Below are 112379 nucleotides of genomic sequence, written 5' to 3'. Positions count from 1 at the left end.
CCCGATGGGGGGTCAAAAGCAAAGTTCTTTCTCGCTTAAGGCTTCCGGCCCGACGATCCCAAGACCCTGGCCGATGCGCTGTTCGAGCATATCGTGGAGAATCCGGTCGCGAGCGTTCGGCACGGACGATATGGCGCTCAACTGGCGTTCAGAGACTTGATGTTGATGCCCAATGGCACGCGCCGGACGATCCTCGCGGTCTGGCTGCTTCAGGAGACGGGCGACGGTCTTTTCATCACCGCATACCCGCGCGAGCAGGTTTGAGCTCCCGTTCCTCTGCAATGGTCCCAAATCCGGATCCGCGACGAACTGCGTCAGGGCATGGGGGCTGGGAATCATCCCAGCCCGGTCAAGAACCACTCCATCAATGGGCGCAAAATCGTAATCATTGCGGGAGGCAAGCGATGACACGGACCTGGATCGGTGCAGCACTGGCGGTCGCGGTGCTCGGTGGCTCCGAGCCGGCGATCGCCGTCGGTCACGATCATGCCGACCTCGTGGTTCTCCCGGATGCCGCCGCGGTCGCTTACGAGCCCGGGCCCGCGAACCTGCCCAAGGGCACGCAGATCAGCCGCGTCGCCGGGGATCCGGCCAAGCCAGGCGCCTTCGTCCTGCGGCTGAAGATCCCGGCCAACACGGTGATCGCGCCCCATACCCATTCGAAGCCGGAGACGCTGACGATCCTGTCGGGCTCGATCTATCACGAGCACGGGCGCATCTTGGACAAGACCAAGGGGTCAGCGCTCAAGACTGGCGGCTTCGTCTACCTGCCGGAGGACATGCCGCACGCGCTCTGGACCACCGACGAGCCGGTGGAACTGCAGGTCAACGGCTCCGGCCCGTTCGGCCTGACCTACATCAACCCCGCCGACGATCCGAGCCGGAATGCAGGCGGGCCGGGCTGAGGCGCGGGCTCAGGTCTCCCCGGCCACGAAGGCCCGCATCAGGTAATGGGCGATCGCCATGGGTGGCGGCGCCAGGATGCCCTCGGGATGCGTCCCCGCCAGCATGGCGGCGACGTCCGCGCGGCTGAACCAGCGGGCATCCTCCAACTCGCTGGGATCGGTCACGATGGCCTCGTCCAGGGCCTCGGCGGCACAGCCCATCATCAGTGACGAGGGAAACGGCCAGGGCTGCGAGGCCCGATAGGTGACCGCGCCGACGCGAATATGCGTCTCCTCGAACACCTCGCGGCGCACCGCATCCTCGATCGTCTCGCCGGGCTCCAGGAAGCCCGCCAGGCAGGAATACATGTGCGGCCGGAAATGCGGTCCCCGGCCCAGCAGGCAGGCATCCCCCCGGCGCACCAGCATGATCACCACCGGATCAACCCGGGGGAAGTGATGCGCGGCGCAGGAGGGACACTCCCGGCGGAAGCCGCCGGCCTTCGACACGGTCGCGGTGCCGCAATTGGCGCAGAAGCCGTGGCGGGCGTGCCAGTCGAGCATCGACTTGGCGACCGCCAGCAGGCCGAGTTCCTCGGGTTCAACGGCTGAGTCCGTGGCGATGCTGCGCAGGTCGAGGGTGCGGGTCCCCTCCCCGGCATGGCGTTCCGCGGCCTCGGCGGGCGCCGCGAGGGCGAAGACCGGCCGTCCGTCCCGGTGTCCGAGGAAGATCCGCGTGCCGGTGGCGAGGTCGGCGGCCTCCCCGGGCGCGATCAGCGCGGTGGACCCGTGCAGCACGATCCGGTCGCCGCACAGGAGGACGAGACGGGCCCCGGGCGCATCGAAGGCGGGCACCGCCTCCTCCGGCTGTTCAGCCGAATGACGGTCGAGTCGGTTCCGGACGAAGCCGAGGGTGTCGCGGGGGTCGGTCATGGAAGTTCAGGCCGCGGAGAACAGGGCGCCGGCGCGCTCGATGAGCTGGGCGCGGGCATGGAGCGGATAGGGCGTGCGGGTGCCGACCCCCCAGACCGGACCGGGCCAGGCCGGGTCCGAGCGGAAGCGGCCGACGACATGGACGTGGAGCTGCGCCACGACGTTGCCGAGGGTGGCGACGTTCACCTTGTCGGGCTTTGCCAGCGCCTGCATCACACCGGTGGCGATCCGGATCTCCTGCCACAGGGCGGACGAATCCGGCTCGGGCAGGTCGGTCACTTCGGTGATCGCGGGCAGGCGCGGCACGAGGATCAGCCACGGGAACCGGGCATCGTCCATCAGCAGCACGCGGCACAGAGCGAGGTCGCCCACCTCGACGGTGTCGGCGGCCAGGTGCGGATCGAGCGTGAAGGACGATTCGGTCATCGCGATCGATGTAGCGCAGCTTCGCGCCCCGTGCGCGGTCCGGGGGCAGGAACGGTGACGCCGCGCGCGCCCGGATGCGTCAAAGGCCCGGGACGGCGCCCTGCCGGCCCACCGCGATCGTCCCGGCCGTCAGGGCGCCGTCCGCGTCCGATCGGGCGAAGACCGTCACGGCGGCCCCCGGCTGGAGTTGCGCCTTCTCGCCGGGTGAGAGCTGGGTCACCGGCGTATCGTGGGGAACCTTGAAGGTGGATTGCCCGCCGCCGTACGAGAGGGCTATCCGCAGGGGCGAGCCGCGCTGCAGGTCGGCAACCCAGCCGGCCGTCAGCGTCGCGCCTGGCGCCGTGTCCCAAGGCTGGCTTCCCGCCTCGAAGCCGCGTTCGGAGGGCGAGTACAGCATCACGGCAGTGGCGCGGCGCGGCTCCGCCCCCGCGACGCCGAGCACGCTCACATAGCTCTCAGGCTTGATCGCCCGCAGGTCCGTCTCGTTCACCGCGTACACTCTCGTCTTCGGATCCATCCGCAGGGCCAATGTGCTGCCGCTGGGCCGGCGGATCTCGATGCGGTCGGCCTCGGCCCGCTCGACCGTTCCCCGGAACCGGGCCGTGACCGGCTCGGCCCGTACGGTGGTGACGCAAGCTGCCGTCAGCAGGGCGGCAATGAGGTTGCGGTTCACAAGGCTCGTCACGGGGATCCTTTTTCGGGGCGCGCGGGAGCCGAACGCCACGCCTGCGCCGCGGTTCCCGAAGCCGTCGATGATCGGCACGGGGCGGTTTCGCTTGTGCTTCACGAGCAGGGCGAGAGACTGGCCTGAGTGCGGAGGTGATTCATGGCCGAGCCGTTTGACGATCCTATCAGACCCGTCGAGATCGAGCACAGCATCGACGCGATCTTTGTCGAGGGCCGGATGGAGCAATACTACAACTTTTTCGACTATCACTTCGAGCAGGGTGATGGCTATTGCCGTGCCCGATCCTACGCCGACGAGATGGACAAGGTCGTCGTCCACGGTCCGTTCGCGGCGCGGGATGATCTGCGGACGATCGAGAATGCCGCCTTCGAACATGCCGTTCACGCGTACCTGAAACGTCGATATCGGGCGGTCCAGAGCCGCTGACCGGGCCGTCGTGAAGGCCGGGCCCGGCCCTCGGTCGGCAACTCAATGCGCCATCAGCACCGGCATGTCGGCATAGGCCAGCACGTGGCTGGTGACGCCGCCGAAGATCATCTGGCGCAGGCGGCTCTGTGTGTAGGCACCCTTGATCAACAGGTCGCAGCCGAACGCCTTGGCCTCCGCCAGGAAGGTCTCGCCGGGCACGCGACGCCCCGCCGGCAGGGCACGGTGGGCGGCCTCCACCCCCTCGCAGGCCAGCGCCTGAGCGAGGTCCTGGGCGCTCGGGCCCGGCACCATCCCGCCCTCGACGCTCAGCACCAGCACCCGCCGGGCCTTGCGCAGGAACGGCATCGCGAAGGCGACCGCCCGGGCCGTCTCTGTCGAGCCGTTCCAGGCGATCAGGATCGCGTCGCCGAGGGTCGCGGGCGCGGTCGGCGGCGCCAGCAGGATCGGGCGGCCGCTCTCGAACAGGGCGGTCTCGAACGTCGTCATTCGCGGGGCATTGTCGGTGGTGCCCGGGCGGCCGACCACCGTGGCGGAGAACAGGCGGGCGTACTGGCCGAGGAACGCGTCGCCGGTCGGCACGTCCTGCCGCCAGCGATAGCGCGGTCCGGCGTCCGGCACCCGCTCCGGTATGCAGAGCCCGTCGCGGGCATGGCGGGGGATGCCGGCCGCGTCCATGAAGGCGACGAAGCGGCCGCCCGCCTCCTCGGCCTCGGCCCGGTCGGCCTCCTCGTCCCGTAGCCAGGTCATGCCGCCGACCATGTCGACGGGGACGTATTCGGCCAGCGCCGGGCGCAGCGACACACCCTCGATCAGGCTGCCGAAGCGGGCCGCGGCAAGCCGCACCGTCTCGAACACGGAAGGCAGGGCATCGTGCATCGCGACGGGTACGAGCAGGGTCTTCATGGCGGTGTCCTCCTCGGAGCGAGGCTAATCCGGCGCGCGTCTCTGGGGAACCGCGTCCGCTCCGGCGCGCACACGGTTCTGAGGATCGCCGGAATCGAGGATTCCGCGCAACCAGCGGGTCAGCGGCATCTCGACGAACCGGTGGACCAGGAGGGCGGCCACGACGCTCGCCGTCAGCATCAGGACCATGGCGCCATAGGGGTGCAGGACCGGCGCCGCGCCGAGCCGCAGCAGGATCTCGCGCACGAGGCGCAGCGCGAACGGATGCACGAGGTAGAGGGCGTAGGAGGCATCCCCGAGACGCACGAGGGCGCGCGTCCAGCCCGGCAGACATGCGACCTGCGCGGCATTGCGCCCTGGCCCAAGGGCGGACGCCACGAGCAAGGCCGCCGGTATACCTACGAGGAGCGGTCGCAGGATGCCGTCGGCCTCGCCGAGATCGGCGAGCCAGCGCGCCGCCAGGATCAGCCCGAGGAGCCCCAGCGCCGCGAGACCGGCGCGGACCGGCGCGGCGAGCCGAAGGCCGTCCCGATAGATGAGGGCCAGCCCTGCGCCGGCGGCGAATTCGAGCACGATCGGGTTCACCCAGAACCGCAGCGGCAGGGGCAGATCCGGCCAAGCGGCCCCGGCGGCGGCGAGGAGTCCCAGACTGGCGACGAGCCACGTGACCGCGCCCCGCAGACCGAAACCCAACCCGGCGGCGAACAGGGCATAGAAGAAGGCTTCGTAGTTCAGGGTCCAGCCCAGCCCGTAGAGGGGCTGGATCGTGCCGTCCGGCCGGGCGGCCGGCCAGAACAGGAAGCTGGACAGGAGGGCGACGGGTTCGTGGACGAGGGCGGCGGCATCCCCGACGAGATCGGGACGCGCCAGGGCGAGGCCGAGATAGAGGAGGCTCACCAGCCAGTAGAGCGGGACCACCCGGGCGATCCGGTGGGCGAGGAAGCGCGCCCGGCCGCCCGGTCTCCCGACCAGGCGTCCGCTCGCGAGGACGATGACGAGGCCGGAGATCACGAAAAACAGATCGACGCCGCCCCACCAGGGCAGGACGGTGCCGGGCTCCGGGGCCGGACCGGCACTGCGCAGGGCCAGGAGCTCCGCCTCGTGCCGGGCATGGTGCCAGACCACCATGAGGGCGGCGACGGCGCGCAGGATCTGGATCGGGACCAGGATCATCCGGTCCTCAGCGGTCGGTCCGGCCGGGTCCAGCGGCGGCCGCGATCGGCTGCGCCGAGGTGGCGGCGCTGTGGGCAAACCTCCGCCTTGCCGTCGGTCCGAACCGAAAACGGCAGGAACCATAAGTCGATGGCTCCGTTGACGCCACAATTCGCGAACGCGCGGCGTGAGGTCGTTCGATCTCCGCTCGGCGCCCCATGCCAGTTCGCGCTCTCATCTCGAAACGAGGTTCCTGATGCTCAAGAATTACGCCGCCGCCTCCGCCCTGGTCGTCGCGCTGTCGACCCCGGCGCTGGCGCAGAGTGCCAACGATTTCCGCATGCAGTCGATGCAGGCGAACGCCTTCGAGATCCAGTCCTCGCAGATCGCCCTGTCCAAGTCGCGCAATCCGCGGATCCGTTCCTACGCCCAGGAGGTGATCCGCGATCACCGTGCCGCCAACGTGGCCCTGGCCGGCGGCCAGCCCGGCGCGATGGCAGGCGGCGATCCGGGCCTCGGCGGCCTGGTGACGGCTCCGATCGCGGTGGCCGGCAGCGCCGTGGGTGCGGGCGTCGGCGCGGCGACCGGCGTGGTCGGTGGCACCCTCTCGGGCGGGCCGGTCGGCGGCCTTCAGGGCGCCGGTGCCGGCGCGGCGAACGGCGCAGCGGTCGGAGGCCGCCTCGGCGGCGGCGACATGATGGCAACGGGCGGCTCCACCATCGTGCAGCCGAATCCGCAGCAGCAGGCGATGCTGGCCGAGCTGTCGGCGACGCCGCCCGGCGCGCGTTTCGATCGCGTGTTCGCGACGCAGCAGCTTCAGGCCCATCAGATGACCATCGCGATGACCCAGGCCTACGCCCAGGGTGGCCCGAACCCGGCCCTGCGCAACTACGCCCAGCAGGCCCTGCCGGCCCTGCAGATGCACTACGACCAGGCGCAGCGTCTGCCGGGCGCGATGTAAGGCACCGGATCGCCCGGCCCGGCTTCGGCCGGGCCGTCAGGACAGGCGGCCCGAGCAAGCGGGCCGCCTTTTTTGCGTGCGGAAGATCACCGCGCGGCCTCGGCCTTACACGAGCCGACGCTGACGATGAGCTGGACCCGTCGCCAGTTGCCCGCGCGACGGCGGGCGTCCGCTGGAGGCGCCGATCCCGACCATGGGTCGGCATCGGCGCAACTTGGGTATCAGTCACACGCGATGGCGGCCACCGAACGCACCGGCAGGCCGCCCGTGTCGATCGGCGGCTTGAACGCCCCCGTCTCCGGGTCGCGCACCACCAGGGACCCGCTGGCAACGCCGAAATGCGCGCCATGGAGTTCGAGCCGGCCATTCTCGACCCGTTCCTTCACGAACGGGAAGGTCATCAGGTTCTCCAGACCCTGCGCCACCACGGCGTATTCGAGACGCGTCAGGTAGTCCGGCGCTTTGGGGTCGCCTGCCTTCGCCACGGCGGGCTCCACCAGCGAAACCCATTTGCCGATGAAATTCCCTTCGGAGAGCGGCGCGGCCTTCTGCGCGTAGGCCTTCACCCCGCCGCAAGTGGCGTGCCCGAGCACGACGATATGCTTCACCTCCAGGGCCTGGACGGCGAATTCGAGCGCCGCGGAGGTGCCGTGATAGTTTTCGTCCGGCTGGTAGGGCGGCACGAGGTTGGCGACGTTGCGGATCGTGAACAGCTCGCCCGGTCCGGCATCGAAAATCGCGCTGGGCGAGACCCGGCTGTCGCAGCAACTGATGATCAGGATCTCCGGCGTCTGGGAGGTGGCCAACTGCGCGAAGCGCCGGCGCTCGGCCGGAAAGCGCTGCTCGAGGAACGTCCGATAACCTTCGGTCAAATAAACGGGAAACATAGAAGAACCTCCAGTTGAAACATCCGCCGCGGCGCGGCTGCAATCAGCGTGTCTGCCAAGCCAGAACGCGGGGCTTCGCAGGCATAATCCCGCGGGCGAGGTCGGCCGCGAGATCGGCCAGTCCGGACGGTTCGACGCGCTCGCCGCTGGTGCGCAGCTCTTCAAGCGGCCACCAGCGGGTGCCGAGCACCGGATTGTCCTCGGTCTCCGCAAGCCGGCTGGTGTCGACCCGATCGTCGGGCAGGCGGACGAGGAAATAGCGCTCGCGGGCGTCGCGAGGCTGGCGGAACAGGTGGAACGGGCCGTCGCAGGTGGCGACCTGCGGGCCGATCGCGACGTCGGCGCGCCCGATCTCCTCATCGAGTTCCCGGCGACAGGCGGTGACGTGGTCCTCGCCGGGCTCCAGGCCGCCGCCGGGCATGAACCAGAACCGCAAGGGCGCACCGTCCGGTCCCTTCGCGTGGACGGAGGCGTAGGCGATCAGCAGGATCCGATCCTGCGGATCGAGGACGATCGCCCGGGCGATATGGCGGACGGGAAGCGCGGACGCGGTGCTCATGCAGTCTGAGCTAGGGCACGGTGGCCTAGACGGACACAAGCACCGAGCCTGCGAAACGACGTGGAGAGCCCGACAGGACTCCATCCACGCGCAGAACGTTGTGGATCACGCTCCGCAACCGGCGCACGCATCCAACGAACGCTGCGTGCGGTTTCCGGGGGAACGACCGCCGTCGCCGTAGGGGCGGCAAGGCCGGGGGGGTCGGTCAGATCAGGACTGACAGGACGGCCAACAGACCGATGGTCGGCATCGCGCCGACCATCAGCGCCCAATACCAGCCGCGGCTGACGCCGGCACGCCGGTTGTCGTTACAGGCCCGGGGAGGCCTGCCGCCACGGTAGATGTGACGACGAAGCTCGTCGCGCATCCGCGGATGCGATGAATACGAGCCAGTATCGAGTTTGCGGCATCCGGGCATGGCACAGACACAACGGGCCATTGCGCGCAACGTTCCGCTTCCACCGGCCGCCGCGGCATCGCCCGGTGACGAAAGCGTCGCGTTGTCTCCCGGCTATGAACCGACTCCCGCCGCGCCGTAGAGATCTGCCCTGTAGATGGTCGGGATCGCGTCGTCGAATGTGCTCCGATCCGGGATCTGACAGGCGGCCCGCATCTGCGCGAGGAGCCACCGGGCGTCGACCGGACGCGGTTCTTGGATGGCACCGCCGAAATCGAGGGCGGCACCGGCGATCGGCTGCTCCCCCAGTCCCCCCGGCAGGGCGCGGCCGACGATCTCCGCATCGAGATCGAGATAGGTCCGGCGGGCGAGCCGCTGGATCAGCTCCGACCGGTTCTCCGGATCGGCACACCACCGTCCGGCCCGCGCCACCGCCCGGATCAGCGGCAGGATCGCACCGTCGAGCCGTTCGGAAACGGCCAGAACCTTCTCGGGCGCATCCGGCGTCAGGGCGCTTCCGAGCACCGCGATGCGGCCGTGGCCGGCGGCGGCTGCCACATCGTTCCACGGGGCGCCCGCGCAGAAGCCGTCGACGAGGCCCCGCGCAAGAGTCTCGACGCAGTATTGCGGCGGCACCACGACGGTGCGGAACGCGGCCGGGTCGAGATCGCCGGCCTCGGCGAAGAGCCGCACTTGGTAGCTGTGGCACGAGAACGGATGGACGGTGCCGAGCGTCAGGGGCCGCCCCGTCGCGCGCCGCTCCTCGGCGATCCGGGCGAAGGCGCGCGCGACCGCGATGGGCGCCCCGCTCTCCGGAGCCATCGCGTCCCAGAGGCTCCGTGACAGCGTGATGGCGTTGCCGTTGACGCTGAGCTGCATCGGCACGATCAGGTCCGAGGGCGGGCCGGACAGGCCGAGGCGGCTCGCCAGCGCCAGCGGCGCCAGCATGTGGGCCCCGTCGAGATGGCCCAGCGCCAAGCGGTCGCGCAACGTCGCCCACGAGGGCTCGGCGGTGAGGTCGAGGTCGAGACCCTCTGCCCGGGCGAAGCCCAGCTCGTGGGCCGCGATCAGGGGTGCGGCGTCGCAGAGCGGAATGTAACCGAGCTGGAGCCTCATCCGAGCAGGTCCGCGGTGGTGACGATCGCCCGGGCGATGTCGGCGATCTTGCGCTTCTCGTTCATGGCCTTGCGGCGCAGCTGCTTGTACGCCTCGTCCTCCGACAGGCCCTTCATGCTCATCAGGATGCCTTTGGCGCGCTCGATCAGCTTGCGGTCGGCGAGTTCGCCCCGCGCCTCGGAGAGTTCGCGCTGAAGCCGTGCGAAGGCGTTGAAGCGCAGGATCGCGATGTCCAGGATCGACTTGATCCGCTCGGCCCGCAGACCATCCACCACGTAGGCCGAGATCCCCGCGTCGACGGCGGCCTGCATCATGGTGGTGTCCGAGCGGTCGACGAACATCGCCACCGGCCGCTCGACCTGCCGCGAGACCCCCGACATCTGCTCAAGGATGTCCCGGCTCGGGCTCTCCAGGTGGATCACCACCACGTCGGGCTTGAGGGCGGTCACCCGCTCCATCAGGTCGGCGGTATCGGGAATCACGACGACGCGGCCGACGCCCGACGCGCGCAGACCCTCCTCCAGAATCGCCGCGCGAGCGCGGCTCGGATCGATTACGGCGACGGTCAAGCTGGTTTCGGTCATCGGAGCCCGGTTCGGGGCGGGTCGTCTTGGTCGGGGCAGCCCGGAGGGGGCGGCGGAAGCGAAGCAAGGTATATGCCCGCCACCGGGCGATCCGGAAAAGCGGGGGGCCACGGTCGCGCGCCCACCGTTTGCGACGGGCTGCAACGGCCGCGAAAAGAAACGGTCCCGTTTCCGCCGCATTGCGGGCTGCATCCTGATCGTCTGGGAACGGTCAGGGGGATCGGTGATTCGGATGCGCAGGCCAGATCAGCCCGCTCTCACGGACGCCGGCGCCGCCCGCGTCACGATGCCGTTCCTGCCCACCCTGGCGGTGATCGCCATCCTGGGCGTGGCCTCGTTCTACTGCCCCTCGACCAACCCGATCCGGCCGTCGCATATGGATCGCGCGCAGGCGGATCCGCTCACGACGGAATCCCTGGCGGCGATGCCTCCGGTGGCGGCCACGACGGCGTTCGCGCGTCACCCCGCCAACACGGCGTCACCGGGACGTCTCCCGGCCGCCCTGATCTTCGCCGAGGCTTTTCCGCTCGACGATCTGGCGCCGAAGGCCGTCGCTCCCAGTCCGCGCATCGGGTCGGTTCGGCCGGCGCCGCGCCTCGCGATCGCGAATCGGCGGGCCTGCCCGGGCCGGCGATGCCCGGATGCTTCGCCGCGCGGCACCGATCCGTTCGCCGCCGCCTATGCGGAAGCCGCAGAGCCCGCCGCACGCACCGGAATTCCGGGCCCTGCCCTGCCCTTCGCGGATACGTTCGCCGAGACGGTGACCGATACGGTGTCGGAAACCCTCGCGCCGGCCGCCCAGGTGGTCGGCGATGCGGCCGCATTCGTCCGCGACGGCGCGGTGGCGGTTCGCGGTTCCGTTTCCCTGGCCGTGGCCGAGTGCCTGCGCTGACCGCGGGGTGCGCGCTCGGCCTGTCCGCGCCGGATCCACAGCCTCTGGATCTCCCCGCCTCATGTCCTAGGTGCATTGCAGCGGACGGTCCGGGCATCCCTCCGCGGACCGGAGCCGCTGTCGGATGGCTGCACGCATCGAGGACTACGCGCTTGTCGGGGATTGCCGCAGCGCCGCGCTGATCAGCCGACAGGGCAGCGTCGATTGGCTGTGCTGGCCGCGCTTCGACGCGGCCGCCCTGTTCACCAGCCTGCTCGGGACCGAGGCACACGGGTTCTGGAAGATCTTTCCGGAAGCGGCACATGTCGAGACGCGCTGGTCCTACCGGCCGGGCAGCCTCGTGCTCGAGACGCGCCACATCACCCGGCAGGGCGAGGTTCTGGTCACCGACTTCATGCCGGTCGGCGACGGCTCGCACCTCGTGCGGCTCGTGGACGGCATCCATGGCCGCGTCGCGATGCGGATGGAGATGGCGGTCCGGTTCGATTACGGGTCGGCGGTGCCCTGGGTCTCGCGCTCCGAACTCGGCAACCTGCGCGCCGTCTCGGGTCCCCACAAGGTCGTGCTGCGCACCGACGTGCACCTCAAGGGCTCGGACGCCCAGACCACGGTCGCCGAGTTCACCGTCCAGGCCGGGGACAAGCACCGCTTCGTCCTGAGCTACGGCCCGTCGCACGAGGACGATCCGGTGGCGATCGAGCCGCGCAGGGCGCTGGAGATCGCCGACCAGGGCTGGCGCGACTGGTCGAGCCGCTGCGCTGGCGGCACGGCCTGGGACCGGATGCTCCAGCGCTCCCTTCTGACCCTGAAGGCGCTGATCTACGAGCCCACCGGCGGCATCGTGGCCGCGCCCACCGCCTCCCTGCCGGAGGGGCTCGGCGGCGAGCGCAACTGGGATTACCGCTTCTGCTGGCTGCGCGATTCGACCCTCACGCTCATCGCCCTGATGGATGCAGGCTATATCGACGAGGCGCGCAACTGGCTCGACTGGCTGCAGCGGGCCGTAGCCGGCAACCCCGAGCAGGCGCACATCCTGTACGGGATCGGCGGCGAGCGACTGTTACCGGAGATCGAGCTCGACTGGCTGCCCGGCTACGAGAACTCGAAGCCGGTGCGGATCGGCAACGCGGCCGCAAGCCAGTTCCAGCTCGACGTCTACGGCGAGTTGTTCGACGCGCTCTACCAGGCCCATGCCCGCGGCCTGCCGGTCAGCAAGGACGGCCTCCGGGTCGGCCTCGCGATCCTCGACCACCTGGAGAAGGCGTGGCATCAGCCCGACGAGGGAATCTGGGAGGTGCGCGGGGGCCCGCGCCACTTCACCCACTCGAAGGTGATGGCCTGGGTGGCGTTCGACCGGGCGCTGCGCATGCACGAGATGCACGAATCCGGCGCCACGGAGGTGCATGCCAAGCGCTGGCGGGCGGTCCGCGACCGGATCCACGCCGAGGTTTGCGAGAAGGGTTTCGATCCCGAGCTGAACAGCTTCGTCCAGTCCTACGGCGGGAAGGCCCTGGATGCGAGCCTGCTGCTGATGGCCCATACCGGCTTCCTGCCGCAGGACGATCCCCGGGTGGTCGGCACCGTCGAGGCCATCGGCAAGGGGCTGATGCGGGACGGCTTCGTCCTCCGCTACGAGACCGAGGGCCAGTCGACCGACGGCCTCTCGGGCAACGAGGGCGCCTTCCTGCCCTGCACGTTCTGGTACGCCGACAACCTGATCGGCCTGGGCCGACGCGATGAGGCGCGGACGATCATCGAGCGCCTGATCGGCATCTGCACCGATCTCGGCCTCGTCAGCGAGGAATACGACGTGCAGGCCAAGCGCCTTGTGGGTAACTTCCCGCAGGCGTTCACCCACGTGGCGCTGGTCAACACGCTCCTCAGCTATACGCGCGGCGAAGGGCCTGCGGATCGGCAGGGTGGTAAGGGCAACGGCGCCCCTCCCGCCGTCCTGCGGCAGCGCGAGGCCGACAAGCGGCTCGCGCGAGGGCAACTGGAAGACGTAAAACCATGAGCGGCGCTGACACTCCCGCCAAGGCGGCCCTGGCTGAGATCGATACGCTCAGCATCAACACGATCCGCACGCTGGCGATCGACGCGGTGCAGAAGGCCAATTCGGGCCATGCCGGGGCGCCCATGGGCCTCGCGCCCGTGGCCTACACCCTGTGGAACCGCTACCTGCGCTACGACCCGGCGCACCCGCACTGGCCGAACCGCGACCGGTTCGTGCTGTCCTGCGGCCACGCCTCGATGCTGCTCTACGGGCTGCTGCATCTCGCCAACGTGGCCCAGAGCGACGGCGGCAACGCACCGGCCGTGGCGCTGGACGATATCAAAAAATTCCGCCAGCTCGACAGCCGGACCCCCGGCCATCCGGAATACCACTTCACCACCGGCGTCGAGACCACCACGGGGCCGCTCGGCCAGGGGGTCGCCAACTCGGTCGGCATGGCGATGGGCAGCCGCTACCTCGGCCAGCACTTGAACAGGCCGAACCTGCCGCTGTTCGACTACAATGTCTACGCGGTCTGCTCGGACGGCGACCTCATGGAGGGCGTGGCCTCCGAGGCGGCCTCCCTCGCCGGCCACCTGCGGCTCGGCAACCTCTGCTGGATCTACGACGACAACACCGTCACCATCGAGGGTCACACGGAACTCGCCTTCGGGGAGGAGGTGGCGACCCGGTTCCTGGCCTACGGCTGGCAGGTGCTGCGCGTCGCCGACGCCAACGACGTGCACGCCCTAGCGGGCTCGATCGAGACGTTCCTCGCCACGAACGACCGGCCGACGCTGATCATCGTCAAGTCGGTGATCGGATACGGCGCGCCGACCAAGCAGGGCACCTCGAAGGCCCACTCGGACGCCCTCGGTCCGGACGAGGTGAAGGGTGCCAAGCGCGCGTATGGCTGGCCGGAGGATGCCCAGTTCCTGGTGCCGGACGGCGTCCTGGAGAATTTTCGCGACGGGATCGGCAAGCGCGGCGCCGCCCTCTACGACGCGTGGCAGGGCCTCCTGACCCAGGCGAAGGAGGCCGATGCCGACCACGCCGAGGATCTGAACGCGCTGCTGGAGGGGCGTCTTCCGGAGGGCTGGGACAGGGACATCCCGGTCTTCGAGCCCGACGCCAAGGGCCTCGCCACCCGCGAATCCTCCGGCAAGGTGCTGAACGCGATCGCCCAGCACGTGCCGTTCCTGCTCGGCGGCTCGGCCGATCTGGCGCCGTCCAACAAGTCGAACCTGACCTTCGAGGGCGCCGGCTCGTTCGGCCCGTTCTCGCCGGGCGGCCGCAACCTGCATTTCGGCGTCCGCGAGCACGCCATGGGCTCGATCGTGAACGGGCTGGGGCTCTCCGGGCTCCGGGCCTACGGCGCGACCTTCCTGGTCTTCGCCGACTACATGCGCCCGCCGATCCGGCTCGCGTCCCTCATGGAGCTGCCGGTCTTCCACATTTTCACCCACGACTCGATCGGCGTGGGCGAGGACGGGCCGACCCACCAGCCGGTGGAGCAACTCCTGTCGCTGCGTTGCATCCCCGGTCTCGTGACCCTGCGCCCGGGCGACGCCAACGAGGTCGCCGAGGCCTACCGGGTGATATTCTCGTCGAAGAACCAGCCGGCGGTGCTCGCGCTCTCCCGTCAGCCGCTGCCAACACTCGATCGGACGAAATTTGGCGCGGCCTCGGGAACCGCCAAGGGCGGTTACGTGCTGGCCGATTGCGACGGGACGCCCGAAGTCATCCTGCTGGGCGCCGGATCGGAGGTCCAGCTCTGCGTCGGCGCCTACGAGGCGCTGAAGGCGGAGGGCGTGAAGGCCCGGGTGGTGTCGATGCCGTCCTGGGAGCTGTTCGAGCGGCAGGATCAGGCCTACCGCGACTCGGTGCTGCCGCCCGCCGTGAAGGCGCGGGTGGCGGTCGAGCAGGGCAGCGTGATCGGATGGGACCGCTATGCCGGCTCGGAGGGCGCGATCATCGGCATGCACACCTTCGGGGCCTCGGCGCCGATCAAGGATCTCCAGACCAAGTTCGGCTTTACCCCCGAGAAGGTGCTGGAGGCCGCCAAGGCCCAGGTGGCCAAGCACAAGCGGTAACGACTGATACGCGACGGCCCCCTCCCCCCTCAGCGGGGGAGGGAGGGCGCCCGGCAAAAAGCGGCACGCGAGACGAGGAACCGACATGAACGCGCTCAAGGCCCTGCACGACGAACAGGATCAAGCGGTCTGGCTCGATTTCGTGGCCCGCGGCTTCATTCAGAAGGGCGAGCTGAAGCAGCTTGTGGAGCGCGACGGCCTGCGGGGCGTCACCTCCAACCCGTCGATCTTCGAGAAGGCGATCGGCCACTCGGACGAGTACGACGACAGCCTCAAGGCCGTGCAGGCGAACGGCGACAGCCGCGTCATCGACCTTTACGAGGGGATGGCCATCGCCGACATCCAGGCGGCGGCCGATGTGCTCCGCCCGGTCTACGAGGCGAGCGACGGGGCGGACGGCTACGTCAGCCTGGAGGTCTCGCCCTACCTCGCCCTCGACACCGAGGAGACGCTCGCCGAGGCGCGGCGCCTGCACAAGGCGGTCTCCCGCGACAACCTGATGGTGAAGGTGCCGGCGACGCCGGAGGGCATCCCGGCGATCCGGCAGCTGACCAGTGAGGGCATCTCGATCAACGTCACCCTGCTGTTCTCGCAGGAGGCCTACGAAGCGGTAGCCCGCGCCTTCATCGACGGGCTCGATGCCCGGGCCAAGGCCGGCCACGACGTCGCACGGATCGCCAGCGTGGCGAGCTTCTTCATCAGCCGCATCGACGTGCTGGTCGACAAGCTGCTCGACGAGAAGATCGGTGAGGCCAACGACCCCGACGAGAAGATCGCCCTGGAGCAGCTCAAGGGGAAGGTGGCGATCGCCAACGCCAAGCTCGCCTATCAGCGCTACACGCGCATCTTTTCGGAGCCGAAGTGGAAGGCCCTGGCCGAGAAGGGCGCCAAGGCGCAGCGGCTGCTCTGGGCCTCCACGGGCGTGAAGAACAAAGCCTATTCCGACGTGCTCTATGTCGAGGAGCTGATCGGCCCGAACACCGTCAACACCATGCCGCCGGCCACCATGGACGCGTTCCGCGACCACGGCACCGTGCGGGCGACGATCGAGGAGGACGTGCCGGGTGCCGAGGCCGTGATGGCCCGGTTGGCCCGGACCGGTATCGACATCGAGAAGGTTGCCGAGCAACTGGTGCGGGAGGGCGTCCAGCTGTTCATCGACGCGGCCGACAATCTGCTCGGCGCGGTCGCGGGCAAGCGCGCCGCGCTTCTGGGCCATCGGCTCGACGGCCAGAGCCTCGCGCTCGACGAGACGCTGGCGAACGAGGCGAAGAAGACCGTCGAATCCTGGCGTGCGAGCGGCGCGATCCGCCGGCTCTGGGCGGGCGACGCCTCCGTCTGGTCAGGCCACGACGAGGCGAACTGGCTCGGCTGGCTGCACATCGTCGAGGAGGAGCTGGAGAAGGCCGCCGACTACGCCGCCTTCGCGGATTGGGTGAAGGCTGAAGGCTTCACCGACGCGGTGGTGCTCGGCATGGGCGGGTCGAGCCTTGGCCCGGAGGTGCTGAGCCTGACCTACGGCCAGCGCCAGGGTTTCCCGAAGCTGCAGATCCTCGACTCGACCCATCCGGATCAGGTGCGCGCCCTGGAGCAGAGCATCGATCTGGCCAGAACACTGTTCATCGTGGCGTCGAAGTCGGGCTCGACGCTGGAGCCCAACGTGTTCCGCGACTATTTTCTGGCCCGCGCCAAAGAGGTTCTCGGCGAGAAGGCCGGCGAACACTTCGTGGCGGTCACCGACCCCGGCTCCGACATGGAGCGCGTCGCCAAGGCGGATCAATTCAAAAAGATCTTCTACGGGGTGAAGCAGATCGGCGGGCGCTACTCGGTGCTCTCGGCCTTCGGGCTGGTGCCGGCGGCCGCCATGGGCCTCGACGTGAAGGCGCTCCTGGAGGCGGCGCGCATCATGGTCCGCTCCTGCGGGCCGGTCGTGCCGCCGGCGGTGAACCCGGGCGTGCTGCTCGGCACCGCTTTGGGCGCCGCGGCGCTCGCCGGTCGCGACAAGGTGACGGTGACCGCCTCGCCGGGGATCGAGAGCTTCGGCGCATGGGCCGAGCAGCTCATCGCGGAATCGACCGGCAAGCAGGGCAAGGGCCTCGTGCCGGTGGACGGGGAGCCGGTCGGCGTCCCGGCGGTCTACGGCCACGACCGGTTCTTCCTCTACCTGCGCCTGGACGGCCATGCCGAGGTGGCGCAGGACGAGGCCCTGCGCGCCCTGGAGCGCGACGGCCACCCGATCGCCCGCATCACCCTCGATTCGATCGAGCAACTGCCGCAGGAATTCTACCGTTTGGAGATGGCGACCGCGGTGGCCGGCGCGGTGATCGGCATCAACCCGTTCGACCAGCCCGATGTCGAGGCCAGCAAGGTCGAGACCAAGAAGCTGTTCGCGGAGGCCGAGGCCAGCGGCGCCCTGCCCTCCGAGACGCCGCTGTTTGCCGACGACACGATCGCGCTCTACGCCGATCCGAAGAACGCCGCGGGCTTGAGGCAGGCCTCGGACGGGCTCGACGCGGCGCTGAAGGCGCAGGTCGCCCGGTTGAAGGACGGGGATTACCTCGCCCTCCTCGCCTACGTGCCGCGTAACGCGAAGACGGCCGGCATCCTTCAGGACGCCCGGATCGCGGTGCGCGACGCCCGGAAGGTCGCGACCTGCCTGGAATTCGGGCCGCGCTTCCTGCACTCGACCGGTCAGGCCTACAAGGGTGGGCCGGATACCGGCGTATTCCTGCAGATCACCGCGGACCCGTCGGAGGATCTGCCGATCCCCGGCCGGACGCTCGGCTTCGCCACGGTGGTGGCCGCGCAGGCCCGGGGCGATTTCGCCGTGCTGGCCGAGCGCGGGCGGCGGGCGCTGCGGGTCCACATCAAGGGCGATCTCGAAGCCGGGCTGAAGCGTGTCGCCGCAGCGCTGAGGGCGGCGGTGGCGTAGGACGATGCCCAGGGTCGGCGCCCTTTCCCGGGCGCATGGAGCGCCAGCGGAATACGACCGGGGATCCAGCACAGGAAGACGCGAAATGTCCGCAGACTTCGACCTGAGCCGCTTTCGCGGCGCCTGGTGTGCTGGATCCCGGATCACCTCCCACTGACGTTCCGGGCGTCCGGGAAAGCGGTGCGTTTCGACGTCGGACGTTGGTGAAGCCGTAGACACCTGAACCTCGCTCCGCGAGGTCGATCAAAGGAAGAGCAGCGATGCAACTCGGCATGATCGGCCTCGGCCGGATGGGCGGCAACATCGTCCGCAGGCTCCTGCGGGACGGGCACAAGGCCGTGGTGTTCGACCAGAACCCGGACGCCGTGGCGGCTTTGGTCGAGGCCGGCGCGGTCGGCGCGGCGAGCCTGGAGGATCTGGTCGCCAAGCTCGAAGCGCCGCGCGCGGCCTGGGTGATGCTGCCGGCGGGTACCATCACCGAGCAGGCGGTCCAGACCCTCGGGGGCCTGATGCAGGCCGGCGACTGCATCATCGATGGCGGCAATTCGTTCTACGGCGACGATGTCCGCCGCGGCCTCGCGCTGAAGGCGAAGGGCCTGCACTACGTCGATGTCGGCACCTCGGGCGGCGTCTGGGGCCTGGAGCGCGGCTACTGCATGATGATCGGCGGCGATCACGAGACCGTCGACCGGCTCGACCCGATCTTCAAGACGCTCGCGCCCGGCATCGGTGACATCCCGCGGACCCCGAACCGCGAGGGCCGCGATCCCCGCGCCGAGCAGGGCTACATCCATGCCGGGCCGACCGGCGCGGGCCATTTCGTCAAGATGGTCCATAACGGCATCGAGTACGGCCTGATGCAGGCCTACGCCGAGGGGTTCGACATCCTCCGCCACGCGAATGCGCAGGCCCTGCCGGAGGAGCGCCGCTTCGACCTCGACATGGGCGACATCGCCGAAGTCTGGCGGCGCGGCAGCGTCGTCTCCTCCTGGCTCCTCGACCTGACCGCGCAGGCGCTCGCCGGCGACGCGCAACTCACCGAATTCTCCGGCCATGTCGATGATTCCGGCGAGGGCCGCTGGACCATCAACGCCGCCATCGAGGAGGGTGTGCCGGCGACCGTGCTGTCCGCCGCCCTCTATCGCCGCTTCCGCTCCCGCGAGCACGAGAGCTACGCCGACAAGCTGCTCTCGGCGATGCGCAAGGGCTTCGGCGGCCACCAGGAGCCGAAGAAGTAGGGCCGCACCATGAGCCTCCCCGCCGGCACCCATGTCCTGGAGGATGCGCAGGCCGTCGCCCGCGAAGCGGCCGAGCGGCTGATCGTGGCCTGCGGCGAGAACCAGTCCGAGCGGATCGCGATCTGCCTGTCGGGCGGTTCGACCCCGAAGGTGCTCTACGGCCTCCTCGCCGGCCCTGACTACGCCGCCCGGGTCCCGTGGGAGCGCGTCCACTGGTTCTTCGGTGACGACCGGGTGGTCCCCTGGGACGACGAGCGCAGCAACGTCCGCATGGTCCGGGAGGCCTTCGGGCACGGCGCGCCGATCCCGCCGACGCACCTGCATTTCATCCCCTCGGACGCGGGTGCGGAGGCGGGCGCCCGCGCCTACGAGCGCACGCTGCTGGACTTCTACGGGGCCGACGGGCTCGATCCCGCCCGGCCGCTGTTCGACCTCGTGCTGCTCGGGCTCGGCGAGGACGGGCATACGGCGTCGCTCTTCCCCGGCAAGCCGGCCGTGGACGAGGCGGAACGGCTGGTCGCCCCGGTGCCGGAGGCGGGGCTGACGCCCTTCGTGCCGCGTATCACCCTGACCTTCCCGGCGCTCGCCTCCTCCCGCCACGTGCTGTTCCTGGTAACTGGTGCGGGCAAGCGCGCGCCGCTGGCCCGCCTCGCCGCCGGCGAGGATCTGCCGGCGGGCCGCGTTACAGGCGCGGGCGCGGTCGCGTGGCTGCTCGACGCGGCGGCGGCGGGCTGAGGCCGCACCGGATCGCACGCGCGGACGCCACTCGCCACCAGCGCCGGACACACCCGATCCCCCGCGATGCCGACGGGGCTCCTGTCGGCACGGCTCCCCGCTCGAATCAGGACAGCCGTATCCAGCGAACGCGCGCACGGCGCAATCTCGTTTCGCGCGCGCGCCACATCGCGCGATAGGATTTCGCGTCGGACCGCTTCAGACGACAACAACGCAAACGCAGAGCCTCGAGAACGCGATACGATACCCAGGTCTTCGAGAAGCGCAGCGAAGGAGATCTGCGATGGCCCAGTCGATCCCGTCCGCCGACGTCGCGGCGATGATGGCGGATCTTGCCGTCTCGGCCCGCCATGCCCCGGACGCTTATCTCGCCGCCGCGCGCACGACGCTGCTGCGTCTCCTGTCCCGGCCGGAACTGCTCGACCCGGCGCGTCTCGTCGGCCGGGGTGAGGGCCTGAGCCGCAACCTGCTGTTCGGCACCGAGGCGATCAGCGTCTGGGCCATGGTGTGGGCGCCGGGCACGGTTACGCCGGTCCACGATCACCACTGCTCGTGCTGCTTCGGGCTGCTGCGCGGCACCCTGCGCGAGACATGGTATCGACCGATCAGCGACACGCACGCGGTGGCGACCCTGGATGCCGTCCGGCAGTCCGGCTTCGTCGCCTGCATGATGCCCACGGGGCCGAACCTGCACCGGATCGCCAATGAGGGGCCGGAGGCGGCGGTCTCGATTCATGTCTACGGCTACGATCACCGGACCCAGGATTCCTCGATCGACCGGACTTACGAGATCGCGGCGGGCTGAGGCGCTGCGGCGACGATCTCACGCCACGTAGAGCGTCGGGACGGCGGTCGTGTACTTCATCTCCTCCATGGCGATGGAGGAGGACAGGTTCGAGAAGTCGAGCTTTGCGATGAGCCGCTGATACACCGCATCGTAGGCCTCGATGTCGGGCACGACGATGCGCAGCAGGTAATCGATCTCGCCGGTGAGGCGCCAAGCCTCGACGATCTCCGGGAAGTCGGCGACGATCCTACGGAACGCGTCCGACCAGTCGGCGGCATGGCGCGGGGCCTTCACGGCCACGAACACCGTCGTCGGCACGTTGACCTTGCGGCGGTCGACCAGGGCGACCCGGCCGCGGATCACCCCGGAGGCTTCCAGCTTTTTCACCCGGCGCCAGCACGGCGCCGCGCTCACGCCGACCCGCTCGGCGAGTTCGGCCACGGGCAGCGTCGCGTCCTGCTGCAGGATGTCCAGGATCTTCCGGTCCACCGCGTCCATGCGATCCAGGCTCCCCGCGGGCGCTACAGGACGAAGTGCTTGGAGAGCTTGAGCCCCTGCGCCTGATAGTTCGAGCCGGCGCCGGCCCCATAGAGGGTCTCGGGTACGTCGAGCATGCGCTCGTAGACGAGGCGGCCGACGATCTGGCCATCTTCGAGCAGGAACGGCACGTCGCGCGAGCGCACCTCCAGCACGGCGCGGGCCCCCGCGCCCCCCGCCCCGGCATAGCCGAAGCCCGGATCGAAGAAGCCCGCGTAGTGGACGCGGAACTCGCCGACCAGCGGATCGAACGGCACCATCTCGGCGGCGTGGTCCGGCGGGACCTGAACCGCCTCCTTCGAGGCCAGGATGTAGAACTGGCCGGGATCGAGGATCAGGCTGCCCGATCCGTCGGCCGGGAGCGGCTCCCAGAACTCGGAGGCCTTGTGGCGCCCGGGGGCATCCACGTCCACTAGGCCGGTATGGCGCTTCGCCCGGAAGCCGATCAGCCCGTCGAAGCCCGCGAGGTCGACCGAGACCGCCACGCCCCCCTGGAAGGACGGGTTGCCCGCATCGACCAGGGCCGAGCGGGCGTGGAGCAGGCCGAGTTCGGTCTCTGTCAGCCGCGGTGTCCCCTGGCGAAAGCGGATCTGCGACAGGCGCGAGCCGGTGCGGACCAGGACCGGGAAGGTGCGCGGCGAGATCTCGGCGTAGAGCGGGCCGTCGTAGCCGGGCTCGACCTGATCGAACGCCTCGCCCCGATCGGTGATCACCCGGGTGAACACGTCGATGCGCCCGGTGGAGCTCTTCGGGTTCGCCGCCGCCGCGAGGCCGGCGGGCAGCGCCAGACTCTCCTGCAACTCGGCGATGTAGACGCAGCCGGTCTCCAGCACCGCGCCCGGTCGGAGATCGATCCGGTGCAGCGACAGGCGGTCGACGCAGGCCTGGACCGTGCGCCCGGCTCCCGGCAGGAAGCTCGTGCGCACCCTGTAGGCGGTGGCGCCGAGGCGCAGGTCGATGCTCGCCGGCTGGATCTGGTCGGGCGCGAAGGGGCGTTCGGTGCGGATCCCGCCGGCTTGCGCCAGCGCCGCAATGGCCTGGGCCGGCAGGATGCCGCTGCGGCTCCCGGCACCTGAACCGGGCCCTCCCGTGGCTGCGCCCGCTGTCATCGCGCCCGTATCTCCCTCGCGCGCCGCCGCCCGGTCCGCGTCCGCCTCCGTTTTCCTCCGGGACTGGCTAACGCGGCCTTAACCCGTTCGTCCCGCCGTCACAGCGCGGGGTGGGCCCGGATCGCTGAGCGAATCATGCCGGCGCGCCATTTGCGACCGCGCGAGGTAGTCCGCCGCAATTGACGGGGATTCCGCCGCCAACTACCACCGCGCAGGAAGCGCGTTCCATTCTGCTTCGCGAATCGTACCGTCCGCAAGAAGGGCCAAATAGGGCGATGTACAAGGCCGAGACGCGGGGGATAAGTGTAACTGTACAGTCTCGTTTCGTTGAAGAGGAATCTTCGCCGAATGAGAGCCGCTATTTCTTTGCTTATACGGTCGAGATCGTGAATAACGGCAGCGAGCAAGTCCAGCTTCGCTCGCGCCACTGGCGGATCATCGACGGGCACGGCGCCTGTCAGGAGGTGCGCGGGACCGGCGTGGTCGGCAAGCAGCCGGTGCTGGAGCCCGGCGAGTCCTTCTGCTACACCAGTGGTTGCCCGCTCAACACGCCCGACGGGTTGATGGCCGGCAGCTACACCATGGCGACGGTAGCCGGTGAGAGCTTCGAGGCCGAGATCCCCGCCTTCTCCCTCGACAGCCCGCACGTCCGCCGCAGCCTGCACTGAGGTCCTGTCACCCGGGACTTTGTCCCCGGAGGATTGCATGCCCGCGACCGGCGAGCGACTGAGCACGCTCGACATGCTGGCCCGCCTCGTGTCGTTCGACACGGAGAGCGACAAGTCCAACCTCGCGCTGATCGAGTCCGTCCGCGCCTATCTCGATGGCTGGGGCGTCCCGCACCTGTGCCTGCCGAACGCGGCGGGCGACAAGGCCGCCGTGCTCGCCACGATCGGCCCGATGGTCGCGGGCGGCGTGGTGCTGTCCGGCCATACCGACGTGGTGCCGGTGGCGGGCCAGGCCTGGAGCAGCGACCCGTTCACGCTGCGCGTCGCCGACGGACGGGCCTACGGGCGCGGCGCCGTCGACATGAAGGGGTTCGATGCTCTCGCCCTTGCCCTTGTGCCCGAGATGCTGGCGGCCGACCTGAAGCGGCCGATCCACATCCTGCTCTCCTACGACGAGGAGACCACCTGCCTCGGCTCGATGGACGGGATCGCCCGCTTCGGCGCCGACCTGCCGCGGCCCGGCGCGGTGATCGTCGGCGAGCCGACCGGCATGGAGGTGGCGGACGCGCACAAGAGCATCGTGACCTGCCTCACCACCGTGCATGGCCGCGAGGCCCATTCCGCCCGGCCGGCCCTCGGGGCGAACGCCGTAACTGCCGCCTGCGAACTGGTTGCAGGCCTCAACCGGATCGCCGACCTGATGATCGAGCGCGGCGACCCCTCCGGCCGGTTCGATCCGGCCTCCACGACGGTCCATGTCGGGACGATCCAGGGCGGCACCGCCCGGAACATCATCGCCAAGGAGTGCCGCTTCCATTGGGAGTACCGCGGCCTGCCGGACCTCGACCCGGCCGAGATCCCGCGTCTGTTCGCCGGGGAGGTGGAGCGGGTGACCCGGGTCCGGCTCAACCGCTACGGCGATTTCGGGCGGATCGAGACGCTCGAGGAGATCGATATCCCGGGCCTCGCACCCGATCTGGGTTCGGCCGCGGAGGCCCTATGCCTGCGCCTGGCCGGGCGCAACCGCACCGTGGCGGTGCCCTACGCGACCGAGGCCGGGCGGTTCCAAGTGGCGGGCCTGCCCACCGTGGTCTGCGGGCCGGGCGACATCGCGCAGGCGCACCAGCCCGACGAGTTCATCACGCTGGACGCCCTCGGCCAGGGCGAACGGTTCCTGCGTGATCTGATCGAGGCCTGCGCGGCATGAAACCGCTCACCGACGTCACCATCAAGCTGCGGCCGCTGGAGCGGGAGGATCTGCGCTTCGTCCACCAGCTCAACAACAACGACAGCATCATGCGCTACTGGTTCGAGGAGGCCTACGAGTCCTTCGCCGAACTGCAGCAGCTCTACGAGCGCAACATCCACAACCAGACGGAGCGGCGCTTCATCGTGGCCGATCCGAGTGGCGAGCCGGCCGGGCTGATCGAGCTGGTGGAGATCAATCACCTGCACCGGCGCTGCGAGTTCCAGATCGCGATCCATCCGAGCTTCCAGGGCCGGGGCTATGCGTGGCAGGCGACCCGGATCGCGATGGATTACGCGTTCAGCGTGCTGAATATCCACAAGCTCTACCTGCACGTCGACCGGGACAACGCCCGGGCGGTGCGCATCTACGAGCGCTGCGGCTTTCGGCCGGAGGGGGTGCTCAAGGACGAGTTCTTCGTGAACGGGCGCTATCGCGACGCCGTGCGGATGTGCCTGTTCCAGCCGGATTATCTCAAGGCCCGCGGCGGGGGTGGCGACATCGCCGAGCCCGTCCTGAAGGTGTGAGGGGACGGGCTGCGCTCTCAGGCGTCCTGACCGCTTTCAACCGATGATTTCGGTCTTCCGCTTGCTTTCCCTTTCCCCTGCAGGGGCGGGAGACAAGCGGTTTGCGGCGCTCGGTTTCCGCAGGAGACCCCGTCTACCGACGGGGAGGGGCCGCACGGCCCCTCCCTGGGATCACGTCGCTCAGTTGCGCCCGGCACCCGGTTCTCCGCCGCCGGTCCGGCCGCCGCCCATGGCGCCACCGCCCTTGGCGCTGCCCGGCGCGCCACTGCGCTCGCCGCCACCCATCCGGCCGCCCTCGGCGCCGGACTTCATGCCGCCCTGCCCGTTGCCGCGGTCGGACGCGTTGCGGATACCGGCCTGCTGGTTGCCGCGCATGTCGCCGTTGCGCATGCCGTCATTCCGACCGTCGCGCCCGGCATTGCGCTCCATCCCGCGGTCCATCTTGCCGGCATTGCGGCCGTTGTCGCGGTCCTCGTTGCGCGAGACGTTGCGGATTCCGTCCCGGTCGCCATGCTTGTCGAACCGGGCGCCGGCGCGCTGCTCCGCGTGGAAGCTGGCGTCGACCGTGCCGCCGCCGCTGAGGCGACGATACTCGGCGGACCCGTAACGGACCCGCTGGCCGCGGATCGTCACGAAGCGATCCTCCTGCACCGACACGAGGCGACGGTACTCGGGCGAGCCGTACAGAACGCGCTGTCCGCGGATCACCACGTAGCGCTCGCGCGGGCCGGTCTCGCGGACGCTGACGAGGCGGCGATAGTCCGGCGAGCCGTAGAGGACGCGCTGGCCACGGATCACGACGTAGCGCTCGCGCGGACCGCGGGTCTCGGTGACGATCAGCCGGCGGTACTCGGGGGAGCCGTACACAACCCGCTGCCCGCCGATGAAGACGTAGCGGCCTTCGCGCCGGAAACCGCCCTCGACCCGGTCGTGACGCGTGTCGGTCCGGCTGCTGACGTCGGTGCGGTCGCGAACGTCGACATGCTCGCCCCGGCGGTCGCCACGCTCGGCCCGGGCGCCGTCGCGGGCGTTGCGGTCGGTCGCGCGGGCATTGTCGCGGTCTTGGCGCGCGGCGCCGGCACGGTTGCCCTGGTCACGATCCTGCGCCATCCGGTCCGCGCCCCCGGCGTTCCGGTCCTGATCCGCCCGCCCAGGGCCAGCATTCCGGTCGGCGGTCGCCGGGCTGCCCTTCTGGCGACCCTGCATGCCGCCGCGCTCGCCGCCGGCCTTCATGCCCGACTCGGTGCCGTTCTGGCCACCGCGACCGGCCATCCCGGCTCCGCGCTCGGCGCCGCCTTGCTGCGCGTAGACCGAGGTGCTCATCAGCAGCGCGGCCAAACCGATCGACAATCTCCGCATGGCGTTCCTCCAATGTTGAATCGGGCACGCAACGTCGAAGATCCGGAAACAGTTCTGCTCAGACCCCTGAAAAATTCACGCAACGAATACCGATATTCCTGCGTTTCGCGAGCAAAGCTTGGCCGTGAAGCCGCGATGAGAAGCTGTCCAGCGGGTTGCTGTGTCGACTTCTACTGCTTCGGCTGCTCCGCGATCTCGGCCTCGACCGCTTCGGGATCGAGGTCATAGCGCCGCGAACAGAACTCGCAGGTGATGACGATCCGTCCGTCATCCGCCACCATGTCGCGCCGTTCCTGCGGCGTGAAGGAGCGGATCATGCCCAACACCCGCTCGCGGGAGCAGCGGCAGGTCTCATGCACGGGCTGGCGGTCGAACACCCGCACGCCGCGCTCGTGGAACAGCCGGTACAGCAGGCGCTCGCTCGACACGTTGGGATCAACCAGCTCGTGATCCTCGATCGTGGCGACGAGGGAGCGCGCCTCCACCCAGGCATCGTCCTCGGGCGCCGCGTCCGAGAGATGGGCGTGCCCCTCCGGGATGTCGCCCGGCGGAAGGTCGGCGAGGCGGGCGCGGTCGATCGACTGGGGCAGGAACTGCACGACCAAGCCACCGGCCCGCCAGTGCCCGGCCCCCTCCTCCACGGCCTCGGCGACCGCGAGGCGGACCTGCGTGGGGATCTGCTCGGACTGGCGGAAATACTGGTGCGCGGCCTCCTCCAGGCTCTGGCCTTCCAGCGCCACCACGCCCTGGTAGCGGCTGGCCGCGGGGCCCTGGTCGATGGTCATGGCGAGGTGCCCGGTGCCGATCAGGTCGGCATCCTTGAGCGGGCCGGAGCCGAGGGCGGTGACGCGCTCAGGTTCGAAGCGCGCGGTGGCGCGCAGGCGATCCGGCGCCTCGAAATCGACCACGATCATCGCCACCGGCCCGTCGGTCTTGGTCTGGAGCTGGAACCGGCCCTCGAACTTGAGGGAGGAGCCGAGCAGAACCGTGAGCGCCGCCGCCTCGCCGAGCAGCCGCGCTACCGGATCCGGATAGCCGTGCCGGCGCAGGATCGTGTCCACGGCGGGGCCGAGCCGGACGACGCGGCCGCGCACGTCCAGCGCCTCCACGGCGAAGGGCAGCACGGCGTCGTCGCCGCCCGCGTGACCGTTGCCGGCCTGCCCGGCGTCCAAGTGCGATGGGGTTCCTGAACTCATGCCCTCTCCGATCGATGCGCCAGGGACGCCGAACGGCGTGAGGGGCAAGCCTGAGCGGAGCGATCCCTCACCCCGCCCGCGCCCCGCGGGAGAACGGACGCATTGCGCCACATCCGTCGCCGGGTTGCCGCCTGTCGGCAGCCGTGATGGGGATACGGGCCGCGCATGCCGCCCGCTGTTCCCTATATGGTATGCCGAGCCCGCGGACGCGAGCCCGGATCCGCCTCGACCCGGATCCCGGGCTTCGAAGGGCCCGCCCTTCGGCGGGTCCTCAGCGCAAGGCCCTGAGGCGATCTCCAGGGCTCTGCCCTGGACCCGCGAAAGGGCCCGCCCTTTCGAAACCGCGGCCCGCGTCCTCCGCTTCCGTCGAGCCCGCTCTCAGAGTCCGCCGGCGCGCAGGCACCAGGCCAGGATGCCCTTCTGCGCGTGCAGGCGGTTCTCGGCCTCGTCGAACACCACCGAGCGCGGGCCATCCATCACGTCGGCCGTCACCTCCTCGCCGCGATGGGCCGGCAGGCAGTGCATGAAGATCGCGTCCCGGTTCGCCGCCGCCATCAGCTTGGCGTTGACCTGATACGGGCTCAGCAGGTTGTGCCGGTGGCCCTCGTCGTCGTCGCCCATCGAGACCCAGCAATCGGTCACCACCGCGTCGGCGCCCTCCACGGCCGCGAAGGCGTCGGTGGTGACGTTGACGGCCGCACCCTGCTGCTTGGCCCAGGCGAGCAGAGCCGGCGGCGGCGCGAGTTCCGGCGGGCTCGCGACGTTGAGCGTGAAGTCGAACCGCGCGGCGGCGTGGACCCAGCTCGCCAGCACGTTGTTGGCATCCCCCGACCACGCCACGGTGCGGCCCTTGATCGGCCCGCGATGCTCCTCGAAGGTCAGCACGTCCGCCATGATCTGGCACGGGTGCGAGACCTTGGTGAGCGCGTTGATCACCGGCACGGTCGCATATTCCGCAAGCTCCAGCATCTGCCCGTGATCGAGGATGCGGATCATGATCGCGTCGACGAACCGCGACAGCACCTGCGCGGTGTCGCCGATGGTCTCGCCGCGGCCGAGCTGCATCTCCGAGCCGGTGAGCATCAGCGTCTCGCCGCCGAGTTCGCGCATCGCCACGTCGAAGGAGACGCGGGTGCGGGTCGAGGGCCGGTCGAACACCATCGCCAGGGTCTTGCCCGTCAGCGGCCGGTCGGCAGCGCGCTCGCCCTTGCGTCGAGCCGCCTTGATGGCGGCGCTGGCGTCCAGGACCCGGCGCAGCTCTTCCCCGGAGAAATCCTTGAGATCGAGGAAATGACGGGGGCCGCCACCGTTCAGGTGCGGGGCCGGGGCCTTCGCCCGGCCATTCATCTGGGCTTTCATCGCGTCACAATACCTAGAGTCTGCTCAACGATCACCTGATCATGAACGACACTCTACCTCCTGGCAGGGGCATTTCCGTCCGACACGGCGTGATCGACCGTATCCGGAAACGCTTCGGGCCGCCCGCCGGGGGCGGCGGGCGGTGTTCGACGGGTCTCGGAAGCAAACCTATTCGGCCGCGCCGCGCACGGCTTCGAATCCGGATGCGGCCGCGTCGAGGCGCCGGACCGCCTCGTCGATCTCCGCTTGGCCGATGGTCAGGGGCGGCAGCAGGCGCACGATGTTGTCGCCCGCCGGAATCACGAGGAGATGTGCGTCGCGCGCGGCGGCGGCGAAGTCGGTGTTCGGCACGCCGAGCTTGAGGCCAAGCATCAGCCCCTCGCCGCGGACCTCATCGAAGACGTGCGGATGACGATCGCGCAGGGCCGCGAGCTTCTGCTTCAGGAGCAGGCCGGAGCGGGCGACCCGATCGAGGAAGCCCTCGCCCAGCACGACATCCAGCACCGCGTTGCCCACCGCCATGGCGAGCGGGTTGCCCCCGAAGGTGGTGCCGTGCGTGCCGGCCGTCATGCCCCGGGCGGCCTCGCCCGTGGCGAGGCAGGCGCCCATCGGGAAGCCGCCGCCGATGCCCTTGGCGGCGCTCATGATGTCCGGCGCGATGCCAGACCATTCGTGCGCGAACAGCTTGCCGGTGCGGCCGATGCCGGTCTGGACCTCGTCCATGATCAGGAGCAGGCCGTTGGCGTCGCAGATCTCGCGCAGGCGGCGAAGATCCGCATTGGGAATCACCCGCACGCCGCCCTCGCCCTGGATCGGCTCGATCATCAGCGCGGCCGTCTCCGGTCCGATCACGGCCTCCAGCGCCGCCCAGTCGCCGACAGCGACCTGATCGAAGCCTTCCGCCTTGGGTCCGAAGCCCTCGAGGTACTTCTGCTGGCCACCCGCGGCGAGCGTCGCCAGCGTCCGGCCGTGGAAGGCGCCCGCGAAGGTGACGATCTGGAAACGCTCCGGATGGCCATCGGCCGCGTGGTACTTGCGGGCGATCTTGATCGCCGCCTCGTTGGCTTCCGCGCCCGAGTTGCAGAAGAACACGACGTCAGCGAAGGTCGCCTCCGCCAAGCGCTGGCCGAGCCGCTCGCCGCCGGGGATCTCGAACAGGTTCGAGGTGTGCCAGATCCGATTCGCCTGCTCGGTCAGCGCCCCGACGAGGTGGGGATGGGCGTGGCCCAGCGCGTTGACCGCGATGCCGGCGCCGAAATCGAGGTATCGCTCCCCGCCCTCCGTCACGAGCCAGGCGCCTTCGCCGCGCTCGAAGGCGAGCGGCGCGCGGACATAGGTCGGCAGAAGGGCTGACGTCACGGGTCCCATCTCCGTTCTTCAGTCGATCCCGGAGCAAGCGTTAGCCGGCTCCAAATGAAAGTGCCGCCTCGGTCGGGGGCGGCACGCGCGCGATTACTATGAAAGTGCGCGGTCCTGTCAACGTTTCAATGCGCGTTGCAGCCGCGCGGCAGAGCTGCGCCCTGCTTCCGGCCCAGCGATTTCTGGCCTGCCCGCGGGCGACGCCCCTTGCGCGACGGGGGGCGGCCATGCTCCAGCTCCGGCCGTTTCGATCAGCGAGGACGCGCCCGATGAGCACGATCAAGGAACGCCTGGCATCGCTCGGCCTCAGCCTGCCCAAGGCGGCGGCGCCGGTCGCCAACTACGTGCCGTTCGTGCGAACCGGCAATCTCGTGGTGATCTCCGGCCAGGTCTGCTTCGGCCCTGACGGCGCCATCGCGGCCGAGCACACGGGCAAGGTCGGCGGCACCGTCCCGGCGGAGGCCGGCAGGGCGGCGGCCCGGCTCTGCGCCCTGAACGTCCTCGCCCAGCTCGAGGCGGCGGTGGGGGATCTCGACCGTGCGGTCGTCCAGTGCGTGCGCCTCGGCGGCTTCATCAACGCGGCGCCGGGCTTCTCGGCGGTGGCCGGCGTGATGAACGGTGCCTCCGACCTGATGGTCGAGCTCCTGGGCGACCGGGGGCGCCACGCCCGTTCCACGGTCGGCGTGGCGGAACTGCCCCTCGACGCCGCCGTCGAGGTCGAGGCGATGTTCGAGGTCCGCTGACGATGGCGGCGCCGGACTGGCTGACCGCGCGGCCGATCGCCCATCGCGGTCTTCATGACCGTGCGGCGGGCCGGCCGGAGAACACGCTGGCTGCGGCTCGCGCCGCGGTGGCGGGGGGATTTGCCATCGAGTGCGACGTCCAGATCAGCGCGGACGGCGAGGCGATGGTGTTCCACGACGCCGCCCTCGGCCGTCTGACCGGGGCGAGCGAGGCGGTGGCGAAGCGCTCGGCCGCCGATCTCGGGACGCTGGCGATCGGCGGGACTGCCGAGACGATCCCGACCCTGCCGGCCTTCCTGGCCGCGGTGGCCGGGGCGGTGCCGGTGGTGATCGAGGTGAAGTCCCGCTACGACGGCGACCTGCGGCTGGCCACCCGCGCCGCCGCGGTGGCTGGCGCTTATGACGGGCCGGTGGCGCTGAAATCCTTCGACCCGCAGGTGGTCGCGGCCCTGCGCGCGCTCTGCCCGACGATCCCGCGCGGGATCGTGTCCGAGACGACCCAGGACGATCCAGCCTACGCGGCGCTGCCGCCGAGCATGCGGCTCGCCCTGTCCAACCTGCTGCATTTCGCCGAAACCCGGCCCGACTTCCTATCCTGGCGGGTGGACGACCTGCCCTGCGCGCCGACCTATCTCTGCCGGCTGCTCGGGCGGATCCCCGTGATGGCCTGGACGGTGCGGACCGACGACCAGCGTGCCCGCGCAGGCGCACATGCCGACCAGATGGTGTTCGAAGGGTTCGTTCCATGAGACGGTCGGCGATCTGTCTCGCCGCGTTCCTTCTTGCGGCCGCGCCGGCCAGCGCGGCCGCGCCGTGCGCCGGCTCGACCCAGATGGATCTGAACGCCTGCGCCGCGGCCGCCTACGACCGGGCGGATGCGGCGATGAACGCCGCCTACGGCAAACTCATGAAGCAGATCGGTCCGAAGGCGAAGGACGGTCTGCGGGCGGCCCAGAAGGCTTGGCTTCCGTTCCGAGACGCGAGCTGCACCCTCGAAGCCACGGGTGCGGAAGGCGGCTCGATGCAGCCGCAAGTCCGGGCCAATTGCCTGGCCCGGGTGACGGCCGCGCGGACCAAGATGCTGACGGGTTACCTCACATGCGCGGAGGCGGATGTCATCTGCGTCGGCGGGTTCGGGGAGTAAGCTCACGCCTTGTCGGTGGGGCGCTAGGGAAGCTTGCGGAGCCCATCGAGGACGGCAGAGACCTCCCGGCGGTTCCACGACGCGCCGTTGGCCCAGAGATCGAGCAGCGCCGCGTGGTTCAGGCGCGCCCGGGCGATCACCGGCGGCGCGGCTGCCCGGGAGATGGGCGTCTGGATGACGGCGTCCCGCACTTTGGGATCGGCTTCGACGGAGGCGCTCAGACAGGGCAAGGCCCGTCCGGCCCGGCCCGGACATCGTTTCACACGCGGCGCAGGCGCGCCGAGCGCGGTCGAGATGAAAACCGTAGCCGGCACGTTCGTATCCTGCGTGTCGAGATTACTCGTCTCGCACATGACGTCGTCGACGAAATCGTCCGGCGGATGCCGGTGGGCGGTCCCGTTGATATCGCGGTCTGGAGCATACCAGGTCGTGGGGATGCGCTTCGCTCGTTCCCGGATTCGGCAGCCGCATGGTGTGACGACGACGGCCCTCTGACAAGGCCGTCCACCCCACCGCGCGGATCCGCCCGCTTGCCCCTGCCCGGGCAGGGATTAGACTCATGCCCATGAAGCAAGCACCCGGGCCGACGCCGGAAACCCCCACGCTCATTGTGCGGGCGCTGCCCGGACTCAAGGAGATCGGGGCAGCGGATTGGGATGCCTGCGCGTTCTCGCCCGAGACCCTGGCGGCGGGCGACGAGACGCACAACCCCTTCGTCTCCCACGCCTTCCTGTCGGCGCTCGAAGATTCGGGCTGCGTCTCGCGCCGGACCGGCTGGCTGCCGCTCCACGTCTCGGTGGAGCGCGACGGACAGCGCCTCGGCGTGGTGCCCTGCTACCTCAAATCGCACAGTCAGGGCGAATACGTGTTCGACCACGGTTGGGCGGATGCCTACGAGCGGGCCGGCGGCTCCTACTACCCGAAGCTGCAGGTCAGCGTGCCGTTCACGCCGGTGACCGGCCCGCGCTTCCTCATCGCGCCGGGGGCCGACCCGGACGAGGCGACCGCCGGGCTCGTCGCCGGCCTGCGGGCGCTGCGGAGCGAGACCAAGGCGTCCTCGATCCACGTCACCTTCATGCGCGAGGCCGAGTGGGACCGGGCCGGTGCCGCGGGCTTCCTGCAGCGCACCGATCAGCAGTTCCACTGGGAGAACGACGGCTACGCCACGTTCGACGATTTCCTCGCCGCCCTCGCCTCGCGCAAACGGAAGAACATCCGCAAGGAGCGCCGGGACGCGCTGAGTTCCGGCATCACCATCGAGCACCTGACCGGCGCGGCCATCACCGAGGCCCACTGGGACGCGTTCTACGCCTTCTACACGGATACCGGCTCGCGGAAGTGGGGCCGTCCGTACCTCAATCGAAAATTCTTCTCGCTGCTGTCCGAGCGCATGGCGGATCGGGTGCTGCTGGTGATGGCCAAGCGCGCGGGTATCTATATCGCGGGCGCCATCAATCTGATCGGCGATACGGCCCTCTACGGCCGCAACTGGGGCTGCATCGAGGACCACCCGTTCCTGCACTTCGAGGTCTGCTACTATCAGGCGATCGATTTCGCGATCGCCCGCGGCCTCAAGCGGGTCGAGGCCGGCGCTCAGGGGGAGCACAAGCTCGCCCGCGGCTACCGGCCGGTGCTGATGCACTCGGCCCACGACATCGCCGACCCGGCGCTGCGGCGCGGCGTGGCCGACTACTTGCAGCGGGAACGCGCCCACGTCGCCGAGGCGGTGGACGTCCTCGACACGCTGACGCCGTTCCGGCGCGCGGACGGGGGCGGCGCCTGCGACGGCGCGGAGCCCTCCCCCACACGTCCCCCGAGAGTGCCCGAGACATGAGTCCGATCGACCACATCAAGTCCTTTGCCGACGAGTTGACGGCGCTCCGCCGCGACCTCCACGCCCATCCGGAACTTGGCTTCGAGGAGGTGCGCACGTCCGGCATCGTCGCCGACATGCTGGAGAAGCTCGGCTGCGAGGTGCATCGCGGAATCGGCGGCACCGGGGTCGTGGGTCTGCTCAAGGGCCGCACCGATCATGGCAAACGGATCGGCCTGCGGGCCGACATGGACGCCTTGCCGATCGAGGAGGAGACCAACCTCCCCTACCGCTCGACCTACGCGGGCAAGATGCACGCCTGCGGCCATGACGGGCACACCACGATGCTGCTCGGCGCCGCCCGCTACCTCGCGGAGACGCGCAATTTCGACGGCACCGCGGTGTTCGTGTTCCAGCCCGCCGAGGAGGGCCGCGGCGGCGCCCGCGCCATGCTGAAGGACGGCCTGTTCGAGCGATTCCCCTGCGACGAGATCTACGGCCTGCACAACCAGCCGGGCGGCGGCGCCGGCACGATCAAGCTGCGGCCCGGCCCGATCATGGCGGCGGCCGACTTCTTCGACATCCACATCCGCGGCAAGGGCATCCACGCGGCCCAGCCGCACCGGGGCACCGATCCGATCATCATCGCCACCGGGCTCGCCCAGGCGCTGCAATCGATCGTGTCGCGCAACGCCGACCCGCTGAAGTCGATCGTGCTGTCGATCACCCGGATCGAGGCGGGCTCGGCCTACAACGTGATCCCGGAGACGGCGCACCTCGCCGGCACGATCCGGACCTTCGACACGGAGATCCGGGCGCTCGCCGGCACGCGCATGCGCGAGCTGGCGGCGGGCTTTGCCACGGCCTACGGCGCCGAGATCAAGGTCGACCTTCAGGACGTGTTCTCCGTGCTGGAGAACGCCCCCGAGCAGGCCGCCGCCGCCACGGAGGTCGCGACCGAACTCCTCGGGACCGACAAGGTCGAGACGAACGTCACGCCCAAGATGGGCAGCGAGGATTTCGCCGACATGACCATGGCGGTGCCCGGCGCCTATGTCTGGCTCGGCGCCAATGCCGGCCCCGGCCTGCACAATGCCGGCTACAATTTCGATGACTCGATCATCCCTGTGGGCAGCGCGTTCCTGGCCCGGATGGTCGAGCGCCGCACCGCCGCATGAGGCGTGGGCCGCCGCGGAGTTCAGTCCGCGGCGGCCCTGGCCCGCAGCGCCGTCATCGCCCGCGAGAAGACCGCCGGCTGGTCCAGCGCCCGGGACAGGACGATGGCCCCCTGGATCTGGACGACGATCTCCTCCGCCAGGGCGGTGCTTCCCGCCGCGTCCCGGCCCGACCGTTGCAGGGCGTCCGCCAGCGCTGCCACCCAGCGCGCGAAGTAGCTGCGCACCGCCTCGCCGAATCGATCCCGCTCCGAGCCGAGCGCCACGACGCCCACGAGGCAGACCCGCCGCCCGGAGCGGAAATACGCGTCGACCGCGTCGAACATGGCCGCGACCGCCTCGCCCGGGCGTTCCGCCGCGCGGAGCGGCGCGTAGAGGTTGGTCTCGAACCACCCGTCTATCTCCGCCAGCACGCAGGTCGCCATCTCGGCCTTCCCGCCGGGGAACAGGTTGTACAGGCTGCCCTTGCCCAGGCCTGTCGCCCGGCCGATCCGCGCGAGGCTGGCGCCCTCGTAGCCGTGCGCGCGAAACACCTCCGCGAGCTTCGACAGCGTTTCGGCCCGGCTGGTCAACGCCGTCAGAGGCCGAGATCGGTGAGGCCTGGATGATCGTCGGGCCGGCGGCCGAGCGGCCAGTGGAACTTGCGCTCGGACTCGGCGATGGCGAGATCGTTGATGCTGGCGATTCGGCGGCGCATCAGGCCGTGGGCATCGAACGCCCAGTTCTCGTTGCCGTAGGAGCGGAACCACCGCCCCTCTGCATCGTGCCACTCGTAGGCGAAGCGCACCGCGATCCGGTCGCCGCCGAAGGTCCAGACCTCCTTGATCAGCCGATACTCGCGTTCCTGCGCCCACTTGCGCTGGAGGAACGCCACGATCGCCGCGCGTCCCGTCAGGAACTCGCTGCGGTTCCGCCAGACGCTGTCGGACGTGTAGGCGAGCGCCACGCGCTCGGGGTCGCGCCCGTTCCAGGCGTCCTCGGCCATGCGGGCCTTCTGCGCGGCGGTCTCGGCGGTGAAGGGGGGAAGGGGGGGACGGTCCGACACGATGCAGGGCTCCAGTTTGTACCGATCGGTACAAACTGATCGTCGCGCCGTGTGACTGTCAAACGATTTCTTCGGGCGCGCGGAACGGCGTGCGTCCCGCTCGGGAGGCCGAGGGGGGATACACCGACCTGCCGCCGGACCATGCCGAGCCGGGCGATGGCCGGGTCCGAATGCCCGTTCGGGTGACGGTCAGGTGCGAACCGCATCGCCGAGATGGGCCGTGAACCAGTCGCGCGCCGCCGCGCTGGTCCGGTCGAAGTGCCGGACATAGGGGTCGAAATGGCCGCCCGGCACCATCACGAGGTGCTTGGGCGGCAGCGCCCGCTGATACGCCTCCAGGCATAGATCAGTGGCGGTCAGCAGATCGTGCTCGGCGACGATCATCAGCAGGGGCGTCGGGCTGATCCGGGCGATGTGGAAGCCCGGCTCGTTCTCCCGGGACAGTTCGGCGCTGCGCAGGGTCACGGCGTTGCGCCAAGTGGGCGCGAAGGCTTCCGTCCCGGTGAAGAAGGCGTAGCTGTCGGCCCCCGGCATGGCGCAGGGTTGCTGCGGATCGGCAGAGACCGCCGGCAGCAGGGCGGGCTCCTCCCCGCGGAAGCGGGCGGCGCGGTCCGCCTCGAAGCGGCGCAGCTGGGCCGGCACGAGATCCGCCCGCGTGCGGCGCTGCGCCGAGGCCGAGCCGCTGATCTGCGGAACCTGCGCGACGACGCAGCGGACGCGGCGGTCGAGGGCGGCCACCTCGATCACGTGGCCGCCGCTGTAGCTGGTACCCCAGATGCCGATCCGGTCCGGATCGATCCACGGCACGGTCTGCGCGAAGCTGATCGCATCCCGATAGCCCCGCTTCTGCAGAACCGGGTCGATTTCCTGCCGGGGCAGGCCGTCACTGGCTCCGAGATTGGCGTGGTCGTAGACCAGCACGCCGAATCCGGCAGCCTGGAAGACCGCGGCGTAGCGGTCGAGATACTGCTCCTTCACGGCCGAGAAGCCGTGCGCCATCACGATGGCAGGTGCCGCATCGGGGGTCGTGTCGGGGCAGTAGAGCCAGCCGCGCAGGGTGCGGCCCTCCGAGACAAAGGCGATATCGGTCCGCATCTCTCGCTCCGTGATGATCCGGAGGCATCCTGCACCGGATCGACCGGCCCGCGCGCCGGATTCGGCACGACGCGGCGTCAGATCCGCCAAGCTGTCGGCTGCGCGGCCCCGATGCACGTCGACAGGCGGCGGCATCGGTGCGACGTTCGGCGGCTCGCGGGTTCGCGAGCCGCGAGGTCATGAGATCGGGCAGGCCCATGTCGCCGGAAATACGGGAATCGCGCGCCGCGCTCATCCTGCTCGCCGTGTCGGTCGTCGCCGTGCTGCTGTTCGGTGCGTTCACGCTTCTGACGCAGATCGGCTAGAGCGCTCTCCGCCGGAGCGGATACCGGTTCGGCGCAGAAGAGCAGGTCAATCCGAGGGCTCTCGGGGCTGCCTGTCACTGCACCAGCACGGCTTGGCTGCAAAGGACGCCGTCCACGTCGACATCCGCGTAGCCGAGGTGCAGGCCGAGGCTGCGCAGGGCGGTGTCGAGCACGAGATCCAGGCTCGGTGCGATGGCGGTGAAGGTCGCGCCGAGCGACGTCTGGAGCAGCGGGCTCACGCCGATGCCGTTGATGTTCAGCGACAGGTTGCGCAGCAGGCTGCCGGTCAGGGATTGGGTCAGGTCGCCCGACGACACCGTCTGCACCGTGTGGTTGGTGATGGCGGCGTCGTTGAAGACGAGGGTCTGCGTGGCCGACCCGATCGTCGCTAGGGCACGCCCCGTCACGTTCACCAGCGGAAGTGCGATCAGGGGCGCGGGCTGCGACAGGCTCGGACTGGTGGTGCCGCCCGTGATGGCGCTGCGCGAGACCGCCGCCACCGCAAGGGTCGCGAGGCCGGTCTGGGCGCTGATCGCGGCTTGACGCGCGCCGCCGACGCAGCTCAGCGCCTGCAGCGTCGCCTGGGCCGGTGCGACCTCGGCGTAGATCGGGAGCGAGAGCGTTCCCAGCCCCAGGGGCGCCGAAGCCGTGGCCTCGATCAGCAGCCGGGTCTGCGCCGTCTGAACGGTGGCGTTCGGCCCCCCCGGCCGGACCCAGCCCGAGCTGCGGCGGCGCTCGCCGATCGCCACGGTCAGGCGGGTCGACAGCAGCCCCGGAATGGTGGCGCCCAGATCGACCGCCACTTGGTTCTGGCCGTTGGCCAGCGCCGCGGTGGCCCCGAGGATATTCATCAGGTCGACGGAGGGGCCGCCGAATCCCCGCGGGGGCGCCAGCGCCGCGGCATCCCCGAGCGGGTCCACCTGCCCGATCGGGACCGTGCCGCCGGCATTCGGCAGCGCGTTCAGGATGCCCGAAAGCGCGTTGACCGCGGCGGCGTTGCCCTGGGCGGCGACCCGGAGCGCCATCAGCATCTGGCCGACGCTGGCGTTGGCCTGGACGATGTCCGTGTAGCTCGCCGCCTGCAGGTTCAGGTTCGTCGCCAGCGCGTCGAGGACCCGCAGGCCATCGACCCGGGCGCCCAGAAGGGCATTGTAGTCGCTCGCGCTCAGCGACAGCTGTGCGCCGAGCAGGCCTCCGAGCAGGGCGTTGGCGATGCCGTTGCTGAATTGCAGGATGCCAGATCCGATGCTGAAGGCCGCGAACTGCGCGCTGGCGGCTGTCCCGGTCACCCGGAGCGGAACCGAGCCGGCGAGCCCGATCGCCCGCCCGAAGGTGATCGGCACCACGGTCGACAGGCCGACCCGAACGGCGTTCACCGGACTCGCGCCGGGCTGGAACCGGCTGGCTGGGGCGACCCCCGATACGCTCGCGTCGTAGCTGCCGGTATCGACCGTGGCGACTGCTCCGCCGTAACCGTTGTCGCCGAGCGAACGGCGCGCCATCGCGTCGGCCTGGGTCGGGTCGATGGCCCCCATCATGGCGGCGATGTCGGCCGCGCCCTGCGCCTTGCGCCGTGCCTGGAACACGAGGCCGAGATCGATCCCGACGGCGCTCGCCGCCAGCAGGAGCGCGCTACCGAACGCGACGAGGATCGCGACGTTGCCGCCGCGCGCCACGCCGAAGCGATGCAGCCGGCGCGCGATCCGGCAAATCACAGGCCCCCCTTCCGGACGCTGACCGTGCTGCGCAGCATGGTGGGCAGCATCGGCAGCAGGCGCGAGAAGACGTTGACGCCGAGCGGCGCGGTGTCGGCGGTGAGCGTGACCGTGTAGACCGTCGCGTCGTTGGGGTCGGGCCCGACCTGCACCACGACGCTGCCCGGACGGAACATCGCGCCCGTACTCAGGCTGCGGTTCACGGTGTTCTGCGCCAGCGTCGCCCGTTCGCCGTCGGTGACGCCCGCCACGGAGGCGCGCGCGGCCTCTGCCGCGATTTGGCGCAGGTTGTGGGCCGCCCCGAGGCAGATCCCGAACATCGCGATGCCCGCGAAGAACAGCAGGAGCATCGGCGCCACGAGGGCGAACTCCACCGCGGAACTGCCGCTGCGGCCGGTCGATCCAGCGATGGAAGGATGATGGAGCAGGCGTCGGATGCCCATCGAATTGCCTCTGAAAGTTGTGTCTGCTTCGTCCCTTCAATCTACCGTGGCGTCCGAATCCTAACCAAGGGTTGTGTATTTAAAATATTGGTTGCGTTAAAACCGGCTTACCGGCCGTCTTGAGCCGTGCCCGATCGCGTTGCCGTTGCGCGCGGCGCTAAGGCCTTGATGCAGCGCGCTCTCTTGCCCCGAACCGGTCGCCCTTTGGGGGAGAGCGCTCTAGATTGCGACAGAGCCGCGCACGAGGCCGATCCCCGCCGGGTCGAAGGCGACGCTCTTCACGATGGCAAAGACGGCCTGTCCGTTCGCGAGGCCCAGGTCGGCGGCGGCGGCCCGGGTCACGCGTGCGACGAGATGCGCACCGTTGCACGCGATCTCGACGGCCACTTCATCGCCCACCGGCACGATCCCGCAGATCCGACCGGGAAGGATGTTGCGCGCGCTGAGGCCCTGCGGCCGCGTCGTCGCCACCAGCACGTCGCGGGCGGGGATCCGCACACGCAGGCGCGTCCCGATCCGGCGCGCCAGCCCGGGCACCAGCAGGCGCCCCGCGTCGCCGGTCAGATGCGTCAGGCCGGTCTCCGGATCGGCGGCCTGCACGACCATGTCGAGCAGCGCGCCGGCTTCGGCGTCGTGGATCGGCGCGAGATCGGCCCGGCGCAGGATCGCCTCGGCGGGGCCCGCGGCGGCCACGCGCCCCGCCTCCAGCACGATCACCGTGGTGGCGAGGCGCGCGACCTCCGAGACGGCGTGGCTGACATAAACGATCGGCACGCCGGCCTCGTCGCGCAGGCGCTCGATGTAGGGGAGGATCTCGGCCTTGCGGGCCTCGTCCAGCGCCGCCAGGGGCTCGTCCATCAGCAGCAGGCGCGGTCGCGCCAAAAGCGCCCGGCCGATGGCGACCCGCTGGCGCTCGCCGCCGGAAAGGCCGGACGGCCGGCGATCGAGCAGGTGGCCGATGCCGAGCATGGCGATCACCGCGTCGACCTGCGCGGGATCGGCCCGGTGCCGGGCGAAAACGCGGCCGTAGCCGAGGTTGGTCCGCACGCTGAGATGCGGGAACAGCCGCGCATCCTGAAACACCACGCCGATGCGCCGCCGGTGGGACGGGAGGAACAGGCCGGCTTCCGTATCGACCAGCGCCGTGCCGTCGGCGACGATCCGGCCCCGATCCGGCCGGGCGAGCCCGGCGATCAGATCGATCAGCGTCGTCTTGCCCGAGCCCGAGCGGCCGAACAGCGCCGTTAGCCCCGGCCCGGCCGCGAACGCCGCCTGGAGGGTGAAGGCGCCCCGGTGGAGGGTGACGTCGACCTGGATGCTCACGCGAGGCGACTCGGGTAACGAACGGTGCGGCGTGCTCCTGCGCCGGCGGGGACGCAGCCGCGATGATCACGGTCCACCATCTCGAGAACAGCCGCTCGCAGCGCGTGCTCTGGCTGCTGGAGGAACTCGGGCTGACCTACACGGTGAAGCGCTACGCACGCGATCCCCGGACGATGCGGGCTCCGCCGGATCTGGTCGCCGTCCATCCCCTCGGCAAGGCGCCGGTGATCACCGACGACGGCGCCGTGATCGCGGAAACCGGGGCCATCGTCACCTATCTCACCGGCAAGGCCGGCGGCACCCTGGTGCCGCACCCGGGCACTGAGGCCCACGCACGCTACACCTATTGGTTGCACTACGCGGAGGGCTCGGCGATGCCGCCGCTCCTGCTCAAGCTGGTCCTCTCCCGCTTGGCGCCGGGCAGCCCGCGTCTCCTGCGCCCCCTCGTCCGCCGGATCGCCGACACCGTGCTGCGGAGCTTCGTCGATCCGGACCTGCGACGGCACGCGGCCTTCTGGGAGGCGGAACTGGCCGAACGTCCGTATGTCTGCGGCAACGATTTCACCGCCGCCGACGTGATGATGCGCTTCCCGCTGGAGGCCTTTGCCGCGCGCGGCACCGGGACGGGGCCGCGGGTTCTCGCGTGGCTCGCGCGGATCCACGCCCGTCCGGCCTATCGGCGGGCGCTGGAGGCAGGCGGACCCTACGCGTATGCGGGCACCGGCGGATCGTCGTCCGCCTGAGACCCGGCGCATCGCTGACGGAACGCGGGGCGGGATCGGACTGGTCATTCAGCCCGCGCCCAGCCGGCGCCCGACCCGGTCGGCCAAAAACTCGGAGGCGAGCAGCGCCGTCACCGAGATGCCGATCGAGACCAGGGTGAGGCGCAGGGCCGGCCCCTCCCCGCCCGGAACCTGAGTCAGCGTATAGATCGCCGAGGGCAGCGTCTGGGTCTCGCCCGGGATGTTCGACACGAAGGTGATGGTCGCGCCGAATTCGCCCATCGCCTTGGCGAAGGCCAGCAAGGCCCCCGCGATGCAGCCCGGCAGGCTCAGAGGCAGCGTCACGGTGAGGAACACCGCCAGCGGGCGCGCGCCCAGCGTCCCGGCCGCCTGCTCCAGCCGGCGATCCACCGCCTCGATCGACAGGCGCATCGCCCGCACCATCAGGGGGAAGCCCATCACCGCGCAGGCGAGCGCCGCCCCGGTCCAGCGGAACGCCAGGACGATTCCCGCCTCCGCCAGCAGGCTTCCGAGCGGGCCACGCCGGCCGAAGGCCAGGAGCAGAAGGTAGCCGGTCACCACGGGCGGCAGGATCAACGGCAGGTGGACCAGCCCGTCGAGCAGCGCGCGCCCGGGAAACCGGCGGCGGGCCAGGATCCACGCGATCGCGAGACCCGGGCCGAAGCTCGCCAGTGTCGCCACCAGCGCCACTTTGAGGCTCAGGGCGACGGCGGCCCACTCCGCCGGGGTGAGGTCCAGCACGGCGGCGTTGCTATCGGCCGGCCGCGGGCGCGTCGATCACCGTGAAGCCCTGGCGCTCGAACGCAGCTCGCGCCGCCGGGCTGCGCAGATAGCTCAGCAGGACGGCGGCATCGGGATTGCGCGAATCCCCGATGATGGCCGCCGGGTAGACGATCGGCGGGTGGCTGTCTGCCGGGAAGGTCGCCAGCACGTGGACGCCGGGATCCGCCGCCGCGTCGGTGGCGTAGACGATGCCGAGCGGCGCCTCCCCGCGGGCGACGAGCAGCAGGGCCCCGCGCACGTTGTCGGCCTGGGCCACCTGCCCCTTCACGGATTCCCAGGCGCCGAGTTTCTCCAGGGCGGCCTTGCCGTACTTGCCGGCCGGGACGGCGTCGATCGTCGCCATGGCCAGCTTGCCGCCGTCGAGCATCTTCGCCAGCGTCGTGCCGAGATCGGGCGCGAGGGCGATCTGGGGATCGGAACCGGGATTCTTCGGCCCCGGCGCGATCAGAACCAGCGAGTTGCGCAACAGGTCGATCCGCGAGCTTGGCTTCAGAAGGCCGGCCCGCGCCACGTAATCCATCCAGGCCTGATCCGCCGAGAGAAACAGGTCGGCCGGCGCCCCCGCCTCGATCTGCTTGGCGAGGGCGTTCGAGCCCGCGTAGGAGATCCGCACCGTCTTGCCGGTCTCCTTCGTCCAGGCCGCCGTGGTATCGTCGAGCGCGTTCTTGAGGCTGGCCGCGGCGAAAACCACGACGGGATCCCCCGCCCGCGCCCGCCGGGACGTGGGACAGACAATCAGGAGACCGAGGGCGAGCACGACCAAGCTGCGTCGAGTCGGGCGCATGGCTGAGGGTCCCCTCTCTCGCGGACCGTTATATCCGGCCGGGTATGACGGGGAGCATAGAGGCCGCCGCGCGCGCGGCCAAGGTCCAGCGCGCCGCGCTGCAAGGCGCGGATACTGGTTGGCCGCAGGACAGCGCGTCGAACCGACGGCTCGCCCCTGCGCGACGGCAACCCGCCCGACGCACGCCAGCACCCCGTGACGGGATCGAACGGGTGATCCCACCCATCTCGTCATGCTGAAGCGCCTGCGGCAGCGGGCTCCGAAGCCTTCGCGTTTCCGTCTCGGGTACGGCGCGCCGCGCGATCGGGCGCGCCTCAAAGCGCGGAGTCGCGGGGCTCCTTCGGCGCGTTCTCCGCGCGATGCAGGCGGCTGAGAAGGACGAGGAGGTGTCCCGGAAGCGGCCCGTCAGGGGTCGGGCCGCCGAAGAGCCGCTCGCGCGGGCGCCCGGACCCCGTCGTCTCGTTGACGATTACGGGCCCGCGGGGGCCGGAACGTCTGGACTTGGTCACGCGGTACGCACCCTGCTCAATCGCGGTTCACGGGAAAGGCGGGCCGAAAACGTCGTGCCCGCAGACGGGTTCCCGTTGTTTCGCCGATCCCTGTGGTTAACGCGCGCGCACCATGCCGCATTCCTGAGCGCTCAGCGCCGCGAATCGCAATCCGGTAGGGTCACCACGTGCGGATGTCGCGCCGCTCCGGCGATCCAACTTCCGGTAGTTGGCTCATGCCGGCCGCCACGAGAAGCCCCCAGAGCCACGCCACGCCGGTCGTGGCACAGGCGAGCGCGGCGCTGATGAAGAGGGGTGCGGTCATGGGCGACGTGTGCCTGTCAAAACTGGCGCGCCGGTCCACGGAGGGACGGCGCGCCCAAGTTCAGGGTTCCAGCTTGGGGAAGCCGAGACTTTCTAAACACACATATCGGTCCAGGAAACCTGTTTAAGATCGTTATGAAATGAGTATTGCCGTTTGTGTCCTCCGGGCAACAAACGGCATGGCGGCGTCGCGGCGCGCTGGCCGGACCGGCGTCACGACGCCGGTTTTTTCGCGTCGGCATCCGGTTGCCCCCTGTGCGGCGGTGCGCGACGGCGCTACAGCCCGGGCCCATGCTGGAAGGTCTGCCGCCCCACCGCCCGTCCCACGTCCTGCGCCTGCTGACCGACGAGCGCTCGGCGCGGGCCATGACCGACCTGCTGGGCGAGATGTTCGATCCGACCGAGACCGCCGTGGCGGCCTTCGAGGATGCCGACGGCCGAACGTGGCGGCTCGAAGCCTATTTCGCGGATGCGCCCGACGAGGATTACGTCCGCGCGCTGATCCGGCCGGTGATCGGCGATGCGGCGGACGCGGCCGAGTTCCACACGATCGCGCAGCAGGATTGGGTGCGCGCTTCGCTGGAGGGGCTGAAGCCCGTTCGGGCCGGGCGCTTCCTCGTGCACGGCTCGCACGACCGCGCGGCGGTCCGCGCCAACGACCTGCCGATCGAGATCGAGGCGGCTCTCGCCTTCGGCACCGGCCACCATGGCACGACGTTGGGCTGTCTGCGCGCCCTGGTCCAAGTGCTCAAGCAGCGCCGTCCGGCCCACGTCCTCGATGTCGGCACGGGCACCGGCATCCTGGCCTTCGCAGCCGCCAAGGCGCTGCGGCAGCCCATCGTGGCGGGCGACCTCGACGCGGAGGCGGTGCGCACGGCCCGGGAGAACGCCCGGGCCAACGGGCTCGGCCCTCACCTCAAGCTCTATCACGGCGCCGGGGTACGCCACCGGCTCGCGGCGCGGTCCCGCCATTTCGATCTGGTCTTCGCCAACATCCTGGCGCGGCCGCTGCGGCTCCTCGCGCCGTCCCTGAGCCGGGTGGTCGCGCCCGGGGGCGTGCTGGTCCTGTCCGGCCTGATCGAGCGCGATGTGGCCGGCGTGCTCGCGGCCTACCGCCACCAGGGCTTCGCCCTCGTGCGCCGGGGTCTGATCGAGGGTTGGGTCGCCCTCGTGCTGATGCGCGGCGGCGCGGCCGCACGACCGTTGCCTCGGCGCTGAACCGCGCGCAAGCGGGCGCTCGCCCCCGGCACGACCCGGACGTCACTCCGCGATTCGCCGTCGGACCCGATCGATGTCGGGATGCGCCCGGGCGCCGGGTCGTCCCGAGGACGCCTGCCCGTATCCAGCGGACTCGGCGGCCCGGATCGCGTGGTTGGAGGCCCATGACAGCCTGCCGGCCGGCTCCGCGCCCGATCGCCTCCTGACGAGCGGCCGAGGCTCGAACCCCCGGCGTCGCTATCGCGCCGCGCGCAAACCCCGCGGCAGGCACAACCCGTCCAGCGCAGTTTCGCTATCGGCTGGCCGTTCGGTCGCATCCGCGTGCGCGACCGGTGCGCCGAGCGCGGCCATCAGGACCCGCAGGCCCTCGATCCAGTCTTCCACATCCGCGAGCGAGGCGAAGCCCTCGCGTCGGATCACGGTATCGGGTTCGATCGTGACGACGGCGTCGAAGCAGCCATCCGGTCTGTCGCTGATCCGGTAATAGACGCGGCGTGCCATCGTACTCTGATAAGCCAAAAGCGATGGCTTGATAAGATTGTTCGCGATTTTTTCATGTTGAATAAGGTATGCGCCGCGCCCATTGCTGAGCCGCGCACTGCATAACGATCGTGGTCCGGCAACTTTTACGCGCACACAGAGTAGCGGCCCCCGACCCGGCCAAACCGCGTTTCGGTTGCCATGCTGGCGGGGGGCGCTCTACCCTTCCCCCATGATCGAACCGCCTCCGTCCCGACCGCGCCAGCGCTTCCAGAGCTTCGACGATCCGAGCCATCGCAAGGGGCCTGAGCGGATCGAGGCCCTGCGGGCGGCGCTGCGCGAGACGGGCGTCGACGGATTCGTCGTTCCGCGGGCCGACGAGCACCAGTCGGAATACGTCCCCGCCGACGCGGAACGGCTCGCTTGGCTCACCGGCTTCACCGGCTCGGCCGGAACCGCGGTGATCTTGGCCGAATCCGCTGCTCTGGTGGTCGACGGCCGCTACACCCTCCAGGCCCCCGAGCAGGTCGATACCGGCATCCTCACGGTCGTGCCGCTGGCCGAATCGACGCCGGAGGCTTGGGTCGGCGCCAACCTAAGGCGCGATCAGGTGCTCGGCTACGACCCTTGGCTGCACACGCCGGACGGGCTCGCGCGGCTGGAACGGGCCGCGACGAAAGCGGGGGGCGCCCTGCGGGCTGTGCCGAACCTCGTGGATGCCGTCTGGGCCGGCCAGCCGAAGCCGCCCGTCGGACGAATCAACCGCCATCCGGACGCCCTGGCGGGCGAGACGGTCGCAGACAAACTCGCCCGGGTGCGCGAGAGCCTGAAGGAAGCCGGGTGCGACGCCCTCGTTGTCTCGGACCCCCACAACCTCGCCTGGGCGTTCAACCTGCGGGGCGCCGATGTCGGGCACACGCCGCTGGCCCTCGGCTACGCGATCCTGCCGCGCGAGGGGCTGGCACGCCTCTTCCTGGTCTCGCCGTCCGTCGATCCGGACCTGCGCGCGGCCCTCGCCCCCGTCGCCGAGATCCTGACCCGGGCGGAACTGGAGGATGGGCTGGCCTCCCTCGGCGGCGCGCGGGTGCGGCTCGACGCGGCGACCGGGGCTGTCGCGCTCAGGGAGCGGATCGAGGCGGCCGGCGGCACGGTCGATGTCGGCAAGGATCCGATCACCGGGATGAAGGCGGTCAAGAACGCCGCCGAGATCGCCGGCGCGCGCGCCGCCCATCGCCGGGACGGAGCGAGCGTCGTGCGCTTCCTCGCCTGGCTCGACGCGGCGGCCGCGGAGGGCGGCCTCACCGAGATCGCCGCCGTCGAGGCGCTGGAGGATATTCGCGATGCGGGCGGCGACCTGCGCGACGTCTCGTTCCCGACGATCTCGGGGTCCGGCCCGAACGGGGCGATCGTGCATTACCGGGTCACCCGCGCGAGCGACCGGGCGGTCCGCCCGGGGGAGCTGTTCCTGATCGATTCCGGCGCGCAATACCCGGACGGCACCACCGACATCACCCGCACCGTCGCGGTGGGCGAGCCGAGCCCGGCGATGCGTGATCGCTTCACCCGGGTGCTGAAGGGCCACATCGCCATCGCCCGGGCGGTGTTTCCGAAGGGGACGACCGGCGCGCAGATCGATGCCTTCGCCCGGGCACCCCTCTGGCAGGCGGGGCTCGATTTCGACCACGGCACCGGTCACGGGGTCGGCGCCTTCCTGTCGGTCCACGAGGGGCCGCAGCGGATCGCCAAGACCGGCATGGTGGCGCTGGAGGCCGGCATGATCCTGTCGAACGAGCCGGGCTACTACGCGGCTGGCGCCTACGGCATCCGGATCGAGAACCTCGTGCTGGTCGAGCCGCGCGCCATCCCGGACGGCGAGCGCCCGATGCTCGGATTCGAGACGCTGACGCTCGCCCCCTACGACCGGCGGCTGATCTGCCCGGACCTACTCGACCCGGGCGAGCGGAGCTGGATCGACGCCTATCACGCCCGGGTCCGGGAGGTTTTGTCGCCGGACCTCGACGCCGGGACGCGCGCATGGCTCGAGCAAGCGACGGAGGCGCTGGCGGTTTGAGAGCTGCTCGACCCGCGGCTGCCGGGGATGCACCGTGCGCCCTTGCGCGGTCTCCGGCGGGGCGACACATTCGGTCGCGGGCCGGTCGCTCCCGACCAGCGAACGGCCAAGGTTTTGGCAAGCGCTCGAAGGGGCTCGGACCTGCCCGCTGATCGCACGGAGGTCGCCCGCGAGGCTGCCGACACGGTGTTCGGCAGTCCCCGCGTCGAGGCGGCTCACCCTGGCGACATGATTGGTTCGGACGGCGACGCGGTTCGACGTGGCCGTTTGATCCTAAAGGACGATGCCATCGAGCAAATCGATGAAGAGGCGCTGCTCGACGCCGGTCTGGCGATTCGCAGGGCGCTGGAGACGGCTGGCGAGCCGCTGCGGGTCATGGTCGAGTACGCCGGGCAGCGTGCGCTCGACGAGCTTGGCACTTATTAATCCGGAGCATCTGTTCATTCCGGCATAAGCCTTATGAGTCGGCTGGGGATTCGGCAGCGATGTGGCGACGATCGCGGGGGCCGTCGTAGAGTTGCAGGATCGACAGTATCAGGCAGACGATGATCCGACCGCAGCTTCGGCGCGCATCGATGCGCGCGCCGCGCTCCAGACCGCCCGCTCGGCGGTCGACCGATTGAGGCGGCCGACCGAAGATCAGCGCAGGGCGTCCTATCTTCTCATCCTGTTCGAACCCCGCCGTTGAGCATTGACGATGCGATGATCCGGCGGGCGACAGGGAGCCGACCGGCGCGCTACAACATCCCGTCACGGAAAAGCCCGCGCCGCGCACGAAGACTCCGCGCCTGAAACTACGAACGCCCGGCGCGCGAAGGGACAGCATGATCCGCCGCCTCGTACTCCCGATCCTGCTCCTCGCCGCGAGTCTGTCGGCCGCCCTAGCGCAGGGGCTGCGCACGCCGCCGGATCTCGTGCGGTCGAGCCTCGTGGCCGAGCCTGCCGCGGTGGCGGGGGCGCAGCCCTTCACCCTGGCGGTGCGGATGCAGGTGAAGCCCGGCTGGCACGTCTACTGGCGCAACCCGGGGGATTCGGGCCTACCGCCCGAGGTGACCTGGACCCTGCCGGCCGGCTTCAACGCGGGAGCGATCCGGTGGCCGTCGCCGGAGCGCATCCCGATCGCCACGCTGATGAACTACGGCTACGAGGGCGAGGTCACCCTCCTCGTCCCCGTGACGCCGCCGCCGAGCCTGGACCCGGCAAGCCCGGTGCAGATCCAGGCCAAGCTGACCTACCTCGTCTGCGAGACCGAGTGCGTGCCGGGTTCCGCCGACCTCGCCCTCACCCTGCCGGTGGGCGCGCCGCGCCCCGACCCGGACAACGCCGCCCTGTTCGCCCGCGCCCGGGCCGCCCTCCCCGCCCCGGCGCTCTGGCCACTCGGCCTGTCGAGCCAGGGCGATACCCTGAAGCTCGATTTCGCGGCGACCGGCCTCAAACCCGACGCCATCCGGAACGCCGCCTACTTTCCCTATGCCGAGACCGCGATCGACAACGCCGCCGCGCAGGTGATGACCGTCGACGGTTCCGGCCTGCACCTCACCCTCGCCCGGAGCAGCCCGGACGAACCGGCCCCCGCGGCCCTTCCGGGCGTGCTGACCCTGGACGAGGTGACCGCATCGGGGCCCCGCCGCCTCGCCTTTGCGTATGGCGACGATCCGGTGCTTCCGGCCGCGACCGCGCCGCTGCCCGCGGAGACGGCGCCGGCGCGGGCAGCCGTGTCCGACCTCGATGCGCTGACGCTCGCGACCGCGGCCGCCTTCGCCTTCCTCGGCGGTCTGATCCTCAACCTGATGCCCTGCGTCTTCCCCGTCCTGTCGATCAAGGTGCTGAGCCTTGTGCGGCATGCCGGAGAGGGCCCGGCCCGCCTGCGCCTGCACGGTCTTGCGTACACGGCCGGCGTGCTGGCGAGCTTTCTCGGACTCGCCGCCGTGCTGATCGGCCTGAAGGGCGGTGGGGCGGCGATCGGCTGGGGGTTCCAGCTGCAATCGCCCCTGGTCGTGGCCGGGATCGCCTATCTGCTCTTCGCGATGGGCCTGAGCCTGTCCGGCGTGGTCGCGCTCGGCAATCGGTTCGCGGGTGTCGGCGACAGCCTCGCCCGGCGGGACGGGTTGGCCGGCTCGTTCTTCACCGGCGTTCTGGCGACGCTGGTGGCGACGCCCTGCACGGCGCCGTTCATGGGCTCCGCGGTGGGGTTCGCACTGACCCAGAGCGCCGGCGTGGCGCTCGTCGTCTTCGCGAGCCTCGGGTTCGGCCTCGCCCTGCCCTTCCTGGCCCTCACCGTCTGGCCCCCGGCCCTGCGGGCGCTGCCGCGGCCCGGCGCCTGGATGGAGACACTCAAGCAGATCCTGGCCTTCCCGGTCTACGCCACCGTAGCCTGGCTGATCTGGGTCCTCGCGCAGCAGGTCGCTCCGCAGGGCCTGCTGGCGGCGCTGATCGGCCTCGTGCTGGTGGGCTTCGCCGCCTGGGCCCTGAACCGCGGCCGGGGCGCGAACCCGTCAGCGGGGCGGGTCGCGCGGGTAACCGCGGCCATCGCGCTCGCCGCCGTCGGGGTGATCATGGTGAGCCTCGAGCACGACCGAGCCGGCGCGGGCACCCGGGCCGCCGCGGACGGCATCGAGCCGTTCACGCAGGCGCGCCTCGACGCGCTGGTGAACGCGCGCAAGCCCGCCTTCGTCAACATGACGGCCGCGTGGTGCATCACCTGCGCGGTCAACGAGACGACCTCGCTCTCCACCAAGGCCGTGCGGACCGCGATGGCCGAGCGGGGCGTGACCTATCTGAAGGGCGACTGGACCAACCAGAACCCCGAGATCACCCGTCTTCTGGAGAAGCACGGACGGAGCGGCGTGCCGCTCTACCTGCTCTATACCGGCGCCGGTGAGCCCCAGGTGCTGCCGCAGATCCTGACCGAGGGGACGGTTCTGCAGGCGCTGGCCTCGGTGCCGGCCGCCGACAGGAGCGCCGCGCTGACACGCTGACCGGGGTTTCCAGGGGGCTGGCCCTTTGGCGGGGTGTCGGGGCGGAGCCCCGACGATCGGGCGGAGCCCCGACGATCGGGCAATGCCCGACACCAGGGCCCTGCCCTGGACCCGCAAGCGGTCTCGACCTTTTGAAACCGAAACTGGGCGCCTCAGGCTTCGAGGGAGAAGGTCTCGTCGAAGGCGTAGCCGGAGCCGCGGACGGTGCGGATCGGATCGGGCTGGCGCGGCCCGTTCAGCGCCTTGCGCAGGCGCCCGACATGAACGTCGACGGTGCGCTCATCGATGTAGACGTCGTGGCCCCAGACTCCGTCGAGGAGCTGTTCGCGCGAGAAGACCCGGCCCGGCGCCAGCATCAGAAATTCCAGCAGCCGGAACTCGGTGGGGCCGAGATGCAACTCCTCCCCGGCGCGGCGCACCCGATGACCGGTGCGGTCGAGTTCGAGGTCGCCGGCGGCCAGACGGTCGGAGACATGAGCGGGCTTGGCCCGGCGCAGAAGGGCGCGGATCCGGGCGAGCAGTTCCGGGACGGAGAACGGCTTGACAATGTAGTCGTCGGCGCCCGTGCCGAGGCCGCGGACCCGGTCGCCCTCCTCGCCGCGGGCGGTGAGCATGATCACCGGCAGCCGCTCGGTCTCGCGCCGCGCCCGGATGCGGCGGCACAGCTCGATCCCGGACAGACCCGGCAGCATCCAGTCGAGCAGGACCAGATCGGGCATCCGCTCCGCCAGGAGCAGTTCCGCATCGTCGCCCCGGGCCGCCGAATCCACCAGGAAGCCCTCGGCCTCCAGGTTGTACCGCAGCAGCGTGGTCAGCGCCTCCTCGTCCTCGACGATCAGGACTTGCATGCTCACGTTCGATGACCCGTTCTCGCGGCGGAGCCGCCGATGGTGCCGGAGGACCCGCCCTGTCTCAAGGTGCGCGTTCGGCGCTGCGCACCGGAATCCGGGATCATGATTTAGGGAGCCTGTCCCCCGTCCACCGTCGCGTAGTTCGACGCATCGTTCTTGGGCCGGTCGCCCGCGAGCGTCTCGCCGGTGGCAAGGTAGTGGATCGTCTCAGCGATGTTGGTGGTGTGATCGCCGATGCGTTCGACGTTCTTGGCGCAGAACAGCAGGTGCGTGCAGAACGAGATGTTGCGCGGATCCTCCATCATGTAGGTCAGGAGTTCGCGGAACAGGGAATTGTACAGCGCGTCGATCTCGCCATCGCGCTCCCACACGTCATGGGCGGCCTGGATGTCGCGGCTCGCATAGGCGTCCAGCACGTCCTTGAGCTGGCCCTCCGCGAGGTCGCTCATGTGGCGGACACCCAGCACGATCTTCTGAGCCGGCGCCTGATCGGAGATCGCCACCACGCGCTTGGCCACGTTCTTGGCGAGGTCGCCGATCCGCTCCAGATCGCCGGAGACGCGGATCGCCGAGATGGTCTCGCGCAGGTCGATCGCCAGGGGCTGGCGCCGGGCGATCAGCAGGACAGAGCGCTCTTCGATGTCCCGCTGCAGGGCGTCGAGGCGCTTGTCGGCGAGGATCACCGTCTGGGCGAGCCCGTCGTCGCGACGGACCAGCGCGTCGGTCGCCTCGGCGGTCATCTTCTCCGCCACGCCGCCCATCTCCGAGATCGAGCGACGGAGATTCTCAAGATCGGTGTCGTAGGAGCTAACGATATGGCCGGGCATGAGATGGATCCTTCGATGGGGGCGTGCGATCCCACGCGTTTGCGGCGATCCCGCCCGGTCGCCGCGGCGACCGGGACGCGGTGACGCGAAGACCGGTCCGCGACACGGCTTAGCCGAAGCGGCCCGTGATATAATCCTGCGTCCGCCGCTCGGTCGGATTCATGAAGAGCTTTTCGGTCTGCGAGAATTCGATCAGTTCGCCGAGATACATGAAGGCGGTGAATTGCGAGATGCGCGCCGCCTGCTGCATGTTGTGCGTGACGATCGCGATCGTGAACTCGTCGCGCAACTGCTCGATCAGCTCCTCGATCCTGCCGGTCGAAATCGGATCCAGCGCCGAGGTCGGCTCGTCGAACAGGATCACGTCCGGGCGCTGGGCCACGGTGCGGGCGATGCACAGGCGCTGCTGCTGGCCGCCCGACAGGCCCATGCCGGACTGCTTGAGCTTGTCCTTCACCTCGTCCCAGAGCGCCGCCTTGCGCAGCGACGACTCGACGCGCTCGTCGAGTTCCGACCGGCCGAGCTTCTCGTAGAGCCGGATGCCGAAGGCGACGTTGTCGTAGATCGACATCGGGAAGGGCGTCGGCTTCTGGAACACCATGCCGACCCGGGCGCGAAGGTCGTTGAGATCGACCCTCGGATCCAGGATGTTGACCCCGTCGAGCAGGATCTCACCCTCGGCGCGCTGCTCCGGATACAGGCTGTAGATCCGGTTGAAGGTGCGCAGCAGCGTCGACTTCCCGCAGCCAGACGGGCCGATCAGGGCGGTCACCTGCCGATCGTGGAAGTTGAGGTTGATGTTCTTCAGGCCGTGGAACTGGCCATAGTAGAAGTTCAGTCCCTTCACGGCGATCCGGACCGGCGCCTTGGTGTCGGCGCTGGCCCTGGCGGAGGGCTGGATCAGGGGCTCGGCGGTCGCTGCGGCATTGCTCATCGGGCTGATCCTTCGGGCGCGCTTCAGCGGGCCCGCTGCGGCTTGATCACCACGCGGGCGACAATCGAGAGGGCGAGGATGGTCACGGTGATCAGGAGGGCTCCGGCCCAGGCCAGCTGCTGCCAGTTGGGATAGGGCGAAAGCGCGAACTGGTAGATCATCACCGGCAGGTTCGGGATGCCGCCCATGAGGTCGGCGTTGAACCAGCTGTTGTTGTTCAGCGCGGTGAACAGGAGCGGCGCGGTCTCGCCGGCGATGCGGGCCAGCGCCAGGATGATGCCGGTCACGATGCCGGCCGAGGCGGCACGCCAGCTCACCTTCATGATCACCGTCGAGGCCGGTGCGCCGAGGGCCGCGCCGGCCTCGCGCAGGGTGCCCGGCACGAGGCTCAGCATGTCCTCCGTGGTGCGCACGATCACCGGCGTGGCGATGATCGCGAGCGCCACGCTGCCGGCCCAGCCGGAATAGCTGCCCATGGGCCGCACCATCAGCGTGTAGACGAACAGGCCGATCAGGATCGACGGCGCCGAGAGCAGGATGTCGTTGAGGAAGCGGATGACGACGGCCAGCTTCGAGGTCCGGCCGTACTCCGCCAGGAAGGTCCCGGCCATCACGCCGACCGGGGTGGCGATGACGATGCCGATGGTCGTCAGGATCAGGCTGCCCAGCACCGCGTTGGCGATGCCGCCGCCCTCGCTGCCCGGCCCGGGGGTTGGCTGGGTCAGCAGGGTCGGGGTGAAGCCGCGCACGCCCTCGAAGATCAGCATCAGCAGGATCGAGCCAAGCACGATCACGCCGAGCAGCGTGGCGAAGGCGCAGAAGCCGCGGAGCACCGCGTCGGCCCGGCGCCTTCCGGGACGGACCCGGCTTCTTCCGAGGGGGGCGGCGGCGAGTGTGTTGGTCGCGTCCATGGGACTCCTCACCGGCTCCTCAACCGACACGCACGCGCGACGTCAGGATGCGCGCTGCGATCAGGACGATGAAGGTGATGACGAACAGGATGCAGCCCAGCGCCATCAGGGCGTTGAGCTGCATGCCGTCCGCCTCGTTGAACTCGTTGGCGATCCGGGACGCGATGGTCGAGCCGGGATCGAACACCGAGGCCGAGAGGCGGTTGGCGTTGCCGACCACGAAGGTCACCGCCATCGTCTCGCCCAGCGCCCGGCCGAGGCCGAGCATGATCGCGCCGATGATCGACACCGAGGCGTGCCGGATCAGGACGAAGCGCGTCACCTCCCAGGTGGTGCAGCCGACCCCGTAGGCGCTCTCGCGCAGGATCGTGGGGATCTGGTCGAGCATGTCGCGGGCGACCGAGGCCACGAACGGCACGATCATGATCGCCAGGATGATGCCGGCGGTGAGCACGCCGACGCCCGACGGGATGCGGGCATACAGCACGGTCCCGACGATCGGCAGACCCTCGACGATGTTGGAGATCGGGATCTCGATGAAGCGGGCGAAGAGCGGCGCGAAGACGAACAGGCCCCACATCCCGTAGATGATGCTCGGAACCGCGGCCAGCAGCTCGATCGTCATGGCGACCGGCTTGCGCGCCCAGCCCGGACAGAGCTGCGTGAGGTAGATGGCGATGCCGAGCGAGATCGGGACGCCGATGACCAGGGCCAGGAGCGCGGAGGTCAGCGTGCCGATGACGGCCACCAGGGCGCCGTACTGCTCGGTCCCGACGTTCCAGGCGCTGGAGGTCAGGAAGCCGAAGCCGAACTCCTGAAAGGCGGGCAGCCCGCCGTACACGATCGAGCCGATGATCCCGACGAGGACCGTCAGCACCAGCAGCGCCGCGCCATACGCGCAGCCGCGGAACAGCGCGTCCATGTTCCGGCTCGGACCCTTCCGCGCCGCGGTCGTCCGGGTTTGGCCCAGGGCAATCGTTTCAGTCAAAGCGGGCATCCGCGGTTCTCTGCGAAAGATGGCGTGGTAGCGCGGCGCGATCCCGGAAGCGAGGGAGGAGGCCGAAACCTCCTCCCGACGCGGCTTACATGTTGTAAACCGGCTTCCCATCCTTGCCCTTCACGCTCTTCCACTCCTCGTGGATCAGTGAAACGACGTTGTCGGGCAGCGGAACATAGTCGAGATCCGAGGCGAGCTTGTCGCCGTTCTTATAGGCCCAGTCGAAAAACTTGAGCACGTCGGCGGCCTTGGCCGGATCGGCCGGGTCCTTGTGGACCAGGATGAAGGTCGCCGCCGTGATCGGCCACGCATCCTCGCCCGCCTGGTTGGTCAACGAGATGCCGAAGCCCGGGGCCGACTTCCAGTCGGCGCTGGCGGCGGCCGCCTGGAACGCCTTGTCGTCCGGCTGCGGGAACTTGCCGGCCTTGTTCTGGAGCAGGGCGTAGGCGAGCTTGTTCTGCTTGGCATAGGCGGATTCGACGTAACCGATGGCGTTCGGCACCTGCTTGACGGTGGCGGTCACGCCCTCGTTGCCCTTGCCGCCCTGGCCGACCGGCCAGGAGATCGTCGTGGCCGCGCCGTACTCCTTCTTCCACCCATCCGAGACCTGCGACAGGTAGGTCGTGAAGATGTTCGTCGTGCCCGAGGCGTCGGACCGGTAGACCGGGGTGATGTTGGTGTCGGGTAGCTTCAGGCCCTCGTTCAGCTTCGCGATCCGCGGATCGGTCCACTTCGAGATCTTCCCGGCGTAGATGTCGGCAAGGACTTCACCGGTGAGCTTGAGCTTGCCCGGCTCGACGCCGGCGATGTTCACCACCGGGACGACGCCGCCCATGACGGTGGGGAACTGGACGAGGCCGTCCTTGGCGAGCTGCTCGCCCTTGAGCGGCGCGTCGGTGGCGCCGAAATCGACCGTCTTGGCCTGGATCTGCTTGATCCCGCCGCCGGAGCCGATCGACTGGTAGTTCAGGCCCGATCCGGATTCCTTCCGATAGGCCTCGGCCCATTTGGAATAGACCGGGAAGGGGAACGTGGCGCCGGCCCCGGTGATGTCGGCGGCGAGCGCGGCGGACGCCAGCTGTACCGTCGCGAGGCCGACGGCGAGCGCGTAAGCGAAGGGTCTCAATGGAATCTCCGTTGCCGTCGGGCAAGTGCCTGCACTGCCCCGCCGGCATGCTCATGCCCGCGGCAGAGCCTTGCGGCCGATCTCCAGAAAGACCCAGCGCCGGCCGCCCGATGGCTGCGCGGTTACGACAGGTAGATGACATCGGCATGACATCACGCCGCAGGTCATGCGGCACGGTTCACGGGTCTCGCGCGTTTCTCCCGGTAACGGCACGGAAGGAAGTGGTCACCGTGGAGGGCGAAAGCGCCGATTCAGCGACGAAGGTCGACCCGGGCTGGCTTGCCCTGCATGCCGAGCGGGAGGCGGTGGAGCGCGCCCTGGCGCTCGCGCAGGCGCGTCAGAAGTTCAGCAGCGATCCGGACGCGGCTGCCGCGGCGCGGCGCGAGGAGGCGGATCTGCTGGTCAACCTCGACCGGGTGCTGACGCTGATTCGTGCGGCCGAGTATCGCCGGAGGCCCGGGGCGCGCCGCTGGTGAGGCGTCGCGCCGCCGCTCCGACCCGAGCGGATTTCGCACGGGCAGCCGCCGGTATTGCGATGCAAACCCGTGGCCCGTCATAGACCTGAGCGGATGAAACGTTGGTCTGCCAACGCCGATCGGCTCAGCCCGCCCGACGCAGCTCCCGCTCCTTCTGGCGCAGGCGCAGGAGCAGCTCCACATGGGTATCGGTGATCGGCTGCGTGTCGACGCTGCCCTCGTAGACGGAGCGGAGCGAGAGGCCGAGCTGGCGGGTATCGATCGCGCGCTTCTGCGTCTGTCCCGCGTCGAGAAGCGCCCCGGAATCGACGATTGACGGCTTCATCTCTTCCTCCCGCCCTTCGACCGCCCAAAACCCGCTGCGGTGCCGGGCTGTGGATAATGTCACCAGGAATGGTTAACGAAACGTTATCGTCAACTCACGGTTAAGCTTACCTGTTACCGGAGCCGGCGTCGAGGCGCGCTCCCGCGCTGACCGGTGTCCCCTCCGGCGGACAGCGCTCTAACCGTCTGCGCCCTGGAGGAGCCGCGCCGCGGCCGCGCGGGCCTCGTCGGTGACCGTCGCGCCCGCGAGCATCCGCGCGATCTCTTCCCGGCGTTCCGCCACCGGCAGGCTCGCCACGCGGGTGGCGACGCGTCCGGCGCCCTTCACGGGCGCCTTGGCGATCAGGAAATGCGTCTCGGCGCGCGCCGCGACCTGCGGCGCATGGGTGACGGCGACGACCTGAACGGTCGCGGCGAGGCGTGCGAGGCGCAACCCGATCGCATCCGCCACGGCGCCGCCGACGCCGGTATCAATCTCGTCGAAGATCAGCGTCGGAGCCGAGCCCTTGTCGGCGAGCACGACCTTGAGGGCGAGCATGAAGCGCGACAACTCGCCGCCGGAGGCGACCTTCATCATCGGGCCGGGCTTGGTGCCGGGGTTGGTCTGTGCCCAGAACTCGACCCGGTCGATGCCGGCCGGATCGCGCGCGTCCGGATCGGTGACGATCTCGGTGATGAACCGGGCCCGCTCCAGCTTCAGGGGCGGCAGCTCGGCCTTCACGGCGGCATCGAGCTGCTTGGCCGCGCGGCGGCGGCCGGCGCTGAGCTTCTCGGCCGCCTCCGCATAGGTCGCCTCCGCCTCGACGAGCGCCTGCTCCAGGCCGCCGAGCGCGGCTTCACCCGCATCGATCGCCGCCACGTCGCCGGCATAGCGCTCGGCCAGGGCCGCGAGGTCGTCGGCCGGAACGTCGTACTTGCGGGCGGCCGCCCGCAGGGCGAACAGCCGCTCCTCCACCCGCTCCAGGTCGCGGGGGTCGAACTCGGTCTCGGCCACCGCGGCGTCGAGCACCGCGCGGGCCTCGTCGAGGGCGACCATCGCGGCATCGAGGGCGTTGACGCAGGGGTCGACCAGGGCCGGGAGCTGCGCGGCGCGGCGCTCCAGCTTGCGCAGGGCGGCCGAGATATGCGGCACCCCGGAATGGGGCCCGCCCACCGCCTCCAGCGCTTCGTTCAGCTCGCGCGCCACCTTCTCCGACTGCTGCATGATGGTGCGGCGCTCGGCGAGCTGCGCCTCCTCGCCGGGCTGCGGCGCGAGCGCGGCCAGCTCCTTAACGGCGTGGCGGAGAAAATCGGCCTCCTTGCGGGCCGCCTCGACGCGGGCGCGGTGCTCGGCGAGGTCGGCGCGGGCGGTGCGGACCGCCCGGGACGCCGCCGCGACCTTAGTGAGCTGGCTGTGAAGGCCGCCGAACGCGTCGAGGATCGCCCGATGCGAGGCCGGATCGGCCAGCGCCCGGTCGTCGTGCTGCCCGTGGATCTCCACCAGGGCGGCACCGATCGCGCGCAGGACCTGCACGCCCACCGGCTGGTCGTTGACGAAGGCGCGGGTCCGGCCGTCCGCCATCTGGGTCCGGCGCAGGATCAGGTCGCCCTCGGTGTCGATCTCGGCCTCGGCGGCGATCCGGCGCGCCGGATGATCCAGCGGGAGGTCGAACACGGCGGTGACGACACCCTGTGCTTCCCCGTGCCGGACGAGGCGACCGTCGCCGCGGCCGCCGAGCGCCAGGGCGAAGGCGTCGAGCAGGATCGATTTGCCCGCGCCCGTCTCCCCGGTCAGGACGCTGAGGCCCGCGCGGAAATTGAGTTCGAGTCGGTCGATCAGGACGATGTCGCGGATGGCGAGCTGCGCCAGCATGCGGCGAGGACATTCCTCAGGATGGGTTCGCAGACATAAGGCCGTCGCAGCGCCGATTCACCCCAAAAATGCGTCGCACAACGGGAAAGGCCCGGAGCCTATGGCTCCGAGCCTGCAAGGCGGGACTGCGACGACGCCGCGGCCCGGAACCCGGAGCGAGCGCGTTGCGATCCGGTGGATCGAAGGATGGTTTCGAAAGGTCGAGACCTTTCGCGGGTCCAGGGCAGAGCCCTGGGAACGTCTCAGGGCCGGACATCCCCGGGCCCCGCCCTGAGAAGCCGCCAAGGGGCGCAGCCCTTTGGCAACCCGGTATCGCGGGTCGACCAGCCTCTCACTCGGCCGAGGCAGTCTTGCCCGCGACCGTGCGATAGATCTTCGAGAGGAACGAACTCTTCTCCTCGCGGGGCTCCAGGCCGTTCTGGGCGAGGAGCGCGTGCGCGTCCTTGTACCAGGGACTCTCGGGGAAGTTGTGCCCGAGCACCGCGGCGGAGTTCTGGGCCTCCTGGGCGATGCCGAGCGCCCAGTAGGCCTCGGTCAGGCGCTCCAGCGCTTCCTCGGCGTGGCGGGTGGTCTGATATTTGGAGACCACGTCGCGGAAGCGGTTGATCGCCGCCGGGAAGTTGCGCCTCTCAAGATAGAAGCGCCCGACCTCCATCTCCTTGCCGGCGAGCTGATCGCGGGTGATCTGGATCTTCGCCTTGGCGTCGATGGCGTATTCCGAGGTCGGATACTTCTGGACGAGTTCCTGAAGTGCTACGAGCGCCTTCTCGGACCGCTCCTGGTCGCGGGTCACGTCCGGGATCTGCTTGTAGTTCGACATCGCCATCAGGTACTGCGCGTAGGCCGCGTCCTTGCTGGCCGGGTGCCGCTGCAGGTAGCGCTTCGAGGCGCTGATCGCCTCGTCGTACTTCTGGCCCTCGTAATTCGCGTAGGCGGTCATCAGCAGCGCCTTCCGGGACCATTCGGAATACTGGTACTGCTTGTCGAGGCTGTCGAATTTCTTGACCGCGCCCTCGTAGTCGCTGTCTTCGAGCTTCGCCAGGCCGTCGCTGTAGAGCTTGTCGGCCGGCACGTCCGGCACGACCTCGGGTTTGTACTTCTCGGCGAAGAGATTGGTCGGGTCGAAGTCGCAGCCGCCGAGGCCCAGGCCGAGGACGGCCATGAGGGGGGCCGCGAAGGCCGCCGCCCGGCGGTGACGAAAGGTGACAGGCATCTGGCGCTCTTTCCCGGAAGCGGCGCCATCCCGCGCCGTCATGCCATCGCGTGCGTGGATCCGACCCGCCGGGCCGTGCCCGCCGTTCACGGACCGTTAAACCGTGCCGGTTGATTCGGGCACGAAAGCGGCAAGGCTGAGGCGGGCTGGATCGTTCGCCGACTGTGTCTTGCGGACCACAGGTTGATGGTCAGAGGTCGGCCGCGAAAGCCGCGAGCCCGAGGCCGGCGCCGAGTTCGGAGAGGGTCGTCTCGCGGCGCGGATTCTGGGCCTCGACGATCGCGTAGTTGGCCCGGTCGGCCAGGAGGGCGGAGAGTACGCCGACATTCATCCGGTGTCCGCCGCAGAAGGAGCGGTAGGCGCCCTGGATCGGCAGGCCGGCAAGCGCGAGGTCGCCGACCGCGTCGAGGATCTTGTGCCGGACGAACTCGTCCGGGAAGCGCAAGCCCTCCGGGTTAACCACCGCGGTCTCGCCGACCGCCACGGTGTTCTCCAGGGAGGCGCCGAGGGCGAAGCCCGCCTTCCAGTAGCGCTCCACGTCCCGCATCATCCCGAAGGTCCGGGCGCCGGCGATCTCGCGGCGGTAGCTCGCGGGCGACAGGTCCATCGCCTTGCGCGAGCGGCCGATCACCGGGCTCTCGAAATCGATCTCGACGTCGAGGCGGAAGCCTCGGTCGATCGGGCGCAGCTCCGCGAAGGAGCGGCCGGTCTCGATTCGGACGTGGCGCAGCACCTTGAGCCAGCGGCGGGGCGTGCCGCAGGTGGCGATCCCGACCTGATCGATGGCTTCGACGAAGGGCAGTGCGGACCCGTCGAGGATGGGCATCTCGGGCCCGTCGATCTCGATCAGGGCGTTGTCGACGCCCAGGCCGAAGAGGGCGGACATCAGGTGTTCGACGGTGGCAACCGCGCCGGTCTCGACGTCGCCCAGGACGGTGCAGAGTTCGGTGGCGGAGACGAGGGCGTGATGCGCCTTGATCAGGCGGTCATTGCCATGGGGCGTACCGGTGCGGAGGAAGGCGATGCCGTGATTGGCGGGTGCGGGCCGGAGCGTGATCTCGGCGGGGTTCCCGGAATGGACCCCGATGCCCGAAAGAGTCGCCGGCCCTTTGAGGGTCGTCTGTTTCAGCGTTCGCATTCCTTAGCCCCCGGCCGCGATCAGGTTCCGCCATTCCGACAGGGAATGGGAGAAGACTGACTGATCCGTCCGCTGCTTGATGCCCCTGCTCACGCCATCAGGTTGTATCCTGATGCATGTTTCGTCGGTCTCGGTGCTTCTATAGCTGCACCGCACAGGGCAGCCAAATCACGGATTCTTACGCACTGTTACAGACACGCTTGCAGTTCGGCAGACGCAAAATGCTGTGTGATCAACGGCTTAAAAAATGGTTACCGCAGGGCTAACCCGCGGCCGATCTGTGTCATGGATGCACCAGACATCCCCGGAAGACAGAGTCAGGAGGCCGCAGGCAACGCCTCCGACACGGGCATTTGAAACCTGAGATTGTGCTCGTCCAACACGAAGAGCCGGCGGTCAATCGCCGGCCCTCGTTCGCGATCGGACCCGGAAGCGGCCTCAGTTCGCCTGACGGCGGAGGAAAGCCGGGATCTCCAGTTGATCGTCGTCCATCATCCGCGGCTGGGGCGCGACGCGCCCCTGCGCGTCGAGATGGCCCTGAGCCGGGCGGTACTGCGGCACCGCCGGAGCCGCCGGAGCGCGCGCAGTCGGGGGAACGTGAGGCTGAGCCATCTGCGGCTGCGGCGCAGCGGGGTTGGCCCGGGCCGCGGGTGCGCCCTCGATCTCGTCGCGACGCCCGCCGAAGCCAACCGTAGCGAGGCGGCGCAGGAGCGACGTCCGCTTGGATTCCGGAGCCGCCTCCTCCTGGGCGCGGTTCGCCAGGATCTGGGTCTGGGCGATCGGCGGCAGCTCGTGGATCTGCGGCATCCGCGGGGCGCGGGCGAGCGGCGTGCCGCCCGGGGCGGCCGGACGCGGCGGCACGAACGGGCCGGCCTGGAACTGCGGCGCGGGCTCGGCCGGAAGCGGCGCGGGCGGCGGGACGAAGGGCGCTGCGGCCCGGGGCTGGACCGGGGCGAGCACGACGTCGTCGCGGATCATCGGCGCGGCGGGCTCGCGGATGGCCAGGGGCTCGGACCGCATCTCCGGGGCCGGCTGCGGCGCGGGGGCCGGCGCCGGCGCCGGGGCGACCGCCTCGGTGCGGATGCTCGGCACCGGCGAGGCGGTGCGGGCGCGGGCCTCGGCGCGCAGGCGCTCGGCGACCTCGGCGATGCGCTGCTCGGTCTCGGCGATGGCCGGGTTGTTGGGCGAGTTCGCCGCGATCAGCGCCGGCTCGATGCCGGTGGCGACCACCGACACGCGGATGATGCCGTCCAGGCTCTCGTCGAAGGTGGCGCCGAGGATGATGTTGGCGTCCTGATCGACCTCCTCGCGGATGCGGGTGGCGGCCTCGTCGAGCTCGTACAGGGTCAGGTCCGAGCCGCCGGTGATCGAGATCAGCAGGCCGCGGGCGCCCTTCATCGACACGTCGTCGAGGAGCGGGTTGGCGATGGCGGCCTCGGCGGCGCGGTTGGCGCGCTTCTCGCCCGACGCCTCGCCGGTGCCCATCATGGCCTTGCCCATGCCGCGCATGATCGCCCGCACGTCGGCGAAGTCGAGGTTGATCAGGCCCTCCTTCACCATCAGGTCGGTGATGCAGGCGACGCCCGAATAGAGCACCTGGTCGGCCATCGCGAAGGCGTCCGCGAAGGTGGTCTTCTCGTTGGCGACCCGGAACAGGTTCTGGTTCGGGATCACGATCAGGGTGTCGACCGCGGCCTGCAACTCCTGGATGCCGGATTCAGCGGTGCGCATCCGGCGGATGCCCTCGAACTGGAACGGCTTCGTCACGACGCCGACCGTCAGGATGCCCATGTCGCGGGCCGCCCGGGCGATGACCGGGGCGGCGCCAGTGCCGGTGCCGCCGCCCATGCCGGCGGTGATGAAGCACATGTGGGCGCCCGAGAGCTGGTCGCGGATCTCGTCGATCACCTCGTCGGCGGCGGCCGAGCCGACCTCCGGGTGCGAGCCGGCACCGAGGCCCTGCGTCACGCCGAGGCCCATCTGGATCACCCGCTCGGCCTTCGACGACGTGAGCGCCTGTGCGTCGGTGTTGGCGACCACGAACTCGCAGCCCAGCAGGCCGGACTCGATCATGTTGTTGACGGCATTGCCGCCGGCGCCACCGACGCCGAAGACGGTGATGCGGGGCTTCAGTTCCCGGATGTCCGGCGCCTGGAGGGTGATGGCCATGGTGTCGAGCCTCTCGCTAACTGTGCTGTCCGTGCGACGCCGCGGCGCCGGATACTCTTCGACCCACCCGTCGGGCGGGGGCGAAATCCTAGAAACTGTCCCGGAGCCAGCGGCCGACCCGGTTCAGGTAGTTGTCGGTTCCAGTCGCCGCGAAGGCACCGTGCCCCCGCGGCTCGAAATGCTCGGCATGGGCAACCTGCGGGTAGACCAGCAGGCCGACCGCCGCCGAGAAGGCCGGGCCCTTGGCGGCCTCCGGCAGGCCCCGGATCCCGAGGGGACGGCCGATCCGAACCTGCCCCTGGAGGACCCGGCGGGCGACCTCCGGCAGGCCGACGAGCTGGCTGGCGCCGCCGGTGAGCACCACCCGCCGGCCGGCCTGCGCGGCAAAGCCCGCCTCGCGCAGGCGGTCACGCACCAGCTCGACCACCTCCTCCACCCGCGGCTTGATGATCCGCACGAGCTGCGAGCGCGGGATATGGGCCGGGGCCTCGCCCTCGTCCTCGCCGACGCCGTGGACCGCGATCATGTCGCGCTCGTCCGACGGGGTGGAGAGGGCCGAGCCGTAAAGGGTCTTCAGCCGCTCGGCCGCCGCCATGCGGGTCGAGAGGCCGCGGGCGATGTCCATGGTGACGTGGTGGCCGCCGACCGCCACCGCGTCCACGTGGACGAGATGGCCGCCCGAGAACACGCCGACGCTGGTCGTGCCGCCGCCCATGTCGACGACGCAGACGCCCATCTCGGCCTCGTCGTCGACGAGCGCCGACAGGCCGGCCGCGTAGGGCGTGGCGATCACCGCCTCGACCCCGAGATGGCAATGCTCCACCGCCAGCATGACGTTGCGGGCGGCCGCCAGCTCGCTCGTGACTACGTGCAGGTCGACGCTGAGCGCCTCGCCGATCATGCCCGACGGGTCGATCACGGCGCCCTGGCCGTCCAGCGCGTAGCCGGTCGGCAGGGCGTGGAGCACCGCGCGGCCGGGGCTGACGCCGTGAGCGCTCGCCGTCTCCAGCACCCGCTCGACGTCGCTGCCCGTTACGGCGCCGGAGCGGACGTTCACCCGCGCCTGGAAATGCTGCGAGGCGAGCCGGCCGCCCGACATGTTGACGATGACCGACTGGACCTCGACCTTGGCCATCCGCTCGGCGGCGTGGACCGCCTGCCGGATCGCGCCCTCGGCGGCGGCGAGGTCGACGATGGCGCCGCCCTTCAGCCCGAGGGAGCGCTGATGGCCGATGCCGATGATGCGCGCGAGGTGCGTGCGGCCCCGCAGCGTCGTCAGCGCCTCGGCGGGCTGCAGCTCGGCGATGAGGCAGACGACCTTGCTGGTGCCGATGTCCAGCACCGACAGCGTGGTCGAACGTCGGGCCGAGAGCGGCTTCAGGCGCGGCGTGAGGCCGTGGTGGCTGTGCATTGACGCTACCGGACGCGGGGTGCGGGACGGACGGAGATCGTGGTCGCGGTCATCAGCTGGCCGCGCCCTTCTTCTTCGCCTTCTGAGCTTCCGCGCGGGCGGCGGCGGCCTCCTCGGTCAGGCGCACCACGAGGCGGTCCGGCATGCGCAGGTCCACCGCGATGATGTCCTTCTCCAGGAGGTCGGCCTCGCGCTCGAACCGGACGAGGCGGGCGAGCGCGGCGGCCGGATCGGTCTCGGGCAGGCGCACGTCGACGCCGTCGAGCTTGAGGGTCCAGCGCCGGCCCGAGACGTAGGTGCCGGCCTTGATCCGGTCGGCCAGCGGGCCGGCCGCGGCGATCAGGGCGAGGTATTCCGGAAGCTTGGTGTTGGCGTCCTCGCCGACCACGAGTGGCAGGCTGGCGTAGCGGTCGTCCCGCATGGCGTCGATGACGGTGCCGTCGGCCGCGATGACGCTGATCTCGCCGTTCTTCTGCCAGAGGGCGGCGGGCTCGCGCTCGACCTGGGTGATCGCGATCTCGTTGGGATAGATCTTGCGGACCGAGGCCTGGGCGATCAGCGGCACCCGCAGCAGCTTCTCGCGCACGTCGCCGACATCGAGGAACGGGACCGAGGAGCGCCAGTCGATCCCGGCCGCGGCCAGGACCTCCCGCTCGTACATTCGTGAGATGCCCGAGATGGTGACGCGCTCGACGCCGAAGCCCATCAGCCGCGCGGCGATGTCCAGCGGGCGGCCCTGCTCGGCCACGAAGGTGTCGTAGCGCCCGCTCGCCACGAATCCGGCGAGGGCAAAGGCCGCGAAGGTCATGGAGACCGCGACCGTCCCGGTGCCGCGGGACAGGCGCGCACCCAGGCGCGGGCCGGAGCGCGCGCGGCGAACCGAGAGCGACCGGGACGAGAGCCGGGCCATCACGGCCCCGGCGAGGCGCGCGGGACCGCTCCGGCCGGCGTCGCCGCCGCTCAGCGATTCAGGGAAGCGTCCTCCACCATCCATCGGACGAGCTCACCGAAACTCAGGCCCGCATGGGCCGCCATATCCGGCACAAGGCTCGTCTGGGTCATGCCGGGTTGCGTGTTGACCTCCAGAACCACGAGCCGCCCGGTTCCACCCGGCGTATCGTCGAATCGAAGGTCGGCACGGCTGACGCCCCGGCAGCCCAGTGCTTGATGCGCCGTTAACGACAGTTCTTGGACACGCTGGTAAACATTTGGTTTAAGTTCGGCGGGCAGCACGTGCAGCGAGCCGCCGGGGGCGTACTTCGCGTCGTAGTCGTACCACTCGCCCGTCGTGGCCTTCACCTCGATGACCCCGAGGGCCCTGTCGCCCATCACGCCGCAGGTCAGTTCACGACCAGCTATGTAAGGTTCGACAAGGACTTGCTCGCCGAAGGTCCAGTCGTCCGTGGCGAGGATCTGGGGCGGGTGCGAGCGGCCGTCACGCACGATGATCACGCCCATCGATGAGCCCTCCGCGTTGGGCTTCACGACGTAGGGTGGTGGCAGGGCGTGTGTCGCGGCGGCCTCACGACGGTTAACAAGCCGGCCCTCCGGCACGTCGATGCCGGCGGCGCGCAGGACCGTCTTGGCCTTCTCCTTGTTCATCGCCAGCGCCGAGGCGAGGACGCCGGAATGGCTGTAGGGGATTTTCAGAATCTCCAGGACGCCCTGGATCGTGCCGTCCTCCCCGTCCGGACCGTGGAGCGCGTTGAAGGCAACGTCGGGCCGGAGCGCGGTCAGCACCGACGCGATGTCGGGCCCGACATCGACACGGGTGACCCGGTAGCCCTCGCCTTCCAGGGCATCCGCGCAGGCCTTGCCGGAACTGAGCGAGACCTCGCGCTCGGCGGAGGTGCCGCCCAGGAGGACGGCGACGTGCTTGGACATGGTGGGCTCCGGGGCGGGACGGTGGCTGGGGGATCGGCTCAAGCCGGGCCGATCTGGCTTCGGATCGTGGCGTAGACCTGCGCCGCCGTTTCGTTCGGCAGAGACCCGATCCGGCGCAAAATCCGGGTCGGTTCGATGCAGGCGATCTTGAGCGGGCGGACCACGGAGGCGACACCGAGGCCGGCGGATTGGAAATCTTCGATCTGCACATCGCCAGCAGAGCGCGCGTTGCGGGCGCTCGTGATCATCGCAATCCATACATAGCCAGCCGCAGTCACGGCCGCGCCCGACACGACGACGGCGGGTCTCCGTTTCTCCGCCAGACGATCGGGGTAGAGGAAGTGCACGACCACGACCGTGCCGGGCTGCCAGTCAGAGGTCGGCATAGTCTTCATCGTCGATCGGGCCGGCCCATTCCGTGAAAGCCACAAATGGGTCCTCGGCCTCCGGGGGGGCCTTATCGATCCGGATGCCGTCCGGCGTGATGTGATAGCGCAGGCGATCGCCCGGCCGGATCGCCAGGTGCTCGCGCACCTCCGCGGGCAGGACCGTCTGACTCTTCACGGACACCTTGGAATACGCGATCGTGGTCGATCGATCCGGCATGCCTTATCTCCGCCGAAGAGCTTACAGCTTACCGGCTTACCAGCGGCGAAGCGATGCCGATCCGCCGAATCTCCCAGCGTAACTCGACGCCGCTCGTCTGTCGCACCCGGCGACGGACGTCTTCGCCAAGCCCCTCGATATCGTCCGCCGTCGCGTCGCCGGTGTTGATCAGGAAGTTGCAGTGCATCTCGCTGACCTGCGCTCCACCCCGGGTGAGCCCCCGGCAGCCGGCTGCGTCGATGAGCTGCCACGCCTTGCCGCCCTCCGGGTTGGCGAAGGTCGAGCCGCCGGTGCGCTCGCGAATCGGCTGGGCCGCCTCGCGGGCGGCGGTGACCCGCTCCATCTCGGCCTCGATGGCGGCGCGGTTGCCCGGCTTGCCGCGGAACAGGGCGCGGGTGAAGATCACATCCTCCGGCGCCTCCGCGTGCCGATACGAGAAGCCCATCTCGGCCTGGCTGAAGCTGCGCAGCGCACCCTGCCGGTCGATGCCGCGGGCTTCCGCGAGCACATCGGTGGTCTCGCCGCCATGGGCGCCGGCGTTCATGCGCAGCGCCCCGCCGATCGAGCCCGGGATGCCGCGGTAGAAGGCGAGCCCGTCGAGCCCGACCTCGGCGGCGGCCTTGGCGAGGCGCATGTCCGGGACGGCGGTGCCGACCGCCAGGGTATCGCCGTCGACCGCGATGCTGCCGAACGCTTTCCCGCCTAAGCGTACCACCACCCCGGGCACGCCGCCGTCGCGGACGATCAGGTTGGAGCCGAGCCCGATCACCGTCACAGGGACATCCGGATCGATGGCTGCGAGGAGGCTTGCGAGATCTTCTTCATCCGCCGGGGTGAACAGCACCTCGGCCGGGCCGCCGACGCGGAACCACGTGAGGTCGGCGAGCGGCTGCTCGGCGAGCAGGCGCCCGCGCAGGTCGGGGGCGGCGGCGCGGATGCGGTCGTGGAGGGATGCGGTCATGGGTGTTTCTCCCCTCGCCCCGCTTGCGGGGAGAGGGATGCGACGACCCTGTCGTCGTCGCATCGAGGCGGCAGCCGAGGGTGAGGGGGCGGTTCCGGGTGTGTCTCGACCGGAGCCGCCCCCTCACCTTCGCCCTTCGGGCTCGCCGCGCCGACGACGCGGTCGTCGCGGCCCTCTCCCCGCCCGCGGGGAGAGGGGAGAAGCGCGGCCATGATGGTGTCTGTGACACCGACGATATTGGTCGCGACCTCCGCGTTCCGGAAGCGCAGGACACGGTAACCTTGCGCAGTCAGCCATGCATCGCGGGCGCGATCATGCCCGCTGTCGGCATGTTGGCTTCCGTCGAGTTCGACGATCAGCCGTGCCTCACGGCAGCAGAAATCGGCCACGTAACGGTCGATCGATTCCTGCCGCACGAACGTGAACCCGGCAAGGCGCCGGTGACGCAGGCGATACCGCAGACGGCGTTCCACCTCCGTCTGCGACCCGCGCAGGCCCCGCCGGAAGCGGGTCCGATCCGGGTCGGCCTCACGCATCCCCTCACCGCCCCCGCGCGGCCAGCTCGTCCGGCAGCGCGTAGGCCCATTGCGTGATCGTGCCCGCGCCGAGCAGCACCACGTAATCCCCCGGCTTCGCCAGCTCCGCGATGATGCCGGCCAGCTCCTGCGGCCGCTCCAGCGCCCGGGCGTCCCGGTGGCCGCGGGAGCGCAGGCCCGCCACGAGGCTGTCGCGGTCGAACCCCTCGATCGGCGGCTCGCCGGCCGCATAGACCGGGGCCACGATCACCGTGTCGGCGTCGTTGAAGCAGGTGCAGAAATCGTCGAACAGCGATTGCAGCCGGGTGTAGCGGTGCGGCTGCACCACCGCGATCACCCCGTGCTCGGTCGAGGCCCGGGCGGCCTTCAGCACCGCCTTGATCTCCACCGGATGGTGCCCGTAATCGTCGAAGATCGTCGCGCCGTTCCATTCGCCGGTGCGGGTGAAGCGCCGCTTCACGCCGCCGAAGCCGGCGAGCGCGTTGCGGATCGCCTCCGGCTTCACGCCGAGCTCGTGCGCCACCGCCAGCGCCGCCGTGGCGTTCAGGGCGTTGTGCTTGCCCGGCATGGGAAGGACCAGATCCTCCATCTCCATCCGGTAGCCCGGGCGGCGATCGCGGATCATCACGCGGAAGCGGCTCTGGCCGCCGCGGAGATCCACGTCGATCAGGCGCACGTCGGCCTGCGGGTTCTCGCCGTAGGTGATGATCCGCCGGTCCTCGATGTGGCCGACGAGGTCCTGCACCACCGGGTGGTCGATGCACATCACCGCGAAACCGTAGAATGGGATGTTGTCGATGAATCGCCGGAACGCATCCTTGATCGCGTCGAACGAGCCGAAATGATCGAGGTGCTCGGGGTCGATGTTGGTGACGATCGCGACATCGGCCGGCAGCTTCAGGAAGGTGCCGTCGGATTCGTCGGCCTCCACCACCATCCACTCGCCCGCGCCCATGCGGGCATTGGTGCCGTAGGCGTTGATGATGCCGCCGTTGATCACCGTCGGGTCGAGATTGCCCGCATCGAGCAAAGTGGCGACGAGCGAGGTGGTGGTCGTCTTGCCATGTGTGCCCGCAATGGCGACGCAGGACTTGAACCGCATCAGCTCGGCCAGCATCTCGGCTCGGCGCACCACCGGAAGCCGACGCTCCCGAGCAGATTGCAACTCGGGATTGTCGCGCTGGATCGCCGTGGAGACGACCACGAGGGCCGCCGCCTCGACGTTCTGGGCGTCGTGGCCCACGAAGGTGCGCATGCCCTTCTCGGCCAGCCGGCGGACATTGGCGTTGTCGGAGGCGTCCGAGCCCTGCACCGTGTAGCCGAGATTGTGCATCACTTCGGCGATGCCGGACATGCCGATGCCGCCGATGCCGATGAAGTGGATGGGGCCGAGCTTGTCGGGCAGCTTCATGGGTCGAACCGTCTGGTGGCGGGATCGCCGGTTGCGGAATCCCTCAAGGAATCAGGTGCGGGCGGCCGTCTCGACGACGACCTCGGCGAGCCGCTCGGCAGCGTCGTGGATGCCCGCGCTTCTGGCCGCATCGGCCGCCGCGGTCAATTTTGCCGGCGTCGCGAAGCAGGCGGTGAGCTCCGCGGCGAGGCGGTCCGGCGTGAAATCCGACTGCTTCACGGCCAGCGCCGCGCCGATCGCGTCGAGCGTCGCGGCGTTGGCGGCCTGGTCCTGATCGAGGGAGCCGGGCAGCGGCACGAGGATCGCCGGACGGCCGATCGCCGCCAGTTCCGAGACCGTCGAGGCACCCGAGCGCCCGATCACGAGATGGCTCGCCGCCATCCGGGCCGGGAGGTCCTTGAAGAACGGCGCCGCCTCGAGCCCGGCGAGTCCCATGGCGAGGTAGCGGTTCTGCACCGCCGTCAGATCCTCGGCCCGGACCTGCTGGACGAGGTGCAGCCGGGCGCGCAGGGTATCGGGCAGGCGCGCCAGCGCCTCGGGCACGACCTCGCCCATCACCCGGGCGCCCTGGCTGCCGCCGAACACGAGGAGCCGCAGGGTGGCGCCTTCGCCGAAGGCCGGATACGGGACCTCCGCCGCCTTGATCACCGCCGGGCGGAGCGGGTTGCCGGTGTGAATGCGGGGGGCGGTGGCCTTTTCGGGGACGCCGCGCACGTCCTTGAAGCCGGTGGCGATGGTGCGCGCGCCGCGGGCCAGGAAGGCGTTGGCCCGGCCCATCACGGCGTTCTGCTCGTGCAGGATCGTAGGCACGCGCAGGATCTGGCCGGCGAGCACCGGCGGCACGGTCGGGTAGCCGCCGAAGCCCACGATGGCGGCCGGGTTGATCCGGCGGATCTCCCTGGCGGCGACGCCGAAGCCGCGGCCGAGCGTCAGCACGGCGCTCGCCCGGCGGACCAGCGAGCGTCCCGAGGGCGTCGCCGCGGCGATCGTCACCACCTCGGAGGCCGGGAACTCGGACGCGATCGCGTCGACCCGGGCATCGGTGGCGAGCGCCACCCGGATTCCGCGGGCGCGCAGCGCATGGGCAAGGCTCTCGGCCGGGAACAGGTGGCCGCCGGTGCCGCCCGCGCAGAGCAGGATCGTGGGCGTGAAGACCGTCACCGCATCACCCCGGCGACGGTGGCGGGCGCGGTGCCGGGGGGCTTCTGGCTGAGCAGCACGCTGCGCGGGCGCTTCCGGGTCAGGGCAACGAGGAAGCCGGTGCCGAGCGCCAGGGAGATCAGCGACGAGCCGCCGTAGGAGACGAAGGGCAGCGTCATGCCCTTGGCGGGCATGAGCTGGGTGTTCACCGCCATGTTAATGCAAGCCTGGAGGCCGAACAGGGTTGTCAGCCCGGTGATCGCCAGCCGCGAGAAGGTGTCGTCGGTGCGCCGGGCGAGCTTGAGGCCGCGCAGCACGATGAAGGCGAACAACGCCACGAGGCAGAGACAGACGATCACGCCGAACTCCTCGCCGGTGACCGAGAAGATGAAGTCGGTGTGAGCGTCCGGCAGGTGGCGCTTGGCGATCCCCTCCCCCGGGCCGGTCCCGAACCAGCCGCCCGAGCGGAAGGATTCGCGCGACCAGAAATCCTGGAAGCCGCCGCCGGAATCCTTGTCGAGGAACTTGTTGAAGCGCTCGCGCACGTGGTGGAAGAACAAGTAGGCCGCAAAGACGCCTCCCAGCCCGAGCACCCCGAGCATCGCCACCCAGATCAGGTGCAGGCCGGCCACGAAGAACAGCGCGCACCACACCATGGTAATCAGCATGGTCTGGCCGAAATCGGGCTGGAGCAGCAGCGGCACGATGGTGATCGGCAGCAGCAGCAGCGCGAGGATGCCCCCCGGCATGTCGCGGCGCTGCGCACCCTCCGAGAAGGCCCAGGCGGCCACCACCACGAAGGCGGGCTTCACGAATTCCGAGGGTTGCAGGCCGAACGAGCCGAACTGGATCCAGCGGTGCGCGCCCTTGATCTCCGGGCCGAATTTCCCCGCCAGCAAGCACAGGGCGACGCCGCAGATCCAGGTGACCAGCGCCAGCCGCCGGATGCCGCGCAGCGACAGGAACGAGACCGCGCAGATCAGCAGGATGGTCGGCGCGAGATACAGCGCCTGCCGGTTGAGGAAGTAGAAGGTCGGCAGGCCGATGCGCTCGGCGACCGGCGGGCCGCCGCCCATCAGGAAGACGAGGCCCGCGATCATCAGCGCGAACAAAGCCGCGAGCAGGCCGCGATCGACTGTCCACCACCAGTCCGTCAGGGGGGTGCGTTCCGCACGTGACATCATGCCGGGCGACGACTCCAGGCCGCGCGGACGACGGTCCGCGCGGGTCGGGCTGGATCCTCGGCAGGAATGGTAAACGGAGGCTTATGGAGGATTGCCGAGGCCCCCGCCCCCGACGCGAATGTTCGAGCTCATCGATACGCGAATACTTGGCCGAAGATACGCGATGTTAATTATGGACATGCAACTTTGAGGTGTATCTCATCGGCGGCACGGAACGTCAGGCGTCCGGGCCGCCAATCGGAAGCCGAAACGCCATGTTCAAGACCCTGACTATCCGTGAATCCCAGGCCAAGCTCGCGGCCCTGGACCGTGTTCAGGGCGTGATCGAGTTCGACCTCACCGGGCGGATCCTCTCGGCGAACCAGAACTTCCTCGACGTCGTCGGCTACACGCAGCCCGAGATCGTCGGCCAGCACCACAGCCTGTTCATGGACCCGGCCCAGCGCGACTCCGCCGCGTATCGGGCGTTCTGGGATCGGCTGCGCGCCGGCACGTTCGAGACCGGTCAGTTCCAGCGGATCGGCCGCGGCGGCCGCCCGATCTGGATCCAGGCTTCCTACAACCCGATGCTGGACGCCCGCGGACGGCCCTACAAGGTGGTGAAGTTCGCCACCGACATCACCCGGCAACGGACCGAGGAGGCCGACCGCGCTGGCCAGATCGCGGCGATCGACAAGGTGCAGGCGGTCATCGCTTTCGACCTCGACGGTACGGTCATCGAGGCCAACGACAACTTCCTGACCGCGATGGGCTACGACCGCGCCGAGGTCGTCGGGCAGCATCACAGCCTGTTCATCGAGCCCAGCTACCGCGACAGCGAGGCCTACCGGGCATTCTGGGCAGCCCTGCGCAACGGATCCTATCAGGCGGCGCAGTTCCGCCGGATCGGCAAGGGTGGGCGCGAGGTCTGGATCCAGGCCTCCTACAACCCGATCCTCGACGCGGCCGGGCGCCCCTACAAGGTGGTGAAGTTCGCCACCGACATCAGCGAGCAGGTGCGCCTGCTCGCCAACCTGCGCACACTCATCGATCAGAATTTCGGCGAGATCGAGCAGGCGGTGACGCATTCGACCAAGGCTGCGGCGCTCGCCTCCTCGGCGGCGGATTCGACCGCCGGCAACGTCCAGACGGTGGCGGCGGCGGCCGAGGAGCTGGCGGCATCCGTCGCCGAGATGTCCCAGAGCATCGTGCGGTCACAGGGCGCCACCGACACGGCCTATGCCTGCGTCCAGGATGCCGATGCCCACACCAAGCGACTGGCCGACACCGCGACCGCGATGACCGGCATCGTCGGCCTGATCCAGAACATCGCCGGCCAGATCAACCTGCTGGCGCTCAATGCCACCATCGAGGCGGCCCGGGCGGGCGAGGCCGGACGCGGCTTCGCGGTGGTGGCGTCCGAAGTGAAGGCGCTCGCCGATCAGGCCGCCCGCGCCACCGGTCAGATCAACGGCGAGATCGCCAGCGTCCAGCGGGTCTCGCAGGAGGTCGTCGAGGCGCTGGGCTCGATCGGGAGCTCGGTCTCCGTGATGCGCGAGACGGTGGTGGCGACCGCGGCCGCCATCGAGGAGCAGAGCGCGGTGACCCGCGACCTCGCCGAGAACATGCAGAGCGCCTCCGGTGCGGTCACGGCGATCACGGGGAATATCGGCGCGATCGTGCAGTCGGTGGCCGGCGTCTCGCAGGCGGTGGGCACCACCCGCGAGGCCGCCAAGGTGCTGGCGCGCTGAGGCGGACGCATCGTTCAGGGTTTCGGACGGTCGAGACCTGTCGCGGGTCCAGGGCGGAGCCCTGGTGAACGAACGTCTCAGGGCAGCGCCTGGACCAATTCGCGGAAGCGGTTGCCGCGCACCTCGAAATTCGGGAACTGGTCGTAGGAGGCGCAGGCCGGCGAGAGCAGCACCACCGGCTCGGGGGCGCCCGAGGCGGCGGCGTTCTCGGCGGCCTTCGGGACCGCCACGTCCAGCGTCTCGCAGCGGGTGTAGGGCACGGCGCCCTCCAGGGTCGCCGCGAAGGCGTCCGAGGCCCCCCCGATCAGGTAGGCGTGGGCGACCCGCTCGAAATACGGCACCAGCGGGAAGATGCCGCCGTCCTTGGCCTTGCCGCCGAGGATCCAATGAATGTCCCGGAAGGCCAGGAGCGCCTTCTCGGTGGAATCCGCGTTGGTCGCCTTCGAATCGTTGACGAACAGCACGGGGCCGCGCCGCCCGACCTCCTCCATCCGGTGCGGCAGGCCGGGGAAGGAACTCAGCCCGGCCTGGATCTCTTCGCCCGAGAGGCCCAACGCCCGGGCCACCGCCACGGCGACGGCCGCGTTCTGCCAGTTATGGGCGCCGCGCAGGGAGCCGATTCCGTTGACGTCGGCGAGCGTCGTGCCGTCCGGATCGCGGACGATGCCGTCCCGCACCGTCAGCGCGTCGGTGGCGAGCACCTCGCCGTGGGGCACATGCACCCGCACGAGGTTGGTGCCGCGCCGATCGGCGATGGCGCGGCTCGGCGCGTCGTCGATGCCGACCACCGCAAGGCCCGAACCGCGGATCAGCCGCTCCTTGATGGCGGCGTACTGCTCCATCGTGCCGTGGCGGTCGAGATGGTCGGGGGTGATGTTCATCAGGACGCCGACGCTTGGGTCGAGGCCCGGCGTCAGGTCGATCTGGAAGGACGACATCTCGATCACGTGGACGCGTTCGGCCGAAGGCGGCTCCAGCGACAGGATCGCGGTGCCGATATTGCCGCCCATCTGCACGTCGCGTCCGGCTTGGGCGAGGACGTGGGCGATGAGCGCCGTGGTGGTCGATTTGCCGTTGGTCCCGGTGATCGCCACGAACGGCGCCTCCGGCGCCTCCGCCCGGCGCTGCCGGCAGAACAGCTCGATGTCGCCGATGATCTCGATCCCGGCCTCTCTGGCGCGGCGGACGCTCCAATGCGGCTCCGGGTGAGTGAGCGGCACGCCGGGGCTCAGCACAAGGGCGGAGAAGCCCGACCAGTCGGACTGGCGCAGATCCTCGATACCGACTCCGGCTTCCTGCGCACGGACGCGGCTGTCGGCGCTGTCGTCCCAGGCCCGCACCTCCGCACCGCCCGCCTTCAACGCCAGCGCCGTGGCGAGGCCGGAGCCGCCGAGGCCGAACAGGGCGACGGTCTTATCCTGGAAAACGGTGACAGGTGTCATGCGGAACTCTGGATGCGGCAACCCAATCCGGCCGATCCCACCTGCGCCCTCATCCTGGAGTGCCCGCGAATCGGGCCTCGAAGGAGGGCTCCAGGGATCGCTTGGCCAGCTGGAGGGCTCCTTCGAGGCCTCTGCTCCGCTCCGGCACCTCAGGATGAGGGCTAGACTGGGACTGGCCGCTTAAGACGCGACTGTATCACACTTTTTCAGCGCAGCTTCAGCGTCGCCAACCCTGCCATCGCCAGGATCACCGCGATGATCCAGAACCGGATCACCACCTGCGGCTCCTTCCAGCCCTTCTGCTCGAAATGGTGGTGGATCGGCGCCATGCGGAAGACGCGCTTCCCCGTCAGCTTGAACGAGGCGACCTGGATGATCACCGACATCATCTCCAGCACGAACAGGCCGCCGACGATCGCCAGGACGATCTCGTGCTTGGTCGCCACGGCGATCGTGCCGAGCAGGCCGCCGAGCGCGAGCGAGCCGGTATCGCCCATGAAGATCTGGGCCGGCGGCGCGTTGAACCACAGGAAGCCGAGGCCCGCCCCGATCACCGCGCCGCAGACCACGGCCAGTTCGCCGGTGTCGCGGACGTAGTTCACCTGAAGATAGCTCGCCGTGAAGGAGTTGCCGACGAGGTAGGCGATGAACCCGAAGGTGCCGCAGGCGATCATCACCGGCACGATGGCGAGGCCGTCGAGCCCGTCGGTCATGTTCACGGAATTGCCGGCGCCCACGATCACGAAGGCGCCGAACAGCGGATAGAACCAGCCGAGGTTCAGCAGCGCGTCCTTGAACACCGGGAAGGCGAGCTGGTTCTGCAGCGAGAGGGGGGAATAGACCGCGACCGTCGCGCAGGCCGCCAGGGCGATCCCCGCCTCAAGGGCCAGCCGGAACTTGCCCGAGAATCCCTTGTGCGATTGCTTCGTCACCTTGAGGTAGTCGTCGTAGAAGCCGATCGCCCCGAAGCCGAGGGTCACGGTCAGCGTGATCCACACGTAATGGTTGCGTGGATTGGCCCAGAGCAGGATCGCCACGACGGAGCCGGCCAGGATCATCAACCCGCCCATGGTCGGGGTGCCGCGCTTGGTCAGCAGGTGGGTCTGCGGCCCGTCCTCGCGGATCGGCTGGCCCTTGCCCTGGCGGATGCGCAGCAGCGAGATGATCCAGGGACCGAACCAGAACACGAACAGCCCCGCCGTGAACAGCGCGCCGCCGGTGCGGAAGGTGATGTAGCGGAACACGTTCAGCGGCGTGAAGGTGCCGCTCAGCTCCGAGAGAAGGTACAGCATCCGGGCGCTCGGCCCCTTCGTTCAGGCGGGGGTTTCGGGAAGCGGCGCCGACCGTCCGGGACGCTCGGCCGCATCGGTCATGCAGCGATCACGGGGCCGTCGCGAGGGCGCGCCGCGCCGGGTCGATCGCGTAGCGGGCTTTCAGCGCCTCGACAATCCGGCCCATGCGGCTGCCGTTCGATCCCTTGATCATCACGGCGTCGCCGGGGCGCAGGATCCGCGCGAGCGGCTCGATCAGGTCGGCGGCGGCGTCGGCCACGCCCCCGCGGCGGCTCACCGGCAGGGCCTCGAACAGGTGGCGCGTCAAAGGACCGGCCGTGAAGACGAGGTCGATATGGGCCGCCTCGATCGCCTCGCTGAGGCCGCGGTGGAGGTCGGGGGCGGCGGCGCCGAGTTCCAGCATGTCGCCGATCACCGCGATGCGCCGCCCGCGCGGGCCGGTCTCGATGCCGGCGAGCGTCGCCAACGCGGCGCGGACCGAGGCGGGGTTGGCGTTGTAGCTCTCATCGACGAGGTAAGCGGTGCCGCCGTCGATCTCCAGGGCGGTGCGCGCCCCGCGGCCGACGGGCGGGGACAGCGTGCCGAGCGACAGCGCGGCCCGGGCGAGGTCGGCACCGAGCACGTGGATCACCGCCATGACGCCGAGCGAGTTCAACGCAGTATGCCGCCCGGCGGTGCCGAGCTTGTAGGTGACGGGTGCGCCCATCACCACCGCGTCGACCACCGACAGGTCGGGGCGCAGCACGATCCGCTGGGCGCGGACATCGGCTTCCGGGTGCTCGCCGAAGTTGACGATCCGGCCGGCCCGGGAGGCCCGGGCGTGGGCGACGAGGCGGTCGAAATGCGGGCCGTCGCGGTTGACGATGGCGACGCCCCCGGGCTGGAGCCCGGAAAAGATCTCGCCCTTGGCGTCCGCGATGGCCGCGAGGGAGGCGAAATGCTCGATGTGGACCGGCTCCACCGTGGTGATCAGCGCGATGTCGGGCCGGACCTGGGCGGTGAGCGGCACGATCTCGCCGCCGTGGTTCATGCCGATCTCGAAGACGCCGTAGCGCGTCGAAGCAGGCATCCGGGCGAGCGTCAGCGGCACGCCCCAATGGTTGTTGTAGGACGCCGCCGAGGCGTGGGTCTCGCCCTGTTCCGACAGGACGTGACGCAGAGCCTCCTTGGTGCCGGTCTTGCCGACGGAGCCCGTCACGGCGACTACCTGGGCGTCGGTCCGGGCGCGGGCGGCCGCACCGAGGCGGATCATCGCCGTCAGCACCGGATCCTCACCCGCCTCCGGAACCGCCAGCACGGGGCCGTGGGCCGAAAGGGCGTCGGCGCGATCCTGGCGCACCACCGCGGCCCCGGCTCCGCGCCCGAGGGCGTCGGCGACGAAGTCGTGGCCGTCGCGCGCCTCGCCCCGGATGGCGAAGAACAGGTCGCCGGTCTGAAGCGTGCGGGTGTCGATCGAGGCGCCGCCGATAGCGCGTCCGTCGCCGATCAGGCGGCCGCCGGTGGCGGCTTCGAGCGCCGCGCGGGTCCAGAGTGCGGTCATGGTCAACCCCCGTGGCCGTCAGGCGGCCGCATCGGCGATGGCGGCACGCAACACGGCGTGGTCCGAGAACGGCAGGGTGCGATCTCCCACGATCTGGCCGGTTTCATGACCCTTGCCGGCCACCACCAGCACGTCGCCCGGCCCGAGGCGGCCGACGGCCGCGCGGATCGCCGCTTCCCGGTCGCCGATCTCCTCGGCGCCCGGCGCCGCGGCCAGGATCGCCTGGCGGATCGACGCGGGCTCCTCGGTGCGCGGGTTGTCGTCGGTGACGATGACCGTGTCGGCGAGGCGCTGCGCGATGGCGCCCATCAGCGGGCGCTTGCCCCGGTCGCGGTCGCCGCCGCAGCCGAACACCACCATCAGCCGGCCCGACGCGAATGGCCGCAGGGCGGTCAGTACGCTCTCCAGAGCCTCGGGCTTGTGGGCGTAGTCCACGAGGCAGAGCCCGCCCCGTGCCTCTCCGACCCGCTCCATGCGGCCCGGCACGCCGGTGAGGTGATCGAGCGCCGCGAAGACGCCGTCCGGATCGGCCGCGCCCGCCGGGGTCGCGAGCGCGAGGCCGGCCGCCACCAGGGCGTTCTCCACCTGGAACTCGCCGACGAGGGGCAGGCGCAGCGTGCGGGAGCGCGGGCCCTCCACGAGCCGGACCGCCTGGGCGAAGCCCTCCGTCCGGACGGACTCGACCCGCAGGTCCCGGCCGGCACGCCCGACCGTGCGCACGGGTCGCCCGGCGCCCTCGGCGACGGCGATCACGCGGTCGGCATAGGCGCCGTCGGCGTTCACGACGGCCGGGCAGCCCGGCGGCAGCAGATCGGTAAAAAGCCTCAGCTTGGCCGCGAGATAGTCCTCGATGCTCGCGTGATAATCGAGGTGGTCCCGGCCGAGATTGGTGAAGCCCGCCGCATCGAGCCGCACCCCGTCGAGGCGGCGCTGCTCGATCCCGTGGGAGGACGCCTCCATGGCGAGGTCGGTGACGCCCTCGTGGGCGAGCCGCGCCAGGGTCTCGTGCAGCGTCACGGGATCCGGCGTGGTGAGCGAGCCGTACTGCGCGCCGCGGTTGGTCACGATGCCGACGGTGCCCAGGCTCGCGGCGTCGCGGCCGATCTGCGCCAGGATCTGGCGGACGAAGTCCGCGACGGAACTCTTGCCCGCGGTGCCGGTCACCGCGACGACGGTTTCCGGCTGCGCCCCGGCGAACCGCGCGGCGGCGAGCGCGAGCGTGCGTCTGGCATCCGCCACGGCGATCCAGGCGACCGCCTCCGGCAGATCGGCCGGGCGCGCGCCCTCCCCGGCCACCGCCACGGCGCCGCGATTGGCCGCCTGGGCGGCGAAGCGGCGCCCGTCGGCCTTCGTGCCCGGCACGGCCACGAACAGGGTGCCGGTGGCGACCTGCCGGCTGTCGGCCGTCAGGCCGGTCACCGCCAGATCGGCGGCCGCGCCGGACGCCTCGGCGATAAGATCGGCGAGCCGGGCCGTCATGCCACCCCCCTCACGGGCCGCCGAGCTGGTTGATGTGGTAGGCGTTGAGCTTGACCATCTGCGGGAACGGCCGCACCGGCGGCTCGAATTGCGGCGGCAGGCCGAGGATCGGCGCCACCCGCTCGATCACCTTTCCGGTGACGACGCCGGCGTTCCAGGCCGCCGTGGCGTAGCCGCCGGATTCCGGCAGGCCCTGCGGCTCGTCCATGATGGTGACGAACAGGTATTTCGGGTCGTTCATGGGCGCCGCTGCCATGAAGGTCGTGAACAGCCGGTTGTGGATGTAGCGGCCGCCGATCACCTTCTCGGCCGTGCCGGTCTTGCCGCCGACGAAATAGTACGGGATCGCCGCCTTCTTGGCCGAGCCCTCGGAGGCGTTGAGCCGCATGATGTAGCGCATCGCCTCGGAGGTCTGGGCCGACAGGACGTGGGTGGACCGTGCCTTGTCGTCGGGATTCGCCTTGAGGAAGGTCGGGGTGATCAGGTCGCCGCCATTGGCGATGGCCGCCACGGCCATCGCCGCCTGGATCGGCGCCACCGCGATGCCGTGACCGAACGCGATGGTGATCGTGTTGATCTCGCTCCAGCGGGACGGGACGATCGGGGCGGCGCTCTCCGGCAGTTCGGTGCGCAGGCGGTCGAGCAGGCCCATCTTCTTCAGGAAGGCCTTGTGGCCGGGCACGCCGACGCCGAGCGCCATCTTGGCCGAGCCGATGTTGGAGGAGTGGGTGAACACCTCCGGCATGGTGATGACGCGGTTGGTGCCGTGATACTCGTGGATCTTCTGACGGCCCCAGTTCAGCACGCCGCCGCGGGTGTCGAAGGTCGAGTTGACGTTGTACTTGCCGGACTCGAGCGCCATGGCGAGGGTCATCGCCTTGAAGGTCGAGCCCATCTCGTAGACGCCGACATTCATGCGGTTGATGCGGTCGGGCGAGAGCGCGTCCTTCGGGTCGTTCGGGTCGAAGTCCGGCATCGAGACCAGGGCGATGACCTCGCCGGTCTTCACGTCGAGGATCATCGAGGCGCCGGCCTTGGCCTTGAAGTGATCGATGCCCCAGGCGAGCTCGTCGCGCACGGCGAACTGGGCGCGCAGGTCGATCGAGAGCTGGACTGGCTTCAGATCGGCCTGCTTCGCGATCAGCCCGAAGCTGTTGAGCGCCTGGAGGCCGGTGGAGTCGATGTACTTCTCCATGCCGGCGATGCCGACGCCGTCGAGGTTCGTGGCGCCCAGGATGTGGGCGGCCGCGACGCCGTTCGGGTAGACCCGCTTGTGATCGGGCAGGAAGCCGATGCCCGGGATGCCGAGCCGGTGGACCTCGGCCTGCTGCTTCGGAGTCAGCTCGCGCTTCACCCAGACGAAGCCCGCGCCGCTGCGGCCTTTTCGCGAGGACAGTTTGGCGCGCAGCTCCGAGGCGTTGAGTTCCGGCAGGACGGCGGTGAGCAGCTCGACCGCCTCGTCCTTGTCGTAAATGTTGCCCGGCTCGGCGAAGACCGAGACCGTGCGGATGTCGGTCGCCAGGATCTCGCCGTTGCGGTCGACGATATCGGGCCGGAAGGCCGTGGAGGACGCCGCCGCCACCCGGTGCTCCTGGCTCGGCGGTTCGCCGAAGATCGCCATCATCAGGAGCTTGGTCGAGATCGTCCCGAACACCCCGACGAAGACCAGCCCGACGAGCGCCACGCGCATGTGCGAGCGTTCGATGGCGAGCCGGAACATGCTGCGCAGGAGCGCCTTGGCGCGGTCGGCCCGCTGCTCCGGCGGCAGCGCCTCCTCGGGGATCGGGCGCGGGGCGGTCGCGGCATGGGCCAAAGCGGCGGCTTCGAGCAGCGCGGCCTCGTGCTCCGAGATCTCGGGCTCGGTCGCCGGCGCCGCGCCGAACGCGTCTGGAATCTGATCGGTGCCTTCGGACACGGGTGACTACCTCGAAGCCGTCGTCGGGGTGCGGGTCGTGGTCACGGTGCGGGTGATCGCGCCGGTGGTGCGCGGCTCGGGTCCGCCCTTGTCCTTGGGGGTCGCGGTCGCGGCGAGCAGCCGGCCGATCTCGTCGCCGCGCTCCTGCCGGACGGGCAGGTCCGAGAGGCGCGCGAGGTGCGCTGTGCCGATCGGCTCCAGGGCGAGGTGCTTGTCGACCGCCGCCTGCAGCCGATCCGGCCGGGTCAGGAGCTGCCACTCGGCGCGCAGCACCGCGATGGCCTGCCGCTCCTTGTGCAGGGCCGTCTGCAGCTTGGAGACCTGACCGCCCTGATAGAGCGTGTCGTACTTGATCGAGTAGGCGTAGATCGCCGAGGCCACGAGCCCGACCACCGCCAGCAGGTTGAGGAGGCGGGTCATCGGCGGTGGCCCCCGCGGGCGGCTTCGGGGAGGCTCGCGAGCGCGGTGAGCGCCGCCAGCGGCTCCGGCACCTCGGACTCGGTGCGTTCGGCGGCGCGCAGCTTGGCCGAGCGGGCACGGGGGTTGCGCGCGGTCTCGGCCTCGCCCGGCAGGACCGGCCCCTTGGTCACGAGGCTGAAGCTGCGCGCGGCTTCGACGGTCGCGCCCGGAAGGTGGCGCGAGCCGTGCCCGGCGCGGCCGCTGCGGGCGGCGAAGAACTGCTTGACGATCCGATCTTCGAGCGAATGGAACGTCACGACGGCCAGGCGGCCGCCGGGCCGGAGCACCCGCTCGGCGGCGTGCAGAGCCCGCACCAACTCGCCGAGTTCGTCGTTGACGGCGATCCGCAGGCCCTGGAAGGTCCGCGTCGCCGGGTGGATGTGGCTCCCGGGCTCGGCCCGGACGACACCGGCGACCAGCTCGGCGAGCTGGGCGGTGGTCTCGATCCGACCGCGGCGGCGGGCCTCGTGGATCGCCCGCGCGACCGCGCGGGAGCGTCGCTCCTCGCCGTAATGGTAGATGATGTCGGCCAGCACCGTCTCATCGGCCTCGTTCACGAGATCGGCGGCGCTCGGGCCGTCCCTGCCCATGCGCATGTCGAGGGGGCCGTCGTGGCGGAACGAGAAGCCGCGCTCCGGCGTGTCGAGCTGCATCGACGAGACGCCGATATCGAGCACCACGTGATCCGCCTGCCCCGCGCCCGCCTCCGCCAGGAGGCCGTCGAGATCGCCGAAGCGGCCGGGGACCAGCCGGAGGCGCCCGGCGAACGCATCGACCATGGGCTGCCCGGCCGCGATCGCGGTCGGGTCGCGGTCGATGGCGAGGATCCGCAGGTCCGGATCCCGCTCCAGCAGCGCGCGCGTGTAGCCGCCGGCGCCGAACGTGCCGTCGATGCCGAGCCCGCCCGCCGTTCGCAGCGCGGCCGCCACGTCCTCGAGCAGGACGGGAATGTGCGGCTCGAACGGGCAGAGCTGGTCGCCCCGGGCCGATATCGCGGGCGAGGGTCGCCGGCTCATGCGCGCCTCGGTGCGGCGGCGGGCTGGCGGCGCGGTCCGGGTTTCCGGACGCGGAAGCGGCTCAAGCGTCTCATGGTGCCCTGGGCCGGGCCGCTCGAAAGCGGCACGCGTGACGGGAACGGCACCGGATGCGGCGTGCGCAAAACGCCGCGCACGGACGGGCCCTGCAACGAGGCAGGTTGCGCCCGGCGATCCGATACACGCCGTTGACGGGAGGATGCCGGGTATCATGGGCCTCGGAGGATCGTCAACGGACAAGCTTGGCGCTGCCGCGTGGACCGATCTGAACCCGGCAAGGTTAACCGGAGGTTTTTACCGCGCGGGAAATCCGTCGCGCCTGCACGATCCCGGGCGGGCGCCGGCGGCCCGGCGATAAAGGCTTACACCGGCAGGGTTTTCGAGGGTGGTGGATCAGCCGGCCTGTAAGCCGGGTTCTGTAGGGCCGACGCTCGCGCGCCGACGTGGCAGCCATTCCTCTGGGACGGTCGTCGCCGACCGCCTCGAGCAACCAACCCGGGCGACTGGCCTGGAGAGCCGGCCTGCCCCTCTCGCGAGGGACGCGCCGCCCCTATTCGGTCTTGCTCCCGGTGGGGTTTGCCATGCCGTCCGCGTTGCCGCGTCCGCGGTGCGCTCTTACCGCACCCTTTCACCCTGACCCCGGACGCGTCCGGGGCGGTCTGCTCTCTGTGGCACTGTCCCTGGGGTCGCCCCCGCCGGAGGTTATCCGGCACCGTCTCTCCATGGAGCCCGGACTTTCCTCCCCGGACGCGAACAGCGTCCGGAGCGGCCACCCGGCCGGCTGATCCACGGGCAGATGCGCCCGGGTCGCCTCCCGGGTCAAGGACTGCCTACCAGGTCCCGGTGTTCTCCATGGAGGTCCAGGGCTCCTGCGGCTCCTTGGCGCCGCCCTTCTGGAGGATCTCGATCGAGATGCCGTCCGGCGACTTCACGAAGGCCATGTAGCCGTCGCGGGGCGGCCGGTTGATGGTCACGCCCTTGTCCCGGAGCCTGGCGCAGAACGCGTAGATGTCGTCGACCTGATAGGCGAGGTGCCCGAAATTGCGCCCGCCCGAATAGGTCTCCGGATCCCAGTTGTAGGTCAGCTCGACGAGCGGCGACTTCGTCTCCTTGGCCCGCGCGGCGTCACCGGGGGCGGCCAGGAACACCAGGGTGAAGCGGCCCTTCTCGTTCTCGACGCGGCGGACCTCCTGCAAGCCGAAGGTGTCGACGTAGAAGGCGAGCGCCCGGTCGAGATCGGCCACCCGAACCATGGTGTGCAGGTATTCCATATGACGTATCCCGTTGTAAGCAGTGGTCTTTTCAGGTCTGCCGAGAAACTGGCACGGCCTTGCTTGCGGTGCACGCCCGTCGGCCGCGACGTGATCGTCGCCGTAGGTAGCGTTCAATCGAGCCGTGAGAAGGCCGCAGGTCAGAGCGCTCGCCGCCGGAACGGACGCCGGCTCGGCGCAGGAGAGCGCGTCACGACAGGGGCTTGGAGCCGCGCGTGATCGCAACGCGATCGGTACACGGCCGTGACCTGTGGTCGGAATCGTGGGGTGATCTGACCCGCCCCCCTCCTCCTGCGGTGCCCGCTTCGGCGCCAACGCAAGTCTGCTTGGCCCGACGCCCCCCCGATCTGCATGATTTCGCGGGCAGAAACCCATCAGAACGGCCGCAGCGTATGGCTCGTTCTTGAATGTCATACCGAACCTCGACCGGTCTCACGCCTCGAGGTTCGTCCGCGCGAAGGCGCTGCGGCGATCACCGCAGCTTGGTAGAGGCGTGGATTTCCGCGAAGTACCTGCCGCGTGCCCGCGTCACACTCATGAGCGGATGTCTCAACGCTCTGAAGTGACGCTCGTGAGGGGACTTGCTCTCATCAGCGCGCATGCGGTGCACCCGGATGCAGGAGCATTTGCAGCAGGTGTCGGTTGCGCGCTCACCGGCTGGAGCCGCATAGCTCTCCGCCACCAAATCCCGGCTTCGATGTTCAAGGACCCTGATCTTCGATCCAGGGATTGAACGATCTCGAATCTGCGAAAATCCCGTTGCGACGAAACAAACGAAAAACGGCCGGAGCAAGCTCCGGCCGCCTGGTTCTCTAAGCAGCTTCGGCTTAACGGAGAAGCTGCAGAACTCCCTGCTGGGCGGTATTGGCCAGCGACAAAGCCGAGATACCCAGAGACTGACGCGTCGACAGAGCCTGCGAATTTGCGGCGGCTGCGTTCATGTCAGCATTCGTGAGGTTTGACGAACCTGTATCCAGGATATTGATCAGGTTTTTGCTGAAGTCCTGCCGGTTCTGAACGACCGAGAGGCTCGAACCGAACGTCGAGGCATCGGTACGCAGTTGGCTGGCCGCCGTGGTCAGCTTGTTCAACGTCGTATTGATGTCTGCATTGAGCAGGAAGTTGCCCTGCCCAACCGTCGTGGTGCCCGCTGACGTGCTGGTGATCGCCGAAAGACCGAGGCCGTTGGACGTCTCGTCTGTCGCGACGACCGCCAGATTCGAGTTGCCCTTCGGATTGAAAGCGATCGTCAGATTGTTGTTGGAACCTTTGCCACCGATCAGGTTGGTGCCGTTGAAGCTGGAGTCCCCGGCCAGCTGATCGATCTGAGTCAGCAAGCTGTTGTACTGTGTTGCGAGTGTAGAGCGGGTCGCTACACCCGAGACGCTGAGGTCGCCGCTCTGACCGACGGTGGTGACCGCACCGTAGGTAGGGCCAGAAGCCGCAGTGCCGGCCGTGAAACCAAGCGCGGTCTGGTCGGCGGAAGTCTTGAACTCGACGTCGGACGACGCGTTGATCACGATCTTCGTGCCGTCGGTGCTCTTCGTGAAGCTCCCGGCGCCCACTGCCGTGTTGAGAGCGGAGATTGTCTGATCGATCGTGCTACCCGACGTAAGGGGCACGTTGGTGGCTGCGCCGTTCACGTAGAGGCTCACGGTCGCAGCCGCAGTCGGGGCCGCATAGGGGGTCGTGGCAGTACCCGTCGTGGTGATCTGGGTCGACAGCGCCTGGTTGGCGACCGACTTAGCCTGATTGACTAGGCTCTGGATGGACGTGATACCCTGGTTGGCGGCCTGAATCGCCTGCACACCGTTCGAGATACCGTCGAGCAGGTTCGACAGATCACCCGAGCGCTGATCGAGCGATTGCGCAGTGAAGAAGCTGACAGGGTTATCGAGGGCCGAAGAAACCTTTTTACCAGTGGCGAGCTGGTTCTGGATCGTCGAGGTCTGCGACGCCGTATTCTGCAGGGCCAGCAGGCTCTGACGGGTCGCAGCGGTGAGCGTGATACCGGAAGACATGAGGAGACATCCTTTTTGAGATGCGAGCCACTTTCTCGTGGTGGCGCCAAGATGAGCCTCAGGTCCTGACAGGTTCTTAACGCCGCACTCTTCTGAGGGGGATCTTCGACGGATTGTTAATAAAGCGTCGCTATGATCCGATGAATCAAAACCATGCCCGCGATGCCTCTGCGCCTCGTCATCGAGCCAAAGGGAGGGGGCCTGATCAGAAGCGGTTTGGAGAACTTGGAACTGACGTGGGGGCCGGATCGGCGCCGATCGGATCCCATGCGCCATCTTGTCCTTACCGCGGGGCGCGAGGCTGCTTTGGTTCGAAGGAGGGCGCTTCGCGGTCCAGTGGCAGGCCGGCTGCAACGCACCCGCGCGGGCCGTCACTGATCGCGCGCAGGCAGCCAGTCCTGAGCGGATCCCGGGCAGTGGCGGCCGGCTCCGCGGCGGCCATCCGCGGTCAGAGCGAGCGAGCGCGCGTGCAGGACGGCGGGTAGGCCGTGCTCCGTGGCGTTCCCATCGAAGCACCCGCGTTGCGCCGGACGCTCCGAGCGACCAGAAGGGATCGCATCAAGGACCCGGAGTGAGAGCCGCATGCGCACCGAGACGCCGCCGCTGATCCGCCTGGAGGAGTACCGGCCGAGCGACTACCTGATCGATCGCGTCGATCTCGACATCCGCCTCGATCCGCACGCCACCCGGATCGACGCGACCCTGGCGCTGCGCCCGAACCCGGCCGGCGTCCCCGGGGCTCCGCTGAATCTCGACGGTGACGACCTGCAGCTGGTCTCGCTGGCCCTCGACGGCACGGCGCTCGCGCTCGACGCCTATACGGCGTCCCCGGCAGGCCTGAGCCTCCGCGCCCCGCCCCAAAAACCCTTCACCCTGCGGCTCGTCACCGAGATCGATCCGACCGCCAACACCAAGCTGATGGGGCTCTACCGCTCGAGCGGCGTCTATTGCACCCAGTGCGAGGCCGACGGCTTCCGCCGCATCACCTATTTCCTCGACCGGCCCGACGTCATGGCGGTCTACACCACGCGGATCGAGGCCGACCGGACCGAGGCGCCGGTGCTGCTGGGCAACGGCAACCTCGTCGAGTCCGGCCCCGTCGGCGCCGGACGGCACTTCGCAACCTGGCACGATCCGCACCCGAAACCCGCCTACCTGTTCGCCTTGGTCGGGGGCCGGCTCGGGACGGTCGAGACCCGGTTCACCACGATGGAGGGGCGCGCCGTCACCTGCGCGGTCTATGTCGAGCCCGGCAAGGAGAACCGGGCGGATTACGCCCTCGACGCCGTGATCCGCTCCATGGCCTGGGACGAGACGGCGTTCGGCCGCGGCTACGACCTCGATGTCTTCAACGTCGTCGCCGTGTCGGACTTCAACATGGGCGCCATGGAGAACAAGGGGCTCAACATCTTCAACGACAAATATGTGCTGGCGAGCCCCGAGACGGCGACCGATGGGGACTATGCCGCCATCGAGGCGATCATCGCCCACGAGTACTTCCACAACTGGTCGGGCAACCGGGTCACCTGCCGGGACTGGTTCCAGCTCTGCCTGAAGGAGGGCCTGACGGTCTTCCGCGACCAGGAATTCTCCGCCGACATGCGCTCGCGGCCGGTGCACCGGATCGCGGAGGTGCGCGCGCTGCGGGCGCGCCAGTTCCCCGAGGATGCCGGGCCGCTGCGCCACCCGGTGCGGCCGCGGGCCTATGCGGAGATCAACAACTTCTACACGGCAACAGTCTACGACAAGGGCGCCGAGATCGTCCGGATGCTGCGCACGCTGATCGGCGCGTCGGCGTTCCGGGCCGGCATGGACCGCTACTTCGCCGACAATGACGGGCGCGCCGCCACGGTCGAGGACTTCTTGGCCGCCTTCGCGGCGGTCGCCGGGCGCGACCTGACGGCCTTCGCCCGCTGGTACGAGCGCTCCGGCACGCCGCGCCTGTCGGTCTCCGGCGCCTACGATCCGCAGGGAGCGCGCTACATCCTGCGGCTCGCGCAGAGCCTGCCCGACGCCGATGGGCGGGAGGGGCCACCGCTGGTGATCCCGGTCGCCCTCGGCCTCGTCGGCGCCTCGGGGCCGTTGACCGACGCGACCAGCGCGCAGGTTCAGGACGGCGTGTTCGTCCTCGACCGGCCAGAGGCCGAGATCGTCTTCGAGACCGTCACCGAGGAGCCGGTCCCCTCGGTGCTGCGCGACTTCTCGGCGCCCGTGCGGCTCGACCTCGCGCTCACCGACGCGCAGCGGATGCGCCTGCTGGCGCAGGACAGCGACCCGTTCAACCGCTGGCAGGCCGCGCAGGATGTCGCCCTGCGGCTGATCCTCGAACCCGATGCCGGTCGCCGGGACGCCTTCGCGGAGGCGCTTGGGCGTTTCCTCGACGGCGAGGCGCTCGCCGATCCGGCCTTCGCAGCCCTGGTGCTGGCGCTACCGAGCGAGGGCGAGGCCGCCGATGCCCTGCCGGCGGACGTCGATCCCGACGCGATCCACCGGGCACGCTTCGACCTGCGGGCCTATCTCGGCCAAGCCTTGCGGCCCCGCCTGGACCGGATCGACGCCGCCCTCGCGCCGGTCGCGGGCGCGCCCTACAGCCCCGACGCCGCCTCGGCGGGGCGCCGGTCGCTCCGCAACGCCGCCCTCGACCTGATTGCCGCGGGGGATCCTGCGGCCGGCGCGGCGCGGGCCGCCGAGCGTCTGGCAACCGCGACCAACATGACCGACCGCCTCGCCGCTCTGGCCACCCTGGCGCTGATCCCCGGCGAGACGCGGGAGACGGCTTTGGCCGAGTTCGCCGCGCGCTACGCCGACGAGCCCCTGGTCCTCGACAAGTGGTTCGCCATCCAGGCCCAGATCCCCGAAGCCGGTACGCTGGAGCGAATCACACGACTCCAGGGGCACCCCGCCTTCACGCTCACCAACCCGAATCGGGTGCGCGCCCTGATCGGAAGCTTCGCGTTCGGCAACCCAACCCAATTCGCACGGGCCGATGGAGCCGGTTTTTCGTGCGTCGCCAAGACCGTCGCGGCCCTCGACTCGACGAACCCGCAGGTTGCCGCCCGCATGCTGACGGCCTTCGGATCCTGGCGCCGACTGGAAAAATCCCGCGCCCGCAAAGCCGCCGAAATGCTCAACGGGATCAAGGCGATCCCGGGCCTCTCCCGGGACACGGCCGACATCCTCGCCCGCACCCTCGGAGGCGGCTAAGTAGCTGAACTGACGGTAGAAATCGATTCCCTGGCGCGGCTGCAACAGGCATAGGTCGTCAAGCCCGTATCGTAAAAAAGCCGTGGACAAACCGCCCCCCAGGGTGATTGTATTCACACAGATTCGGGGGGCCGAGCGCTCCGATCGGGTCACTGTTCCCACGGGCGAGGTTCGGCCATGCCGGAGGCGGGTTCCGCTTCCTTCTCCGCGCGTGCGGACTCGACTGTTGCCGTTTCCTGGCCGGGTCGCACGCGGGAGACCCGGTTCGGCCAGGCCGAGCGCTGGTTGCGCTATGCCGTGCCGGGCGCGTTGGCGGTGTTCCTGGCCTGCCTGGTCGGGCTGGCCGCGCTCCATATCCGCGGCCAGCGTGCCGAGATCCTGGCGGTCGCCCAGACGGAGATCGAGGGGTTCGCCCGCCTGGCCGCGCGGGCTGTCGGTCCCGCTGCGATCGGCGGAGCCGATCTGCGGGCGCTGATGCCGGAGAGCGGCCGGCATTCGGGCCGGCGGCTGCTGCTGGTCCGCCCCGATACCCGCATCGTCGCCGCCCATCCGCCGCTCCCGGCCGAGCTCAACACCCTGTCCCAGGTGCTCGGGGAGAGCGAACCGCTCTCCGGCCTCGGCGAGCGCGCCGGCGCCATCACCCTCGACCTTCCCGGCGGCCAGAGCGTGCTGGCCGCCATGCACAGCCTGCCGGGCGGCGTCGGACAGGTGGCCGTGCTCCAGCCGATCGAGCCGCTGCTGCGCGGCTGGAGCGCCCGCACCCGGGACCAGATCGTCCTGATCGCGGCCGCCGTCATCGTGATCGTCGGTGTCGGGCTCGCCTACGGCTTGCAGACCCGGCAGGCGGCGCGCGCCGACCGTGCACGCGAGACCATCCGCGGGCGTCTGGAGACGGCCCTGGGCCGCGGCGCCTGCGGTCTGTGGGATTGGGATGTCGCCCGGGGGCGGATCTACTGGTCCGACTCGATGTACGGCCTGCTCGGATACCGGCGGCAGCACGAGTATCTCTCGTTCGGCGACGTCAACGGCCTGGTTCATCCAGACGACGGCGATCTCTACAGTCTCGCCCGCGGGGTCGCGGCCAACCAGACCCATATCGACCACGCCTTCCGCATGCGCGGCGCCGACGGGGCCTATGTCTGGTTCCGCGCCCGGGCCGAGGTGGTGGTGAATGCCGTGGACGGCAGCCAGCACCTCGTCGGCATCGCGACCGACATCACCGAGCAGCGGGCCCTGGAGGAGACCAACGCGGCGGCCGACATGCGGCTGCGCGATGCGGTTGAGGCCATCTCGGAGGCCTTCGTGTTGTGGGATACAGGCAACCGGCTGGTCCTGTGCAATTCGAAGTTCCGCCATCTCCACGCCCTCAGCCCCGAGGATGCCCGCGCCGGCCAGAGCTACGCGGCGGTCATGGGCCGGGGCGTGCTGCCGCAGATCCGGCGCGAATCGCCCGATGTCGGCTTGGCCCCCGGCGGCGCGACGGCCCGGACCTTCGAGGCCGAGCTGGCGGACGGCCGCTGGCTCCAGATCAGCGAGCGGCGCACCAAGGACGGCGGCTACGTGTCGGTCGGGACCGACATCACCAGCCTGAAGCGGCATCAGGAACGGCTCCTGGCCTCGGAGCGCGAGCTGATCGAGACCGTCAAGGACCTCAAGCGCTCCCGCCGGACGCTGGAACTCCAGACCCAGCAGCTTGCCGACCTCGCCGAGCGCTACCTCGACCAGAAGGCCGTCGCAGAGGCGGCGAACCAGGCCAAGGCCGAATTCCTGGCCAATATGAGCCATGAGCTGCGCACGCCGCTCAACGCGATCATCGGTTTCGCCGACGTGATGGAGAACGCGGTCCTCGGACCGCTCGGCACGCCCCGCTACACCGAATATTGCCGGGACATCCGCGAGAGCGGCTCGCACCTGCTGTCGATGATCGACGATATCCTCGACATGGCCCGGCTCGAGGCGCGCCGCGTGCGTCTGAGCCCGCGGGCGGTGCCGGCCGAGGCGGCGGTCGCGTCGGCCATCGCGCCCTTCGCGGCGGCGGCCGACGAGAAAGCGATCACCGTGAGCGCGGATGTGCCGGCGGGCCTCGATCTACTGGCGGATCCGAGCGCGCTGCAGCAGATCCTGGCCAATCTCGTGCAGAACGCCGTGAAATTCACGCCGCCCGGGGGGCAGGTCGCCGTGCGCGTGCGGCGAGCGGGTGCGAGCACGCATCTGTACGTTGTGGACAACGGCATCGGCATCCGGCGCGCGGACATCGCCCGGCTCGGGCGGCCGTTCACGCAGGTCGAGGCGCAGATGACGCGCAGCCACAAGGGCTCGGGGCTGGGGCTCGCCATCACGCGCTCGATGGTGGAACTGCACGGCGGGTCGCTGCGCATCCGCTCCGAGGAAACGGTCGGCACCATCGTCCTCGTGCGCCTTCCGGCCACGCAACCCGACCCGCTGAACCCGTTTGGGCCGGGCTCTCCGACCGAGCGTGTACCCGCCGCGCCGCGGACGAGCCGGCGCGGCGTAGCTCCGGTCGCTGCCTAGAGCCGTTCCCGATCGCGGTGCACAGGGTACGCGATACGTGACGGACAGCTTCGGGTCGGTTGAACAAACAACCTCCCTCACCCGAAAAACGCCATGGATCGCCGCAGCTGTGCCCGCATAACGGTTGCTCGGGCTGAGGGGTTTGGACGGGATCACCCGAGCAATCCGCCATCGCATGCTGTCGCGTACCGTGCGCGTGGCGACGATCGTGCGCGGCTTCGAGCCTCTGCTCTGACTGGCCTCCGCGTACCGAACCGGTATCCGCTTCGGCGGGCGTTCGCGTCGGCCGCCGCTTTCTACCGCCGCGGATCGAGGCCGCCGAGGCGCGCCATCCGCCCCTGCTCCGCGTGCCAGCGCGCATCCGCGACGGCGCGGGCGAGGCTGCGGATGCGCCAGCGTCGGTAGAAGCCGAGCATCGGATTGCCGCCGAGCCCGGCCTGATGCCGCTGGAGGCGCCGGAGCAGGCCCGGCAACTGCGCCGACGCTGCATCGCCGGTCGCGATCTCGATGGCGCGCAACTCGGCCCGGAACCCTGCCTTCCAGTCTTCCATGACGCCCGCGCCTCCGCGCTGATGCCGCGGGCTCTTCCGCCCGTGTGGTGAAGCCCGTCCGGGACAGGGCCGCCAGGGCCGCGGCATGACTGCGCGCCCTGCAAACCCACGCCGCTCAGTCGCGTTTACGCCACAGACGATCCGTTCGGCGGATCACCCACGGAGCATACGAGCGATGCGATCCAGAACAATGCGACGCGTCACCCTCGCGACCCTGCTCGGCCTCGCCGCCACGCCGGCGCTGGCGCAGAGCACCGGCTACGTCACCGGCTTTCCGGGCAAGGATCCCGCGGGCGACGAGGAAATCGGTTGGGGTCCGGCCTATCGGCCCGAGACGAGCTTCGCCCAGCCCGGCACGCCGCCGACCCCCGGCGAGATCGCCGGCCGCGCCTACCGCGCCAGAACCGGCCACGGCGTCTACGACCGTGTCGAGGGCGACGGCCCCTATCGGATCCGATAGCGCTGCGCCGGGGGGGGCGGATCGTCTCCTCACACACGACGCGACATTTGCTGCAGCCCCCCTCATCGAAGCTGCGGCTCCGCCTCCGTTTTCCGCATGGACGACACGGTCCGTGCGGGCCGCACCCCGCCTGCGGAAGGGGGGCACGGCGCGCGTTTTCCAGCCCGAAGCGTGACCATCGTCGATGGATGCCGGGTCGGCCAAGAGGGCGCGTCTTAACGAAGACCGAGAACAAGGCCTGATTGCAACGCGATCGGGCCAAGCTTTGAAGGCGGAGAGGGGGGCTCACGTACCGTCTCGGACGCGAGAAGCGCGAAGCCGCGGGCCGCGCGGGCTCAGTGAAGCGTCCGGTCGGGTGCCGCCGGGAACGACAGCCGCACCTCCGTCCCCTCGCCGGTCCGGCTGTCGAGGGCGATGGTGCCGTTCTGGCGCTTCATCAGGCCGTGGACGATCGCGAGGCCCGCGCCGCGCCCGGCTTCGCGGCTGGTCTGGAACGGCGCGAGCGCCCTGGCCAGCATCTCGGGCGACATGCCCTGCCCCGTATCGGCCACGAGGATTCCGACGCTGCCCGCGCCCGGCTGCTGCATCGTCCGGTCGCCCGGATCGACCCGGAAGGTCGAGAGCGACAGGGTGCCGCCCGACGGCATCGCCTCGCAGGCATTGGCAACGAGGTGGCGCAGGGCGAACTCGATCTGGGTCGGGTTGCTGATCGCCCGCGGCAGGCCTGCGGTCGGCGTGACCGTCAGCCGGATGCCGGATGGCAGATCCGGCGCGATGCGCTCCCCGAGATCCGCCACGATGGCGTCGAGGTCGACCGCGCGCACGTCCGGGGCGATGCGGCGGGAATAGGCCAGCAAATGGCGCGTCAGGATGGCGGCTCGCTCGGTGGCATCGGCCGAGCGGGAGATCGCCCGCTGAATGAACGGCTCCGGGCGGTCGCCGAGCCGGCGCTTCAGGCCGTCGATGTAGCCGATCAGGATCTGCAGGAAATTGTTGAACTCGTGGGCGACGCTGTTGGTCAGGAGCCCCAGCGACTCGCGCTGCCGGGACAAGGCGAGCGCGCCTTCCGCCTCGCGGCGCGCCGTGACGTCGAGGATCTGGCCGATCCGGAAGGGCGTGCCGGGCAGCGGCGCCGTGGTCAGGCAGGCCCAGAAGCTCGTCCCGTCGGCGCGCAGTGCCGAAAATTCCTGCCCGCCGTCACGGGCGGGATCGTGCGCGCCCGCATGCGGGGCATGGATCAGGTCGAACCCCCGCCGGACGAGCGCCTCCGCCGGATGGCCCGTCAGACGTTCGAGGGCGGGATTGGCGTGGCGGATCCGACCCTCCGCGTCCACGAGGAGGCTCGGCGTGGGCAGGGCGTCGAGGAGCGCGCGGCCCTCCCGCGTCAGCGCCTCCGCGTTGGGATCCGTCCCGGGCTGCGCCATGCTGCGTTCGCGCTCAGCGGATGCGGAAATCCCGCGGTGGGCCAGCGATAGCGGCGAACGCCGCCGCGGCCAAGCCTCCGGCGGACGGTGGTGCCGGCTACTGCCGCACCCACATCACCCGGGCCATCCAGGCGATCTCGCCGCTATTCAGGACCCTGTCCTCGTGCTCCGGATTCAGCGAGGCCAGTTCCACGGTCCGGGCGGTGCGACGCTTCAATTCCTTGGCCACGACCTCGCCCCCGTGCAGGCGGACCACGACGCGGTCGCCCTTGCGCACGCTGGCGGTGGGCGAGACGATCAGCACGTCCCCGTCGCGGAACAGGGGCATCATCGAATCGCCCTGGATCTCCAGCGCGAAGGCCCGCTCCTCGCCGAGATCCGGGAACTCGATCTCCTCCCAGCCCGCGCCGCCGGTGGGCATGCCCTCGTCGGTGAACAGGCGGCCGGCACCGGCCTGGGTCAGACCGATCAGGGGGACCATGGTGCGGGCCGGGATCTCCCGGGCCTCGATCAGCCGCAGGAATTCGTCGAGGCTGGAGCCCGTGGCGGCCAGCACCTTCGAGACCGATTCCGTCGAAGGCCAGCGCTTGCGGCCGTCCGCGCCGACCCGCTTGGAGCGGTTGAAGCTCGTCGCGTCGAGCCCGGCGCGGCGGGCGAGCCCGGAGGCCGAATAGCCGTGCCGCTCGGCGAGCCGGTCGATGGCGTTCCAGATCTGCTCGTGCGACAGCATGGCGGACTCGAAGGCTGAACCATGACCGGGCCGGAACCCCCGCCCCGCCAGCCGGCAGCTGACCGTCGTGGGTCTACGAAGACATCGTTCCGCCGGGGAGGGCCGACACCCGGCGGTTACGCACGGAAACATCAGACCTTGAACGGTCGGTCACAGATCTCCCGGCTCCGAGGCTGCCCTGTGACGCACCGCCTAGTCGTAGGAAAGTAGAACTACAAGCCGCAGATTGCAATCGCGCCCCGAATTATGCGGCACGCCGGTGTTGCCGCAGGCCGGTGCCGCCTCTATCCACGCGACGGTTCGGGGAGCTTCGATGGCGCGCATCTACAAGATCTGTCCGCGCGGCCTGTGGCGCGAGGCCGAGGCCGCCGGCCGTTTCGCGGGGGCGCCGATCGACCGCCAGGACGGCTTCATCCACCTCTCCACGGCGGCGCAGGTAGCCGAGACCGCGGCCCGCCACTTCGCTGGGCAGGACGATCTGCTCCTGATCGCCGTCGACCCGGAGGCCCTCGGGGCGGCCCTGCGCTACGAGCCCTCGCGGGGCGGCGATCTGTTCCCGCATCTCTACGGTCCCCTGTCCCTCGACGCCGTGACATCGGTGGACGCCCTGCCGCTCGGCGCGGATGGCCGCCACGTCTTCCCGGCCGGGCTCCTGCCGGCATGATCGGCGCCGCCTTCCCGCTGGCGCGGTCGCTGCTCCACCGCCTGGACGCGGAGTGCGCGCACGACCTGACCCTGCGCGCCCTCGCGCTCATGCCCGTCGGCCGCAGGCCCGACGACGACCCGCGGCTGGCCGTCGCGCTTTTCGGCCGCCGATTTCCCAACCCGGTCGGCCTGGCGGCGGGCTTCGACAAGGGCGCGCGGGTGCCGGACGCGCTGCTCGGCCTGGGCTTCGGGTTCGTGGAGGTCGGCGGCGTCGTGCCGCAGCCGCAGCCGGGCAATCCGCAGCCGCGGGTCTTCCGCCTGACCGCCGACCGGGCGGTGATCAACCGCTACGGCCTGAACAGCGAAGGGCTGGCGGTGATGGCCGCGCGGCTGCGCGCCCGGGCGGGCCGCCCCGGCATCGTCGGGGTCAATATCGGGGCCAACAAGGACTCGGCCGATCGCCTGGCGGATTACGCCACCTGCACGTCCACCCTGGCACCGCTGGTGGATTTCGTCACCGTCAACGTCTCCTCGCCGAACACGCCGGGCCTGCGCGACCTCCAGGGCGAGGCGTTCCTCGACGAGCTGCTCGCCCGCACGGTCGAGGCCCGGGACGCGGCCGGCGCCGCGGCAGCGATCCTGCTGAAGATCGCCCCCGACATGGCCCTCGACGCCCTCGATGCCGTCTGCGCCACGGCCCGGCGGCGGGGCGTGCAGGCGCTGGTCGTGTCGAATACCACGGTGGCGCGGCCGGCGAGCCTCGTCGAGCAGGGGCTCGCCCGGGAGACCGGCGGCCTGTCCGGCCGGCCGCTGTTCGGGCCGGCGACCCGGATGCTGGCCCAGGCGCGGCTGCGCCTGGGCGACGACCTCCCCCTGATCGGGGTCGGCGGGGTCGATTCGGCCGAGGCCGCCTGGACCAAGATTTTGGCCGGCGCGAGCCTCGTGCAGCTCTACTCGGCCCTCGTATATGACGGGCCGGGGTTGGTCGGGCGGATCAAGGCGGGCCTGCTGGAGCGGATGGACCGGGCGGGCGTGACGCGGCTGGACACGCTGGTCGGACGCGATGCGCAAGACCTCGCCCGCGCGGCCTGATGACCTCATCCATTGCACCCTCCCCCTTGTCCTGAGGTGACCGCGTCAGCAAGCCTCGAAGGCGGGCTCGCGGGATCGCGGTGGTGACCGGAGCGCTCCTTCGAGGCCTCCGCTGCGCCGCGGCACCTGGAATGAGGGGGTTGGTTCGGATCTCTCGAGAAGATTGCCGGTTGAGCCGGCCTGAGAGATTGGAACAGTTCTTTTCGCGCCACTTTCGTCTTTAGAAAGACTTTGCACAGCGGGCGTTTAGCCTGTGCCACGTGCATGAGGGGCCTGCGCGCACACGCCGTTGTGAGGCCGGCGCGGACACGCTTATCTCGCGCTTGCGAGATCGTTCGCTTCAGCCAATCCAGGATCGATCCATGGCCCAGTCCGAAGGGTCTTCCAAGCGCTCGTCCGCGGCCGGCGGCTGGGGCGCTCTGAAAAGCTGCGGCAAGCACCTGCTCGGCAGCCGCGCTCCGCTCACGGGCGCCCGCGCCCTGCTTAAGGCGAACCAGCCCGACGGGTTCGACTGTCCCGGCTGCGCCTGGGGCGACCTGGAGCACGGCTCGTCCTTCGAGTTCTGCGAGAACGGCGTGAAGGCCGTTTCCTGGGAGGCGACCGACAAGCGCACGCCGCCCGCCTTCTTCGCCCGCCACACCCTCGCCGAGCTGCGGGGCTGGAGCGACTACGCCCTGGAGGGCGAGGGCCGCCTGACGCACCCGCTGCGCTACGACGCGGCGAGCGACCGCTACCTGCCGGTGAGCTGGGACGAGGCCTTCGCGGAGATCGGCGCAGAACTGCGCGCCCTTGACCACCCGGACCAGGCCGAGTTCTACACCTCCGGCCGCGCCTCGAACGAGGCCGCCTACATCTATCAGCTCTTCGCCCGGGCCTACGGCACCAACAACTTCCCCGATTGCTCGAACATGTGCCACGAGGCGAGCGGCGTCGCCCTCACCGAGGCGATCGGCATCGGCAAGGGCACGGTGCTGCTGGAGGATTTCGAGAAGGCGGACGCGATCTTCTGCGTCGGCCAGAACCCAGGCACCAACCATCCGCGCATGCTCGGCGACCTGCGCCGGGCGGCCGAGCGCGGTGCCGAGGTCGTGGTGCTGAACCCCGTGCGCGAGCGCGGGCTGGAGCGCTTCGCCGATCCGCAGAACACCGTCGAGATGCTGCGCGGTTCGAGCCGCCCGATCGCCAGCCACTATCTGCAGCCGCGCTCCGGCGGCGACATGGCGGCGTTCCGGGGCATCGCCAAGATCGTGTTCGCCCGGGATGCCGAGGCCATCGCGGCCGGCCGGCCCTCCCACCTCGACCGCGCCTTCCTGGAGCACCACACCGCGGGGCTCGACGCCTATCGCGGCGCCGTCGCGGCGACCTCCTGGGAGGCGATCCTCGACCAGTCGGGCCTCACGATGGACGCGATTGTCGCGATGGCCGACGTCTATCTCGGGGCGCAGCGGGTCATCGCCACCTGGGCGATGGGCGTGACCCAGCACCGGCACTCGGTCGCGACGATCCGGGAAATCACCAACCTCCTGCTCCTGCGTGGCCATATCGGCCGGCCCGGCGCCGGGCTCTGCCCGGTGCGCGGCCATTCCAACGTGCAGGGCGACCGGACGGTCGGTATCAACGAACGGCCCGCCGCGGATTTCCTCGACGCACTGGAGCGGCATTTCGGGATCGCGATGCCGCGCCGGCACGGTCACAACGTGCTGGCGGCGATCCGCGCCATGCGGGACGGTACCGCCCGTGCGTTCATCGGCCTCGGCGGCAACTTTTTGCGGGCGACGCCCGATACGCCGGTGGTGGCGCAGGCGCTGGCCTCCTGTCGGCTCACCGTGCACATCGCCACGAAGCTCAACCACGCCCACCTCGTGCCCGGCGCGGTCGGCTACCTGCTGCCCTGCCTCGGCCGCACGGAGATCGACCGCAGCGCAAACGGAAAAGTGCAGATCGTGACGGTCGAGGACTCGATGAGCATGGTCCACGGCTCGGGCGGCATCAACAAGCCGGCCTCCCGGGAGTTGCGCTCGGAGATCGCGATCATCGCCGGGATCGCGGCGGCGACACTCGGCTCATCGGCGATCGATTGGGCCGGATTCGCGACCGATTACGACCGGATCCGCGCGGCGATCGCGGCGACGATCCCCGGGTTTGCCGATTTCAACTCAAGGGTGCGCAAGCCGCGCGGCTTCAGGCTGCGCAACCTCGCCGCCGAGCGGGTGTTCGAGACCGATACGGGCCGGGCGAATTTTTCCGCCGACGCCCTGCCGGAGGAGACCGAGCATCAGGCCGCGCGGAAGACGGACGGCACCTACGTGCTGCAGACCTTCCGCAGCCACGATCAGTACAACACCACGATCTACGGCTTGGATGACCGCTATCGCGGCGTCTACGGCGAGCGCCGCGTGGTCTTCGCCCATCCGGACGACCTTGCGGAGATCCGCGGCCGGCTCGGGGAGCGCGTGGACATCGTCGGGACGCACGCGGACGGCATCACCCGGCGGGCCGAGGATTTCCGCCTCGTGCCCTTCGACATGCCCCGCGGCGCCCTCGCGGGCTACTACCCGGAGCTGAACGTGCTCGTGCCGCTCTCGACCTTCGGCGAGAAGAGCGACACGCCGACCTCCAAATCGGTGCTGGTGACCCTGCAGGCGCGCGCAGCGGCGTGAGCGCGACGCCCGAGGAAGCGGCGTTCGCCGCCGCCCTCGACCGGGTCGCGGCGGCCCATCCCGCGCTGCCGCCCCTGGAGGCCGGCCTTCTGGCGGTGCTCGATCTGGGCCTGCCGGGGGACAGCCGCGCCTTCGCCCGGACCTTCGGGGTGGAGCACGCGCTCGTGCTGCGGGCTTTGGCGGGGCTTGAGGAGCAGGGCCACGTCGCGATCACGGCCCGGGACGCGCGGACGCAGCGGACGCGGTTCGCGGCGGTGCGGGCTTGATAGCGGGAGGATATCCAGCCCGCGCCCTCCCTCCCCCCCTCCGCGGGGGAGAGAGGGCGTTGGCCGCCGTGTGAAGCGATCGAACGTTCCCCTCAGAACCCCTTCGCCCGGATCGCCTCCGCCCAGGTCACGGCCCGGCGGTTCACCCCGAGGTGCTGGCGCTCGTAGAGCCGCCCCTCCAACTTGATCGCGCCGCGCTTGGAATATTCCGGTCGCTCGAACGCCTCGATCACCAGCTTGGCCCGGCGTACCTCCTCCTCGGTGGGCGCGAAGGAGGTGTTGGCGGGCTCCAGCTGCGTCGGGTGGATCAGGGTCTTTCCGTCGAAGCCGAGGTCGCGCGCCTGCCGGCACTCGTCGCGGCAGCCCTCCGTGTCGGCGATGTCGTTGTAGACGCCGTCGAGGATCGCCAGACCCTCGGCCCGGGCGGCGGCCAAAGCCATCATCATCCACGGCAGCATCGGCACCCGGCCCGGCACGATCTTCGCCCAGGTGTCCTTGGCGAGGTCGTTGGTGCCGAGCACCAGGCAGGTCAGGCGGTTGCGCGGATCGCGCTTGGCGCGGGCGATCTCCTGGATGTTGAGGATCGAGGCCGGCGTCTCGATCATCGCCCAGATCGCGATCTCCTCCGGCGCATCGAGCGATTCGAGCCGGTCGGCGATGCTCTCCAGCACCGCCGGCGACGACACCTTCGGCATCAGGATCGCGTCGGGCTTGGCCTCGATGGCGGCGTGGAGATCCGCCTCGCCCCAGGGCGTCTGCGGGGCGTTGACCCGGATCACCAGCTCCCGGGTGCCATACTCCCCGCTTTTGACCGCGGCGCAGACCTGCGCGCGGGCGATCTCCTTCTCCTCCGGGCCGACCGCGTCCTCCAGATCGAGGATGATGCTGTCCACCGGGAGCGTCTTGGCCTTGTCGAGCGCCCGCTGATTCGAGCCCGGCATGTAGAGCACGCTTCGGCGCAGGCGCAGGTCGGTCGTCAGGGCCATGGGCTTCTCCCGCGTGCGGCCGCCGGGCGGCCCGTCGTCGTTGCGGCGCACCCTAAAGCACACGGCCGTGCATGCCACACCCCAAAAGTGCGGATCCGTGAGTTCCGGCACGGTTTGACACCGACCTCAATCTTCGTGAATCGAGGCCGCGGTTTGGTCATGTTCGCGCGATTAAAGGCCGCTCTTCTTCAAGTCTCTGATCGCGGAAATTCAGTCATGCGCACAATGCTGGTCGCCCTCGCACTGATCGGCGCGCTCGCCTCGACCGGGGCGGCCGAGGCGCAGAGCCGGACGACCCTCGGCGTCGGGTCCGGCGCCGTTGCGGGTGCGCTGGTCGGCGGCCCGATCGGTGCCGTCGCGGGGGCCGTGGTCGGCGGCTTCGTGGGCAACTCGACCGAACGGCGCCACCGCCGCGTGCGGCGCAGTCGCCGCTACGGATACGCGGCCCCGCGGCGCGCGCTCCCGCGCCGGGCAGAGGCCGTCGTGCCGCGTGCGCCGAGCCCGGTGGTCCGACCGGCTCCAGCGCAGAAGCCCATCCCCGTCGCCACCACCTGGAAGGATCCGCATTGAGAGCGTCGGACGGCGCCGCTCATGCTGCCGTTCGAAGGGGGTGCGGGGCACCGGTCGCGAACGTCGCGCGGGCGAGCGCCGGATACGCGAGCGCCTGGCCGAGGCCCCGGGCGCCCAGAAACGCCACGAAGGCGAGCCACAGCCCCAAATTGCCGAGATCGAGAGCCTGCACGAGCGCCAGCGCGGCCGCGTAGGCGGCGAGCGCGCAGAGCATCAGGTTGCGCATCGCCCGCGTCCAGGTCGCGCCGATATAGATCCCGTCATAGGCGAACGGCGCCGCGGCCGCGAGCGGCGCCAGCGCGGCGAGGATGAGGTAGGCCCGCGCGGTCTCGCGCACCGGCCCGTTCGTCGTCACGAAGTCGATGAAGGTCTGGCCTCCCGCGAAGGCCAGCAGGCTGACCCCGAGCCCGAAGCCCAGGCACCAGCGCAGGCTCAGGGACGCAGCCGTCCGGAATGCGTCCGCATCCCGCGCGCCGACCGCGCGCCCGCACAGGGCCTCGGCCGCCGTGGCGAAGCCGTCGAGGAAGAAGCCGCCGATCAGGAAGAGATTCCACAGCACCGAATTGGCCGCCAGCACGACATCGCCTTGCCGCGCGCCCAGCGCCGAGAACAGGACGATCCCGGTGATCAGCGCGAGCGTCCGCAGGATCACGTCGCCGTTGACGCTCAGCGTCCGGCGCAGGGCCGCCGCGTCGCGCAGCTCGCGCAGGGGCACGCGGAACGGGCGTGAGCCGAGGCGCGCCAGGACGAGCAGCCCGAGCCCCAGCCCGAGCGCCTCCGCGCAGACCGCCGCCAGCGCCGCGCCGGCCAGTCCCAGGCCGAAGCCCAGGACCAGGACGAGGGTCAGCCCGATGTTGACCAGGTTGATCGCCACCTGCAGCAGCAGGCCGAGATCGGTCCGGCCGCGGCCCAGGACCGAACCGAGCACCCCGTAATTCGCCAGCACGAACGGTGCCGACAGGATGCGGATGTGGAAGTAAGTGGCGAGGCCCGCGCGCACGGCCTCGCCCGCCCCGCTGATCGCCAAGGCGATCCAGCCGATCGGCCCTTGCAGGGCGACGAGCAGGAAACCGATCAGGGCGCCCGCCGCGAGGGTCCGGGCCAGGATCCGGTCGATCTCCCGGTCGTCGCGGGCGCCGACCGCCTGCGCGGTGAGCCCCGCGGTCGCCATGCGCAGGGTGCCGAACGACCAGAAGATCGCGTCGAAGATCACCGCGCCGAGGGCGACGGCGCCGAGCAGGGCCGCGTCGCCCAGCCGTCCGATCACCGCCGCGCCCACGAAGCCGAGCATCGGCGTCGTGACGTTGGCGAGCGTCATCGGCAGGGCGAGGCCCAGCACCCGGCGGTGCGTCGGCCGGTCCGGGCGTGTGGTCACAGGCGTCATGCCGCGAGCTTAACCGACGCGAACGATTCGTGAACCCGCGCGGGCTGCCGGTCAGCGCGAGACGGCGAAGAGGCGGGCGATGAGCCAGAGCGGCACGACTACGACCGCCCCCGCGACGATCCAGCCGCCGAAATCGTGCAGCGAGGCGAGGCCGACCTCCAGCAGCGCCCGGGTCGAGTCGTAGAGATGCCAGAACAGCCGGCCCGGCGTCAGGCCGAGCATCGACAGGAAGGCGCCGACCAGGATCGACAGGAACAGAAGGCGCAGGAACACGCCGGCGGGCGAGCCGCCGAGGAAGCGCCGAAGCGCCGAGTCGCGCCGCCGATCGGAGTCCGAGCCGTAGGTGCCCGGCGGCATTCCGTGCTGCGCGTCGTCCCGCCGGTGCCGCTGATGATCGACGAGCATCGTGTCCTCGTGAAACCGAACGCCGTTCGATCAGCGATGAAGCGGGCGGAACCGTGGCCGCTGCGTCACACCGCATCGAAACCCGTGGGGCGATCGAGCGTTGGCTGATTTCTCCCGCGCACCCGAGATGGCAAGCCGCGATGATCGCGCCAAGATGTCCGGCGCCGCGGGAAACGCAGCCGGAAACATTTCCGGCGCGCCGCGTAAGGCCAAGGGGCGACATGCCGGGGCCGGACGTTGTCCGAGGGATGAGACGTGTTGACGGGACCAGACACACGATGATCGACCACGCCCTGTTCGATCCGGCGACGATCGATCCCGAGACCACCCGGCTGAACGCCGAGATAGTGGCCGCCCATGCGGCGCTGCCCGATCCCTGGTCGCTGTCGATCGCGGAGGTGCGTGAACGCCGTCGGGCGGGGACGAAGGCCGCCCCCGCGATGCCGCACAGCGCCCGTGCCGAATGGTTGACGATCGACGGGCCCGGCGGCCCGCTCAGGCTCCGGGTGATCAGGCCCAGGGCCGGCACGAAGCTCCGGGGCGCCTACCTGCACGTCCACCGGGGCGGCTGGGTCTGGGGTGCGGCGGACGAGCAGGATCCCTGGCTGGAGCGGATCGCCGATGCCTGCGGCTTCGTCGCCCTGTCGGTGGAATACCGGCTCGCCCCCGAGCATCCCTATCCGGCCGCCCTGCTCGATTGCGAGGCGGCGGCCCTGTGGCTCGCGGGCCCCGGAAGGGCCGAGTTCGGCGTCCACGCGCTCACCATCGGAGGCGAGTCCGTGGGCGCTCACCTCGCCGTGATGGTGCTGCTGCGGCTGCGCGACAAGCACAATCTGCCGCGGGCGTTCCGGGGCGCCAACCTCAATGCCGGGTTCTTCGACCTGGGCCTCACCCCGTCCGTGCGCAACTGGGGCGAGGAGCGCTTGGTGGTGAACACCCGCGACCTCACCAACTTCGCCGACGGCTACGTGCGCGAGGGGATCGACCGGCGCCGGCCGGACGTGTCGCCGATCTACGCCGAGCTGAAGGGCCTGCCGCCCGCCCTATTCACGATCGGCACCCGGGACCCGCTGCTCGACGACACGCTCTACATGTCGGGGCGGTGGGCGGCCGCGGGGAATGGCGGCCACACCGCGATCTATCCCGGCGGCTGCCACGTCTTCGCCCGCTATCCGAGCCCGATGAGCGAGCGGGCGCTGGAGCTGATCGACCGCTTCCTGATGGCCCTCGCCTGAGCGACCCGGCGGAGATCCTGCCGGAGCGGTTCCGGGCGTGGTTCGCCGGTCGCGGCTGGGCGCCCCGGCCGCATCAGCTCGATCTCCTGCGGATCGCCGGAGAAGGCCGCTCGGCCCTGCTCGTGGCGCCGACCGGGGCCGGCAAGACGCTCGCCGGATTCCTGCCGAGCCTCGTTGCTCTGTCGGAGCGCGGGCCGCAGCCGCTGAAGCCGAAGGGCCTTCATACCCTCTACGTCTCGCCGTTGAAGGCGCTGGCGGTCGACATCGCCCGGAACCTCGACGCGCCGATCGCCGAGATGGCCCTGCCGGTGCGCGTCGAGACCCGGACCGGCGATACGCCGGCCCACAAGCGCACCCGCCAGATCAGCCGCCCGCCCGACATCCTGCTGACCACCCCCGAGCAGCTCGCGCTGCTGATCGCCCACCGCGAGGCGGCGGATTTCTTTTCCGGATTGCGCTGCGTGATCCTGGACGAGCTGCACGCCCTGGTGACGTCGAAGCGCGGCGATCTGCTCTCTCTGGCGCTGGCCCGTCTGCACCGGCTGAGCCCGGGGCTTGCGGCGGTCGGACTCTCGGCGACGGTGCGCGAGCCCGATGAACTGCGGAAGTATCTGGTGCCGCAGGGGCCGCTTCCCCCTCCCCCCGCAGGGGGGGGAGGGAAAAACACGCCGCCCATGGCCGACCTCGTGACCGTGTCGGGCGGTGCTAAGGCCGATCTGCGCATGCTCGACCTCGGCCGCGCCCTGCCGATCTCCGGCCACACAGCCTGGCACTCGATGCCGGCGATCTACGAGCTGATCAAAGAGCACCGGACCACGCTGGTCTTCGTCAACACCCGCCTTCAGGCCGAGTACACCTTCCAGGAGCTGTGGCGGCTCAACGAGGACGCGCTGCCGATCGCGATCCACCACGGCTCGCTGGACGCCCAGCAGCGCCGCCGGGTCGAGGCCGCAATGGCGGCGGGGCAATTGCGGGCGATCGTCTGCACCGCCACCCTCGACCTCGGCATCGACTGGGGCGACGTCGACCTCGTGGTCAATGTCGGCGCGCCGAAGGGGGCGAGCCGGATCATGCAGCGGATCGGCCGGGCCAACCACCGGATGGACGAGCCCTCGAAGGCCTACCTCGTCCCGGGCAACCGGTTCGAGATGCTGGAATGCCAGGCGGCCCTCGACGCCGTCGAGGAGGCCGCCCAGGACACCCCCGACGCCCGCCAGGGCGCCCTCGACGTGCTCGCCCAGCACGTCCTCGGCATGGCCTGCGCCGACGCCTTCGATCCGCTCGACCTCTACGACGAGATCGTCTCGGCCGTGCCCTATGCCGGGCTCACGTGGGAATCGTTCGAGCAGGTGGTCGATTACGTCGCCACCGGCGGCTATGCGCTGCGCGCCTACGAGCGCTTCGCCAAGATCCTGCGCGGCCCGGACGGTCTCTGGCGCGTGCGCGATGCCCGCACCGCCCAGGCCTATCGGATGAATGTCGGCACGATCGTCGAGGCGGCCCGCGTGCGAGTGCGCCTCGGCCGGACGCTCCGCGGAAAACCCGGCACGGTCCTGCCCAAGACCGGCCGGGTGCTCGGCGAGATCGAGGACGAGTTCGCCGAGACCTTGACGGTGGGCGACACCTTCCTGTTCGCGGGCGAGACCCTGCGCTTCGAGGGGCTCGCCGAGGACGAGTGTCTCGTCACCCGCGCGCCGCCCGGCACCGACCCGGCGATCCCCTCCTATGCGGGGGCGAAATTCCCGCTCTCGACCTTTTTGGCGGCCCGGGTGCGGGCGCTGATCGCCGACCCGTTCGCGTGGGACCGCCTGCCCGAGCAGATCGGCCAATACCTGCTGCAACAGCGCCGCCGCTCGGTCCTGCCGGGGGAGCGCGACCTCCTCGTCGAGACCTTTCCCCGGGCTAAGCGCCACTACCTCACCGCGTTCCCGTTCGAGGGCCGCCTCGCGCACCAGACGCTCGGCATGCTGCTGACCCGCCGCCTGGAACGCGCCGGCCTGCGGCCGCTCGGCTTCGCGGCCAACGATTACGGCATCGCCATCTGGTCGACCCGCGACGTCTCCGAGCGCGCCGCGATCGATCCGGATTTCATCGGCGACCTGTTCGCGGTCGACATGCTCGGCGACGATCTGGAGGCTTGGCTCGACGAATCCGCGATGATGAAGCGTACGTTCCGGCAATGTGCCGTGATTGCAGGGTTGATCGAACGCCATCACCCCGGTCAAAAAAAATCCGGCCGCCAGGTCACGATCTCCACCGACCTGATCTACGACGTGCTGCGCAAGCACCAGCCCGACCACCTGCTGCTCCGGGCCGCGCGGCAGGATGCGGCAACCGGACTCCTCGACGTGAGGCGCCTCGGCATGATGCTAGAGCGCATCCAGGGGCGAATCACTTACAGGTCTCTCGACCGGGTCTCGCCGCTCTCCGTATCCGTGATGCTCGAGATCGGGCGCGAGCGGGTCTACGGCGAGGGGGCCGACGAGATCCTGGCCGAGGCCGAGGCGGAGCTTCTTCAAGAGGCCCTGTCCTGACCGTCGATCCGCCCTCCCCCGACGACACCGAGGATGCGATCTTGGCGGCCGGCCTGCGACTCGAGAAGACTCACAAGCACCCGACCCTTCAACTCGCGGGCGAGACCCTGGTGCTCGACCTGTGCGGCGGCCTTTGGCTGCCGGAGCATCGGACGCTGATCGTGTCCGATCTCCACCTGGAGAAGGGCTCGTCCTACGCGGTGCGCTCCGGCCAGTTCCTGCCGCCCTACGACACCCGCGAGACCCTGGCCTGCCTGCACGAGGCGGTGGTGCGGCACGATCCCGCCCGGGTGGTCGCGCTCGGCGATTCGTTTCACGACGCACGGGGACCGGAGCGCATGGAGCCAGGTGACCGCGCCCTGGTGGCGGCCCTTCAAGAGGGCCGGGACTGGGTCTGGATCGCCGGGAACCACGATGCCGCGGTCAGCGAAGGCGTCGGCGGCCGCTACGCCGACGCGCTGACGCTCGGCGGCCTGCTCCTGCGCCACGAGCCGAGCGCGGGCGGGGCACCCGGGGAGGTCGCCGGCCACCTCCATCCCTGCGGCAAGGTCGCGATGCGCGGCCGGGCGGTGCGCCGCCGCTGCTTCGTCACGGACGGATCGCGGCTGGTGATGCCGGCCTTCGGCGCCTATGCGGGCGGCCTGAACGTCCGTGATAAGGCGATCGAAGGCCTGTTTCCGAAGGGCTTCACCGCCCACCTTATGGGAGACGGGCGGGTCTTCGCCATCGGCCGGGCGCAGCTCGCCCGGGACTGAGCGCCGGGCCAGCCGGATCAGGCCGTCTTCATGAAGCGGTTCACACTCTCCGACAGGCTGGACGAATGGCCGGCCAGGCGTCCGGCGATGCCCCGGACCGCTTCAGCGAACTGGCCGGTCGCGTTCGCCGCCTGCGAGACGCCGCTGATGTTGCCCGACATCTCGTGGGTCGAGACCGCCTGCTCCTCCACGGCGCTCGCCATGGCCAGCGTCAGCTTGGACAGCTCGCCGACGGCCGCGGTGATCATCTCGATGGCGCCGACCGCGTCGCCGGTCGCGCTCTGGATCGCCGAGACCTGCTGGGTGATCTCACCCGTGGCCTTGGCGGTCTGCTCCGCCAGCGCCTTGACCTCGCTGGCCACGACCGCGAAGCCGCGTCCCGCCACACCGGCCCGGGCCGCCTCGATCGTGGCGTTGAGCGCCAGCAGGTTGGTCTGATCGGCGATCGACTTGATCATGCCGACCACGGCGTCGACCTTGCGCGCGTTCTCGGCGAGCTGCCGCATCGTCGCGTCGGTGGTTTCGGCCTGGGTGGCGATCTGCTGGGCCCGCTCCGACACGCGCCCGACCTGCCCGGAAATTTCCTGGATCGCCTCGTTCATCTGCTCCGAGGTCGCCGCCACGGAAGTCGCCTTCTGCCGCGCGGAATCGGCCGAGTGCGTGAGCCCTTCGGCCGATTGCTGCATCTCGTGGATCGCCGATCCGACCGCATCGACCACCCGTGTGACCTCGGAGGACATCTGGACCTGCGCCGTGACGACGGCCCAGGTCAGCATCGGCCCGATGTAGTTCCCCTTCTCATCGTTGACGGCGGTGACCTGCAGATCGAGCGTCTCGGGCCCGACCTTGATCTTGGTCCGGTGCGGCAGGCGGCTCGCATCCGCCAGCATCGAACGCTGGTGATGCGGGTTCTTGTGGAACACGTCGAACGAGTTCTCCAGCATCTCGTCGATCTTGATCGGGAGATATTGCTCCAGCGGTCCGAGGGTCTTGCGCGATGTCTGATTCAGGTAGTCGATCCGAAAATTGTCGCGCGGATCGGCGGTCATCACCGCGACCGGCATATTGTCGATCATCCACACCAGCCGGTCGATCTGCTTCTTCTTCTGCGAGATATCGCTCGCGAACTTCACGACCTTCACGGGCTTGCCTGACCGGTCGAGGATCGGGTTGTAGGTGGCTTCGAGCCAGACCGGGTCCTTGTTCCTGTCGAGGCGCAGGAACTCGCCGGTCACGTACTGCCCCTGCTTCAGCTTCGTCCAGAACGCCGCGTACTCCGCGGATTTCGACTGCTCTTCATCAACGAATAAGCGGTGATGTTTGTTCGCGAGTTCATCGAGCGAGAATTTCATAACCCGAAGAAAGTTCTCGTTCGCACGAATAATATTTCCGTCCATCGAAAATTCGATGATTGCAAGTGATCGATCGAGGGCTTCGATCTTCGCCTCGGACTCACTGTACGTCGATCGCTTGAACATATCTGTGCCCGCCACCTGCACACAGATATGAGGCAGGTGATGGTTAAACGAATGCTAAAAGATGGGCCATAATCTGGGTCAGGGTAAATTCCAATTCTTAAATCAGATAGTCCCGTAATTTGATTACAGCACTGACAAGATCGTGTAGCTATTATTTATATTCATATAAATTAAATTGGTCCATAAAAGAGATATAGAACGCGAGATCAAAACCATCCGCGCATCCGAAAATACACGATCGGCGCGAGCGCGCTCACGAGGATGAGAGCGAGGGCATAGGGATAACCGTAGGTCCAGTCGAGTTCCGGCATGTGCTTGAAGTTCATGCCGTACATGGAGGCGATCAGGGTCGGCGGCACGCCCACCACCGATACGACGGTGAGCACGCGGAAGACGTTGTTCTGCTCGATGTTGATCAGGCCGAGCGCCGCATCGAGCAGGAACTGCACGTTCTCGGCGAGCCGCGTCTCGAACTCGTCGAGCGATTCGATGTCCCGCCGGATCGTGTCGAATCGGCCATCGTCGGGCAGTCCGAGGCCGTCGCAGGCCGCGGAGACGAACGGGACGATCCGCTCCAGCCCGAGCAGGCTCGCGCGGATCTTGCCCAGCACCTTCCCGCGGTTGCTGATCCCGCGCAGGATCCGGCGGAGGGCGAGGTCGCGGCGCCGGGGCGGCGGGCTTTCCAGCCGATCACGGCCCGCGCCACGCACGTCGAAGTCGAAGATCCGGGTCGAGAGGGAATCCAGCTCCGAGGCCATGTCCTCCAGCGAGTCCGCGAGGCTGTCGACCAGCTCCTCCAGCACGACCAGGAAGATCTCGCTCGGGGTGGTGCTGCCGTCGCCCTCCGCGATCCGCTTGGCCGAGGAGTCGAAGGCGCGCAGCTCGTGGAAGCGCACCGTGACGAGGTGATCCTTGGTCAGCAGGAAGCCCAGGGGCTTCAGCTGCGACTCGCTCCGCTCGAAGGTGATCATCGGTGTGGACAGCGACAGGCCGCCCTTCACCCGCCGGAGCCGGCTCGACGTCTCGACCTCCGACAGGGCGGCCCGGGACGGCACGCGCAGGCCGGTCGCCTCCTCCACGGCTCGCGCCTCCTCTGAGGTCGGGTCGTTGAGATCGAGCCAGACGGCGTCGCGGGGGACGAGGCGTGCGCTCTCCGGCGCGACCGGGCCTTCGGAACCGTGCAGGCTCAGCATCGCAGCGGGTTTTCCAGAGAGGGAACGGAGGCTTGGCCGCTTGAGGGGTGCGACAGCCTTGACACGGAACCAGCCCGCGCCTATCTCGCGGCCGTCTTTGGCACTCGCCGAGACAGAGTGCTAACAGTCGAGTTCGCGGCGGTCCCGCCGGCCGCTTCAACGCCAACTCCAGACCTGAAGCAAGAGGGCAGCTCATGAACTTCCGTCCGCTGCACGACCGCGTGGTCGTCCGTCGCATCGAGAGCGAGGAGAAGACCAAGGGCGGCATCATCATCCCGGATACCGCCAAGGAGAAGCCGCAGGAGGGCGAGATCGTCGCCGTCGGCCCCGGCGCCCGCGACGAGACCGGCCGCATCAACCCGCTCGACGTCAAGAAGGGCGACCGCGTCCTGTTCGGCAAGTGGTCCGGCACCGAGGTCAAGATCGACGGTCAGGACCTCCTGATCATGAAGGAATCCGACATCATGGGCGTCGTCGCCCTCTGATCGGATCACCCGTCCCAACCCTTTGAGGCCATCCCGGCCTTGGGGTCGAACGCAATCGAAAGAGGCAAACCATGGCAGCGAAAGACGTTCGTTTCTCCGCCGACGCCCGCGACAAGATGCTGCGCGGCGTCGACATCCTCGCGGATGCGGTGAAGGTGACGCTCGGTCCGAAGGGCCGCAACGTCGTGATCGAGAAGAGCTTCGGCGCCCCACGCATCACCAAGGACGGCGTGACCGTCGCCAAGGAGATCGAGCTCGCCGACAAGTTCGAGAACATGGGCGCCCAGATGGTGCGCGAAGTGGCCTCGAAGACCAACGACATCGCGGGTGACGGCACCACCACCGCGACCGTGCTGGCCCAGGCCATCGTCCGCGAGGGCGCCAAGTACGTCGCCGCCGGCATCAACCCGATGGACCTGAAGCGCGGCATCGACCTCGCCACGGCCGCCGCCGTGAAGGACATCATCGCGCGCGCCAAGAAGGTCTCGACCTCCGACGAGGTCGCGCAGGTCGGCACGATCTCCGCCAACGGCGACAAGGAGATCGGCGAGATGATCGCCCACGCCATGCAGAAGGTGGGCAACGAGGGCGTGATCACGGTCGAGGAGGCCAAGACCGCCGAGACCGAGCTCGACGTGGTCGAGGGCATGCAGTTCGACCGCGGCTACCTCTCCCCGTACTTCATCACGAATGCGGAGAAGATGGTCGCCGAGCTCGAGGACCCCTACATCCTCATCCACGAGAAGAAGCTTTCTTCTCTGCAGGCGATGCTACCCGTCCTTGAGGCGGTCGTGCAGACCGGCAAGCCGCTGCTGATCATCGCCGAGGACATCGAGGGCGAGGCGCTGGCCACGCTGGTGGTGAACAAGCTGCGCGGCGGCCTGAAGGTCGCGGCCGTCAAGGCGCCGGGCTTCGGTGATCGCCGCAAGGCGATGCTGGAGGACATCGCGATCCTGACCAAGGGCCAGATGATCGCCGAGGATCTGGGCATCAAGCTCGAGAACGTGACGCTGCCCATGCTCGGCCGCGCCAAGCGC

General features: G+C 69.8%; 104 protein-coding genes, 1 other RNA gene and 1 pseudogene (1 of these 106 running past the window's edge). 40 read left to right on the top strand and 66 right to left on the bottom strand.

The window, feature by feature from the left end:
- Window positions 1-264 (top strand): annotated as a pseudogene (locus tag MKK75_RS36435) (DUF6883 domain-containing protein) (it extends 81 nt beyond the left edge of the window).
- A 140-nt stretch (window positions 265-404) separates the two neighbouring features.
- Window positions 405-905, top strand: a complete 501-nt coding sequence (locus MKK75_RS24475) for a cupin domain-containing protein (protein WP_244045108.1) — start codon at window positions 405-407, stop codon at window positions 903-905.
- 9 nt (window positions 906-914) lie between these two features.
- Here MKK75_RS24475 and nudC read toward each other — a convergent pair whose 3' ends face one another.
- The 3 genes from nudC to MKK75_RS24460 all read right to left on the bottom strand — a co-directional run bounded on the left by nudC (window position 915) and on the right by MKK75_RS24460 (window position 2928).
- Window positions 915-1817 (bottom strand): NAD(+) diphosphatase, encoded by a 903-nt coding sequence (gene nudC, locus MKK75_RS24470; RefSeq protein WP_244045107.1) that lies wholly within the window; start codon window positions 1815-1817, stop codon window positions 915-917.
- A 6-nt stretch (window positions 1818-1823) separates the two neighbouring features.
- Complete coding sequence (locus MKK75_RS24465) at window positions 1824-2243, bottom strand: HIT domain-containing protein (RefSeq protein ID WP_244045106.1); 420 nt, start codon at window positions 2241-2243, stop codon at window positions 1824-1826.
- Between the two features lie 79 nt (window positions 2244-2322).
- Window positions 2323-2928, bottom strand: coding sequence for a hypothetical protein (locus MKK75_RS24460; RefSeq protein WP_244045105.1), 606 nt, complete (start codon window positions 2926-2928; stop codon window positions 2323-2325).
- A gap of 141 nt (window positions 2929-3069) precedes the next feature.
- Here MKK75_RS24460 and MKK75_RS24455 point away from each other — a divergent pair, with 141 nt between their 5' ends.
- Entirely contained in the window at window positions 3070-3357 is a 288-nt protein-coding gene (locus MKK75_RS24455) for a hypothetical protein (protein WP_244045104.1), read from the top strand.
- A 42-nt stretch (window positions 3358-3399) separates the two neighbouring features.
- On the opposite strand, the gene MKK75_RS24450 is transcribed toward MKK75_RS24455, so the two are convergent.
- Both MKK75_RS24450 and MKK75_RS24445 read right to left on the bottom strand, forming a co-directional pair.
- Window positions 3400-4263 carry a universal stress protein gene (locus MKK75_RS24450; RefSeq protein WP_244045103.1) on the bottom strand — a complete coding sequence of 288 codons (864 nt, stop codon included), beginning with the start codon at window positions 4261-4263 and terminating at the stop codon, window positions 3400-3402.
- Window positions 4264-4287: 24 nt separating this feature from the next.
- A complete protein-coding gene (locus MKK75_RS24445) occupies window positions 4288-5436 on the bottom strand; it encodes an acyltransferase family protein (protein WP_244045102.1) in 1149 nt (382 codons plus the stop codon).
- 235 nt (window positions 5437-5671) lie between these two features.
- On the opposite strand from MKK75_RS24445, the gene MKK75_RS24440 reads away from it, so the two are divergent.
- Entirely contained in the window at window positions 5672-6376 is a 705-nt protein-coding gene (locus MKK75_RS24440) for a DUF4142 domain-containing protein (RefSeq protein WP_244045101.1), read from the top strand.
- A 221-nt stretch (window positions 6377-6597) separates the two neighbouring features.
- Here MKK75_RS24440 and MKK75_RS24435 read toward each other — a convergent pair whose 3' ends face one another.
- From MKK75_RS24435 to MKK75_RS24415, 5 genes are all read right to left on the bottom strand, one after another.
- Window positions 6598-7263: a carbonic anhydrase gene (locus MKK75_RS24435; RefSeq protein WP_244045100.1), complete on the bottom strand. Its 666-nt coding sequence runs from the start codon at window positions 7261-7263 to the stop codon at window positions 6598-6600.
- Window positions 7264-7306: 43 nt separating this feature from the next.
- On the bottom strand, window positions 7307-7822 hold the full coding sequence (locus MKK75_RS24430) for an NUDIX hydrolase (protein ID WP_244045099.1): 516 nt from the start codon (window positions 7820-7822) through the stop codon (window positions 7307-7309).
- A 205-nt stretch (window positions 7823-8027) separates the two neighbouring features.
- Window positions 8028-8189 (bottom strand): hypothetical protein, encoded by a 162-nt coding sequence (locus tag MKK75_RS24425; protein ID WP_244045098.1) that lies wholly within the window; start codon window positions 8187-8189, stop codon window positions 8028-8030.
- A gap of 144 nt (window positions 8190-8333) precedes the next feature.
- Window positions 8334-9335: a CmpA/NrtA family ABC transporter substrate-binding protein gene (locus tag MKK75_RS24420; protein WP_244045097.1), complete on the bottom strand. Its 1002-nt coding sequence runs from the start codon at window positions 9333-9335 to the stop codon at window positions 8334-8336.
- Window positions 9332-9919, bottom strand: coding sequence for an ANTAR domain-containing response regulator (locus tag MKK75_RS24415; RefSeq protein ID WP_244045096.1), 588 nt, complete (start codon window positions 9917-9919; stop codon window positions 9332-9334). Before MKK75_RS24415 ends, MKK75_RS24420 begins: the two co-directional genes overlap by 4 nt.
- 310 nt (window positions 9920-10229) lie before the next feature.
- Here MKK75_RS24415 and MKK75_RS24410 point away from each other — a divergent pair, with 310 nt between their 5' ends.
- The 7 genes from MKK75_RS24410 (at window position 10230) to MKK75_RS24380 (ending at window position 20607) form a co-directional block, all read left to right on the top strand.
- The gene (locus MKK75_RS24410; RefSeq protein ID WP_244045095.1) at window positions 10230-10811 is read left to right on the top strand and encodes a hypothetical protein; all 582 of its coding nucleotides are present in this window, start codon (window positions 10230-10232) and stop codon (window positions 10809-10811) included.
- Window positions 10812-10935: 124 nt separating this feature from the next.
- Complete coding sequence (locus MKK75_RS24405; protein WP_244045094.1) at window positions 10936-12825, top strand: glycoside hydrolase family 15 protein; 1890 nt, start codon at window positions 10936-10938, stop codon at window positions 12823-12825.
- On the top strand, window positions 12822-14897 hold the full coding sequence (gene tkt, locus MKK75_RS24400; protein ID WP_244045093.1) for a transketolase: 2076 nt from the start codon (window positions 12822-12824) through the stop codon (window positions 14895-14897). Before MKK75_RS24405 ends, tkt begins: the two co-directional genes overlap by 4 nt.
- Before the next feature lie 85 nt (window positions 14898-14982).
- A complete protein-coding gene (locus MKK75_RS24395; RefSeq protein ID WP_244045092.1) occupies window positions 14983-17829 on the top strand; it encodes a bifunctional transaldolase/phosoglucose isomerase in 2847 nt (948 codons plus the stop codon).
- A 260-nt stretch (window positions 17830-18089) separates the two neighbouring features.
- Window positions 18090-19067 (top strand): phosphogluconate dehydrogenase (NAD(+)-dependent, decarboxylating), encoded by a 978-nt coding sequence (gnd, locus tag MKK75_RS24390; protein ID WP_244045091.1) that lies wholly within the window; start codon window positions 18090-18092, stop codon window positions 19065-19067.
- A 9-nt stretch (window positions 19068-19076) separates the two neighbouring features.
- The gene (gene pgl, locus MKK75_RS24385) at window positions 19077-19802 is read left to right on the top strand and encodes a 6-phosphogluconolactonase (protein WP_244045090.1); all 726 of its coding nucleotides are present in this window, start codon (window positions 19077-19079) and stop codon (window positions 19800-19802) included.
- 283 nt (window positions 19803-20085) lie between these two features.
- Window positions 20086-20607 carry a cysteine dioxygenase family protein gene (locus MKK75_RS24380; RefSeq protein WP_244045089.1) on the top strand — a complete coding sequence of 174 codons (522 nt, stop codon included), beginning with the start codon at window positions 20086-20088 and terminating at the stop codon, window positions 20605-20607.
- A gap of 18 nt (window positions 20608-20625) precedes the next feature.
- Here MKK75_RS24380 and MKK75_RS24375 read toward each other — a convergent pair whose 3' ends face one another.
- Complete coding sequence (locus MKK75_RS24375; RefSeq protein ID WP_244045088.1) at window positions 20626-21087, bottom strand: Lrp/AsnC family transcriptional regulator; 462 nt, start codon at window positions 21085-21087, stop codon at window positions 20626-20628.
- A 23-nt stretch (window positions 21088-21110) separates the two neighbouring features.
- Entirely contained in the window at window positions 21111-22235 is a 1125-nt protein-coding gene (locus MKK75_RS24370; RefSeq protein ID WP_244045087.1) for a 2'-deoxycytidine 5'-triphosphate deaminase, read from the bottom strand.
- Window positions 22236-22510: 275 nt separating this feature from the next.
- On the opposite strand from MKK75_RS24370, the gene apaG reads away from it, so the two are divergent.
- Genes apaG through speG form a run of 3 tightly spaced genes read left to right on the top strand, consistent with a single transcriptional unit; the run spans window position 22511 to window position 24676 of the window.
- Complete coding sequence (apaG, locus tag MKK75_RS24365) at window positions 22511-22903, top strand: Co2+/Mg2+ efflux protein ApaG (protein WP_043355208.1); 393 nt, start codon at window positions 22511-22513, stop codon at window positions 22901-22903.
- 37 nt (window positions 22904-22940) lie between these two features.
- A complete protein-coding gene (gene argE, locus MKK75_RS24360) occupies window positions 22941-24110 on the top strand; it encodes an acetylornithine deacetylase (RefSeq protein WP_244045086.1) in 1170 nt (389 codons plus the stop codon).
- A complete protein-coding gene (speG, locus tag MKK75_RS24355; RefSeq protein ID WP_244045085.1) occupies window positions 24107-24676 on the top strand; it encodes a spermidine N1-acetyltransferase in 570 nt (189 codons plus the stop codon). Before argE ends, speG begins: the two co-directional genes overlap by 4 nt.
- Before the next feature lie 180 nt (window positions 24677-24856).
- Here the strand turns inward: speG and MKK75_RS24350 are convergent, their stop codons facing one another.
- From MKK75_RS24350 to MKK75_RS24335, 4 genes are all read right to left on the bottom strand, one after another.
- On the bottom strand, window positions 24857-26035 hold the full coding sequence (locus MKK75_RS24350; RefSeq protein ID WP_244045084.1) for a hypothetical protein: 1179 nt from the start codon (window positions 26033-26035) through the stop codon (window positions 24857-24859).
- Window positions 26036-26205: 170 nt separating this feature from the next.
- Entirely contained in the window at window positions 26206-27231 is a 1026-nt protein-coding gene (locus MKK75_RS24345; protein WP_244045083.1) for an Hsp33 family molecular chaperone, read from the bottom strand.
- A gap of 378 nt (window positions 27232-27609) precedes the next feature.
- The gene (gene argF / locus MKK75_RS24340; RefSeq protein WP_244045082.1) at window positions 27610-28590 is read right to left on the bottom strand and encodes an ornithine carbamoyltransferase; all 981 of its coding nucleotides are present in this window, start codon (window positions 28588-28590) and stop codon (window positions 27610-27612) included.
- Between the two features lie 168 nt (window positions 28591-28758).
- Window positions 28759-29949, bottom strand: coding sequence for an aspartate aminotransferase family protein (locus MKK75_RS24335; protein ID WP_244045081.1), 1191 nt, complete (start codon window positions 29947-29949; stop codon window positions 28759-28761).
- Between the two features lie 269 nt (window positions 29950-30218).
- On the opposite strand from MKK75_RS24335, the gene MKK75_RS24330 reads away from it, so the two are divergent.
- From MKK75_RS24330 to MKK75_RS24320, 3 genes are read left to right on the top strand one after another with little or no spacing between them, the layout of a single operon-like run.
- A complete protein-coding gene (locus tag MKK75_RS24330) occupies window positions 30219-30692 on the top strand; it encodes a RidA family protein (RefSeq protein ID WP_244045080.1) in 474 nt (157 codons plus the stop codon).
- Between the two features lie 2 nt (window positions 30693-30694).
- Window positions 30695-31441, top strand: a complete 747-nt coding sequence (locus MKK75_RS24325) for a glycerophosphodiester phosphodiesterase family protein (RefSeq protein ID WP_244045079.1) — start codon at window positions 30695-30697, stop codon at window positions 31439-31441.
- Complete coding sequence (locus MKK75_RS24320; protein WP_244045078.1) at window positions 31438-31836, top strand: lysozyme inhibitor LprI family protein; 399 nt, start codon at window positions 31438-31440, stop codon at window positions 31834-31836. Before MKK75_RS24325 ends, MKK75_RS24320 begins: the two co-directional genes overlap by 4 nt.
- Window positions 31837-31859: 23 nt before the next feature.
- Here the strand turns inward: MKK75_RS24320 and MKK75_RS24315 are convergent, their stop codons facing one another.
- The gene (locus tag MKK75_RS24315; RefSeq protein ID WP_244045077.1) at window positions 31860-32189 is read right to left on the bottom strand and encodes a hypothetical protein; all 330 of its coding nucleotides are present in this window, start codon (window positions 32187-32189) and stop codon (window positions 31860-31862) included.
- Between the two features lie 212 nt (window positions 32190-32401).
- Between MKK75_RS24315 and MKK75_RS24310 the strand changes: the two genes are divergently transcribed.
- Entirely contained in the window at window positions 32402-33670 is a 1269-nt protein-coding gene (locus MKK75_RS24310; RefSeq protein WP_244045186.1) for a GNAT family N-acetyltransferase, read from the top strand.
- Entirely contained in the window at window positions 33667-34827 is a 1161-nt protein-coding gene (locus MKK75_RS24305) for a M20 aminoacylase family protein (protein ID WP_244045076.1), read from the top strand. The genes MKK75_RS24310 and MKK75_RS24305 overlap by 4 nt, the downstream gene beginning before the upstream one ends.
- 20 nt (window positions 34828-34847) lie before the next feature.
- On the opposite strand, the gene MKK75_RS24300 is transcribed toward MKK75_RS24305, so the two are convergent.
- The 6 genes from MKK75_RS24300 to modC form a co-directional block, all read right to left on the bottom strand.
- Window positions 34848-35396, bottom strand: a complete 549-nt coding sequence (locus MKK75_RS24300) for a TetR/AcrR family transcriptional regulator (RefSeq protein ID WP_244045075.1) — start codon at window positions 35394-35396, stop codon at window positions 34848-34850.
- A 5-nt stretch (window positions 35397-35401) separates the two neighbouring features.
- Window positions 35402-35872 carry a DUF1348 family protein gene (locus MKK75_RS24295; RefSeq protein ID WP_244045185.1) on the bottom strand — a complete coding sequence of 157 codons (471 nt, stop codon included), beginning with the start codon at window positions 35870-35872 and terminating at the stop codon, window positions 35402-35404.
- 186 nt (window positions 35873-36058) lie between these two features.
- On the bottom strand, window positions 36059-36964 hold the full coding sequence (locus MKK75_RS24290) for an alpha/beta hydrolase (RefSeq protein ID WP_244045074.1): 906 nt from the start codon (window positions 36962-36964) through the stop codon (window positions 36059-36061).
- 379 nt (window positions 36965-37343) lie between these two features.
- Window positions 37344-38984 carry a TadG family pilus assembly protein gene (locus tag MKK75_RS24285; RefSeq protein WP_244045073.1) on the bottom strand — a complete coding sequence of 547 codons (1641 nt, stop codon included), beginning with the start codon at window positions 38982-38984 and terminating at the stop codon, window positions 37344-37346.
- Window positions 38981-39427 (bottom strand): TadE family protein, encoded by a 447-nt coding sequence (locus MKK75_RS24280; RefSeq protein WP_244045072.1) that lies wholly within the window; start codon window positions 39425-39427, stop codon window positions 38981-38983. The genes MKK75_RS24285 and MKK75_RS24280 overlap by 4 nt, the downstream gene beginning before the upstream one ends.
- Before the next feature lie 219 nt (window positions 39428-39646).
- Window positions 39647-40750 (bottom strand): molybdenum ABC transporter ATP-binding protein, encoded by a 1104-nt coding sequence (gene modC, locus MKK75_RS24275; RefSeq protein WP_244045071.1) that lies wholly within the window; start codon window positions 40748-40750, stop codon window positions 39647-39649.
- A gap of 62 nt (window positions 40751-40812) precedes the next feature.
- Between modC and MKK75_RS24270 the strand changes: the two genes are divergently transcribed.
- Entirely contained in the window at window positions 40813-41493 is a 681-nt protein-coding gene (locus MKK75_RS24270; RefSeq protein WP_244045070.1) for a glutathione S-transferase family protein, read from the top strand.
- A 48-nt stretch (window positions 41494-41541) separates the two neighbouring features.
- Here the strand turns inward: MKK75_RS24270 and modB are convergent, their stop codons facing one another.
- The 3 genes from modB to MKK75_RS24255 form a co-directional block, all read right to left on the bottom strand.
- Window positions 41542-42234 (bottom strand): molybdate ABC transporter permease subunit, encoded by a 693-nt coding sequence (modB, locus tag MKK75_RS24265; protein WP_244045069.1) that lies wholly within the window; start codon window positions 42232-42234, stop codon window positions 41542-41544.
- A gap of 10 nt (window positions 42235-42244) precedes the next feature.
- Window positions 42245-43060: a molybdate ABC transporter substrate-binding protein gene (modA, locus tag MKK75_RS24260; protein ID WP_244045068.1), complete on the bottom strand. Its 816-nt coding sequence runs from the start codon at window positions 43058-43060 to the stop codon at window positions 42245-42247.
- A gap of 669 nt (window positions 43061-43729) precedes the next feature.
- Window positions 43730-43873 carry a hypothetical protein gene (locus MKK75_RS24255; protein ID WP_244045067.1) on the bottom strand — a complete coding sequence of 48 codons (144 nt, stop codon included), beginning with the start codon at window positions 43871-43873 and terminating at the stop codon, window positions 43730-43732.
- 290 nt (window positions 43874-44163) lie between these two features.
- On the opposite strand from MKK75_RS24255, the gene MKK75_RS24250 reads away from it, so the two are divergent.
- Window positions 44164-45090, top strand: a complete 927-nt coding sequence (locus MKK75_RS24250; protein ID WP_244045066.1) for a 50S ribosomal protein L11 methyltransferase — start codon at window positions 44164-44166, stop codon at window positions 45088-45090.
- 237 nt (window positions 45091-45327) lie between these two features.
- Here the strand turns inward: MKK75_RS24250 and MKK75_RS24245 are convergent, their stop codons facing one another.
- Entirely contained in the window at window positions 45328-45591 is a 264-nt protein-coding gene (locus MKK75_RS24245; RefSeq protein ID WP_244045065.1) for a hypothetical protein, read from the bottom strand.
- Between the two features lie 211 nt (window positions 45592-45802).
- On the opposite strand from MKK75_RS24245, the gene MKK75_RS24240 reads away from it, so the two are divergent.
- The 4 genes from MKK75_RS24240 to MKK75_RS24225 all read left to right on the top strand — a co-directional run bounded on the left by MKK75_RS24240 (window position 45803) and on the right by MKK75_RS24225 (window position 50619).
- Window positions 45803-47641 carry an aminopeptidase P family protein gene (locus tag MKK75_RS24240; RefSeq protein WP_244045064.1) on the top strand — a complete coding sequence of 613 codons (1839 nt, stop codon included), beginning with the start codon at window positions 45803-45805 and terminating at the stop codon, window positions 47639-47641.
- A gap of 186 nt (window positions 47642-47827) precedes the next feature.
- Entirely contained in the window at window positions 47828-48067 is a 240-nt protein-coding gene (locus tag MKK75_RS24235; RefSeq protein WP_244045063.1) for a hypothetical protein, read from the top strand.
- A 61-nt stretch (window positions 48068-48128) separates the two neighbouring features.
- A complete protein-coding gene (locus MKK75_RS24230; RefSeq protein WP_244045062.1) occupies window positions 48129-48329 on the top strand; it encodes a valine--tRNA ligase in 201 nt (66 codons plus the stop codon).
- A 136-nt stretch (window positions 48330-48465) separates the two neighbouring features.
- Complete coding sequence (locus MKK75_RS24225) at window positions 48466-50619, top strand: protein-disulfide reductase DsbD family protein (RefSeq protein WP_244045061.1); 2154 nt, start codon at window positions 48466-48468, stop codon at window positions 50617-50619.
- Window positions 50620-50771: 152 nt separating this feature from the next.
- Here MKK75_RS24225 and phoB read toward each other — a convergent pair whose 3' ends face one another.
- The 6 genes from phoB to pstS form a co-directional block, all read right to left on the bottom strand.
- Window positions 50772-51467 carry a phosphate regulon transcriptional regulator PhoB gene (phoB, locus tag MKK75_RS24220; protein WP_161393791.1) on the bottom strand — a complete coding sequence of 232 codons (696 nt, stop codon included), beginning with the start codon at window positions 51465-51467 and terminating at the stop codon, window positions 50772-50774.
- A 110-nt stretch (window positions 51468-51577) separates the two neighbouring features.
- Window positions 51578-52297 carry a phosphate signaling complex protein PhoU gene (phoU, locus tag MKK75_RS24215; RefSeq protein ID WP_244045060.1) on the bottom strand — a complete coding sequence of 240 codons (720 nt, stop codon included), beginning with the start codon at window positions 52295-52297 and terminating at the stop codon, window positions 51578-51580.
- Window positions 52298-52406: 109 nt separating this feature from the next.
- Window positions 52407-53231, bottom strand: a complete 825-nt coding sequence (gene pstB, locus MKK75_RS24210; RefSeq protein ID WP_244045059.1) for a phosphate ABC transporter ATP-binding protein PstB — start codon at window positions 53229-53231, stop codon at window positions 52407-52409.
- A gap of 23 nt (window positions 53232-53254) precedes the next feature.
- Entirely contained in the window at window positions 53255-54142 is an 888-nt protein-coding gene (gene pstA, locus MKK75_RS24205; protein WP_244045058.1) for a phosphate ABC transporter permease PstA, read from the bottom strand.
- A gap of 19 nt (window positions 54143-54161) precedes the next feature.
- A complete protein-coding gene (pstC, locus tag MKK75_RS24200) occupies window positions 54162-55139 on the bottom strand; it encodes a phosphate ABC transporter permease subunit PstC (protein ID WP_244045057.1) in 978 nt (325 codons plus the stop codon).
- Between the two features lie 85 nt (window positions 55140-55224).
- Complete coding sequence (gene pstS, locus MKK75_RS24195) at window positions 55225-56265, bottom strand: phosphate ABC transporter substrate-binding protein PstS (protein WP_244045056.1); 1041 nt, start codon at window positions 56263-56265, stop codon at window positions 55225-55227.
- 230 nt (window positions 56266-56495) lie between these two features.
- On the opposite strand from pstS, the gene MKK75_RS24190 reads away from it, so the two are divergent.
- The gene (locus tag MKK75_RS24190) at window positions 56496-56741 is read left to right on the top strand and encodes a hypothetical protein (protein WP_244045055.1); all 246 of its coding nucleotides are present in this window, start codon (window positions 56496-56498) and stop codon (window positions 56739-56741) included.
- Window positions 56742-56865: 124 nt separating this feature from the next.
- On the opposite strand, the gene MKK75_RS24185 is transcribed toward MKK75_RS24190, so the two are convergent.
- From MKK75_RS24185 to MKK75_RS24115, 15 genes are all read right to left on the bottom strand, one after another.
- Window positions 56866-57066, bottom strand: coding sequence for a hypothetical protein (locus tag MKK75_RS24185; RefSeq protein WP_244045054.1), 201 nt, complete (start codon window positions 57064-57066; stop codon window positions 56866-56868).
- A 177-nt stretch (window positions 57067-57243) separates the two neighbouring features.
- Complete coding sequence (gene recN, locus MKK75_RS24180) at window positions 57244-58917, bottom strand: DNA repair protein RecN (protein WP_244045053.1); 1674 nt, start codon at window positions 58915-58917, stop codon at window positions 57244-57246.
- Window positions 58918-59248: 331 nt separating this feature from the next.
- On the bottom strand, window positions 59249-60130 hold the full coding sequence (locus MKK75_RS24175) for an outer membrane protein assembly factor BamD (protein WP_244045052.1): 882 nt from the start codon (window positions 60128-60130) through the stop codon (window positions 59249-59251).
- Window positions 60131-60320: 190 nt separating this feature from the next.
- Window positions 60321-61268 carry a UDP-3-O-acyl-N-acetylglucosamine deacetylase gene (gene lpxC / locus MKK75_RS24170; protein WP_244045051.1) on the bottom strand — a complete coding sequence of 316 codons (948 nt, stop codon included), beginning with the start codon at window positions 61266-61268 and terminating at the stop codon, window positions 60321-60323.
- 438 nt (window positions 61269-61706) lie between these two features.
- Window positions 61707-63437: a cell division protein FtsZ gene (gene ftsZ / locus MKK75_RS24165; RefSeq protein ID WP_244045050.1), complete on the bottom strand. Its 1731-nt coding sequence runs from the start codon at window positions 63435-63437 to the stop codon at window positions 61707-61709.
- A gap of 88 nt (window positions 63438-63525) precedes the next feature.
- Window positions 63526-64848 carry a cell division protein FtsA gene (ftsA, locus tag MKK75_RS24160; protein WP_244045049.1) on the bottom strand — a complete coding sequence of 441 codons (1323 nt, stop codon included), beginning with the start codon at window positions 64846-64848 and terminating at the stop codon, window positions 63526-63528.
- 52 nt (window positions 64849-64900) lie between these two features.
- On the bottom strand, window positions 64901-65842 hold the full coding sequence (locus MKK75_RS24155) for a cell division protein FtsQ/DivIB (protein WP_244045048.1): 942 nt from the start codon (window positions 65840-65842) through the stop codon (window positions 64901-64903).
- Window positions 65809-66732, bottom strand: coding sequence for a D-alanine--D-alanine ligase (locus MKK75_RS24150; protein ID WP_244045047.1), 924 nt, complete (start codon window positions 66730-66732; stop codon window positions 65809-65811). Before MKK75_RS24150 ends, MKK75_RS24155 begins: the two co-directional genes overlap by 34 nt.
- A gap of 38 nt (window positions 66733-66770) precedes the next feature.
- On the bottom strand, window positions 66771-67118 hold the full coding sequence (locus MKK75_RS24145; RefSeq protein ID WP_279594092.1) for a type II toxin-antitoxin system PemK/MazF family toxin: 348 nt from the start codon (window positions 67116-67118) through the stop codon (window positions 66771-66773).
- On the bottom strand, window positions 67105-67338 hold the full coding sequence (locus MKK75_RS24140; RefSeq protein WP_244045045.1) for an AbrB/MazE/SpoVT family DNA-binding domain-containing protein: 234 nt from the start codon (window positions 67336-67338) through the stop codon (window positions 67105-67107). Before MKK75_RS24140 ends, MKK75_RS24145 begins: the two co-directional genes overlap by 14 nt.
- A 28-nt stretch (window positions 67339-67366) precedes the next feature.
- Window positions 67367-68299 carry a UDP-N-acetylmuramate dehydrogenase gene (gene murB, locus MKK75_RS24135; protein ID WP_244045044.1) on the bottom strand — a complete coding sequence of 311 codons (933 nt, stop codon included), beginning with the start codon at window positions 68297-68299 and terminating at the stop codon, window positions 67367-67369.
- A complete protein-coding gene (locus tag MKK75_RS24130; RefSeq protein ID WP_244045043.1) occupies window positions 68296-68835 on the bottom strand; it encodes an endonuclease domain-containing protein in 540 nt (179 codons plus the stop codon). The genes murB and MKK75_RS24130 overlap by 4 nt, the downstream gene beginning before the upstream one ends.
- Before the next feature lie 4 nt (window positions 68836-68839).
- The gene (gene murC / locus MKK75_RS24125) at window positions 68840-70246 is read right to left on the bottom strand and encodes a UDP-N-acetylmuramate--L-alanine ligase (protein ID WP_244045042.1); all 1407 of its coding nucleotides are present in this window, start codon (window positions 70244-70246) and stop codon (window positions 68840-68842) included.
- Between the two features lie 51 nt (window positions 70247-70297).
- Complete coding sequence (murG, locus tag MKK75_RS24120) at window positions 70298-71407, bottom strand: undecaprenyldiphospho-muramoylpentapeptide beta-N-acetylglucosaminyltransferase (protein ID WP_244045041.1); 1110 nt, start codon at window positions 71405-71407, stop codon at window positions 70298-70300.
- A complete protein-coding gene (locus tag MKK75_RS24115) occupies window positions 71404-72570 on the bottom strand; it encodes an FtsW/RodA/SpoVE family cell cycle protein (RefSeq protein WP_244045040.1) in 1167 nt (388 codons plus the stop codon). Before MKK75_RS24115 ends, murG begins: the two co-directional genes overlap by 4 nt.
- Before the next feature lie 254 nt (window positions 72571-72824).
- On the opposite strand from MKK75_RS24115, the gene MKK75_RS24110 reads away from it, so the two are divergent.
- Window positions 72825-74300 (top strand): PAS domain S-box protein, encoded by a 1476-nt coding sequence (locus MKK75_RS24110; protein WP_244045039.1) that lies wholly within the window; start codon window positions 72825-72827, stop codon window positions 74298-74300.
- A gap of 77 nt (window positions 74301-74377) precedes the next feature.
- On the opposite strand, the gene murD is transcribed toward MKK75_RS24110, so the two are convergent.
- From murD to MKK75_RS24060, 10 genes are all read right to left on the bottom strand, one after another.
- Window positions 74378-75742, bottom strand: a complete 1365-nt coding sequence (gene murD, locus MKK75_RS24105) for a UDP-N-acetylmuramoyl-L-alanine--D-glutamate ligase (RefSeq protein WP_244045038.1) — start codon at window positions 75740-75742, stop codon at window positions 74378-74380.
- A 206-nt stretch (window positions 75743-75948) separates the two neighbouring features.
- Window positions 75949-77034 carry a phospho-N-acetylmuramoyl-pentapeptide-transferase gene (gene mraY / locus MKK75_RS24100; protein WP_244045037.1) on the bottom strand — a complete coding sequence of 362 codons (1086 nt, stop codon included), beginning with the start codon at window positions 77032-77034 and terminating at the stop codon, window positions 75949-75951.
- An 88-nt stretch (window positions 77035-77122) separates the two neighbouring features.
- Window positions 77123-78574 carry a UDP-N-acetylmuramoylalanyl-D-glutamyl-2,6-diaminopimelate--D-alanyl-D-alanine ligase gene (locus MKK75_RS24095; protein WP_244045036.1) on the bottom strand — a complete coding sequence of 484 codons (1452 nt, stop codon included), beginning with the start codon at window positions 78572-78574 and terminating at the stop codon, window positions 77123-77125.
- An 18-nt stretch (window positions 78575-78592) separates the two neighbouring features.
- Window positions 78593-80053: a UDP-N-acetylmuramoyl-L-alanyl-D-glutamate--2,6-diaminopimelate ligase gene (locus MKK75_RS24090; RefSeq protein ID WP_244045035.1), complete on the bottom strand. Its 1461-nt coding sequence runs from the start codon at window positions 80051-80053 to the stop codon at window positions 78593-78595.
- Between the two features lie 10 nt (window positions 80054-80063).
- Window positions 80064-81836: a peptidoglycan D,D-transpeptidase FtsI family protein gene (locus MKK75_RS24085; RefSeq protein ID WP_244045184.1), complete on the bottom strand. Its 1773-nt coding sequence runs from the start codon at window positions 81834-81836 to the stop codon at window positions 80064-80066.
- Between the two features lie 138 nt (window positions 81837-81974).
- Window positions 81975-82388 (bottom strand): hypothetical protein, encoded by a 414-nt coding sequence (locus tag MKK75_RS24080; protein ID WP_244045034.1) that lies wholly within the window; start codon window positions 82386-82388, stop codon window positions 81975-81977.
- Window positions 82385-83443 carry a 16S rRNA (cytosine(1402)-N(4))-methyltransferase RsmH gene (gene rsmH, locus MKK75_RS24075; RefSeq protein ID WP_244045033.1) on the bottom strand — a complete coding sequence of 353 codons (1059 nt, stop codon included), beginning with the start codon at window positions 83441-83443 and terminating at the stop codon, window positions 82385-82387. The genes MKK75_RS24080 and rsmH overlap by 4 nt, the downstream gene beginning before the upstream one ends.
- A 407-nt stretch (window positions 83444-83850) precedes the next feature.
- An RNA gene (rnpB, locus tag MKK75_RS24070) (RNase P RNA component class A) lies at window positions 83851-84246 on the bottom strand.
- Between the two features lie 45 nt (window positions 84247-84291).
- Window positions 84292-84732, bottom strand: coding sequence for a VOC family protein (locus tag MKK75_RS24065; protein ID WP_244045032.1), 441 nt, complete (start codon window positions 84730-84732; stop codon window positions 84292-84294).
- An 827-nt stretch (window positions 84733-85559) separates the two neighbouring features.
- Window positions 85560-86753, bottom strand: coding sequence for a flagellin (locus tag MKK75_RS24060; RefSeq protein WP_244045031.1), 1194 nt, complete (start codon window positions 86751-86753; stop codon window positions 85560-85562).
- A gap of 582 nt (window positions 86754-87335) precedes the next feature.
- Here MKK75_RS24060 and pepN point away from each other — a divergent pair.
- Window positions 87336-89957 carry an aminopeptidase N gene (pepN, locus tag MKK75_RS24055; RefSeq protein ID WP_244045030.1) on the top strand — a complete coding sequence of 874 codons (2622 nt, stop codon included), beginning with the start codon at window positions 87336-87338 and terminating at the stop codon, window positions 89955-89957.
- Window positions 89958-90134: 177 nt separating this feature from the next.
- Complete coding sequence (locus MKK75_RS24050) at window positions 90135-92489, top strand: PAS domain-containing sensor histidine kinase (protein ID WP_244045029.1); 2355 nt, start codon at window positions 90135-90137, stop codon at window positions 92487-92489.
- Window positions 92490-92785: 296 nt separating this feature from the next.
- Here MKK75_RS24050 and MKK75_RS24045 read toward each other — a convergent pair whose 3' ends face one another.
- On the bottom strand, window positions 92786-93040 hold the full coding sequence (locus tag MKK75_RS24045; RefSeq protein WP_244045028.1) for a hypothetical protein: 255 nt from the start codon (window positions 93038-93040) through the stop codon (window positions 92786-92788).
- A gap of 190 nt (window positions 93041-93230) precedes the next feature.
- Between MKK75_RS24045 and MKK75_RS24040 the strand changes: the two genes are divergently transcribed.
- Entirely contained in the window at window positions 93231-93500 is a 270-nt protein-coding gene (locus MKK75_RS24040) for a hypothetical protein (protein WP_244045027.1), read from the top strand.
- A gap of 335 nt (window positions 93501-93835) precedes the next feature.
- Here MKK75_RS24040 and MKK75_RS24035 read toward each other — a convergent pair whose 3' ends face one another.
- Both MKK75_RS24035 and MKK75_RS24030 read right to left on the bottom strand, forming a co-directional pair.
- A complete protein-coding gene (locus MKK75_RS24035) occupies window positions 93836-94924 on the bottom strand; it encodes a two-component system sensor histidine kinase NtrB (protein WP_244045026.1) in 1089 nt (362 codons plus the stop codon).
- A gap of 97 nt (window positions 94925-95021) precedes the next feature.
- A complete protein-coding gene (locus MKK75_RS24030) occupies window positions 95022-95654 on the bottom strand; it encodes a helix-turn-helix transcriptional regulator (RefSeq protein ID WP_244045025.1) in 633 nt (210 codons plus the stop codon).
- Between the two features lie 313 nt (window positions 95655-95967).
- Between MKK75_RS24030 and MKK75_RS24025 the strand changes: the two genes are divergently transcribed.
- The 4 genes from MKK75_RS24025 (at window position 95968) to MKK75_RS24010 (ending at window position 100317) form a co-directional block, all read left to right on the top strand.
- On the top strand, window positions 95968-96318 hold the full coding sequence (locus MKK75_RS24025; RefSeq protein WP_244045024.1) for a DUF952 domain-containing protein: 351 nt from the start codon (window positions 95968-95970) through the stop codon (window positions 96316-96318).
- Window positions 96315-97391, top strand: a complete 1077-nt coding sequence (locus tag MKK75_RS24020) for a quinone-dependent dihydroorotate dehydrogenase (protein ID WP_244045023.1) — start codon at window positions 96315-96317, stop codon at window positions 97389-97391. Before MKK75_RS24025 ends, MKK75_RS24020 begins: the two co-directional genes overlap by 4 nt.
- Window positions 97392-97753: 362 nt before the next feature.
- Window positions 97754-100051 carry an FdhF/YdeP family oxidoreductase gene (locus MKK75_RS24015; protein WP_244045022.1) on the top strand — a complete coding sequence of 766 codons (2298 nt, stop codon included), beginning with the start codon at window positions 97754-97756 and terminating at the stop codon, window positions 100049-100051.
- On the top strand, window positions 100048-100317 hold the full coding sequence (locus MKK75_RS24010) for a hypothetical protein (protein WP_244045021.1): 270 nt from the start codon (window positions 100048-100050) through the stop codon (window positions 100315-100317). Before MKK75_RS24015 ends, MKK75_RS24010 begins: the two co-directional genes overlap by 4 nt.
- Before the next feature lie 92 nt (window positions 100318-100409).
- On the opposite strand, the gene MKK75_RS24005 is transcribed toward MKK75_RS24010, so the two are convergent.
- Window positions 100410-101303 carry an HpcH/HpaI aldolase/citrate lyase family protein gene (locus MKK75_RS24005; protein ID WP_244045020.1) on the bottom strand — a complete coding sequence of 298 codons (894 nt, stop codon included), beginning with the start codon at window positions 101301-101303 and terminating at the stop codon, window positions 100410-100412.
- A 216-nt stretch (window positions 101304-101519) separates the two neighbouring features.
- On the opposite strand from MKK75_RS24005, the gene MKK75_RS24000 reads away from it, so the two are divergent.
- Window positions 101520-101873, top strand: a complete 354-nt coding sequence (locus tag MKK75_RS24000) for a hypothetical protein (protein WP_244045019.1) — start codon at window positions 101520-101522, stop codon at window positions 101871-101873.
- Between the two features lie 19 nt (window positions 101874-101892).
- Here the strand turns inward: MKK75_RS24000 and MKK75_RS23995 are convergent, their stop codons facing one another.
- Together MKK75_RS23995 and MKK75_RS23990 are read right to left on the bottom strand one after the other, a co-directional pair.
- A complete protein-coding gene (locus MKK75_RS23995) occupies window positions 101893-103257 on the bottom strand; it encodes an MATE family efflux transporter (protein ID WP_244045018.1) in 1365 nt (454 codons plus the stop codon).
- Between the two features lie 51 nt (window positions 103258-103308).
- Entirely contained in the window at window positions 103309-103662 is a 354-nt protein-coding gene (locus MKK75_RS23990; protein ID WP_244045017.1) for a DUF6460 domain-containing protein, read from the bottom strand.
- A 278-nt stretch (window positions 103663-103940) separates the two neighbouring features.
- Between MKK75_RS23990 and MKK75_RS23985 the strand changes: the two genes are divergently transcribed.
- From MKK75_RS23985 to pdeM, 3 genes are read left to right on the top strand one after another with little or no spacing between them, the layout of a single operon-like run.
- A complete protein-coding gene (locus MKK75_RS23985; protein ID WP_244045016.1) occupies window positions 103941-104897 on the top strand; it encodes an alpha/beta hydrolase in 957 nt (318 codons plus the stop codon).
- Window positions 104894-107431: a ligase-associated DNA damage response DEXH box helicase gene (locus MKK75_RS23980; protein WP_244045183.1), complete on the top strand. Its 2538-nt coding sequence runs from the start codon at window positions 104894-104896 to the stop codon at window positions 107429-107431. The genes MKK75_RS23985 and MKK75_RS23980 overlap by 4 nt, the downstream gene beginning before the upstream one ends.
- Before the next feature lie 41 nt (window positions 107432-107472).
- On the top strand, window positions 107473-108186 hold the full coding sequence (pdeM, locus tag MKK75_RS23975; protein ID WP_244045015.1) for a ligase-associated DNA damage response endonuclease PdeM: 714 nt from the start codon (window positions 107473-107475) through the stop codon (window positions 108184-108186).
- A 17-nt stretch (window positions 108187-108203) separates the two neighbouring features.
- Here the strand turns inward: pdeM and MKK75_RS23970 are convergent, their stop codons facing one another.
- Both MKK75_RS23970 and MKK75_RS23965 read right to left on the bottom strand, forming a co-directional pair.
- Window positions 108204-109664, bottom strand: a complete 1461-nt coding sequence (locus MKK75_RS23970) for a methyl-accepting chemotaxis protein (RefSeq protein WP_244045014.1) — start codon at window positions 109662-109664, stop codon at window positions 108204-108206.
- Between the two features lie 206 nt (window positions 109665-109870).
- Window positions 109871-110857, bottom strand: coding sequence for a CorA family divalent cation transporter (locus MKK75_RS23965; protein WP_244045013.1), 987 nt, complete (start codon window positions 110855-110857; stop codon window positions 109871-109873).
- Window positions 110858-111051: 194 nt separating this feature from the next.
- Here MKK75_RS23965 and groES point away from each other — a divergent pair, with 194 nt between their 5' ends.
- Complete coding sequence (gene groES, locus MKK75_RS23960) at window positions 111052-111342, top strand: co-chaperone GroES (protein WP_243973424.1); 291 nt, start codon at window positions 111052-111054, stop codon at window positions 111340-111342.
- 71 nt (window positions 111343-111413) lie between these two features.
- The coding region (gene groEL, locus MKK75_RS23955) for a chaperonin GroEL (protein ID WP_244045012.1) at window positions 111414-112379 on the top strand (966 nt) is incomplete at its 3' end.

This window comes from Methylobacterium sp. J-030 (assembly GCF_022829545.1).
Classification (GTDB): Bacteria; Pseudomonadota; Alphaproteobacteria; order Rhizobiales; family Beijerinckiaceae; genus Methylobacterium.
Note: the sequence above shows the minus strand (reverse complement) of the source record. Positions and strands in the feature narration are given on the sequence as shown.

What these genes read in the sequence shown, in the direction of transcription:
- MKK75_RS24475 (WP_244045108.1), top strand. Translation starts at nt 405, where the DNA reads ATGACACGGACCTGGATCGGTGCAGCACTGGCGGTCGCGGTGCTCGGT.
- nudC (WP_244045107.1), bottom strand. Translation starts at nt 1,817, where the DNA reads ATGACCGACCCCCGCGACACCCTCGGCTTCGTCCGGAACCGACTCGAC.
- MKK75_RS24465 (WP_244045106.1), bottom strand. Translation starts at nt 2,243, where the DNA reads ATGACCGAATCGTCCTTCACGCTCGATCCGCACCTGGCCGCCGACACC.
- MKK75_RS24455 (WP_244045104.1), top strand. Translation starts at nt 3,070, where the DNA reads ATGGCCGAGCCGTTTGACGATCCTATCAGACCCGTCGAGATCGAGCAC.
- MKK75_RS24450 (WP_244045103.1), bottom strand. Translation starts at nt 4,263, where the DNA reads ATGAAGACCCTGCTCGTACCCGTCGCGATGCACGATGCCCTGCCTTCC.
- MKK75_RS24445 (WP_244045102.1), bottom strand. Translation starts at nt 5,436, where the DNA reads ATGATCCTGGTCCCGATCCAGATCCTGCGCGCCGTCGCCGCCCTCATG.
- MKK75_RS24440 (WP_244045101.1), top strand. Translation starts at nt 5,672, where the DNA reads ATGCTCAAGAATTACGCCGCCGCCTCCGCCCTGGTCGTCGCGCTGTCG.
- MKK75_RS24435 (WP_244045100.1), bottom strand. Translation starts at nt 7,263, where the DNA reads ATGTTTCCCGTTTATTTGACCGAAGGTTATCGGACGTTCCTCGAGCAG.
- MKK75_RS24430 (WP_244045099.1), bottom strand. Translation starts at nt 7,822, where the DNA reads ATGAGCACCGCGTCCGCGCTTCCCGTCCGCCATATCGCCCGGGCGATC.
- MKK75_RS24425 (WP_244045098.1), bottom strand. Translation starts at nt 8,189, where the DNA reads ATGCGCGACGAGCTTCGTCGTCACATCTACCGTGGCGGCAGGCCTCCC.
- MKK75_RS24420 (WP_244045097.1), bottom strand. Translation starts at nt 9,335, where the DNA reads ATGAGGCTCCAGCTCGGTTACATTCCGCTCTGCGACGCCGCACCCCTG.
- MKK75_RS24415 (WP_244045096.1), bottom strand. Translation starts at nt 9,919, where the DNA reads ATGACCGAAACCAGCTTGACCGTCGCCGTAATCGATCCGAGCCGCGCT.
- MKK75_RS24405 (WP_244045094.1), top strand. Translation starts at nt 10,936, where the DNA reads ATGGCTGCACGCATCGAGGACTACGCGCTTGTCGGGGATTGCCGCAGC.
- tkt (WP_244045093.1), top strand. Translation starts at nt 12,822, where the DNA reads ATGAGCGGCGCTGACACTCCCGCCAAGGCGGCCCTGGCTGAGATCGAT.
- MKK75_RS24395 (WP_244045092.1), top strand. Translation starts at nt 14,983, where the DNA reads ATGAACGCGCTCAAGGCCCTGCACGACGAACAGGATCAAGCGGTCTGG.
- gnd (WP_244045091.1), top strand. Translation starts at nt 18,090, where the DNA reads ATGCAACTCGGCATGATCGGCCTCGGCCGGATGGGCGGCAACATCGTC.
- pgl (WP_244045090.1), top strand. Translation starts at nt 19,077, where the DNA reads ATGAGCCTCCCCGCCGGCACCCATGTCCTGGAGGATGCGCAGGCCGTC.
- MKK75_RS24380 (WP_244045089.1), top strand. Translation starts at nt 20,086, where the DNA reads ATGGCCCAGTCGATCCCGTCCGCCGACGTCGCGGCGATGATGGCGGAT.
- MKK75_RS24375 (WP_244045088.1), bottom strand. Translation starts at nt 21,087, where the DNA reads ATGGACGCGGTGGACCGGAAGATCCTGGACATCCTGCAGCAGGACGCG.
- MKK75_RS24370 (WP_244045087.1), bottom strand. Translation starts at nt 22,235, where the DNA reads ATGACAGCGGGCGCAGCCACGGGAGGGCCCGGTTCAGGTGCCGGGAGC.
- apaG (WP_043355208.1), top strand. Translation starts at nt 22,511, where the DNA reads ATGTACAAGGCCGAGACGCGGGGGATAAGTGTAACTGTACAGTCTCGT.
- argE (WP_244045086.1), top strand. Translation starts at nt 22,941, where the DNA reads ATGCCCGCGACCGGCGAGCGACTGAGCACGCTCGACATGCTGGCCCGC.
- speG (WP_244045085.1), top strand. Translation starts at nt 24,107, where the DNA reads ATGAAACCGCTCACCGACGTCACCATCAAGCTGCGGCCGCTGGAGCGG.
- MKK75_RS24350 (WP_244045084.1), bottom strand. Translation starts at nt 26,035, where the DNA reads ATGCGGAGATTGTCGATCGGTTTGGCCGCGCTGCTGATGAGCACCTCG.
- MKK75_RS24345 (WP_244045083.1), bottom strand. Translation starts at nt 27,231, where the DNA reads ATGAGTTCAGGAACCCCATCGCACTTGGACGCCGGGCAGGCCGGCAAC.
- argF (WP_244045082.1), bottom strand. Translation starts at nt 28,590, where the DNA reads ATGAAAGCCCAGATGAATGGCCGGGCGAAGGCCCCGGCCCCGCACCTG.
- MKK75_RS24330 (WP_244045080.1), top strand. Translation starts at nt 30,219, where the DNA reads ATGAGCACGATCAAGGAACGCCTGGCATCGCTCGGCCTCAGCCTGCCC.
- MKK75_RS24325 (WP_244045079.1), top strand. Translation starts at nt 30,695, where the DNA reads ATGGCGGCGCCGGACTGGCTGACCGCGCGGCCGATCGCCCATCGCGGT.
- MKK75_RS24320 (WP_244045078.1), top strand. Translation starts at nt 31,438, where the DNA reads ATGAGACGGTCGGCGATCTGTCTCGCCGCGTTCCTTCTTGCGGCCGCG.
- MKK75_RS24315 (WP_244045077.1), bottom strand. Translation starts at nt 32,189, where the DNA reads ATGTGCGAGACGAGTAATCTCGACACGCAGGATACGAACGTGCCGGCT.
- MKK75_RS24310 (WP_244045186.1), top strand. Translation starts at nt 32,402, where the DNA reads ATGAAGCAAGCACCCGGGCCGACGCCGGAAACCCCCACGCTCATTGTG.
- MKK75_RS24305 (WP_244045076.1), top strand. Translation starts at nt 33,667, where the DNA reads ATGAGTCCGATCGACCACATCAAGTCCTTTGCCGACGAGTTGACGGCG.
- MKK75_RS24290 (WP_244045074.1), bottom strand. Translation starts at nt 36,964, where the DNA reads ATGCGGACCGATATCGCCTTTGTCTCGGAGGGCCGCACCCTGCGCGGC.
- MKK75_RS24280 (WP_244045072.1), bottom strand. Translation starts at nt 39,427, where the DNA reads ATGGGCATCCGACGCCTGCTCCATCATCCTTCCATCGCTGGATCGACC.
- MKK75_RS24270 (WP_244045070.1), top strand. Translation starts at nt 40,813, where the DNA reads ATGATCACGGTCCACCATCTCGAGAACAGCCGCTCGCAGCGCGTGCTC.
- modA (WP_244045068.1), bottom strand. Translation starts at nt 43,060, where the DNA reads ATGCGCCCGACTCGACGCAGCTTGGTCGTGCTCGCCCTCGGTCTCCTG.
- MKK75_RS24255 (WP_244045067.1), bottom strand. Translation starts at nt 43,873, where the DNA reads ATGACCGCACCCCTCTTCATCAGCGCCGCGCTCGCCTGTGCCACGACC.
- MKK75_RS24250 (WP_244045066.1), top strand. Translation starts at nt 44,164, where the DNA reads ATGCTGGAAGGTCTGCCGCCCCACCGCCCGTCCCACGTCCTGCGCCTG.
- MKK75_RS24245 (WP_244045065.1), bottom strand. Translation starts at nt 45,591, where the DNA reads ATGGCACGCCGCGTCTATTACCGGATCAGCGACAGACCGGATGGCTGC.
- MKK75_RS24240 (WP_244045064.1), top strand. Translation starts at nt 45,803, where the DNA reads ATGATCGAACCGCCTCCGTCCCGACCGCGCCAGCGCTTCCAGAGCTTC.
- MKK75_RS24225 (WP_244045061.1), top strand. Translation starts at nt 48,466, where the DNA reads ATGATCCGCCGCCTCGTACTCCCGATCCTGCTCCTCGCCGCGAGTCTG.
- phoB (WP_161393791.1), bottom strand. Translation starts at nt 51,467, where the DNA reads ATGCAAGTCCTGATCGTCGAGGACGAGGAGGCGCTGACCACGCTGCTG.
- phoU (WP_244045060.1), bottom strand. Translation starts at nt 52,297, where the DNA reads ATGCCCGGCCATATCGTTAGCTCCTACGACACCGATCTTGAGAATCTC.
- pstB (WP_244045059.1), bottom strand. Translation starts at nt 53,231, where the DNA reads ATGAGCAATGCCGCAGCGACCGCCGAGCCCCTGATCCAGCCCTCCGCC.
- pstA (WP_244045058.1), bottom strand. Translation starts at nt 54,142, where the DNA reads ATGGACGCGACCAACACACTCGCCGCCGCCCCCCTCGGAAGAAGCCGG.
- pstC (WP_244045057.1), bottom strand. Translation starts at nt 55,139, where the DNA reads ATGCCCGCTTTGACTGAAACGATTGCCCTGGGCCAAACCCGGACGACC.
- MKK75_RS24185 (WP_244045054.1), bottom strand. Translation starts at nt 57,066, where the DNA reads ATGAAGCCGTCAATCGTCGATTCCGGGGCGCTTCTCGACGCGGGACAG.
- recN (WP_244045053.1), bottom strand. Translation starts at nt 58,917, where the DNA reads ATGCTGGCGCAGCTCGCCATCCGCGACATCGTCCTGATCGACCGACTC.
- MKK75_RS24175 (WP_244045052.1), bottom strand. Translation starts at nt 60,130, where the DNA reads ATGCCTGTCACCTTTCGTCACCGCCGGGCGGCGGCCTTCGCGGCCCCC.
- lpxC (WP_244045051.1), bottom strand. Translation starts at nt 61,268, where the DNA reads ATGCGAACGCTGAAACAGACGACCCTCAAAGGGCCGGCGACTCTTTCG.
- ftsZ (WP_244045050.1), bottom strand. Translation starts at nt 63,437, where the DNA reads ATGGCCATCACCCTCCAGGCGCCGGACATCCGGGAACTGAAGCCCCGC.
- ftsA (WP_244045049.1), bottom strand. Translation starts at nt 64,848, where the DNA reads ATGCACAGCCACCACGGCCTCACGCCGCGCCTGAAGCCGCTCTCGGCC.
- MKK75_RS24155 (WP_244045048.1), bottom strand. Translation starts at nt 65,842, where the DNA reads ATGGATGGTGGAGGACGCTTCCCTGAATCGCTGAGCGGCGGCGACGCC.
- MKK75_RS24150 (WP_244045047.1), bottom strand. Translation starts at nt 66,732, where the DNA reads ATGTCCAAGCACGTCGCCGTCCTCCTGGGCGGCACCTCCGCCGAGCGC.
- MKK75_RS24145 (WP_279594092.1), bottom strand. Translation starts at nt 67,118, where the DNA reads ATGCCGACCTCTGACTGGCAGCCCGGCACGGTCGTGGTCGTGCACTTC.
- MKK75_RS24140 (WP_244045045.1), bottom strand. Translation starts at nt 67,338, where the DNA reads ATGCCGGATCGATCGACCACGATCGCGTATTCCAAGGTGTCCGTGAAG.
- murB (WP_244045044.1), bottom strand. Translation starts at nt 68,299, where the DNA reads ATGACCGCATCCCTCCACGACCGCATCCGCGCCGCCGCCCCCGACCTG.
- MKK75_RS24130 (WP_244045043.1), bottom strand. Translation starts at nt 68,835, where the DNA reads ATGCGTGAGGCCGACCCGGATCGGACCCGCTTCCGGCGGGGCCTGCGC.
- murC (WP_244045042.1), bottom strand. Translation starts at nt 70,246, where the DNA reads ATGAAGCTGCCCGACAAGCTCGGCCCCATCCACTTCATCGGCATCGGC.
- MKK75_RS24115 (WP_244045040.1), bottom strand. Translation starts at nt 72,570, where the DNA reads ATGATGTCACGTGCGGAACGCACCCCCCTGACGGACTGGTGGTGGACA.
- MKK75_RS24110 (WP_244045039.1), top strand. Translation starts at nt 72,825, where the DNA reads ATGTTCAAGACCCTGACTATCCGTGAATCCCAGGCCAAGCTCGCGGCC.
- murD (WP_244045038.1), bottom strand. Translation starts at nt 75,742, where the DNA reads ATGACACCTGTCACCGTTTTCCAGGATAAGACCGTCGCCCTGTTCGGC.
- mraY (WP_244045037.1), bottom strand. Translation starts at nt 77,034, where the DNA reads ATGCTGTACCTTCTCTCGGAGCTGAGCGGCACCTTCACGCCGCTGAAC.
- MKK75_RS24095 (WP_244045036.1), bottom strand. Translation starts at nt 78,574, where the DNA reads ATGACCGCACTCTGGACCCGCGCGGCGCTCGAAGCCGCCACCGGCGGC.
- MKK75_RS24090 (WP_244045035.1), bottom strand. Translation starts at nt 80,053, where the DNA reads ATGACGGCCCGGCTCGCCGATCTTATCGCCGAGGCGTCCGGCGCGGCC.
- MKK75_RS24080 (WP_244045034.1), bottom strand. Translation starts at nt 82,388, where the DNA reads ATGACCCGCCTCCTCAACCTGCTGGCGGTGGTCGGGCTCGTGGCCTCG.
- rsmH (WP_244045033.1), bottom strand. Translation starts at nt 83,443, where the DNA reads ATGAGCCGGCGACCCTCGCCCGCGATATCGGCCCGGGGCGACCAGCTC.
- MKK75_RS24065 (WP_244045032.1), bottom strand. Translation starts at nt 84,732, where the DNA reads ATGGAATACCTGCACACCATGGTTCGGGTGGCCGATCTCGACCGGGCG.
- MKK75_RS24060 (WP_244045031.1), bottom strand. Translation starts at nt 86,753, where the DNA reads ATGTCTTCCGGTATCACGCTCACCGCTGCGACCCGTCAGAGCCTGCTG.
- pepN (WP_244045030.1), top strand. Translation starts at nt 87,336, where the DNA reads ATGCGCACCGAGACGCCGCCGCTGATCCGCCTGGAGGAGTACCGGCCG.
- MKK75_RS24050 (WP_244045029.1), top strand. Translation starts at nt 90,135, where the DNA reads ATGCCGGAGGCGGGTTCCGCTTCCTTCTCCGCGCGTGCGGACTCGACT.
- MKK75_RS24045 (WP_244045028.1), bottom strand. Translation starts at nt 93,040, where the DNA reads ATGGAAGACTGGAAGGCAGGGTTCCGGGCCGAGTTGCGCGCCATCGAG.
- MKK75_RS24040 (WP_244045027.1), top strand. Translation starts at nt 93,231, where the DNA reads ATGCGACGCGTCACCCTCGCGACCCTGCTCGGCCTCGCCGCCACGCCG.
- MKK75_RS24035 (WP_244045026.1), bottom strand. Translation starts at nt 94,924, where the DNA reads ATGGCGCAGCCCGGGACGGATCCCAACGCGGAGGCGCTGACGCGGGAG.
- MKK75_RS24030 (WP_244045025.1), bottom strand. Translation starts at nt 95,654, where the DNA reads ATGCTGTCGCACGAGCAGATCTGGAACGCCATCGACCGGCTCGCCGAG.
- MKK75_RS24025 (WP_244045024.1), top strand. Translation starts at nt 95,968, where the DNA reads ATGGCGCGCATCTACAAGATCTGTCCGCGCGGCCTGTGGCGCGAGGCC.
- MKK75_RS24020 (WP_244045023.1), top strand. Translation starts at nt 96,315, where the DNA reads ATGATCGGCGCCGCCTTCCCGCTGGCGCGGTCGCTGCTCCACCGCCTG.
- MKK75_RS24015 (WP_244045022.1), top strand. Translation starts at nt 97,754, where the DNA reads ATGGCCCAGTCCGAAGGGTCTTCCAAGCGCTCGTCCGCGGCCGGCGGC.
- MKK75_RS24005 (WP_244045020.1), bottom strand. Translation starts at nt 101,303, where the DNA reads ATGGCCCTGACGACCGACCTGCGCCTGCGCCGAAGCGTGCTCTACATG.
- MKK75_RS24000 (WP_244045019.1), top strand. Translation starts at nt 101,520, where the DNA reads ATGCGCACAATGCTGGTCGCCCTCGCACTGATCGGCGCGCTCGCCTCG.
- MKK75_RS23995 (WP_244045018.1), bottom strand. Translation starts at nt 103,257, where the DNA reads ATGACGCCTGTGACCACACGCCCGGACCGGCCGACGCACCGCCGGGTG.
- MKK75_RS23990 (WP_244045017.1), bottom strand. Translation starts at nt 103,662, where the DNA reads ATGCTCGTCGATCATCAGCGGCACCGGCGGGACGACGCGCAGCACGGA.
- MKK75_RS23985 (WP_244045016.1), top strand. Translation starts at nt 103,941, where the DNA reads ATGATCGACCACGCCCTGTTCGATCCGGCGACGATCGATCCCGAGACC.
- MKK75_RS23970 (WP_244045014.1), bottom strand. Translation starts at nt 109,664, where the DNA reads ATGTTCAAGCGATCGACGTACAGTGAGTCCGAGGCGAAGATCGAAGCC.
- MKK75_RS23965 (WP_244045013.1), bottom strand. Translation starts at nt 110,857, where the DNA reads ATGCTGAGCCTGCACGGTTCCGAAGGCCCGGTCGCGCCGGAGAGCGCA.
- groES (WP_243973424.1), top strand. Translation starts at nt 111,052, where the DNA reads ATGAACTTCCGTCCGCTGCACGACCGCGTGGTCGTCCGTCGCATCGAG.